The sequence below is a fragment of the Micromonospora sp. NPDC047465 genome, assembly GCF_040643125.1.
Lineage (GTDB): Bacteria > Actinomycetota > Actinomycetes > Mycobacteriales > Micromonosporaceae > Micromonospora.
Genome location: NZ_JBEYTP010000003.1, coordinates 214,302 through 319,114, shown reverse-complemented (window position 1 = coordinate 319,114; position 104,813 = coordinate 214,302). Strand labels below are relative to the sequence as shown.

At 74.5% G+C, this 104,813-nt stretch carries 104 protein-coding genes and 2 pseudogenes (1 of these 106 only partly in view); 46 read left to right on the top strand and 60 right to left on the bottom strand.

Annotated elements, in window-relative coordinates; translation table 11 throughout:
* Positions 1-210 precede the first annotated feature (210 nt).
* From ABZ793_RS05505 to ABZ793_RS05485, 5 genes are read right to left on the bottom strand one after another with little or no spacing between them, the layout of a single operon-like run.
* On the bottom strand, positions 211-1,227 hold the full coding sequence (locus ABZ793_RS05505) for a branched-chain amino acid ABC transporter permease (RefSeq protein WP_357452302.1): 1,017 nt from the start codon (positions 1,225-1,227) through the stop codon (positions 211-213).
* Entirely contained in the window at positions 1,224-2,105 is an 882-nt protein-coding gene (locus ABZ793_RS05500) for a branched-chain amino acid ABC transporter permease (protein ID WP_357452299.1), read from the bottom strand. Before ABZ793_RS05500 ends, ABZ793_RS05505 begins: the two co-directional genes overlap by 4 nt.
* Positions 2,106-2,112: 7 nt before the next feature.
* Positions 2,113-3,372 (bottom strand): ABC transporter substrate-binding protein, encoded by a 1,260-nt coding sequence (locus tag ABZ793_RS05495; protein WP_357452296.1) that lies wholly within the window; start codon positions 3,370-3,372, stop codon positions 2,113-2,115.
* Between the two features lie 43 nt (positions 3,373-3,415).
* A complete protein-coding gene (locus ABZ793_RS05490; protein ID WP_357452293.1) occupies positions 3,416-4,108 on the bottom strand; it encodes an ABC transporter ATP-binding protein in 693 nt (230 codons plus the stop codon).
* A complete protein-coding gene (locus tag ABZ793_RS05485; RefSeq protein ID WP_350706206.1) occupies positions 4,095-4,856 on the bottom strand; it encodes an ABC transporter ATP-binding protein in 762 nt (253 codons plus the stop codon). Before ABZ793_RS05485 ends, ABZ793_RS05490 begins: the two co-directional genes overlap by 14 nt.
* A 306-nt stretch (positions 4,857-5,162) precedes the next feature.
* Here ABZ793_RS05485 and ABZ793_RS05480 point away from each other — a divergent pair, with 306 nt between their 5' ends.
* Positions 5,163-6,023, top strand: coding sequence for an SPFH domain-containing protein (locus tag ABZ793_RS05480; protein WP_357452289.1), 861 nt, complete (start codon positions 5,163-5,165; stop codon positions 6,021-6,023).
* A gap of 43 nt (positions 6,024-6,066) precedes the next feature.
* Here the strand turns inward: ABZ793_RS05480 and ABZ793_RS05475 are convergent, their stop codons facing one another.
* Together ABZ793_RS05475 and dnaE are read right to left on the bottom strand one after the other, a co-directional pair.
* A complete protein-coding gene (locus tag ABZ793_RS05475; RefSeq protein WP_357452286.1) occupies positions 6,067-7,104 on the bottom strand; it encodes an aminotransferase class V-fold PLP-dependent enzyme in 1,038 nt (345 codons plus the stop codon).
* An 82-nt stretch (positions 7,105-7,186) separates the two neighbouring features.
* Positions 7,187-10,717 (bottom strand): DNA polymerase III subunit alpha, encoded by a 3,531-nt coding sequence (gene dnaE, locus ABZ793_RS05470; RefSeq protein WP_357452283.1) that lies wholly within the window; start codon positions 10,715-10,717, stop codon positions 7,187-7,189.
* A 339-nt stretch (positions 10,718-11,056) separates the two neighbouring features.
* Between dnaE and ABZ793_RS05465 the strand changes: the two genes are divergently transcribed.
* Positions 11,057-11,398 (top strand): PadR family transcriptional regulator, encoded by a 342-nt coding sequence (locus tag ABZ793_RS05465; RefSeq protein ID WP_357452280.1) that lies wholly within the window; start codon positions 11,057-11,059, stop codon positions 11,396-11,398.
* Positions 11,395-12,345 carry a permease prefix domain 1-containing protein gene (locus ABZ793_RS05460; protein ID WP_357452277.1) on the top strand — a complete coding sequence of 317 codons (951 nt, stop codon included), beginning with the start codon at positions 11,395-11,397 and terminating at the stop codon, positions 12,343-12,345. Before ABZ793_RS05465 ends, ABZ793_RS05460 begins: the two co-directional genes overlap by 4 nt.
* A 45-nt stretch (positions 12,346-12,390) precedes the next feature.
* On the opposite strand, the pseudogene ABZ793_RS05455 reads toward ABZ793_RS05460, so the two are convergent.
* Together ABZ793_RS05455 and ABZ793_RS05450 are read right to left on the bottom strand one after the other, a co-directional pair.
* Positions 12,391-12,604 (bottom strand): annotated as a pseudogene (locus tag ABZ793_RS05455) (DUF397 domain-containing protein).
* Positions 12,595-13,155 (bottom strand): DUF5753 domain-containing protein, encoded by a 561-nt coding sequence (locus tag ABZ793_RS05450; protein WP_357452274.1) that lies wholly within the window; start codon positions 13,153-13,155, stop codon positions 12,595-12,597. The pseudogene ABZ793_RS05455 and the gene ABZ793_RS05450 overlap by 10 nt, the downstream one beginning before the upstream one ends.
* 59 nt (positions 13,156-13,214) lie before the next feature.
* On the opposite strand from ABZ793_RS05450, the gene ABZ793_RS05445 reads away from it, so the two are divergent.
* From ABZ793_RS05445 to ABZ793_RS05430, 4 genes are all read left to right on the top strand, one after another.
* Positions 13,215-14,492 carry a sensor histidine kinase gene (locus ABZ793_RS05445; RefSeq protein WP_357452271.1) on the top strand — a complete coding sequence of 426 codons (1,278 nt, stop codon included), beginning with the start codon at positions 13,215-13,217 and terminating at the stop codon, positions 14,490-14,492.
* Positions 14,493-14,566: 74 nt separating this feature from the next.
* Complete coding sequence (locus tag ABZ793_RS05440) at positions 14,567-15,268, top strand: response regulator transcription factor (protein WP_357452346.1); 702 nt, start codon at positions 14,567-14,569, stop codon at positions 15,266-15,268.
* An 82-nt stretch (positions 15,269-15,350) separates the two neighbouring features.
* Entirely contained in the window at positions 15,351-16,244 is an 894-nt protein-coding gene (locus ABZ793_RS05435) for an ATP-binding cassette domain-containing protein (RefSeq protein ID WP_357452268.1), read from the top strand.
* A complete protein-coding gene (locus ABZ793_RS05430) occupies positions 16,241-17,302 on the top strand; it encodes an ABC transporter permease (protein ID WP_357452266.1) in 1,062 nt (353 codons plus the stop codon). The genes ABZ793_RS05435 and ABZ793_RS05430 overlap by 4 nt, the downstream gene beginning before the upstream one ends.
* A gap of 218 nt (positions 17,303-17,520) precedes the next feature.
* Here the strand turns inward: ABZ793_RS05430 and ABZ793_RS05425 are convergent, their stop codons facing one another.
* On the bottom strand, positions 17,521-18,324 hold the full coding sequence (locus ABZ793_RS05425; RefSeq protein WP_357452264.1) for an SGNH/GDSL hydrolase family protein: 804 nt from the start codon (positions 18,322-18,324) through the stop codon (positions 17,521-17,523).
* Positions 18,325-18,675: 351 nt separating this feature from the next.
* Between ABZ793_RS05425 and ABZ793_RS05420 the strand changes: the two genes are divergently transcribed.
* Both ABZ793_RS05420 and ABZ793_RS05415 read left to right on the top strand, forming a co-directional pair.
* Positions 18,676-19,467 carry a shikimate dehydrogenase gene (locus tag ABZ793_RS05420; protein WP_357452261.1) on the top strand — a complete coding sequence of 264 codons (792 nt, stop codon included), beginning with the start codon at positions 18,676-18,678 and terminating at the stop codon, positions 19,465-19,467.
* Between the two features lie 146 nt (positions 19,468-19,613).
* A complete protein-coding gene (locus ABZ793_RS05415) occupies positions 19,614-21,062 on the top strand; it encodes a hypothetical protein (protein ID WP_357452258.1) in 1,449 nt (482 codons plus the stop codon).
* Between the two features lie 78 nt (positions 21,063-21,140).
* Here ABZ793_RS05415 and ABZ793_RS05410 read toward each other — a convergent pair whose 3' ends face one another.
* From ABZ793_RS05410 to pgsA, 9 genes are all read right to left on the bottom strand, one after another.
* Entirely contained in the window at positions 21,141-21,803 is a 663-nt protein-coding gene (locus ABZ793_RS05410) for a DUF402 domain-containing protein (protein WP_357452255.1), read from the bottom strand.
* 36 nt (positions 21,804-21,839) lie between these two features.
* Entirely contained in the window at positions 21,840-23,090 is a 1,251-nt protein-coding gene (locus ABZ793_RS05405) for a hypothetical protein (protein ID WP_357452252.1), read from the bottom strand.
* A gap of 208 nt (positions 23,091-23,298) precedes the next feature.
* Positions 23,299-24,048, bottom strand: coding sequence for a YebC/PmpR family DNA-binding transcriptional regulator (locus ABZ793_RS05400; protein ID WP_357452249.1), 750 nt, complete (start codon positions 24,046-24,048; stop codon positions 23,299-23,301).
* Between the two features lie 243 nt (positions 24,049-24,291).
* Positions 24,292-24,900 (bottom strand): pyridoxal 5'-phosphate synthase glutaminase subunit PdxT, encoded by a 609-nt coding sequence (pdxT, locus tag ABZ793_RS05395; protein ID WP_357452246.1) that lies wholly within the window; start codon positions 24,898-24,900, stop codon positions 24,292-24,294.
* 81 nt (positions 24,901-24,981) lie between these two features.
* On the bottom strand, positions 24,982-25,899 hold the full coding sequence (gene pdxS, locus ABZ793_RS05390; RefSeq protein WP_357452243.1) for a pyridoxal 5'-phosphate synthase lyase subunit PdxS: 918 nt from the start codon (positions 25,897-25,899) through the stop codon (positions 24,982-24,984).
* A gap of 190 nt (positions 25,900-26,089) precedes the next feature.
* The gene (locus ABZ793_RS05385; RefSeq protein WP_350706682.1) at positions 26,090-26,593 is read right to left on the bottom strand and encodes a hypothetical protein; all 504 of its coding nucleotides are present in this window, start codon (positions 26,591-26,593) and stop codon (positions 26,090-26,092) included.
* Between the two features lie 2 nt (positions 26,594-26,595).
* A complete protein-coding gene (locus ABZ793_RS05380; protein ID WP_357452240.1) occupies positions 26,596-27,756 on the bottom strand; it encodes a glycosyltransferase family 4 protein in 1,161 nt (386 codons plus the stop codon).
* Between the two features lie 15 nt (positions 27,757-27,771).
* On the bottom strand, positions 27,772-28,704 hold the full coding sequence (locus ABZ793_RS05375) for a phosphatidylinositol mannoside acyltransferase (RefSeq protein ID WP_357452237.1): 933 nt from the start codon (positions 28,702-28,704) through the stop codon (positions 27,772-27,774).
* Between the two features lie 43 nt (positions 28,705-28,747).
* A complete protein-coding gene (gene pgsA, locus ABZ793_RS05370) occupies positions 28,748-29,380 on the bottom strand; it encodes a phosphatidylinositol phosphate synthase (protein ID WP_357452234.1) in 633 nt (210 codons plus the stop codon).
* Between the two features lie 252 nt (positions 29,381-29,632).
* Between pgsA and ABZ793_RS05365 the strand changes: the two genes are divergently transcribed.
* Positions 29,633-31,795 carry an elongation factor G-like protein EF-G2 gene (locus tag ABZ793_RS05365; RefSeq protein ID WP_357452231.1) on the top strand — a complete coding sequence of 721 codons (2,163 nt, stop codon included), beginning with the start codon at positions 29,633-29,635 and terminating at the stop codon, positions 31,793-31,795.
* Between the two features lie 141 nt (positions 31,796-31,936).
* On the opposite strand, the gene ABZ793_RS05360 is transcribed toward ABZ793_RS05365, so the two are convergent.
* A complete protein-coding gene (locus ABZ793_RS05360; protein WP_357452228.1) occupies positions 31,937-32,995 on the bottom strand; it encodes an aldo/keto reductase in 1,059 nt (352 codons plus the stop codon).
* A 175-nt stretch (positions 32,996-33,170) separates the two neighbouring features.
* Complete coding sequence (locus ABZ793_RS05355) at positions 33,171-33,680, bottom strand: HIT domain-containing protein (protein ID WP_357452343.1); 510 nt, start codon at positions 33,678-33,680, stop codon at positions 33,171-33,173.
* Positions 33,681-33,839: 159 nt separating this feature from the next.
* Here ABZ793_RS05355 and ABZ793_RS05350 point away from each other — a divergent pair, with 159 nt between their 5' ends.
* A complete protein-coding gene (locus ABZ793_RS05350; protein WP_357452225.1) occupies positions 33,840-34,586 on the top strand; it encodes a D-Ala-D-Ala carboxypeptidase family metallohydrolase in 747 nt (248 codons plus the stop codon).
* Between the two features lie 80 nt (positions 34,587-34,666).
* Here ABZ793_RS05350 and thrS read toward each other — a convergent pair whose 3' ends face one another.
* Together thrS and ABZ793_RS05340 are read right to left on the bottom strand one after the other, a co-directional pair.
* Positions 34,667-36,670, bottom strand: coding sequence for a threonine--tRNA ligase (gene thrS / locus ABZ793_RS05345; protein WP_357452222.1), 2,004 nt, complete (start codon positions 36,668-36,670; stop codon positions 34,667-34,669).
* Between the two features lie 205 nt (positions 36,671-36,875).
* Positions 36,876-37,796 (bottom strand): ADP-ribosylglycohydrolase family protein, encoded by a 921-nt coding sequence (locus tag ABZ793_RS05340; RefSeq protein ID WP_357452219.1) that lies wholly within the window; start codon positions 37,794-37,796, stop codon positions 36,876-36,878.
* A gap of 73 nt (positions 37,797-37,869) precedes the next feature.
* Between ABZ793_RS05340 and ABZ793_RS05335 the strand changes: the two genes are divergently transcribed.
* Both ABZ793_RS05335 and ABZ793_RS05330 read left to right on the top strand, forming a co-directional pair.
* The gene (locus ABZ793_RS05335; protein ID WP_357452216.1) at positions 37,870-38,559 is read left to right on the top strand and encodes a response regulator transcription factor; all 690 of its coding nucleotides are present in this window, start codon (positions 37,870-37,872) and stop codon (positions 38,557-38,559) included.
* A 29-nt stretch (positions 38,560-38,588) separates the two neighbouring features.
* Positions 38,589-39,959 carry a HAMP domain-containing sensor histidine kinase gene (locus tag ABZ793_RS05330; RefSeq protein ID WP_357452213.1) on the top strand — a complete coding sequence of 457 codons (1,371 nt, stop codon included), beginning with the start codon at positions 38,589-38,591 and terminating at the stop codon, positions 39,957-39,959.
* Positions 39,960-40,184: 225 nt separating this feature from the next.
* On the opposite strand, the gene ABZ793_RS05325 is transcribed toward ABZ793_RS05330, so the two are convergent.
* Positions 40,185-41,210, bottom strand: coding sequence for an adenosine deaminase (locus ABZ793_RS05325; protein WP_357452211.1), 1,026 nt, complete (start codon positions 41,208-41,210; stop codon positions 40,185-40,187).
* Positions 41,207-42,001 (bottom strand): trans-aconitate 2-methyltransferase, encoded by a 795-nt coding sequence (locus tag ABZ793_RS05320; RefSeq protein WP_357452208.1) that lies wholly within the window; start codon positions 41,999-42,001, stop codon positions 41,207-41,209. The genes ABZ793_RS05325 and ABZ793_RS05320 overlap by 4 nt, the downstream gene beginning before the upstream one ends.
* Before the next feature lie 198 nt (positions 42,002-42,199).
* Here ABZ793_RS05320 and ABZ793_RS05315 point away from each other — a divergent pair, with 198 nt between their 5' ends.
* Positions 42,200-42,394, top strand: coding sequence for a hypothetical protein (locus ABZ793_RS05315; protein ID WP_357452205.1), 195 nt, complete (start codon positions 42,200-42,202; stop codon positions 42,392-42,394).
* Between the two features lie 141 nt (positions 42,395-42,535).
* Here the strand turns inward: ABZ793_RS05315 and ABZ793_RS05310 are convergent, their stop codons facing one another.
* The 7 genes from ABZ793_RS05310 to ABZ793_RS05280 all read right to left on the bottom strand — a co-directional run bounded on the left by ABZ793_RS05310 (position 42,536) and on the right by ABZ793_RS05280 (position 46,931).
* On the bottom strand, positions 42,536-42,739 hold the full coding sequence (locus ABZ793_RS05310; protein WP_007075740.1) for a cold-shock protein: 204 nt from the start codon (positions 42,737-42,739) through the stop codon (positions 42,536-42,538).
* Positions 42,740-43,028: 289 nt separating this feature from the next.
* A complete protein-coding gene (locus ABZ793_RS05305; protein WP_350706268.1) occupies positions 43,029-43,301 on the bottom strand; it encodes a DUF4235 domain-containing protein in 273 nt (90 codons plus the stop codon).
* Positions 43,298-43,648: a DUF3618 domain-containing protein gene (locus ABZ793_RS05300; protein ID WP_357452201.1), complete on the bottom strand. Its 351-nt coding sequence runs from the start codon at positions 43,646-43,648 to the stop codon at positions 43,298-43,300. The genes ABZ793_RS05305 and ABZ793_RS05300 overlap by 4 nt, the downstream gene beginning before the upstream one ends.
* Complete coding sequence (locus ABZ793_RS05295; RefSeq protein WP_357452198.1) at positions 43,645-44,079, bottom strand: phage holin family protein; 435 nt, start codon at positions 44,077-44,079, stop codon at positions 43,645-43,647. The genes ABZ793_RS05300 and ABZ793_RS05295 overlap by 4 nt, the downstream gene beginning before the upstream one ends.
* 322 nt (positions 44,080-44,401) lie before the next feature.
* Positions 44,402-45,601 (bottom strand): mechanosensitive ion channel family protein, encoded by a 1,200-nt coding sequence (locus ABZ793_RS05290; protein ID WP_357452195.1) that lies wholly within the window; start codon positions 45,599-45,601, stop codon positions 44,402-44,404.
* 82 nt (positions 45,602-45,683) lie between these two features.
* Positions 45,684-46,505 (bottom strand): DUF1206 domain-containing protein, encoded by an 822-nt coding sequence (locus tag ABZ793_RS05285; protein ID WP_357452192.1) that lies wholly within the window; start codon positions 46,503-46,505, stop codon positions 45,684-45,686.
* 60 nt (positions 46,506-46,565) lie between these two features.
* Entirely contained in the window at positions 46,566-46,931 is a 366-nt protein-coding gene (locus tag ABZ793_RS05280) for a hypothetical protein (RefSeq protein WP_357452190.1), read from the bottom strand.
* 95 nt (positions 46,932-47,026) lie between these two features.
* On the opposite strand from ABZ793_RS05280, the gene ABZ793_RS05275 reads away from it, so the two are divergent.
* Positions 47,027-48,253 (top strand): cysteine desulfurase-like protein, encoded by a 1,227-nt coding sequence (locus ABZ793_RS05275; RefSeq protein WP_357452187.1) that lies wholly within the window; start codon positions 47,027-47,029, stop codon positions 48,251-48,253.
* The gene (locus ABZ793_RS05270) at positions 48,250-48,537 is read left to right on the top strand and encodes a GNAT family N-acetyltransferase (protein ID WP_350706281.1); all 288 of its coding nucleotides are present in this window, start codon (positions 48,250-48,252) and stop codon (positions 48,535-48,537) included. The genes ABZ793_RS05275 and ABZ793_RS05270 overlap by 4 nt, the downstream gene beginning before the upstream one ends.
* A 44-nt stretch (positions 48,538-48,581) precedes the next feature.
* Here ABZ793_RS05270 and ABZ793_RS05265 read toward each other — a convergent pair whose 3' ends face one another.
* Positions 48,582-50,072: a glycoside hydrolase family 3 N-terminal domain-containing protein gene (locus ABZ793_RS05265; RefSeq protein WP_357452183.1), complete on the bottom strand. Its 1,491-nt coding sequence runs from the start codon at positions 50,070-50,072 to the stop codon at positions 48,582-48,584.
* A gap of 186 nt (positions 50,073-50,258) precedes the next feature.
* On the opposite strand from ABZ793_RS05265, the gene ABZ793_RS05260 reads away from it, so the two are divergent.
* The gene (locus ABZ793_RS05260; RefSeq protein WP_350686202.1) at positions 50,259-50,381 is read left to right on the top strand and encodes a hypothetical protein; all 123 of its coding nucleotides are present in this window, start codon (positions 50,259-50,261) and stop codon (positions 50,379-50,381) included.
* 91 nt (positions 50,382-50,472) lie between these two features.
* On the top strand, positions 50,473-51,423 hold the full coding sequence (locus ABZ793_RS05255) for a TIGR03557 family F420-dependent LLM class oxidoreductase (protein ID WP_357452179.1): 951 nt from the start codon (positions 50,473-50,475) through the stop codon (positions 51,421-51,423).
* A 46-nt stretch (positions 51,424-51,469) separates the two neighbouring features.
* Here ABZ793_RS05255 and ABZ793_RS05250 read toward each other — a convergent pair whose 3' ends face one another.
* Genes ABZ793_RS05250 through ABZ793_RS05240 form a run of 3 tightly spaced genes read right to left on the bottom strand, consistent with a single transcriptional unit; the run spans position 51,470 to position 53,866 of the window.
* Entirely contained in the window at positions 51,470-52,294 is an 825-nt protein-coding gene (locus ABZ793_RS05250; RefSeq protein ID WP_357452176.1) for a PH domain-containing protein, read from the bottom strand.
* Positions 52,295-52,350: 56 nt separating this feature from the next.
* The gene (locus ABZ793_RS05245) at positions 52,351-52,986 is read right to left on the bottom strand and encodes a helix-turn-helix domain-containing protein (protein WP_357452173.1); all 636 of its coding nucleotides are present in this window, start codon (positions 52,984-52,986) and stop codon (positions 52,351-52,353) included.
* A 46-nt stretch (positions 52,987-53,032) separates the two neighbouring features.
* Positions 53,033-53,866 (bottom strand): class I SAM-dependent methyltransferase, encoded by an 834-nt coding sequence (locus tag ABZ793_RS05240; protein ID WP_357452170.1) that lies wholly within the window; start codon positions 53,864-53,866, stop codon positions 53,033-53,035.
* Between the two features lie 161 nt (positions 53,867-54,027).
* Between ABZ793_RS05240 and ABZ793_RS05235 the strand changes: the two genes are divergently transcribed.
* Positions 54,028-55,659 carry a RecQ family ATP-dependent DNA helicase gene (locus ABZ793_RS05235; protein ID WP_357452167.1) on the top strand — a complete coding sequence of 544 codons (1,632 nt, stop codon included), beginning with the start codon at positions 54,028-54,030 and terminating at the stop codon, positions 55,657-55,659.
* 66 nt (positions 55,660-55,725) lie between these two features.
* Positions 55,726-56,229: a hypothetical protein gene (locus ABZ793_RS05230; RefSeq protein ID WP_357452164.1), complete on the top strand. Its 504-nt coding sequence runs from the start codon at positions 55,726-55,728 to the stop codon at positions 56,227-56,229.
* Positions 56,230-56,344: 115 nt separating this feature from the next.
* Here the strand turns inward: ABZ793_RS05230 and ABZ793_RS05225 are convergent, their stop codons facing one another.
* Both ABZ793_RS05225 and ABZ793_RS05220 read right to left on the bottom strand, forming a co-directional pair.
* A complete protein-coding gene (locus ABZ793_RS05225; protein WP_357452161.1) occupies positions 56,345-57,118 on the bottom strand; it encodes an ABC transporter permease in 774 nt (257 codons plus the stop codon).
* Complete coding sequence (locus ABZ793_RS05220; protein WP_357452158.1) at positions 57,111-58,079, bottom strand: ATP-binding cassette domain-containing protein; 969 nt, start codon at positions 58,077-58,079, stop codon at positions 57,111-57,113. Before ABZ793_RS05220 ends, ABZ793_RS05225 begins: the two co-directional genes overlap by 8 nt.
* Positions 58,080-58,176: 97 nt before the next feature.
* Between ABZ793_RS05220 and ABZ793_RS05215 the strand changes: the two genes are divergently transcribed.
* Both ABZ793_RS05215 and ABZ793_RS05210 read left to right on the top strand, forming a co-directional pair.
* Entirely contained in the window at positions 58,177-58,938 is a 762-nt protein-coding gene (locus ABZ793_RS05215; RefSeq protein ID WP_357452155.1) for a TetR/AcrR family transcriptional regulator, read from the top strand.
* A 79-nt stretch (positions 58,939-59,017) separates the two neighbouring features.
* The gene (locus ABZ793_RS05210) at positions 59,018-60,052 is read left to right on the top strand and encodes a helix-turn-helix domain-containing protein (RefSeq protein ID WP_357452152.1); all 1,035 of its coding nucleotides are present in this window, start codon (positions 59,018-59,020) and stop codon (positions 60,050-60,052) included.
* A gap of 176 nt (positions 60,053-60,228) precedes the next feature.
* Here ABZ793_RS05210 and ABZ793_RS05205 read toward each other — a convergent pair whose 3' ends face one another.
* From ABZ793_RS05205 to ABZ793_RS05170, 8 genes are read right to left on the bottom strand one after another with little or no spacing between them, the layout of a single operon-like run.
* Complete coding sequence (locus tag ABZ793_RS05205) at positions 60,229-61,212, bottom strand: DNA topoisomerase IB (protein WP_357452149.1); 984 nt, start codon at positions 61,210-61,212, stop codon at positions 60,229-60,231.
* Positions 61,196-62,149 (bottom strand): glycosyltransferase family 9 protein, encoded by a 954-nt coding sequence (locus ABZ793_RS05200; protein ID WP_357452146.1) that lies wholly within the window; start codon positions 62,147-62,149, stop codon positions 61,196-61,198. Before ABZ793_RS05200 ends, ABZ793_RS05205 begins: the two co-directional genes overlap by 17 nt.
* Positions 62,146-62,847 (bottom strand): SDR family oxidoreductase, encoded by a 702-nt coding sequence (locus ABZ793_RS05195; RefSeq protein ID WP_357452142.1) that lies wholly within the window; start codon positions 62,845-62,847, stop codon positions 62,146-62,148. Before ABZ793_RS05195 ends, ABZ793_RS05200 begins: the two co-directional genes overlap by 4 nt.
* Complete coding sequence (locus ABZ793_RS05190; RefSeq protein ID WP_357452139.1) at positions 62,844-64,376, bottom strand: PfkB family carbohydrate kinase; 1,533 nt, start codon at positions 64,374-64,376, stop codon at positions 62,844-62,846. Before ABZ793_RS05190 ends, ABZ793_RS05195 begins: the two co-directional genes overlap by 4 nt.
* Before the next feature lie 13 nt (positions 64,377-64,389).
* A complete protein-coding gene (locus ABZ793_RS05185; protein ID WP_350706306.1) occupies positions 64,390-65,046 on the bottom strand; it encodes an SIS domain-containing protein in 657 nt (218 codons plus the stop codon).
* The gene (locus ABZ793_RS05180) at positions 65,046-66,263 is read right to left on the bottom strand and encodes a glycosyltransferase (protein ID WP_350706308.1); all 1,218 of its coding nucleotides are present in this window, start codon (positions 66,261-66,263) and stop codon (positions 65,046-65,048) included. Before ABZ793_RS05180 ends, ABZ793_RS05185 begins: the two co-directional genes overlap by 1 nt.
* Positions 66,248-67,225 carry a glycosyltransferase gene (locus ABZ793_RS05175; RefSeq protein WP_357452134.1) on the bottom strand — a complete coding sequence of 326 codons (978 nt, stop codon included), beginning with the start codon at positions 67,223-67,225 and terminating at the stop codon, positions 66,248-66,250. The genes ABZ793_RS05180 and ABZ793_RS05175 overlap by 16 nt, the downstream gene beginning before the upstream one ends.
* The gene (locus ABZ793_RS05170) at positions 67,222-68,934 is read right to left on the bottom strand and encodes an HAD-IIIA family hydrolase (protein ID WP_357452340.1); all 1,713 of its coding nucleotides are present in this window, start codon (positions 68,932-68,934) and stop codon (positions 67,222-67,224) included. The genes ABZ793_RS05175 and ABZ793_RS05170 overlap by 4 nt, the downstream gene beginning before the upstream one ends.
* A 284-nt stretch (positions 68,935-69,218) precedes the next feature.
* Between ABZ793_RS05170 and ABZ793_RS05165 the strand changes: the two genes are divergently transcribed.
* The 3 genes from ABZ793_RS05165 to ABZ793_RS05155 all read left to right on the top strand — a co-directional run bounded on the left by ABZ793_RS05165 (position 69,219) and on the right by ABZ793_RS05155 (position 71,553).
* On the top strand, positions 69,219-69,647 hold the full coding sequence (locus tag ABZ793_RS05165) for an SRPBCC family protein (protein WP_357452131.1): 429 nt from the start codon (positions 69,219-69,221) through the stop codon (positions 69,645-69,647).
* Entirely contained in the window at positions 69,644-70,648 is a 1,005-nt protein-coding gene (locus ABZ793_RS05160) for an SDR family oxidoreductase (protein ID WP_357452128.1), read from the top strand. Before ABZ793_RS05165 ends, ABZ793_RS05160 begins: the two co-directional genes overlap by 4 nt.
* A gap of 137 nt (positions 70,649-70,785) precedes the next feature.
* Positions 70,786-71,553 carry a polyprenol monophosphomannose synthase gene (locus ABZ793_RS05155; protein ID WP_357452125.1) on the top strand — a complete coding sequence of 256 codons (768 nt, stop codon included), beginning with the start codon at positions 70,786-70,788 and terminating at the stop codon, positions 71,551-71,553.
* Between the two features lie 542 nt (positions 71,554-72,095).
* Here the strand turns inward: ABZ793_RS05155 and ABZ793_RS05150 are convergent.
* Positions 72,096-73,700 carry an NAD(P)/FAD-dependent oxidoreductase gene (locus ABZ793_RS05150; protein ID WP_357452122.1) on the bottom strand — a complete coding sequence of 535 codons (1,605 nt, stop codon included), beginning with the start codon at positions 73,698-73,700 and terminating at the stop codon, positions 72,096-72,098.
* A 72-nt stretch (positions 73,701-73,772) separates the two neighbouring features.
* Here ABZ793_RS05150 and ABZ793_RS05145 point away from each other — a divergent pair, with 72 nt between their 5' ends.
* The gene (locus ABZ793_RS05145) at positions 73,773-75,206 is read left to right on the top strand and encodes an aldehyde dehydrogenase family protein (RefSeq protein WP_357452119.1); all 1,434 of its coding nucleotides are present in this window, start codon (positions 73,773-73,775) and stop codon (positions 75,204-75,206) included.
* Positions 75,207-75,267: 61 nt separating this feature from the next.
* On the opposite strand, the gene ABZ793_RS05140 is transcribed toward ABZ793_RS05145, so the two are convergent.
* Positions 75,268-75,669, bottom strand: coding sequence for a ChaB family protein (locus ABZ793_RS05140; protein WP_350706322.1), 402 nt, complete (start codon positions 75,667-75,669; stop codon positions 75,268-75,270).
* Between the two features lie 163 nt (positions 75,670-75,832).
* Here ABZ793_RS05140 and ABZ793_RS05135 point away from each other — a divergent pair, with 163 nt between their 5' ends.
* The 4 genes from ABZ793_RS05135 to ABZ793_RS05120 all read left to right on the top strand — a co-directional run bounded on the left by ABZ793_RS05135 (position 75,833) and on the right by ABZ793_RS05120 (position 78,141).
* Positions 75,833-76,813 (top strand): YihY/virulence factor BrkB family protein, encoded by a 981-nt coding sequence (locus ABZ793_RS05135; protein WP_357452116.1) that lies wholly within the window; start codon positions 75,833-75,835, stop codon positions 76,811-76,813.
* Positions 76,814-76,857: 44 nt separating this feature from the next.
* Positions 76,858-77,274 (top strand): DUF2795 domain-containing protein, encoded by a 417-nt coding sequence (locus tag ABZ793_RS05130; protein WP_357452113.1) that lies wholly within the window; start codon positions 76,858-76,860, stop codon positions 77,272-77,274.
* Between the two features lie 52 nt (positions 77,275-77,326).
* On the top strand, positions 77,327-77,788 hold the full coding sequence (locus ABZ793_RS05125) for an SRPBCC family protein (protein WP_357452110.1): 462 nt from the start codon (positions 77,327-77,329) through the stop codon (positions 77,786-77,788).
* A gap of 92 nt (positions 77,789-77,880) precedes the next feature.
* Positions 77,881-78,141, top strand: coding sequence for a hypothetical protein (locus tag ABZ793_RS05120; protein WP_357452107.1), 261 nt, complete (start codon positions 77,881-77,883; stop codon positions 78,139-78,141).
* A 145-nt stretch (positions 78,142-78,286) separates the two neighbouring features.
* On the opposite strand, the gene ABZ793_RS05115 is transcribed toward ABZ793_RS05120, so the two are convergent.
* Entirely contained in the window at positions 78,287-79,531 is a 1,245-nt protein-coding gene (locus tag ABZ793_RS05115; RefSeq protein ID WP_357452104.1) for an MFS transporter, read from the bottom strand.
* 154 nt (positions 79,532-79,685) lie between these two features.
* Between ABZ793_RS05115 and ABZ793_RS05110 the strand changes: the two genes are divergently transcribed.
* Complete coding sequence (locus ABZ793_RS05110) at positions 79,686-79,898, top strand: hypothetical protein (protein ID WP_357452102.1); 213 nt, start codon at positions 79,686-79,688, stop codon at positions 79,896-79,898.
* A 106-nt stretch (positions 79,899-80,004) separates the two neighbouring features.
* Here ABZ793_RS05110 and ABZ793_RS05105 read toward each other — a convergent pair whose 3' ends face one another.
* Positions 80,005-80,577: a TetR/AcrR family transcriptional regulator gene (locus ABZ793_RS05105; RefSeq protein ID WP_357452099.1), complete on the bottom strand. Its 573-nt coding sequence runs from the start codon at positions 80,575-80,577 to the stop codon at positions 80,005-80,007.
* A 73-nt stretch (positions 80,578-80,650) separates the two neighbouring features.
* On the opposite strand from ABZ793_RS05105, the pseudogene ABZ793_RS05100 reads away from it, so the two are divergent.
* Positions 80,651-82,159: pseudogene (locus ABZ793_RS05100) on the top strand (ABC transporter ATP-binding protein); the annotation flags it as partial.
* A 351-nt stretch (positions 82,160-82,510) separates the two neighbouring features.
* Here the strand turns inward: ABZ793_RS05100 and ABZ793_RS05095 are convergent.
* Positions 82,511-82,960: a hypothetical protein gene (locus tag ABZ793_RS05095; RefSeq protein ID WP_357452096.1), complete on the bottom strand. Its 450-nt coding sequence runs from the start codon at positions 82,958-82,960 to the stop codon at positions 82,511-82,513.
* A 163-nt stretch (positions 82,961-83,123) separates the two neighbouring features.
* On the opposite strand from ABZ793_RS05095, the gene ABZ793_RS05090 reads away from it, so the two are divergent.
* Positions 83,124-83,501, top strand: coding sequence for a DUF6401 family natural product biosynthesis protein (locus ABZ793_RS05090; RefSeq protein ID WP_357452093.1), 378 nt, complete (start codon positions 83,124-83,126; stop codon positions 83,499-83,501).
* Positions 83,502-83,586: 85 nt separating this feature from the next.
* On the opposite strand, the gene ABZ793_RS05085 is transcribed toward ABZ793_RS05090, so the two are convergent.
* Positions 83,587-84,447: a hypothetical protein gene (locus ABZ793_RS05085; RefSeq protein ID WP_357452090.1), complete on the bottom strand. Its 861-nt coding sequence runs from the start codon at positions 84,445-84,447 to the stop codon at positions 83,587-83,589.
* Positions 84,448-84,636: 189 nt separating this feature from the next.
* On the opposite strand from ABZ793_RS05085, the gene ABZ793_RS05080 reads away from it, so the two are divergent.
* From ABZ793_RS05080 to ABZ793_RS05070, 3 genes are all read left to right on the top strand, one after another.
* Complete coding sequence (locus tag ABZ793_RS05080; RefSeq protein ID WP_357452087.1) at positions 84,637-86,763, top strand: SpoIIE family protein phosphatase; 2,127 nt, start codon at positions 84,637-84,639, stop codon at positions 86,761-86,763.
* Positions 86,764-86,805: 42 nt separating this feature from the next.
* Complete coding sequence (locus ABZ793_RS05075; protein ID WP_357452084.1) at positions 86,806-87,480, top strand: HAD family hydrolase; 675 nt, start codon at positions 86,806-86,808, stop codon at positions 87,478-87,480.
* 121 nt (positions 87,481-87,601) lie between these two features.
* Complete coding sequence (locus tag ABZ793_RS05070) at positions 87,602-88,891, top strand: cation:proton antiporter (protein ID WP_357452081.1); 1,290 nt, start codon at positions 87,602-87,604, stop codon at positions 88,889-88,891.
* Positions 88,892-88,996: 105 nt separating this feature from the next.
* Here ABZ793_RS05070 and ABZ793_RS05065 read toward each other — a convergent pair whose 3' ends face one another.
* Positions 88,997-89,932 carry an FAD-dependent oxidoreductase gene (locus ABZ793_RS05065; RefSeq protein ID WP_357452337.1) on the bottom strand — a complete coding sequence of 312 codons (936 nt, stop codon included), beginning with the start codon at positions 89,930-89,932 and terminating at the stop codon, positions 88,997-88,999.
* A 222-nt stretch (positions 89,933-90,154) separates the two neighbouring features.
* Between ABZ793_RS05065 and ABZ793_RS05060 the strand changes: the two genes are divergently transcribed.
* Positions 90,155-90,370 (top strand): DUF3072 domain-containing protein, encoded by a 216-nt coding sequence (locus ABZ793_RS05060; protein ID WP_350706346.1) that lies wholly within the window; start codon positions 90,155-90,157, stop codon positions 90,368-90,370.
* On the opposite strand, the gene ABZ793_RS05055 is transcribed toward ABZ793_RS05060, so the two are convergent.
* Positions 90,364-90,867, bottom strand: coding sequence for a YfcE family phosphodiesterase (locus ABZ793_RS05055; protein WP_357452077.1), 504 nt, complete (start codon positions 90,865-90,867; stop codon positions 90,364-90,366). The two genes, ABZ793_RS05060 and ABZ793_RS05055, sit on opposite strands and share 7 nt — an antisense overlap.
* A gap of 65 nt (positions 90,868-90,932) precedes the next feature.
* Here ABZ793_RS05055 and ABZ793_RS05050 point away from each other — a divergent pair, with 65 nt between their 5' ends.
* The gene (locus ABZ793_RS05050; RefSeq protein WP_357452074.1) at positions 90,933-91,742 is read left to right on the top strand and encodes a helix-turn-helix transcriptional regulator; all 810 of its coding nucleotides are present in this window, start codon (positions 90,933-90,935) and stop codon (positions 91,740-91,742) included.
* Between the two features lie 152 nt (positions 91,743-91,894).
* A complete protein-coding gene (locus ABZ793_RS05045; protein WP_357452071.1) occupies positions 91,895-92,482 on the top strand; it encodes a general stress protein in 588 nt (195 codons plus the stop codon).
* A 66-nt stretch (positions 92,483-92,548) separates the two neighbouring features.
* On the opposite strand, the gene ABZ793_RS05040 is transcribed toward ABZ793_RS05045, so the two are convergent.
* The gene (locus ABZ793_RS05040; RefSeq protein ID WP_357452068.1) at positions 92,549-93,082 is read right to left on the bottom strand and encodes a GNAT family N-acetyltransferase; all 534 of its coding nucleotides are present in this window, start codon (positions 93,080-93,082) and stop codon (positions 92,549-92,551) included.
* Between the two features lie 146 nt (positions 93,083-93,228).
* Between ABZ793_RS05040 and ABZ793_RS05035 the strand changes: the two genes are divergently transcribed.
* Both ABZ793_RS05035 and ABZ793_RS05030 read left to right on the top strand, forming a co-directional pair.
* Complete coding sequence (locus tag ABZ793_RS05035) at positions 93,229-93,711, top strand: MarR family transcriptional regulator (RefSeq protein WP_357452065.1); 483 nt, start codon at positions 93,229-93,231, stop codon at positions 93,709-93,711.
* A gap of 10 nt (positions 93,712-93,721) precedes the next feature.
* Positions 93,722-94,708, top strand: a complete 987-nt coding sequence (locus ABZ793_RS05030) for a pirin family protein (protein ID WP_357452062.1) — start codon at positions 93,722-93,724, stop codon at positions 94,706-94,708.
* Positions 94,709-94,801: 93 nt separating this feature from the next.
* Here ABZ793_RS05030 and ABZ793_RS05025 read toward each other — a convergent pair whose 3' ends face one another.
* Positions 94,802-94,930, bottom strand: coding sequence for a hypothetical protein (locus ABZ793_RS05025; protein ID WP_350706359.1), 129 nt, complete (start codon positions 94,928-94,930; stop codon positions 94,802-94,804).
* 141 nt (positions 94,931-95,071) lie between these two features.
* Between ABZ793_RS05025 and ABZ793_RS05020 the strand changes: the two genes are divergently transcribed.
* Complete coding sequence (locus ABZ793_RS05020; RefSeq protein ID WP_357452059.1) at positions 95,072-96,661, top strand: phospholipase D-like domain-containing protein; 1,590 nt, start codon at positions 95,072-95,074, stop codon at positions 96,659-96,661.
* A 4-nt stretch (positions 96,662-96,665) separates the two neighbouring features.
* Here the strand turns inward: ABZ793_RS05020 and ABZ793_RS05015 are convergent, their stop codons facing one another.
* Positions 96,666-97,409 carry a hypothetical protein gene (locus ABZ793_RS05015; RefSeq protein ID WP_357452056.1) on the bottom strand — a complete coding sequence of 248 codons (744 nt, stop codon included), beginning with the start codon at positions 97,407-97,409 and terminating at the stop codon, positions 96,666-96,668.
* Positions 97,410-97,781: 372 nt separating this feature from the next.
* Here ABZ793_RS05015 and ABZ793_RS05010 point away from each other — a divergent pair, with 372 nt between their 5' ends.
* Together ABZ793_RS05010 and ABZ793_RS05005 are read left to right on the top strand one after the other, a co-directional pair.
* The gene (locus ABZ793_RS05010; protein ID WP_357452053.1) at positions 97,782-98,609 is read left to right on the top strand and encodes a SigB/SigF/SigG family RNA polymerase sigma factor; all 828 of its coding nucleotides are present in this window, start codon (positions 97,782-97,784) and stop codon (positions 98,607-98,609) included.
* A 181-nt stretch (positions 98,610-98,790) separates the two neighbouring features.
* Positions 98,791-101,469 (top strand): ATP-dependent helicase C-terminal domain-containing protein, encoded by a 2,679-nt coding sequence (locus ABZ793_RS05005; protein WP_357452334.1) that lies wholly within the window; start codon positions 98,791-98,793, stop codon positions 101,467-101,469.
* Between the two features lie 6 nt (positions 101,470-101,475).
* Here ABZ793_RS05005 and ABZ793_RS05000 read toward each other — a convergent pair whose 3' ends face one another.
* Positions 101,476-102,201, bottom strand: a complete 726-nt coding sequence (locus ABZ793_RS05000; protein ID WP_350706369.1) for a PP2C family serine/threonine-protein phosphatase — start codon at positions 102,199-102,201, stop codon at positions 101,476-101,478.
* A gap of 175 nt (positions 102,202-102,376) precedes the next feature.
* Between ABZ793_RS05000 and ABZ793_RS04995 the strand changes: the two genes are divergently transcribed.
* Both ABZ793_RS04995 and ABZ793_RS04990 read left to right on the top strand, forming a co-directional pair.
* Positions 102,377-103,336 carry a hypothetical protein gene (locus ABZ793_RS04995; RefSeq protein WP_357452049.1) on the top strand — a complete coding sequence of 320 codons (960 nt, stop codon included), beginning with the start codon at positions 102,377-102,379 and terminating at the stop codon, positions 103,334-103,336.
* Between the two features lie 285 nt (positions 103,337-103,621).
* Positions 103,622-104,155: a GNAT family N-acetyltransferase gene (locus ABZ793_RS04990; RefSeq protein ID WP_357452046.1), complete on the top strand. Its 534-nt coding sequence runs from the start codon at positions 103,622-103,624 to the stop codon at positions 104,153-104,155.
* A gap of 12 nt (positions 104,156-104,167) precedes the next feature.
* Here the strand turns inward: ABZ793_RS04990 and ABZ793_RS04985 are convergent, their stop codons facing one another.
* Both ABZ793_RS04985 and ABZ793_RS04980 read right to left on the bottom strand, forming a co-directional pair.
* Positions 104,168-104,425: a UBP-type zinc finger domain-containing protein gene (locus ABZ793_RS04985; protein WP_357452043.1), complete on the bottom strand. Its 258-nt coding sequence runs from the start codon at positions 104,423-104,425 to the stop codon at positions 104,168-104,170.
* Positions 104,422-104,813, bottom strand: the 3' portion of a protein-coding gene (locus tag ABZ793_RS04980; RefSeq protein ID WP_357452040.1) for a Na+/H+ antiporter. It continues 1,183 nt past the right edge of the window; 392 of the gene's 1,575 nt are visible here — the last part of the coding sequence; its start codon lies off the right edge, out of view; it ends in the stop codon at positions 104,422-104,424. Before ABZ793_RS04980 ends, ABZ793_RS04985 begins: the two co-directional genes overlap by 4 nt.

The window sequence follows — 104,813 nt, the reverse complement described above, 5'->3', positions numbered from 1 at the left end:
CGCGCAGACCGTGCAGGTGTCGGCGTACCCGGACCACTACGCCCAGTGGGAGCAGCAGGCCGCCGACCTCGTCGCCAAGCACTGGAACAACTGACACACAGAGACAGACTTTCCACCACAAGGGGGAACGCTGGCCGGCACCCGACACGGGCGCCGGCCAGCGGCACATCCACCCCGGCATGGGACCGTGGGTGCGTCCCGCGCGTGGGGCTATCGGCGGCGGGCTGCCAGCCAGCGCGTGGCCAGGGCGGCGGCGCTGCCCCAGATGCCGCGCCGGAACACCAGCACGACGAGGACGAAGATGCTGCCGGTGACCAGGCCGATCGCCTCGAACCCGGAGAACGACAGCCAGTCCTCCAGACGGACCAGGATGGCCGCGCCGAGTACCCCGCCCCAGAGCGTGCCGATCCCGCCGAGCACCACCACGATGACGGCCTTGCCGGAGGTGGTCCAGTGCAGCACGTCGAGGGAGACGAAGCGGTGGCCCACGGCGAACAGCCCGCCGCCGAGCCCGGCGATGAAACCCGACAGCACGAACGCGGTCAGCTTGTAGCGGTGCACGGGGTAGCCGAGCGCGCGGGCGCGGGCGGGGTTGTCGCGGATGCCGACCAGCACCCGGCCGAAGGGCGAGTGCACGATCCGCCAGGCGCCGGCCAGCCCGAGCAGCACGATCGGCAGGATCGCGTAGTAGAAGTAGTAGTCGTCGGTGAGGTCCAACCCGAACAGTTCGCGGGGCACGCCCTGCAGGCCGTTCTCGCCCCGGGTGACCGAGCGCCACTCGTTGGCCACGTAGTAGACCATCTGCGCGAACGCCAGCGTGACCATGGCGAAGTAGATGCCGGTCCGCTTCACGGCCAGGTAGCCGATCGGCACCGCGAGCACGGCCGCGGCGAGCGCCCCAGCCAGCACCGCCACCGGGAACGGCAGGCCGGCGTGGATGGACACCAACCCGGTGACGTACGCGGAGGCGCCCCAGAAGGCCGCGTGCCCGAAGGACATCAGCCCGGTGAAGCCGAGCAGCAGGTCCACGGCGACGGCGAACAGCGCCCAGCAGAGGATGTCCACCGCCACCGCCGGGTAGAGCCCGTTGGGCAGCCAGAACGCCACCAGCAGCCCGACGGCGAGCAGCGCGTACCGGACCCAGCCGGGCGCCCGGGTCACGGCGACCAGCCCCGACTTCGGCGCCCGGCCGCCGGCGTCGGTCGCGGTGTCGACGGTGCTCGTCATGCCGGTGCCTCCTCACGGCCGAACAGCCCGGCCGGACGCCAGAGCAGCACGGCGGCCATCACGATGAAGACGATCGTCTGCGACACGATCGGGAAGTCGGACAGGTACGCCTCGCCCCACGCCTGGACCAGGCCGATGCCGAAGCCGGCGGCCACGGACCCGAAGATCGAGCCCAGCCCGCCGATCACCACCACCGCGAAGACCACGATGATCAGGTCGGCGCCCATCAGCGGGTTCACGGCCCGCATCGGCGCGGCCAGCACCCCGGCGAGAGCGGCCAGGCCGATGCCGAAGCCGAAGACCGGGGTGACCCAGCGGCCGACGTTGATGCCGAACGCCTGGGTCAGCTCTGCCCGCTCGGTCGACGCCCGGACCACCATGCCGATCCGGGTGCGGGTCAGCACCCACCAGACGCCGACGCAGACGGCGACCGCGAAGCCAAGGATGAAGACCCGGTAGGTGGGGAAGTCGAAGAGCCCGAAGTCGACCGACCCGCTCAGCGCGGACGGGGTCTCGTACGGGCTGGACTGCACGCCGTAGCGGAGCTTCACCAGGTCCTGGAGGATCAGCGTGAGACCGAAGGTGAGCAGGAAGTTGTAGAGCGGGTCGAGCCGGGTGAGCCGGTGGATGAAGGCCCGCTCCAGTGCCATGCCGAGCAGGCCCAACCCCACCGGCATGATCACCAACGCCGCCCAGAACGGCACGCCCGCCTCGCTGAGCAGGACGTACGCGCCGAACGCGCCGAGCATGTAGAACGCCCCGTGGGCGAAGTTGACCACCCGCAGCATCCCGAAGATGACCGCGAGCCCGAGGGCGAGCAGGGCGTAGAACGCCCCGCTCACCAACCCGTTGAACGTGTTCTGCAAGAAGCCGGTCATGCCCTGGTCACATCTTGCAGTCCGCCGACGGGGCGCGGAACGCCTCGGCGGCGGGGATGGTCTTGAGGACCTTGACGTAGTCCCACGGCTCGCTCACCTCGGACTGCGGCTTCACCTGGGCGAGGTAGGCGTCGTGGATGACCCGGTGGTCCTCGGCGCGGATCTTGCCGTTGCGCAGGAAGACGTCCTCGACGGTCTTGCCCTCCAGCTCCTTGACCACGGCGTCGGCGTCGTCCGTGCCGGCTGCCTGCGCGGCCTCCAGGTACTGGGTGGCGGCGGAGTAGTTGGCCGCGTGCGCGAAGGACGGCCGGGTGCCCGTCTCCTTCTGGAACCGGTCGGCGAACTCCCGGTTCTTGGCGTCGAAGTTCCAGTACCAGGCGTCGGTGTACGTGGTGCCGGCGAGCGCGGCCGGGGTCAGCGAGTGGATGTCGGTGATGAACATCAGGCCGACGGCGAGCCCGACGCCCTTCTCCCGGAGCTTGAACTCGTTGTACTGCTTGACCACGTTGACCAGTTCGGCGCCGGCCTGCATGGTGCCGAGCACCTGCGGCTTCGGGTTCAGCGTCGGCGCCTTGAGCAGGAACGTCGAGTAGTCGCCGCTGGTGTTCGGGAACGGCGCGCCGTCCTTGCCGACGACGGTCCCGCCGGCCGCCGTGATCGCGCTCGAGAAGCTCTTCTCCATGTCCTGGCCGAAGGCGTAGTTCGGGTAGAGGATGTACCAGTTCTTCCCGACCTGCTCGGTGGTGGTCTTCCCGGTGCCGTTGGCCAGCATGTAGGTGTCGTACGCGTAGTGGAACGTGTACTTGTTGCAGCTCTTGCCGGTCAGGTCGGTGGTGGCCGCCCCGATGTTGAAGTAGAGCTTCTTCTTCTCTTTCGCCACGTCGGCGACCTTGAGCGCGGCCGAGGAGGTCGGCACGTCGAGGATGAGGTCGACGCCCTTGCGGTCGAACATCTCGGCGGCCTTGCTGTTGGCGATGTCGGGCTTGTTCTGGTGGTCGGCGGTCTCCACGGTGATGTCGCTGGTCACCGCCTTGTCGCCGTGCTTGGCCTTGAAGTCGGCGATGGCCATCTCGACGGCCTTGACCGAGTTTTTGCCGGACAGCTCGGAGTACGCACCCGACTGGTCGTTCAGCACGCCCAGCACGATCTTGCCCCCGGTCAGCTTCTGGTCCCCGCCCGACTGGGGACCACCGCCGCCGCAGCCGGCGACCAGCACCATCGCCGCCGCCGACGCGGCGGCCACACCCACCGTCCTACGCATGCTCATCCCTCCACCCCCGCGCGGCGCGCGGGTCGTCGAAATCGAAAAATCAGATGCCGAGGTACGACAGCAGCTCGCGTTCCCGCGACCGCACCTCGGAGTTGCCCATCGCCTCCGCGATGCGTCCCTCGGCCAGCAGGTAGTGCCGGTCGGCGACGCCGGTGGCGAAGTGCAGGTTCTGCTCGACCAGCAGCACGGTCACCCCGTGCCGCTTGGCCTCGCGCAGGAGGTCGCCGACCTGCTGCACGAGCAGCGGCGAGAGCCCCTCGGTCGGTTCGTCGCAGAGCAGCAGCCGGGCGCCCATCCGCAGCACGCGGGCGAGGGCGAGCATCTGCTGTTCGCCGCCGGAGAGCATGGTGGCGGCCGAGTCCCGTCGCTCGTAGAGGGCGGGGAACGCCTCGTACACCCGCTCCAGCGGCCACGGGTCGGGGCCGACCGTCGGCGGCAGGGTGAGGTTCTCCGTCACGCTCAGCGTGGCGTAGCTGCCCCGGTCGTCGGGGACCCAGCCGAGCCCCAGCCGAGCCCGCCGGTACGCGGGCAGCTTCCCGACGTCCCGACCGTCCAGCTCCACGGTGCCGCGCTGGCCGGTGTGCAGGCCCATCACGCAGCGCAGCAGGGTGGACTTGCCGGCCCCGTTGCGCCCGACGAGGGTCACCACCTCGCCGGCGGAGACGTCCAGGCTGACCTCCCGCAGCACCTGCGCCTCGCCGTACCAGGCGGACAGGTTCTCAATGCGCAGCATCAGCGGCTCCCAGGTATGCGGTGATCACGCGCTCGTCGGCGCGGACCTGCTCGTACGGGCCCTCGACGAGGACCTTGCCGGCCTGCAGGACGGTGACGGTGTCGGCGAGCCGCCCGACCACGCTCATGTTGTGCTCGACCATCACCACGGTCCGGCCCTGCCGGACGCGCGCGATCAGGTCGACGGTGCGGTCGACGTCCTCCAGGCCCATGCCCGCGGTCGGCTCGTCGAGCAGCAGCACCTTCGGGTCCAGCGCGAGGGCGATGGCCAGCTCCAGCGCCCGCTTGCGCCCGTACGCCAGCGCCTCGGCGGGGGCCTCGGCCAGTTCGGCCAGCCCCACCATGTCGAGCAGTTCGATGGCCCGGTCGGTGTAGCGGCGCATCAGCTTCGCCGAGCGCCAGAACCGCCAACCCAGCCCGCTCGGGCTCTGCAACGCCAGCTCGACGTGCTCCCGCGCGGACAGCTGCGGGAAGAGGCTGGTGATCTGGAACGACCGGGCCACGCCGAGTCGAGCGACCTGCTCGGGCGGCAGCCCGGTGACGTCGCGGCCGGCCAGCTCGATCCGGCCGCCGCTGGGCTGCAGGAACCCGGTCAGCAGGTTGAAGAGGGTGGTCTTCCCGGCGCCGTTCGGGCCGACGAGCGCGTGCACGCTGTCCGCCGCGATGTCGAGGTCGACGCCGTCGACCGCCCGGAAGCCCCGGAAGTCGCGGGTCAGTCCGCGAGCCGACAGGAGCGCTTGCCCGGCCATCGCCTACTCCTCCGTAGGTGTCGCGACGGCCGGGTCGGTGACCGCGGTCACATGGCCGTCGCGTGCTGGAAACCTACGGCGGCGCCAGAGGTCGAGCTATGTCGATGGGAGCCACATTCCGGGACGGCTGGCCGTGCGGGACCTCCACCTCCCGCCCGGCAGCCCCGCCGGTTCGCATCGACGAGCCTCACAGTCCAGCCCGATGCCTACCACCGGCATGTGGACGGCCCACGGCCACCACCTCCGCACCGTCTTGACCAACGGCCCTAGTGTCATGGGCCCCCTCCCGCGAAAGGTGCCGAGCGAATGCCCTTCGGCTTCACTGTTGCGATCATCTTCGCCGCCGGTCTGACGATCTCCGGCGCGCTCGCGCTCGGCGCGCGCGCCAGCTCGACGAAGCGGACCGCCACCCTGGCGGCGCTCGGCTGCCTCGTCGGCGCGGTGGTGTTCGTCGTCGGCTCCAGCGCCCACTCCGTGCCGATCCGCTCGGTCGGGATCGTCACCAGCTTCGGCAAGCCGACGGGCAAGGTCACCGGCTCCGGCCTGAAGTGGGTCGCCCCGTGGCAGAAGGTCGGCGAGTGGGACGCCGGCCGGCAGAAGTACGACCACATCGGCGGCGAGAACTGCGTCCGGGTCCGCACCGGCACGCTCGCCGACGCCTGCGTCGAGGTGCTCGTCGAGTGGCAGGTCAGGCCGGAGAACGCGCCGAAGCAGTTCATGGACTACAAGGGCGACTTCGACAGCTTCCGGGGTCAGCGGGTGGGCGTCCAGCTCGACAGCGCCGTCAACGACGCCTTCGCCACGTACAACCCGCTGGAGAAGATCGACGCGAACACCGGCAACCTGAACGTGGACCTGAAGCCCTTCGCCGAGAGCATCAAGGCCAGCGCGGAGACGCGGCTCTCCAGCGACGTCGACATCCTGTCGGTCACGATCACCCGGGTCAACCACGACGACAAGACCGAGGGCAACATCAAGGCCTTCCAGGACAAGCTCGCCCAGACCCGGAACCTGGAGCAGGACCGGAAGAACGCCGCCATCCAGAAGCAGATCACCGAGACGAACGCGAAGGTCGACAAGGTGTCGCGGTGCCTGGAGATCGCCGAGCGCAACGGCAGCAACCCCGGGCTCTGCATCAACCCCGGGATCATCACCGGCGCCAAGTGACGGCCCGCCGGCGCTGACCCTCGCCCTGGGCGCGCGCCCCGGCTCAGCCGGTGAGCGCGTCCAGGGCGAGGTCGACGTCGTCCACCGTGGAGTAGACGTGGAAGGACGCCCGGACCCGTCCGGCGCGGACCGCCGCCCGGACCCCGGCCCGCTCCAGCCGCTCCGCCGCGCCGGGCACCTCCACGGTGACGATCGCGCTGTCGCCCGTCGGCCGGCCCAGCCCGGCGAGGAACCGGTTGGCCAACGCGACGTCGTGCGCGTGCACGGCGGGCACACCGATCTCGGCGACGAGTTCCAGTGCGGGGGCCGTGCCGACCCAACTGAACCAGGCCGGCGAGATGTCGAATCGGCGGGCGTCGTCGGCCAGGCGCAGCGGCGGGCCGTAGTAGGAGGCGTGCGGGTCGCTGCCCGCGTACCAGCCGGCGGCGTCGGGGCGCAGCCGCTCGCGCAGCTCAGGGGCGAGGTAGGCGAAGGCGGAGCCGCGCGGCGCCATCAGCCACTTGTACGCGCCGACCGCGACCACGTCGGCTCGGCTCGCGTCGAACGGCAGCCAGCCGCACGCCTGGGTGGCGTCCACCGCGACGAGCGCGCCGTGCGCACGGGCCGCCGCGACGATCTCGTCGTACGCGGCGATCGTGCCGTCGGCGGACTGCACCAGGCTGAACGCGACGAGGTCGGTGCCGGCGTCGATGGCGTCGACCAGCCCGGCCGGCGGCACGGTGCGCACCTGGACACCCCGCTCGGCCTGCACCAGCCACGGGAAGAGGTTGGAGGTGAACTCGACCTCCGGCACCACCACGGTCGCGCCGGCGGGCAGCGCGGCGGCGACCGGGGCCAGCAACTGGGAGACGGTGCTGCCGACCGTGACGTCGGCGGCCGGCACGCCGACCAGGCCGGCGAAGGCGGCCCGGGACCGTTCGGTCGCCTCGCCCCAGCCCTCCCAGGAGGTACGCCCGGTCCGCCAGTCGGCCAGCGCCCCCTGCACCGCGTCCCACACCGGGTCGGGTGGCAGCCCGTAGCTGGCGGTGTTCAGCCAACCCGGCTGCGGCTGCCACAGCTTCTGCGCCTGTGTGATCTCCACACCGCCGACGCTAGTCACCCGCGGCGCGTACCGGGACGGCCAATCCCGCACTCGCGGCCCCGGCGCCGGGGCCCTGCCGGCGTCAGCTGACGTTGGCAGGGCCGAGGACGCTCTTCAGGTCTCCCATCAGCGCGGTGGTGGCCGCCACCCGGAACGGGCCGAGCCGCAGCGTGGTGACCTTGCTGCCGTTGAGCAGCTTCACGTGCACCTCGGTGTCGCCCGGGTGCAGCACCAGGGTCTCCTTGAGCCGCTCCACCAGCGGGGGCGTGCACCGGGTCACCGGGATAGTGAGGGTGATCGGCTTGCTCGCCGGGTTGCTGCTGATGTCGGGCATGGACATGTCCATCGCCATGATGCGCGGGGTGTCGTCGCGCCGGTCCACCCGCCCCTTGACCACCACGATGGCGTCCTCGGCGATGTACTGCCCGATCACCTCGTAGGTGTTGGGGAAGAACAGCGCCTCCACGCCGCCGGCCAGGTCCTCCAGGGTGGCCGAGGCCCAGGCCCGGCCCTGCTTGGTGACCCGGCGCTGCACGCCGGAGAGGATGCCGGCGAGGGTCACCACCGCCCCGTCCGGGACGGTGCCCTCCTCCGACAGGGCGGCGATCGTGCAGTCGGCCGCCGCGCCGAGGACGTGCTCCAGGCCGAAGAGCGGGTGGTCGGAGACGTAGAGGCCGAGCATCTCGCGTTCGAAGGCGAGCTTGTCGCGCTTGTCCCACTCCCCCTCGCCGATCACCGGCATCACGGTGGTGCTGCTGGTGTCCGCGTCGCCGAAGCCGGCGCCGAAGAGGTCGTACTGGCCGACGGCCTCCTTGCGCTTGACGTCGGCGTACGCGTCGATGGCCTCCGCGTGCACCACGAGCAGCGCCTTGCGGGAGTGCTTGAGCGAGTCGAACGCCCCGGCCTTGATCAGCGATTCGATGGTCTTCTTGTTGCAGACCACCGCGTCGACCTTCGACAGGAAGTCGTAGAAGTCGGTGTAGTCGCCCTTCTCCTCCCGGCAACGCATGATCGCGGCGACCACGTTCGCCCCGACGTTGCGTACCGCGCCGAGACCGAACCGGATCTCCTTGCCGACCGGGGTGAACGGCCCGGCGGAGGTGTTCACGTCCGGGGGCAGCACCTGGATGCGCATCCGGCGGCACTCTGAGAGGTAGAGCGCCATCTTGTCCTTGTCGTCGCCGACGGAGGTGAGCAGCGCCGCCATGTACTCGGCCGGGTAGTGCGCCTTCAGGTACGCGGTCCAGTACGACACCAGGCCGTACGCCGCCGAGTGCGCCTTGTTGAAGGCGTAGCCGGCGAACGGGACCAGCACGTCCCAGACCTTCTGGATCGCCTCGTCCGAGTAGCCCCGTTCCCGGCAGCCGTCCCGGAACGGGATGAACTCCTTGTCGAGGATCTCCTTCTTCTTCTTGCCCATCGCCCGCCGCAGCAGGTCGGCCTGGCCGAGGGTGTAGCCGGCGAGGATCTGCGCGGCGCGCTGCACCTGCTCCTGGTACACGATCAGGCCGTAGGTGGGCGCGAGGATCTCCCGCAGCGGCTCCTCCAGCTCCGGGTGGATCGGGGTGATCTCCTGGAGGCCGTTCTTGCGCAGCGCGTAGTTGGTGTGCGAGTCCACGCCCATCGGGCCTGGTCGGTACAGGGCGAGGACGGCGGAGATGTCCTCGAAGTTGTCCGGCTTCATCATCCGCAACAGGGAGCGCATCGGCCCGCCGTCGAGCTGGAACACGCCCAGGGTGTCGCCTCGGGCCAGCAGTTCGTACGCGGCCTTGTCGTCCAGCGGCAGCCCGAGCAGGTCCAGCTCCTTGCCGTGGTTGAGCTGGATGTTCTTCACCGCGTCGTCGATGATGGTCAGGTTGCGCAGGCCGAGGAAGTCCATCTTCAACAGCCCGAGCGACTCGCACGTCGGGTAGTCGAACTGGGTGATGATGACCCCATCGGAGTCCCGGCGCATCAGCGGGATGTGGTCGATGATCGGCTCGGCGGACATGATGACGCCGGCGGCGTGCACGCCGGTCTGCCGGATCAGCCCCTCGATGCCCCGGGCGGTGTCGATGACCTTCTTGACGTCCGGCTCGGCCTCGTACATGCCCCGGATCTCGCCGGCCTCGGCGTACCGGGGGTGCTTGGGGTCGAAGATGCCCTCCAGGGGGATGTCCTTGCCCATCACCGCCGGGGGCATCGCCTTGGTGATCCGGTCGCCGACCGCGTACGGGTAGCCGAGCACCCGGGCCGAGTCCTTGATCGCGGCCTTCGCCTTGATGGTGCCGAAGGTGGCGATCTGGGCGACCTTGTCCTCGCCCCACTTGTCGGTGACGTACTTGATGACCTCGCCGCGACGGCGCTCGTCGAAGTCGATGTCGACATCCGGCATCGAGACGCGCTCGGGGTTGAGGAACCGCTCGAAGATCAGGCCGTGCGGGATCGGGTCGAGGTCGGTGATGCCCAGCGCGTACGCGACGAGGGAGCCGGCGGCCGAACCGCGGCCGGGGCCCACGGCGATGCCCTGGCTCTTGGCCCACTGGATGAAGTCGGCGACCACGAGGAAGTACGACGGGAAGCCCATCTGGATGATGACGCCCAGCTCGTACTCGGCCTGCGCGACGTGGCCCTCGGGGATGCCGCCGGGGTAGCGCCGGGCCAGCCCGGCGAAGGTCTCCTTGCGGAACCAGGACTCCTCGGTCTCCCCCTCCGGGACCGGGAAGCGCGGCATCAGGTTGTGGAACTCGAACATCCCGGTCGGGTCGACCTTCTCGGCCACCAGCAGGGTGTTGCGGCAGCCCTCCAGCCAGAGGTCGGAGCTGTCGACGGCGCGCATCTCGTCGGCGGACTTGATGTAGTAGCCGCTGCCGTCGAACCGGAACCGGTTCGGATCGGCGACGTTCGCCGCCGTCTGCACGCAGAGCAGCACGTCGTGCGCCTCGGCCTGCGCCTCGTGGGTGTAGTGCGAGTCGTTGGTCACCACCGGCGGGATGTCCAGCTTGCGGGAGATGTCGTGCAGCTCCTGGCGGACCCGGCGTTCGATGCTGATGCCGTGGTCCATGACCTCCAGGAAGTAGTTCTCCTTGCCGAAGATCTCCTGGTACCTCGCGGCGGCCTTGAGCGCCTCGTCGTACTGGCCCAGACGCAGCCGGGTCTGCACCTCCCCGGAGGGGCAGCCGGTGGTCGCCATCAACCCGTCGGCGTTCTCGGCGAGCAGTTCCGCGTCCATCCGCGGCCACTTGACGAAGAACCCCTCCGTGTACGACCGGCTGGTCAGCTTGAAGAGGTTGTGCAAGCCGGTCTTGTTCCGCGCCCAGATGGTCATGTGGGTGTAGCCGCCGCTACCGGAGACGTCGTCGCTCTTCTGCTCCGGCCTGCCCCAGCGCACCCGCTGCTTGTGGAAGCGTGATTCCGGCGCCACGTACGCCTCGATGCCGAGGATCGGCTTGACCCCGGCGGCCATCGCCTGCTTGTAGAAGTCGTTCGCGCCGTGCATGTTGCCGTGGTCGGTCATCGCCACCGCCGGCATGCCCTGCCGCTTGACCTCGGCGAAGAGGTCCTTCAGGCGGGCCGCCCCGTCGAGCATCGAGTACTCCGTGTGCACGTGCAGATGCGCGAACGAATCGCCCATGCGTGGCGCCCCCCGGGTCGGATCATGGGATGGTCGAGGTCGGTCGGCCTACCCTATCGCCGCCGGAAGAGGCCGCTCCAGACGCCGCGCGGGCCGAGCAGGCAGGGTGTTCTGGATCTCCCCTGCCACCGCCCGCGGAACCGCCTCGGCCCGGCGTCGGTGTCCGCACCGCACGGCGACCGGGCCGGAAAGCCGGCGGAACGGGGCGGGCCCCAGGGCGGGCTGGCTCACCGCCCACCCCGGCCAGCAGCGTGTCACTTGGCCGAAACACACTGATGTGGGCCCGCACGATGATGTAGCACTGGACGATAGTGTGTGGCACACAGTATGGTGTGACACATGGTGAGCGACGAGATCCTGCGGACGCACCTCCAGGAGTTGCGTCGAGGCACCGTGGTGGTGGCGAGCCTCGTCGCCCTGCGGCGCCCCGACTACGGCTACGCGCTGCTGCAACGCCTCTCCGGCCACGGCTTCCCGGTCGACGCCAACACGCTCTATCCGCTGCTGCGGCGGCTGGAGGAGCAGGGGCTGGTGACCAGCGAGTGGAACACCGAGGAGCGCCGGCCGCGCAAGTTCTACCGCACCAGCGAGGAGGGCGAGTCGCTGCTGGGCCGACTCCTCGCCGACCTCGCCGCAGTGCAGACCTCCCTGGCCGGGCTGATCGAAGGAGCCGACCGATGACTTCCCTGACCGACCGCTACCTCGCCGCGACCCTGCGCTCGGTGCCGGTCGCGCGCCGCGAGGAGATCGCCACCGAGCTGCGCGCCTCGATCGAGGACATGGTCGAGGGCCGCACGACCGGCGGGCAGGACGGCACCGCCGCCGAGCGGGAGGTGCTCACCGAGCTGGGCGACCCGGCGCGGCTCGCCGCCCGCTACTCCGACCGCCGGTTGCAGCTCATCGGGCCGACCTACTACCTGGCCTGGGAGCGGCTGCTGAAGCTGCTGCTCAGCTTCGTGCCGGCGACGGCCGGCGTGATCGTCGGCCTGCTGGCGGCAACCGACGGCGAGAACGCCGGCGGGGCCGTCGGCGAGGGCATCACCACCGCCCTCACGGTGGCCCTCCAGATCGCCTTCTGGGTCACCCTGGTCTTCGCGGTGCTGGAGCGCACCAGGACCCCCCTGCACCTGCCCGACTGGAGCATCGACCAGCTCCCGGAGGGCCCGGGCGACCGACAGATCACCCTGACCGACACCGCCGCCTCGATCGGCTTCCTGGCGATCTTCATCGCCTACCTGCCGATGCAGCACTTCCGGTCGTTCGTCCCCGCCGACGGTGACGGCAACCTGCCGATCCTCGACCCGGCGCTGTGGAGCTTCTGGCTGCCGTTCCTGATCGCCGTGCTGGTCGCCACCGTGGGCCTGGAGATCGCCAAGTACCGGGCCGGACGCTGGACCTGGCCGCTGGTCGCGGCGAACGCGGTGCTCGACCTGGCCTTCGCGGTGCCGGTGGTCTGGCTGATGTCGACCGACCGGCTGCTCAACCCCGACCTCGTGGCCCGCTTCGAGTGGCTCGGCGAGGGCGAGAACCTGAACACCGTCGCCACCGTCGTGGTCGCCGGCACGGCGCTGATCGTGCTCTGGGACGTCGTCGAGAGCGTGATCAAGGCGCTGCGCGACCGCCGCTGACCCGACCGCGCCACGCGGCCCGGCACGCCCCGGTGTGCCGGGCCGTCAGCCGCGACGAGCGGGCCGGAGGGCGCCGGCGGTGGCCGCGGCGAGGAAGCCGGTCCAGGCCGCGGGGCCGAAGGCCAGCACCGGTCCCCCCACGGTCCTTGCTGTCGCGTACGCCCACCACGTCGACAAGGTTCGTCGCCACCTCGACACAGGTGGACCCGCCGTTGTCGCTGCGGGTGGACTTCCGCCAGATCGCGCCGGTCAGGTCCATGACTCCGCCACCTCCGCGAGGAGCTCCCGGGACGCCCGGCGGGGCAACGCCTCGCCCCGCAGGTGGGCGAACTGCTCGGCCATCACCTTCCGGTCGCCGATCTGCCGGCGCAGCACCAACTCGTCCATGACGAAGACGACCTCCGGCGGGGCCTCCCGGGTCAACACCGCCTGGCGGGACAGCCGGGAGGTCACCCGCTGCTCCACCTCGACCTCGCGAAGCATCCCGCCGCCGGTGAGCACCGCGCGCGCGTACGCCTCGGTCTGGAGCAGGCCGGGGATCAGCGACGGCTCGAACCAACGGATCAGGGTCGCCTCCGCCTCGACCGAGATCCACTCCCGCAGCCAGGGCGGAGCGGCGTCGGCCCGGACGAGGGTGAGCAGCCGCTCGAAGAAGCCGCCACCGGTGCCATGCCCGGCATCACCGGCGGCGGCCCGTCGACGCCTTCCGACCGTAGTCGCCGAAGCAGCAGAGTGTGAACAGGCGCGACGGAGGAGGTCGACACGGACAGGGGCGCGGATCGCGTACCCCCGGCTGCGCGGCGACCGCACGTGGTCGCCCGGCAGGGTGCCTGGCCGACGCCGACCGGCGGGATGGAATCCTGACCAGGGTGAACACCGTGACGGACGACGACTGGCGGCGGCCGGGCCCCACCCCGGAACAGCGGCGGTACGACGTCTACGTCGGGCTGGCCACGGTCGTCCTGGCGCTGGTCAGCCTCACCCTCGCCCGCAGCACCGGGGCCTTCCTGCTGGGACCGCCGCCCTCCGGGCCGGAGCAGCTCTTCTGGACCGTCGCGGTGACCCTGCCGGTGATCTGGCGACGCCGGTTCCCCGCCACCACCCTCCTGGTCGTCTCGGTCGCGTTCGTCGCCGCGCAGGCGCGCTCCGCCCCGGAGTCGCAGCTATCCTCCTGGGCGCTGTTCGCGGCCCTCTACTCGCTCGGCGCCTGGGGGCCGGACCGTCGGCTGGCCCGCCGGCTGCGGATCGGCGTCATCGCCACCATGTTCGCGTGGCTGGGGATCTACTACGCGGTCACCATCGACAGGATCCCGGCCGACGCGTTCGACCGCGCGGTCGGTCCGGTGCCCCCCGTGCTCGCCGCGATAGTGAACGGGGTGCTGGTCAACGGCCTCTTCTTCGGGTTCGCGTACTTCTTCGGGGAGACCGCGTGGCTGGCCGCCCGCCGGCAGCACGAGGTGCAGGCGCGGGCCGAGGAGCTGCGCCGCTCGCAGGCCGAGGTCCGTGAGCACGCGGTGGTGGGCGAGCGGGTCCGCATCGCCCGGGAGCTGCACGACGTGGTCGCCCACCACGTGTCGGTGATGGGCGTGCAGGCGTCCGCCGCCCGCCGGGTGCTCGACAAGGACCCGGCGAAGGCCCGCACGGCGCTGGGCGCGATCGAGGAAACGGCCCGTACGGCGGTGGACGAGCTGCGCCGGATGCTCGGCCTGCTCCGCGCCCGCGACGACCGCCCGGACGAGCCGGGGCCCGCCGCGATCGACCAGGTCACGGCCGTGGTCGACCGGGCCCGTGAGGCCGGCCTGCGGGCCACCCTGGGGGTGTACGGGGACCGGGTGCCGCTGCCGGAGTCGGTCTCCCAGGCCGTGTACCGGGTCGTCCAGGAGGCCGTGACGAACGCGCTCAAGCACGCCGCCGGGGCGACCGCACTCGACGTGCGGATCCGCTACCTGGCGCACGAGGTGGAGGTGGACGTGACCGACGACGGACGGGCCACCCGCCCCGCGAACGCCGACGGGCTGGGCCTGGTCGGAATGCGCGAGCGGGTCGCCACCCACGGCGGGGCGCTGGAGGTCGGCCCGCGGGCCGGCGGTGGCTGGCGGGTGCGGGCCCGGTTCCCGCTGCCGGTCTCGGCGGGGCGTCCGGCGTGAGCGCCGACCGCGAGGTGCCCGGCACGGGCGCCGCCGACCACGAGGTGCCCGGCGTGGGCTTCGCCGACGCGGCGGTGCCCGACGCCGACCGGCCGGTGCGGGTGCTGCTCGCCGACGACCAGCACCTGGTCCGTACCGGCTTCCGGGTCATCCTCGAGGTGGAGGACGACATCGAGGTGGTCGGGGAGGCCGCCGACGGGGAACGCGCCGTCGGCATGACCCGGGCGTTGTGCCCGGACGTGGTGCTGATGGACGTGGAGATGCCCGGGGTCGACGGGCTGGAGGCCACCCGGCGGATCACGGCCGAGCAGGACGAGCCGGGCGGGCCGGCCGTGCTGATCCTCACCACCTTCGACCGGGACGACTACCTGTTCGCCGCGCTGCGCGCCGGGGCCAGCGGCTTCCTGCTCAAGAACGGCACCCCGGAGGCGCTGGTCGAGGCGATCCGGGTGCTCGCCCGGGGCGACGGCCTGCTCGCCCCGGAACTCACCCGGCGGGTGATCGCCACCTTCGCCCGCCCCGGCGACCCCGCCGGCCGGGGCGGCGCGCGGATGCCTCCCGAGGCGGCGCTGCGCGACCTGACGCCCCGCGAACGGGAGGTCCTGGTCCTGGTCGCCGGGGGTGCCAGCAACGCCGAGATCGCCGCGGAGCTGCACCTGGGCGAGGCGACGGTGAAGACGCACGTCAGCCGGATGCTGGCCAAGCTCGGCCTGCGCGACCGGGTGCAGGCGGTGGTCTTCGCGTACGAACACGGGGTGGTGCGGCCCGGCGGCTGACCCGCCTCCGCCGCGCGGGGGACCTGCCCGCTCAGCCTCCGGGCGGACGGCGGCGGGCCGTTGACGATCTAGCGTGACCGCCGTGACCAGTGTGCTCCGTCTCGACGGCGTCGACCGCAGCTTCGGCGACCGTCGGGTGCTCCAGAACGTCTCCTTCGACGTGGCGGCCGGCCGGATGACCGGCTTCGTCGGCGGCAACGGCGCCGGCAAGACCACCTCCATGCGGATCATCCTGGGGGTGCTCGCCCCGGACGCCGGGGAGGTCAGCTGGCAGGGCGCTCCGCTGACCCGGGAGGTCCGCCGTCGCTTCGGCTACATGCCGGAGGAACGCGGCCTCTATCCGAAGATGAGCGTCCGGGAACAGGTGGCCTACCTGGGCCGGCTGCACGGCATGACGGCCGCCGCGGCGCGGCGCGGCACGGACGCGCTGCTGGAGCGGGTCGGGCTCGCCGAGCGCGGCGACGACCTGCTGGAGACGCTGTCGCTGGGCAACCAGCAGCGCGCGCAGATCGCCGCCGCGCTGGTGCACGACCCCGAGGTGCTGGTGCTCGACGAGCCGTTCTCCGGCCTCGACCCGCTGGCCGTGGACACGGTCGTGGCGGTCCTGCGGGAGCGGGCCGCCACGGGCGTGCCCGTGCTCTTCTCCAGTCACCAGCTGGACGTCGTGGAGCGGCTCTGCGACGACCTGGTGATCATCGCGGGCGGCGTGATCCGCGCCGCCGGCAGCCGGGAGCAGCTGCGCGCGACGTACACGGTGCCCCGGTTCGAGCTGGTGGTGGAGACCGACGCCGGCTGGCTGCGGGACCAGCCCGGGGTGACCCTGGTCGACCTGGACGGCGACTGCGCCGTGTTCGACCTCGCGCCCGGCGCGGACGAGCAGGCGGTTCTGCACGCGGCGCTGGCCCGCGGCCCGGTGCGCGCGTTCCGCCCGGTCAGCCCGTCCCTCACCGAGATCTTCCGAGAGGTCACGCAATGAACACCTGGCAGGCCACCCGGCTGGTCGCCGCCCGGGAGATCCGGGTCAAGCTGCGCGACCGCACCTTCCTGATCAGCACCCTGTTCTTCCTGCTGATCGCCGCCGCCGCGACCATCCTGCCGCCGCTGCTCTCCGGCGGCCCGTCGAGCGTGGCGGTGACCGAGGCGGCGGCCGGCCCGCTGCGCGAGGCGGGGCTGGAGGTGCGGCTGGCGCCCGACGACCACGCCGCCGAGCAGGCCGTCCGCGACGGCGACGTGGACGCCGCCGTGGTCTCCGGGCCGGCGGTGCTGGCCATGGACGAGGCCCCCGACGACGTGGTCGCGGCGCTGAGCACGCAGCCCCCGGTGCGGCTGCTGGACCCCGACGCGGTGGACCCGGTGGTGGCCTTCCTGGTGCCGTTCGCCTTCGCGTTCGTCTTCTTCGTCACCTCGCAGACCTTCGGCGTGCAGATCGCGCAGAGCATCATCGAGGAGAAGCAGACCCGGATCGTGGAGATCCTGGTGGCCGCGGTGCCGGTCCGGGCGTTGCTGGCCGGCAAGATGGTCGCCGGCACCCTGCTGGCCCTCGGGCAGATCGCCCTGGTCGCCCTGGTCGCCGTGGTGGGTGTGCAGTTCGGCGACAGCGGCGGGCTGCTCTCGCTGCTGGCCCCGGCGATCGGCTGGTTCGTGCCGTTCTTCCTGCTCGGCTTCGTGCTGGTCGCGGCCATGTGGGCGGCGGCCGGGGCGCTGGTCAACCGCCAGGAGGACATCGCCGGCGTGTCGATGCCGGTGCAGCTCGCGGTCATGCTGCCGTTCTTCGCGGTGATCTTCCTGAACGACAACGCGACGGCCATGCGGGTGCTGTCCTACCTGCCGTTCTCCGCGCCCACGGCGATGCCGTTGCGGCTGTTCACCGGGGACGCGGCCGGCTGGGAGCCGCTGCTGTCGCTGGCCCTGCTGCTGGTCACGGCCGCCGCGCTCGTCGCGGCGGGGGCCCGGGTGTACGAGGGTTCGCTGCTGCGCACCAACGGCCGCACCTCGGTCCGCACGGCGTGGCGGTCGCGCGAGACGGTGGGCTGAGCGGTGTCGCGGGGCGCCGGCCGGGCGTACCGCGTCCGGGGCTGACGCACGGCGCGGCCCGGCACGCCAACCACGTGCCGGGCCGCCGCGGCCGGTCGGTCCGCGTCCCGCGGGGGGGGCGGGCGAGGACCACCGGGAGCCGGGACGGACGCGCGCCACCGCCGTCGCGGGCGGCTGCCGGATCAGCCGGCACGCGTCGGCGGTGGCGCGCGGTCGGGTCAGTCGGCCGCGTTGCGGAAGACCGGGTAGTAGCCGCCGGACTGGCCGGCCGCGGTCGGGTGGTAGGAGACGCCGAGGTTGAGGTAGTTGAGGGCGTGCAGCCACTTCTCGCCGTAGCTGCACAGCTGGTGCCCGACGAAGGCCGAACGCACGTCGGCGAAGGTGAAGCCGGCCGCGTTGGCCGCGCTGCGGGTGATGTCGTCCACCAGGTTGATGGCCTCGTTGATCTTGGTACGCGAGGTGGCGCTCAACCCGACGCAGACGGTGCCGAGCTGGTAGAAGACCGGGTACCCGACCACCACGACCCGGGCGTTCGGGGCCCGGGTCTTGATGCCGTTGTAGACGTTGCTCAGCAGGCCGGGGAGCTGGGCGCGGGCCTTGTCCTCGGCGGCCTGCACGGCGGCGACGCACTCGGTGGTGCCCTTGAGCACGCAGGTGGTCATGATGTTGGCGTAGCCGACGTCGTTGCCGCCGACCGTGATGCTGACCAGGCTGGTGGTGGAGCTGAGCGCGGAGAGCTGGGTGTTGATCACGCTGGTCGTGGTGGCGCCGGAGCAGGCGACCGAGCGGTACGAGGCGGGCTTGACGTTGGCGGCGTACAGCGCGGGGTAGGCGTTGGTGCTGCGCTGGCAGGAGCCGCTCTCGCTGGTGTAGTTACCGGCGCCCACGCCCGAGGCGTAGGAGTCGCCGAGGGCGACGTAGCGGTCGGTGGCGGCGGCCTGGGCGGGGGCCGACAGGGACAGGCTGGCGCCGAGAGCCGTGGCGAGGCTCAGGGCGAGGGTCACGAAGCGAGTTCTCCGCACGTCGCACTCCGGGGGTGAGAGGGATCGGGTGCGAGATTGATATCACTAAATATTTTCCGGCGAAAGATCCTTGCGGGGATCTTAGGGGTGCCGGCAACGGTTTCCGGGTCCGGCACCCCCGTACCGCCGCGTCCGCCCACCCCGCGCCTCCGGGGTCGGACGCCCCCGGACGCGCCCACCGTCCCCTACGGAACCGGCGGCGGCCGACCGGGCGGAAGGGGGCCGGCTCGGCGGCCGGGCGCGAACCCGGAGGGGCCCCACGTCCGGGCCCGCGATAGCGTCGGCGCGGCGCGGCACCCGACCGGCGAGACGGGCGGCCCTGGGCGTCGGCCATCGACACGGAGGCGCGGCATGACGGAGATCGGCGGCACCACCCGGCTGTACGCGCTGCTCGGCGACCCGATCGCGCAGGTGCGCGCCCCCGGCCTGCTCAATCCGGTGCTGACCCGCCGCGGCACCGACGCGGTGCTCGTCCCGGTCCACGTCGCACCGGCCGACCTCACCCCGGTCGTACGCGGCCTGCAACGGGTGGGCAACCTGCACGGGATGCTGGTCACCGTGCCGCACAAGGCCGCCGCCCTGGCCCTCGCGGACCGGGCCAGCGACCGCGCCCGCCTGGCCGGCAGCGCCAACGCCCTGCGGCGCGAGCCCGACGGGACCTGGACCGCGGACACCTTCGACGGCGACGGGTTCGTCCGCGGGCTGGCCACGGCCGGACACCACCCCCGGGGCCGCCGGGTGTGCGTGGTGGGCGCGGGCGGGGCGGGCAGCGCCATCGCCGTCGCCCTGCTCGACGCCGGCGTGGCGGAGCTGCGGCTGGCCGACACCGACCCGGGCCGGCTGGAGACGCTGCGGCGACGGCTGTCCGACGCGTACCCGGACCGGGTCACCGGGGCGGCGCGACCGCGACTGGCCGACGCCGACCTCGCGGTCAACGCGACCCCTCTCGGGCTGCGCCCCGACGACCCGCTGCCGTTCCCGGTGGCCGAACTGCCGGCGGACGCCGTGGTCGCCGACATCATCATGACCCCGGCGGAGACGGCCCTGCTGGCCGAGGCCCGCGCGCGCGGCCTGCGGGCGCACCCCGGCGAGCCGATGCTCGCCCACCAGCTCGACTCCTACCTGGCGTTCTTCGGGCTTTGACCGGGGCCCCGGCCGCCGCACGCTGAAGCGACCGCCGGCCCACCGGCCGGGGGCCGGTCGGACGTCGGCCCACCGATGGGGCGCCGCGCGGGGTGGGGCGGTCGGTGCGGTCGTCACCACGGTGCGGGGCCGTGCGCACTGGCAGGATGGCCGCTGTGGACCTCGACTCCGGCGCCGGGCTGCTGCACCGGCTGACGTCGTACGTGCCGAACCGCGACTGGGACGTGCCCGGGGACGACCCGCGGATCCGCCACGACCTCGTGCCGAACGACCCCGAGACCCTGCCGCCGCAGCTCAAGGGCTATCCGGACGGCCTTCCCGTCGTCGCCCTGCCGCGCGACCTGCCCGACCCGGGGATCCCCGCGACGGCGGTGCTCGCGGGCGTCGCGGGCCGGGCGCAGCTCCTCGACGCCGCGCAGCTCGGCCGCGTGCTCTTCCTCGGCGCCGGCGTCGTCCGCACCGCCGAGCGCCACGGGCGGCCGTTCCTCTACCGGGCCGCCGGTTCGGCCGGCGCACGCTTCCCGCTGGAGGTCTACGCGAGCACCCGCGACGTCGCGGGCGTCCCGGACGGCGTGCACTGGTACGACCCGGCGCGGCACGCGCTCGTCCAGGTCGCCCCCGCCGCCACCGGAGCGTCCACCACGCTCGTGGTCACGGGCGTGCCGTGGCGGACGGGGTGGCGGTACGCCGAGCGCGGCTGGCGGCACCTCTACTGGGACGCCGGGACGCTGCTGTCCCAGCTGTCGGCGGCGGCCACGAGCGCCGGCCTCGCGCCACGGCTGCGGACGCTGTTCCCGGACGCCACGCTACGCCGCCTCGTCGGCGCGGACGGGGTGCACGAGTATCCGCTCGCCCTGCTGTCCCTCGGCGACGGCGAGCCGGCGATCGGCCCCACCGCGGCGGCGGTGCCGGGTGAGCTGCCGCCGGTCGAGCTGCCGCTGTGCACCGCCGCGCAGCGCGCGGGCGAGCGGGACACGCTCGGGGAGCCCTGGCCGGAGGCGCCGCCGCTGCCGGAGTTCCCGCCGTCCGACCCGCTCGACGAGGTGGTGCGCCGGCGCGGGTCGCAGCGACGCATGGACCGGTCCCGGACGCTGCCGCGCGCCCTGCTGGAGTGGCCCCTGGCCGCCGCCCTGCGCGGCGTGCCGGTGCCGCACTGGGTGGCCGTGCACGGCGTCGACGGTGTGGCGCCCGGCCTCTACCGCTGGCCCGACCTGACGACGCCGCTGCGGGCCGCGGAGCTGCGCGGCGAGCTGCTGCGGGTCTGCCTGGACCAGGCGCTCGCCGGCGAGGCGGCGTACGTCGTCGTCGGGGCCACCCCGCTGTCGTCGCTCGACGACCGCGGCTACCGCGACGCCCAGCTCGCCGCCGGGCTCGTCGAGGGCCGGCTGCACCTCGCGGCGTACGCCCTGGGCGCCGGCGCCTCCGGGATGACCTTCCTCGACTCGGAGGTCCCGGGCCTGCTCGGCGAGCCGGACGACCTCGCGGCGCTGCTGTTCACGTGCGTGGGCGTCCCGGAGTACGCGTCGCGCGCCGGCGGCGGGCCGGGCCGCCCGGTCGAGGTCCGTCCGGTCATGCCCCGCAACGGCGGGTCCTGACGAGCAGGGCCGAGGCACGCTCGGGGCCGGCGGGCGGCGGTCAGCGGGTCGGCGTCCCCGTCGGTCAGCGGTCGGCGGTCAGCGGGTCGACGGGACGGTGTCCCAGCCGGCCGGCAGGGCCGGCACCGGCCAGGCCGGGTCCGGCCGCCAGGACGCCCACGCCTCGTCCCACCACCGCTCCCCGGCGTCGAGCAGGGCGGCGATCCGGTCGCCCTCGGCGCGGATCGCGTCGGCCATGCCCGGATAACGCCCCTCTTCCAGGCGCTGGGCGAACATCTCCACGTCCTTCCAGACGTAGCGGGCGGCGTCGGCCGGCCACCAGAGGTCCAGCTCGTGGTCGAGGGTGTCCACCCCGATCGGGGTACGCCGGAACGGGTCCTGGAGGTTGAAGTACCACCCGGCGAAGGCGCGCTCCGGGCCGGTCCAGAAGACGTCGACGGAGTGCGCCTCGCCCGGGCGGTGCAGCATCAGCTTGCCGTGGCCGCTCCACGCCCGGTGCCCGGCGACCTGCCACGGGTGCCGCCCGCACGGGAACCGCCCGGTCTCGGGGAAGCCGAACTCCGCGCCCGGGGGCAGGTAGAGCGCGAGCAGGTCGGGCGAGTCCTCGACGCAGACCGTCGGGCAGGCGAACCACACCTCGCCGTGCAGGATCTCGCGCCGGACCACCACGTCGCCCGGGGTGAAGCGGTGCCCCTCCCCGGTCCGCCCACCGTCCCGCTCCACCCGACCCGGACGTTCCACTCCCCCAACCTACCGAGTGCCGGCGTCACAGTTCGGTCAGCGGGGTCGGGAGACAACCGTACGGGCTGCGGGTCGGCGCCCGGCGACGGTGGATCCGGCCGTGGTGAAGGGGTTCGGCGTCGCTCCCGTCCAGTGCTGGAGGACGGCGGTGCCGGTCTGCCGCCGCTCACCGTCCACCGTCGTCGTCCCGCTGCTGACCACGTAGAACCGCCCGTCGCCGAGCGCCTCCAGGCCGAAGCTGCCCGGCCCCTCCCAGCCGCGGATCCCGGTGGCCGGATCGGCCAGCCCGGCCGGGGCCAGCGGGACGATCTGCCCGGTCGCGCCGTCCGGCTGGCCGGTGATCACACCGGTCTGCGGGGCGACGGTGCCGTCGATCGCGTAGAGCGTCCAGTTCGGAAACTCCGGCTTGCCGCCCCGGTAGACCGCCATCAGCCACCGGCGGGTGTGCCGGTCGTACTCCAGGTTCTGCACGCCGAAGGTGGTGTTCCCGGTCCGGACGAAGACCTTGGAGTACGGCTTCCCGGGCCCGCTCTGGTGTGGTGCGGTCTGGCTCAGCGGGCGGGCGAAAAGACCCCACCGCCGCACGTCGTAGGCGAGCAGCACCTGGTGGTCGTTGTCGGTACGCGTGGTGTTCGGGTAGACGCCGTAGGCGACCATCAGCACGTTCCGCCCGCCGGCGGTGCCCAGCGCCGGCCCGAACGAGACCCCGTCGATGCCGCTGGCGCCGTACCGGTGGTCGGCGGTCTGCCCGGTGTCGCCGTCGAAGACACCGTCGCCGTCCAGGTCCGCCGTGAAGTCGTCGACGACCTCCTTCAGGTAGACGGTGGTCATCACCCCGTCCGTCTCGGCGTTCATTCCGATCCGGGTGATCCGGGCGACGTCGAAGATGGCGATGTAGAAGGCCCGCTGCGCCTTGTACTCCAGCGAGCCGTAGACGCGGCCGTCCTCCGGGTTGATGTCCAGGTCGCCGAGGTGGCCGGTCAAGCCGGTCACCGTGCCGACGACCCGACCGTCGAGGTCCGTCTTGACCAGGAGGTTCGTGAAGGACCAGTAGACGTGACCGCTGCTCCAGTCGACCGCCACTCCCTGCACGTGGCCCGAGGGCCACGCGCCCCCGTACACCGTCGCCGGCATGTTCGGGGGCGCCACCGACGGGCGCGACGTCCCGACGGCCACGCCCCGGCCCGGAGTCGGCATCGGGCCCGCCGTCGCATCCGGCGGGGCGACGGCGCCGGCCAGGACGGGAATCGCCAGGACGGCAGCCGCGGCGGTGAGGGTCCTTCGCATGTCTCTCCGTTGCTCAAGAAGATCGAACAGCGGGAGATCCTATGCGAGCTTCCCGAACGGCGGGTGCCCGGATGATCATCCGGAAATTTCGCCCGTCCGGGCGGTGACCGCCCCGATCACCGCCCGAACGGACACGGGGCAGGGCACGACACAGCGCGCCGGGGCGGCGGTCGCCCGGCGCGCGGTGTCGTCGTGGATCAGGCCGCGATCAGCCGACCGCGGCCATGATCTCGTCGCTGACGTCGAAGTTCGCGTAGACGTTCTGCACGTCGTCGCAGTCCTCCAGGACGTCGATCAGCTTGAAGATCTTGCGCGCGCCCTCCTCGTCGAGGGGGACGTTGACGCTCGGGATCAGCGCCGACTCGGCCGACTCGTACTCGATGCCGGCGTCCTGGAGCGCGGTGCGCACCGCGACCAGGTCGGTCGGCTCGGAGACCACCTCGAACGCCTCACCCAGGTCGTTGACCTCCTCGGCGCCGGCGTCGAGGACCGCCATCATCACGTCGTCCTCGGTCGTCCCGGCCTTGGGGACGATCACCACGCCCTTGCGGGAGAACATGTACGACACCGAGCCCGCGTCGGCGAACGAGCCGCCGTTGCGGGTCAGCGCGGTGCGCACCTCGGTGGCCGCGCGGTTGCGGTTGTCGGTCAGGCACTCGATGAGCAGCGCCACGCCGTTCGGGCCGTAGCCCTCGTACATGATGGTCTGGTAGTCGGCGCCGCCGGCCTCCAGGCCGGAGCCGCGCTTGACGGCGCGGTCGATGTTGTCGTTCGGGACCGAGTTCTTCTTGGCCTTCTGGATGGCGTCGTAGAGCGTGGGGTTGCCGGCGGGATCGCCGCCGCCGGTCCGCGCGGCGACCTCGACGTTCTTGATGAGCTTGGCGAACATCTTGCCGCGCTTGGCGTCGATAACCGCCTTCTTGTGCTTGGTCGTCGCCCACTTTGAGTGGCCGGACATCTGTTACCTCCGTTGCTACCCGCCGTCTGCATCGACCGCACCGCGCACGCCCCGCTCCCGCCGGCGCACGCGGTGGTGCCGGTCAGCCCTGGTGGAAGCCGTGACGGGCAGATGGCCCTGCCGAATCTCGGCAATCCTACCGACGCCCGGCGGCCCGCTGTCACCGCGCCGCGCCTCCCCGCCACGCCCCGACCGCCCGGACCAGGACAGACGGGGCGAAAACAAGGCACGGCTCGCCGCCGCTCAACGCGACGCCCGGACCAGCTCCACGAAGTACGCGTGCACGCGCGCGTCGCCGGTCAGTTCGGGATGGAACGAGGTGGCCAGCAGGTTGCCCTGCCGGACCGCCACGATCCGCCCGGCGGCCGGGCCCTCGGTCACCGTGCCGAGCACCTCGACGCCGTCGCCGACCCGCTCGACCCACGGTGCCCGGATGAACACCGCGTGGAACGGCCCGCCCTCGACGCCGGTGATCGCCACCGGCGCCTCGAACGAGTCGACCTGCCGCCCGAACGCGTTGCGCCGCACGGTCATCTCGATGCCGGCGAAGCCGCGCTGGTCGGGCCGACCGTCGAGGACCTCGGTGGCCAGCATGATCATGCCGGCGCACGAGCCGTAGACCGGCATCCCGCCGGCGATCCGCTTGTCGATCGGCTCGCGCATCTCGAAGATGTCGGCGAGCTTGCTGATCGTGGTGGACTCGCCCCCGGGAATCACCAGCCCGTCCACCGCGTCCAACTCCTGCGCCCGACGCACCGGGCGGGCGTCCGCGCCCGCCGCGGCGAGGGCGGCGACGTGCTCGCGTACGTCGCCCTGGAGCGCGAGCACTCCGATCACGGGTGCGTCGCCCATCTGCCGCTCCTTTCCTGAATGGCGGTCGGAAAGGGGCCCTTCCTGCGCGTCAGACGTCAGGAAGGTGCCCTTCCCCGCACGTCACCAGCCGCGCTCGGCCAGGCGGTGCGGCTGCGGGATGTCGTCGACGTTGATGCCGACCATCGCCTCGCCCAGGCCCCGGGAGACCTTGGCCAGCACGTCCGGGTCGTCGTGGAAGGTGGTGGCCTTGACGATCGCGGCGGCCCGCTGCGCCGGGTTGCCGGACTTGAAGATGCCGGAGCCGACGAACACTCCCTCGGCGCCGAGCTGCATCATCATCGCGGCGTCGGCCGGGGTGGCGATGCCACCGGCGGTGAACAGCACCACGGGCAGCTTGCCGCTCTCGGCGACCTCCTTGACCAGCTCGTACGGCGCCTGAAGCTCCTTGGCGGCCACGTACAGCTCGTCGGTCGGCAGCGAGCCCAGCCGGCGGATCTCCTGCCGGATCCTGCGCATGTGGGTGGTGGCGTTGGAGACGTCACCGGTGCCGGCCTCGCCCTTGGAGCGGATCATGGCCGCGCCCTCGGTGATCCGGCGCAGGGCCTCGCCGAGGTTGGTCGCGCCGCAGACGAAGGGGACGGTGAAGGCCCACTTGTCGATGTGGTTGGCGTAGTCGGCCGGGGTCAGCACCTCGGACTCGTCGACGTAGTCGACGCCGAGCGACTGGAGGATCTGGGCCTCCACGAAGTGGCCGATCCGGGCCTTCGCCATCACCGGGATGGAGACGGCGTTGATGATGCCGTCGATCATGTCGGGGTCGCTCATCCGGGACACCCCGCCCTGGGCGCGGATGTCGGCGGGCACCCGCTCCAGCGCCATCACGGCGACGGCGCCGGCGTCCTCGGCGATCTTGGCCTGCTCGGCGTTGACCACGTCCATGATCACGCCGCCCTTGAGCATCTCGGCCATGCCACGCTTGACGCGGGCGGTGCCGGTGACCGGGCTGGCGCTGGCGTTCTGGGCAGTCGTTTCGGGCACGGGTCATCGCTCCTCGACGTGCTCGGGGATGGGGTGGCTGCGAAAATGCTACGGCCGTCCCAACGCCCGTCCGACAGCCAATCAGACCCACGGTGGCCTGCCCTGTGGCAGTCGTCACCGCCCCGCCACCGCCCGGTCGCCGGGTGCGTCCGGCGTCCCGTCTGGGCGTTCTGTCGGGTCCGGGCCCGCCTCAGCCGGCGGGGACGTCCGCCGGGACGGTGAGGGTGGGGTCGTCGATGTCGAAGTAGCGCGGCCAGGGCCGGCGGCGCCCCATGCGCAGCAGCCGCACCAGCCGACGGCCGCGGGCCGCGCGGGCGTCGCGGACCAGGTCGGTGTGCACCTGGCGGGCCAGGGCGAGCCGCCGGCTGGCGCCGATCACCGCCTCGCAGTCCGGATCGGCCGGGTCCAGCTCCACGGCACGCAACTGGCGGGTGAGGTCGTTCTCGGCGGCCTCCCGCTCGTCCGGCTGCGCGTCCAGCGCGATCCGCGCCGCCGCGTACAGCTCGACGCCGTAGCGCCGCTCGGCCAGGACCGCGGCGGCCGCCGCGCGGCGCAGCAGGTGGGCGTCCAGGGCGCGGGCGGCCAGCTCGGCCCGGCCGTGCAGCCGGTCGACCCGGCCGGCGGTCCAGACCAGGTACGCCGCGACCAGCCCCACGGCCAGGGCCGCGACCACCCCCCACCACATGCCCGACATCGTCAGTCCAGCCCCACCCATTCGGTGTCCATGACCCGCCCGTCGGTGGCCTCGATCGCCGCCGCGTACACCTCCAGGACCCGGCGGGCGACCACCGGCCAGTCGAAGGTGGCCACCACCTGGTCGCCGCAGGCGGTCAGCGCGGCCCGCCCGTCGGGATCGTCGAGCAGGTCGGCCAGGGCGGTACGCAACGCGGGCCGGTCCCCCGTCGGGAAGAGCCGGCCGGCCCGGCCGCCGTCGAGCACGCGGCGGAACGCGTCGAGGTCGCTGGCCACGACGGTGGTGCCCGCCGCGAGCGCCTCGGTGAGGATCATGCCGAAGGACTCCCCGCCGGTGTTCGGCGCCACGTAGAGGTGCACGCTGCGCAGCATCCGCGCCTTGTCCTCCTCCGAGACCAGCCCGAGGAAGGTCACCTGGTCGCGCAGCTCGACCGGGAAGCGCCCGAACAGGTCGTCCGGGTCGCCGGGGCCGGCCACCAGCAGTCGCAGCCCGGGACGCTGCCGGGCCAGCTCGACGAAGGCGTCGCGCAGGATCGGGAAACCCTTGCGGGCCTCGGTGAACCGGCCGAGGAAGCCGATCGCGCCGCCCCGCCCGGGCGCGCACTCCCCCGGCCAGCCGGGCAGCGGCTGCGCGTGGTTGAACTTCGCGACGGCCACCCCGTTGGGGATCTCCACCGCGCCGCCGTCCATGTGCTCGACCTGCACCTTGCGCGCCAGCGCGCTGACCGCGATCCGGGCGGTGATCCGCTCCAGCACGATCTGGAGCACCCCCTGCGCGGCGGCGAGCGCCCGCGACCGGGTCATCGCCGTGTGGAAGGTGGCCACCACCGGCCCTCGGGCGGAGAGCACGGCCAGCAGCGACAGGCTCAGGGTCAGCGGCTCGTGCACGTGCAGCACGTCGAACTCGCCCCGGGTGATCCAGCGCCGCACCCGCGCCGTGGAGACCGGGCCGAACGCGATCCGCGCCACCGAGCCGTTGTACGGCAGCGGCACCGCCCGCCCCGCCGGCACCACGTACGGCGGCAGCGGGGAGTCCTCGTCGGCCGGGGCGAGCACGCTCACCTCGTGCCCGAGGCCGATCAGCGCCTCGGCGAGGTCCATGACGTGGTTCTGCACCCCGCCGGGCACGTCGAAGGAGTACGGGCACACGATGCCGATGCGCACGCCTCAACGCCTCCCTTACGCCTGTCCGGCAGCCGGGGAGGGCAGGGTCGCGCCGCCACCCGTGCCGTGCTGGTCCAGCCACATCCGCTGCAACATGTGCCAGTCTTCCGGATGCCGGGCGATGCCCGCCGCCAGACCGTCGGCGATCCGCTGGGTCAGCGACCGGACCCGCCGGTCGAGCGGGCCCTCCTCGGGGTCGGGCAGCGGCAGCGGACCCTCGATCGACGCGCAGGCCGCGTCCGCCTCGTACCACATCGAGGCGACGTAGAGGGGCGCCCCGGTGCGCAGGGCGAGCAGGGCCGGGCCCGGCGGCATCCGGGTGCGGGCCCCGAAGAAGTCGACCTCCACCCCCCGGGCGGAGAGGTCCCGGTCGGCCAGCAGGGGCACCACCGTGCCGGCCCGGACCCGGTCGACCAGCACGTCGAACGCCGGCCGGTCGCCGCCGTGGGTGGGCAGGATCTCCATGCCCAGGCTCCGCCGGAAGGCGAGGAACCGCTGGTAGACGCCCTCGGGCTTGAGCCGCTCGGCGACCGTGGTGATCGGCCAGCCAGTCGCCGCGACCCAGGCGCCGGCGGCGTCCCAGTTGCCGGCGTGCGGCAACGCCACCACCGCGCCCCGGCCGGCCGCCACGTCGGCCGCGAGCAGCTCCTCGCCGTCGAGCCGGAAGCCGGCCAGGATCTCCGTCCGGCTGAGCGAGGGCAGCCGGAACGCCTCCATCCAGTAGCGGGCGTACGAGCGCAGGCCGTGGCGGACCAGCTCGTCGAGGTCGGCCTCGGGCAGGTCGGGGCCGACCACCCGGCGCAGGTTCGCGCGCAGTCGGGCCGTACCCCCGCCGCCGCGGCGGTGGGCGCGGTCGGCGCCCGCCCGGAACGCCGCGGCCACGACGGGCCGGGGCAGCGCGCGGATCACGCGCCACCCGGCGACGTAGCCGAGCTCGGTGAGTTTCACCGGCGCCGGCCCCCGGACGGCGACCGACCGGCGCTCGTCGCGCTCACCCCTGCCCGCCCGGGGTGTGCACCCGCTGGGCCTGGCGGTAGACGTGGGCCATCCGCTGGCCGACGGTGAAGATCGACACCGCGGCGAGCAGCCAGAGCGCGATCTCCAGCGCGGGATCGACGCCGAGGCCGGTGAGCAGCCCGCCGACGCCGACGATGAGCAGCCGCTCGGTGCGCTCGGCGATGCCCACGTTGCACGTCATGCCGAGCCCCTCGGCCCGGGCCTTGACGTAGGAGACCAGGCCGCCGGCGGCCAGGCAGATCAGCGCGGCGGCGACGCCCGAATGGTCGTGCTCGGTGGCGAGCCAGTACGCGACCGCGCCGAAGACCGCGCTGTCGGCGATCCGGTCCATGCTCGAATCGAGGAACGCCCCGAATTTCGTGGAGCCGCCGCTCATCCGGGCCATCGTCCCGTCGAGCAGGTCGGTGAGCGCGAACACGGTCACGATCAGGGCCCCGGCGACCAGATGACCGCGGGCACCGAAGCCGAGCGCACCGACGAGCACCCCGAGGGTGCCCGCCACGGTGACCGCGTTGGGGGTTACGCCCGCTCGGAGCAGGCCGCGTGCGACCGGCTCGACGACGCGGGTCATCCCCGCGCGGGCCGTCACTTGGAAGATCTTCGCCATGGCGGTCCCACGATAACGGTCCCGCCGGCACCGGCGGTACGGCCGGTCAGCGACCCGCGCAGGGCGGAGGCTTGTGCCGGCCCCGCAGCAGGTGTGAGATCGAGCCAGGAAGGTGAGTCAGCTCACCCACCCGCCCGTTGATTACCCGTAACCCTGCAGAGCACCGGAGGATATCGCCGCGGAACCCGCTCGGGCCGCTTCCCCGTCGCGCGCGGCGGTCGCCACCAACCACGGCTGAGGGAGGTGCGCCCCATGGCGCAGAAAAGTCAGGAGAAGGGGGCCGCCGGCGGCGCGCCGGTGGTGACCGAGCCGGGCCGGATCCGCAACGTGGTGCTCGTCGGGCACTCCGGAGCGGGCAAGACGACCCTGGTCGAGGCGCTGCTCGCGGCGACCGGCACGATCGGCCGGGCCGGCACCGTCGCCGACGGCAGCACCGTCTGCGACCACGACCCGGCGGCCGTACGCCAGCAGCGCTCGGTGAGCCTGGCCTGCGCGCCGCTGCTGCACGACGGAATCAAGGTCAACCTGCTCGACACCCCCGGCTACGCCGACTTCGTGGGCGAGTTGCGCGCGGGGCTGCGGGCCGCCGACGCGGCGCTGTTCGTGGTCTCCGCCGTCGACGGGATGGACGCCGCCACCGCCGCCCTGTGGGAGGAGTGCGCGGCGGTCGACATGCCCCGGGCCGTCGCCGTCGCCCGGCTCGACCACCCCCGCGCCGACTTCGACGAGGCGGTGGCGCTCTGCCAGCGGGTCTTCGGCGACAACGTGCTCCCGCTCTACCTGCCGATGCTCGGCGACGACGGCGTCTCCACCGTCGGCCTGCTCGGCCTGATCACCCGCCGGGTCTTCGACTACACCGCCGGGCTGCCGGCCGACGTGCGCGAGCCGGACCCGGAGCACCTGCCGGCCATCGTCGAGTCCCGCAACGAGCTGATCGAGGGGATCATCGCCGAGAGCGAGGACGAGTCCCTGATGGACCGCTACCTCTCGGGCGAGGAGATCGGCACCGAGGTGCTGGTCGAGGACCTGGAGAAGGCGGTCGCGCGGGGCCACTTCTACCCGGTGGTGCCGGTCTGCGCGGAGACCGGGGTCGGGCTGGACGCGCTGCTGGAGGTGCTCACCGCCGGTTTCCCGTCGCCGCTGGAGCACGAGCTGCCGGCGGTCGCCGGGGTGGACGACTCGCCCCGCCCGCCGCTGGCCTGCGACCCGGACGGCCCGCTGGTGGCCGAGGTGGTCAAGACGACCGTCGACCGGCACGTCGGCCGGGTCTCCCTGGTCCGGGTCTTCTCCGGCACGCTGCGCCCGGAGCAGACCGTGCACGTCTCCGGGCACGGGATGGCCGAGCGCGGCCACCCCGACCACGACGCCGACGAGCGGGTCGGGCACATCTACACCCCGCTGGGCGCGAGCCTGCGCGAGGTGGGCGCCTGCGTGGCCGGCGACATCTGCGCGATCACCAAGTCGGGCAGCGCGGAGACCGGCGACACGATCTCCGCCAAGGACGACCCGCTGCTGATCGCCCCCTGGGAGATGCCCGAGCCGCTGCTGCCGGTCGCCGTCGTGGCCCACAGCCGCGCCGACGAGGACGCCCTCGCGCGCAACCTGGCCCGCCTGGTCGCCGGCGACCCGACCATGCGGTTGGAGCGCAACCCGGAGACACACCAGCTGGTGCTCTGGTGCATGGGCGAGGCGCACGCCGACGTGGTGCTGGAGCGGCTGCGCGCGGGCGGGGTGGAGCTGGACACCGAGCCGGTCCGGGTCGCGCTGCGCGAGACGCTGACCGTCCCGGCCAAGGGGCACGGCCGGCACGTCAAGCAGTCCGGCGGCCACGGGCAGTACGCCGTCTGCGCCATCGAGGTCGAGCCGCTGCCGCGCGGAGCCGGCTTCGAGTTCGTCGACCGAGTGGTCGGCGGCGCGGTGCCGCACAACTACATCCCCTCCGTCGAGAAGGGCGTACGCGCCCAGATGGAGCGGGGCCTGGTCGCCGGCCATCCGGTGGTGGACCTGCGGGTGACCCTCTTCGACGGCAAGGCGCACAGCGTGGACTCCTCCGACGCGGCCTTCCAGACCGCCGGCGCGCTGGCGCTGCGGGACGCCGCCGAGAAGGGCCAGCCGGCGCTGCTGGAGCCGGTCGACGAGGTGGTGATCCGGGTGTCCGACTCGTCCGTCGGCGCGGTGATGGGCGACCTGTCCGGGCGGCGCGGCCGGGTGCTCGGCACCGAGCCGGACGCGGACGTCGAGGGGCGCACCCTGGTCCGCGCCGAGGTGCCCGCCACGGAGCTGCTCCGTTACGCGGTCGAGCTGCGGTCGATGACGTCGGGCACCGGCACCTTCCGCCGCCACTTCGTCCGCTACGACCCCATGCCCGCCCACCTGGCCGACCAGGTCCGCAAGGAACACGGCAGCCACCCCTGACCGGGCTCCTCGCGGGGTCGGTTCACACGGTTGTGGCACGGAGCCGCTCGGCGCGGTGGAGCTGCCCGGCGAAACGGGTGATCCGGGGCGCGACGCCCACCACAACCGCGTGATCCACGGCGCTCCGGCGGCTGGGGCGCGTCAGGGGCGGGCGGTGGGGAGCATGGGGCTCGGGTGGTGGGGGCGGTCGGCCTCGCGGAGCGCGGCCGAGCGGAGGGCCGCCAACTGGCGTTCCACCTCGGCGAACTGGTCGGCCGGCAGCGGCCCCCGGTGCAGGGCGGCGGCGTTCTCCTCGACCTGCGCGACGGTGCGGCAGCCGGGGATCGGGACGGTGCGCCCGCTGCGCGCCCAGATCCAGCCCAGCGCGCCCTGGGCCGGGGTGCGGCCGTCGGCGGTCAGCGCCGCCCGCACGGCGGCGGCCCGCCGCAGCCACTCCGGGGCGGGCCGGCCGCCCCGGAACCACTCCAGCCAGCCCGGTGCCACCCCCCGCACGTCGTCGCGGGGCAGGGTGGAGCCGGTCGTGTACTTGCCGGAGAGCAGGCCCATCCCCAGCGGCCCCCGGTTGACGCTGGCCAGGTCGTACTTGTCGCAGACGGCGAGCAGCTCGGGGGCGTCCCGGAGCACCGAGAGGGTGTGCTGCACGGCGGTGGCGTGCCGGGCGCCCTGGCCGAAGGCGGCCGCCCGGTCGGGGCGGTCGGTGCTCCAGCCGTACGCGCGGATCAACCCGTCGGCGACCAGGTCCTCCAGGGTGCCGACGAGCGCCTCGGCCCGGGGCACCGACAGGTCGGCGAGGTGCAACTGGTAGAGGTCGATCCGGTCGGTGCCGAGCCGGCGAAGCGACTCCTCCAGCGCCCGCCGCAGGTACGCCGGGGAGCTGTCCGCGCCGGTGGCCTGGCGGGTCGCCTCGTCGAAGGTGTGGCCCCACTTGGTGGCGATCACGGCCTCGTCGCGGCGGCCGGCGAGCGCCCGGCCCAGGACCCGCTCCGAGTGCCCCGCCCCGTAGGTGTCGGCGGTGTCGAAGAGGGTCACGCCGAGGTCGAGCGCGCGGCGTACCGCCCGGACGGACTCCTCGTCGTCGACGGCGCCCCAGCCCAGCGGCTGGGTGCCCTCGGCCCAGGGGCCGCCGATCGCCCAGCACCCCATGCCCAGCGCGCTGACCTCGATACCGCTGCGGCCCAACGTCCGTGTCGTGACTGCCATCGACGCATCGTGCCACCTCCGGTTCCCGCCCCGGGGCGAAGTCCCCGCCGCCGTGCGGGATCCCGACCCGGCCCGTCCGGCCCGCCCGTCCGCCCTACCGGGCCGGGCGCGGGCGAGTGGGGCGGGCCGGGCGCGGGCGGGCCGGAGTCGGGCGGGCCGGGCGCGGTGAGCCGGGTCAGGAGGGCCAGGCGCGGGCGAGCAGCTCCCGGGTGTCCCCGAGCAGTTGCGGCAGCACCTTGGTGCGCCCGATCACCGGCATGAAGTTGGCGTCCCCGCCCCAGCGGGGCACGACGTGCTGGTGCAGGTGCGCGGCGATCCCGGCGCCGGCCACCCCGCCCTGGTTCATCCCGAGGTTGAACCCGTGGGCGTTGCTGACCTTGCGGATCACCCGCATCGCGGTCTGGGTGAACGACGCCAGCTCGGCGGTCTCCGGCCCGTCGAGGTCGGTGTAGTCGGCGACGTGCCGGTAGGGGCAGACCAGCAGGTGACCCGGGTTGTACGGGTAGAGGTTGAGCACCACGAAGACGTGCGCGCCGCGCGCGACGACGAGGCTCTGCTCCGCCGGCAGGCCGGGGGCGAGGCAGAAGGGGCACCCCTTCGGCTTCTCGTAGCCCTCGGGACGGTCCTCGCCCGAGATGTAGGTCATCCGGTGCGGCGTCCAGAGCCGCTCCAGGCCGTCGGCCATGCCGCTGTCCGTGTGCCGTTCCACCCCAGTCACACGCCGATACTACGGAGCGGCCCGACGACCGGCGAGGCCCGCCGTGGGGAACCCGGCGCTGGAAGTTGTTGACGAATCGAAGTGCACCGTTGAAACTTCCATCCATCGATTTGCTTCCATAGACCGATGGAGGTCTCCGTGATCCGACGGTTCGGCAGATTCCTCGCGGCGCTCGCGCTGACCGCCGCCACCACCGTGGTCGGCGTCACCTTCACCGCCGGCGCGGCCCACGCCGACGGCTGTTACACGTGGGGACGCACCCTGTCCGAGGGGATGTCCGGCGAGGACGTCCGGCAACTCCAGATCAGGGTCTCGGGCTACCCCGGCTACGGCGCCGTGCTCGCCCTCGACGGCGTGTACGGCCCGGGCACCCGGTCCGCTGTGATCCGCTTCCAGCAGGCGTACGGGCTGGGCGCCGACGGCATCGCCGGGCCGCAGACCTTCAACCAGATCTACGCGCTCCAGGACGACGACTGCACCCCGGTCAGCTTCAGCTACGCGGAGTGGAACAGGTGCAACAGCGACTGGTCCGGCGGCGCGGTGTCGGCCAGCACCGCCCGCTTCAACGCCCGCGTGTCGATGTGGAAGCTCCAGGCCATGCGGCGCGCACTCGGCAACGTGCCGCTCTACATCAGCAGCGGCTTCCGCAGCTACGCCTGCAACAGCGCGGTCGGCGGCGCCAGCAACAGCCGGCACCTCTACGGCGACGGGGTCGACCTGGTCGGGTCGCCCTCGCTGTGCCGGCTCGCCCAGCAGGCCCGCTACCACGGCTTCAGCAACATCCTCGGCCCCGGCTACCCGGGCCACAACGACCACACCCACCTGGGCAACACGCCGAGCCGGTCCTGGTCCGCACCGACCTGCGGGATCTGACGCCCGACGGCCCGACGCACGAAGTCCCCCCGCCGCCGGCGGGGGGACTTCGTGCGTCGAGGACTCCGGTGCGTGGTGGATCAGGCGGCCGACGGGCCGACGTTGGTGCGCGAGCCGACCACGTCGAGCACGTGGGCCACCGCGTCGGCGATCGGCACCCCGTTGCGCTGCGAGCCGTCCCGGTAGCGGAACGAGACCGTGCCGGCCGCCACGTCGTCGTCGCCGGCAATCACCATGAACGGGATCTTCTGCTGCTGGGCGTTGCGGATCTTCTTCTGCATCCGGTCGTCGCCCGCGTCCACCTGGGCGCGGATCCCCTCGGCCCGCAGCGCCGCGACGAAGCCGTGCAGGTAGTCGGTGTGGTCCTCGCGGATCGGGATGCCCACCACCTGCACCGGGGCCAGCCAGGCCGGGAACGCGCCCGCGTAGTGCTCGGTGAGCACCCCGAAGAAGCGCTCGATCGAGCCGAAGAGCGCCCGGTGGATCATCACCGGCTGCTGTCGGCTGCCGTCCGCCGCCTGGTACTCCAGCCCGAACCGCGCCGGCTGGTTGAAGTCGACCTGGATGGTGGACATCTGCCAGGTCCGGCCGATCGCGTCCTTGGCCTGCACCGAGATCTTCGGGCCGTAGAAGGCCGCGCCGCCCGGGTCCGGCACCAGGTCCAGGCCGGATGCCTCGGCGGCGGTGCGCAGGGCCTCCGTGGCCTCCGCCCAGTCCTCGTCCGAGCCGATGAACTTCGGCGAGTCGTCCCGGGTGGACAGCTCCAGGTAGAAGTCGTCCAGGCCGTAGTCGCGCAGCAGGTCGAGCACGAAGGTGAGCAGGGTGGTCAGCTCGCCCGCCATCTGCTCGCGGGTGCAGTAGATGTGCGAGTCGTCCTGGGTCAGGCCGCGTACCCGGGTGAGGCCGTGCACCACGCCGGACTTCTCGTACCGGTAGACCGTGCCGAACTCGAAGAGCCGCAGCGGCAGCTCCCGGTACGACCGCCCGCGCGCCCTGAAGATCAGGTTGTGCATCGGGCAGTTCATGGCCTTGAGGTAGTACTCCGCGCCCTCCAGCTGCATCGGCGGGAACATCGTGTCGGCGTAGTAGGGCAGGTGACCGGAGGTCTCGAAGAGCTGCGCCTTGGTGATGTGCGGGGTGTTGACGAACTCGTACCCGGCCGCCTCGTGCCGGCGGCGGGAGTAGTTCTCCAACTCGCGGCGGATGATGCCGCCCTTGGGGTGGAAGACCGCCAGGCCGGAACCGATCTCGTCGGGGAAGCTGAACAGGTCGAGGTCCGCGCCGAGCTTGCGGTGGTCGCGCCGGGCGGCCTCCTCCAGCAGCTTCAGGTACGCCTTCAGCTCGTCCCGGGTCGGCCAGGCGGTGCCGTACACCCGCTGGAGCTGCGGGTTCTTCTCCGACCCCCGCCAGTACGCGGCGGCCGAGCGCATCAGCTTGAACGCGCCGATCAGCCGGGTGTTCGGCAGGTGCGGGCCGCGGCACAGGTCCGACCAGCAGACCTTGTCCTCGGTCGCGGCGAGGTTGTCGTAGATGGTCAGCTCGCCGCCGCCCACCTCCATCACCTCGGAGGTGTCCAGCCCCTCGCCCTTGACGTCGATCAGCTCCAGCTTGAACGGCTCGGCGGCCAGCTCGGCCTTCGCCTCGTCCAGGCTGCCGAAGCGGCGACGGCGGAACCGCTGGCCGGACTTGATGATCTCCTGCATCCGCTTCTCGAGCTTGCCGAGGTCGTCGGGCTGGAACGGCTTGTCGACGGCGAAGTCGTAGTAGAAGCCGTTCTCGATGGGCGGGCCGATGCCGAGCTTGGCCTCGGGGAAGACGTCCTGCACGGCCTGGGCGAGCACGTGCGCGGTGGAGTGCCGCAGCACGTTGAGCCCGTCCGGGGAGTCGAGGCTGACCGGCTCGACCTCGGTGTCGACCTGCGGCGACCAGTCCAGGTCACGCAGCTGGCCCTGCGGGTCGCGGACCACGACGACCGCCTTCGGGCCGGCCGCGGGCAGCCCGGCCGCGGCCACCGCGTCGGCCGCCGTGGTCCCGGCGGCGACGACGACGGGGTCGGCCACGGCGGGGGTACGGGGTGCGGACACGGTCACTCCTCCAGCAGACGGTACGGATGACGCCGAGCGATCGGCTCCTGCGATGCTATCGGTCGCCCCCGCCGGCACGGTCGGCGACGCCACCGCCCCCGCGACCCGTGGGACGCCGGCCCCGGCGCACCTCGTCGTCACGCCGCACGTCGCGGGCGGCACGGTCGAGGCGCGACGGGCGCACCCGCCCGACCGGCGGGAAGGGTCAGGCGGACCAGTCCGGCAGCGGCTCGCGGGCGGCCAGCCAGTCGGCGGGCACCCCGCCGGTGGTGCCCACCCCGGTGTGCGCGGCCACCACCGAGCCGACGATGGCGGCGGTGGTGTCCACGTCCCCGCCCGCCTCGACGCAGGCGCCGATCGCCGCCGGATAGTCGTCCAGGTGCACGGCCGCCACCCAGCAGGTGAAGGCGACGGTGTCCTGGGCGGTGACCCGGGAGCCGTTGCCGAGCACGTCGACGGCCTCGCGCAGCGGCCGGTCGAGCAGATCGGCCGCCCTGCGTACGCCCCGGTGCACCTCGGTGGCCGGGTCCAGCGCGGCGGCCACCCCGGCGAGCAGCCGGCGCGGGGGCGGCCGGTGGCCGTCCAGCCGGGCCCGGGCGGCCAGCGAGGCGGCCACCGCCACCGCGACCGCCCCGGCGATGCCCTCCGGGTGCGCGTGGGTCACCTCGGCCGACGCCCGGGCCTGCGCCGCCGCCCGGGCGGTCGAGTCGGCGAACCAGGCGCCCAGCGGGCCGACCCGCATCGCCGCGCCGTTGCCGCACGAGCCCTGCCCGTCGAAGGCGGCGGCGGCCGCCACCGGCCACGGCGTGCCCGTGCGGATCAGCCGCAGGATCGTCACGGCGCCCGGCCCGTACCCCCGGTAGGGCTCGCAGCGCTCGGCGAAGGCCATGGCGAGGGCGTCCCGGTCGATGGTGCCCGCCGCGGCGAGGGCGGCGACGACCGAGCAGGCCATCTCGGTGTCGTCGGTCCACTCCCAGGGCGCCGGGGGGAGCCTGCCGGCGGCCAGGTCGGCCGGGTGCCGGCCGGGGACGAAGAACTGCGAGCCGAGCGCGTCGCCGACCGACAGGCCGGCGAGCGAGTCCCGGGCGAGCGCGAGGCGGGTGTCGGCAAAGAGCGTGAAGGACATCGTTGTACCAGCTTGCCCGGTTCGCAGGTGCGCCGCAACGCGGTCAACTTGCCACCCCGAGTACCGTCTTGGCGTGGCCACCGTGCTCCTGGTCGAAGACGATCACGTCGTACGCGGCGCGATGCTGCGGTCCCTCGCCGACCGGGGGCACGCCGTGCACGCCGTGGGCACCGCGCTGGACGCGCTGCGCCGCGTGGCCGCCGAGACCCCCGACCTGGTGGTGCTCGACCTCGGCCTGCCCGACCTCGACGGCTCGGACGCGCTGCGGATGCTGCGCGGCATCACCGACGTGCCGATCATCATCGCCACCGCGCGCGACGACGAGCAGTCCGTGGTCCGGCTGCTGCGCGCCGGGGCCGACGACTACATGGTCAAGCCGTTCACCGGCGCGCACCTCGACGCCCGGATCACCACGGTGCTGCGCCGGGCCGGGCGGGCCAGCCGGGCGGTGCAGCCGGCCGTGCACAGCGTCGGCGGGCTGCGGGTGGACGTCGGGGAGCGCAGCGCCCACCTCGACGGCGAGCCGTTGGCGCTGACCCGCAAGGAATTCGACCTGTTGGCGTATCTCGCCGCACGTCCGGGCCGGGTAGTGTCCCGCCGGGAACTTCTGGAGGAGGTATGGCGGCAGCCGTCGGTCGGCGAGGACCAGACCATCGACGTTCACCTTTACTGGCTGCGTCGCAAAATGGGCGAGTCCGCGGCGAAGCCGCGCTACCTGCGCACCGTGCGGGGGGTCGGCTTCCGGTTGGTGGCGCCGGACTGAGGGCGTCGCTGGCCCGTCTCACGGCCGGCATGTGCGCCCTGGTCGCGCTCGCCTTCCTCGTCCCGCTCGCCACCGGCCTCGGTGACCGGGCCCGCGATGAGGCGATCGCGGATGCCGCCCGCCGCAGCGCGCTGGTGACCGGGGCGCTCGCGGTCAGCACCGATCCCGCCGTGGTGCAGCGCGCCGTGGCCGCCAGCGGCGACGACCCGGCCACCCGGCCCGTCGTACACGGCCTGGGGGCCGACGGGTCCGCGGGCCGGGCCGGCGGCGCGGACCTGGAGCGGGCACGGGCCGAGCGGCGCTCCGTGGTCGTCGACGTCGACGGCGGCGTGCTCCGGCTCGACCCGGTGGTGCTCGGCGACCGCACCGCCGTGGTGGAGGTCTTCGTGCCCGAGTCGGCGCTGGACGAGGGCGCCGGCGGCCGGTGGCTGCTGCTGCTCGGGGTGGCCGCCGCGCTGGTGGGCGCGGCGGTGCTGGTGGTCGACCGGGTCGCCGCCCGCGCGGTCGACTCGGCCCGGGGGCTGGTCAGGGCGGCGCTCGCGATCGGCGACGGCGACCTGGCCGTACGCGTCGAGCCCAGCGGCCCGCGCGAGCTGGCCGAGGCCGGGTACGCCTTCAACCGGATGGCCGACCGGATGGTCGCGGCGCGCACCGACGATCGGGAGCTGGTCGCCGACCTGTCGCACCGGCTGCGCACCCCGCTGACCGTGCTACGGCTCGACGCCGAGGCGCTGGAGTCCGACGACACCAGCGTGGGCTCGTTCAGCGAGGCGGAGCTGGATCGGCGGCGCGGCATCCGACGGATCCGGCAGGCGATCGTCACCCTCGAGGGCGAGATCGACGTGCTGATCAAGACCACCCGCAAGGCGGTGACGCACGAGGCGGGGCCGGCGATGTGCGACGTCAGCGAGGTGGTCCGGGACCGGATGGTGTTCTGGGCCGCGCTGGCCGGCGACCAGAACCGCCCGCACCGGGTGACCGGCGCCCAGCTGCGCATCCCGGCGCCGGTGCCACGGGCCGAGCTGGCCGCCGCGCTGGACGCGGTGATCGGCAACGTCTTCCGCTACACCCCGCAGGGCACCGCGTTCGAGGTGGCGGTCTCCCGCCGCGACGGCTACGTGGCCATCCGGATCGACGACGCCGGGCCCGGGATCGCCAACCCCGACCGGGCGCTGCGCCGGGGTGCCAGCGACCAGGGCTCCACCGGGCTGGGGCTGGACATCGCCAAGCGGGTGGCGTTGCAGGCCAACGGCTCGGTGAGCATCGACCGGGCCCGGCTCGGCGGGGCGAGCGTGGTCATGCTGCTCGCCGACCCCGAGGCGACGCCCCGGCAGGTCAGCCGGTTCGGGCTGGTCGGCCGAGCTGTGGGCCGGCGCAAGTCTTCCTTAGATCCCGATTAACCGCGGCGACCGACCCGTCGCGGACTGGCATGATCTTCCACGAACCCATCAGTTCCACCGGTCACTGCCCCGAGCGCCCACCGGCCGGTGGAGCCGTGCGCGCGGCGGGAGCAACGGTCCCCCCACAACCTGCTCCCGCCGCGCGCCACACTTCCTCCCGCCACACCCTTCCGCACGGTGCGCGACGCTCTCCTGCCACGCCGCGCACCGGCTCCCCCGTCCCGTTCAGCGGGTGGCGGCCGCCACGTAGGCGTCGATCTCGGCGCCGATCCGCTGCTTGCCCGCGGGGTCCAGGAAGGAGGCGGTCACCGCGTTGCGGGCCAGCGCCGCCAGCCCCTCCGGGCCCGCGTCGAGCAGCCGGGCCGCGACGGCGTACTCGTCGTTGAGGGTGGTGCCGAACATCGGCGGATCGTCGGAGTTGATGGTGACCAGCAGGCCGGCGTCGACCAACTGCCGCAACGGGTGCTCGTCGATGGTGGCGACCGCCCGGGTCCGCACGTTGGAGGTCGGGCAGACCTCCATGCCGATCCGGTGCTCGGCGAGGTGGGCCAGCAGCTCCGGGTCCTGCGCGGCGGAGATGCCGTGCCCGATCCGCTCCGCGCCCAGGTCGCGCAGCGCGTCCCAGACCGTCTGCGGGCCGGTGGTCTCGCCGGCGTGCGGCACCGAACGCAGGCCGGCCGCCCGGGCCCGGTCGAAGTACGGCTTGAACTGCGGCCGGGGCACGCCGATCTCCGGGCCGCCCAGGCCGAAGCTGATCAGCCCGTCCGGGCGCTCCTCCAGCGAGATCCGCAGGGTCTCCTCGGCCGCCGGCAGGCCCGCCTCGCCGGGGATGTCGAAGCACCAGCGCAGCTCGATGCCGAAGTCCGCCGCGGCCCGCTTGCGGGCGTCCTCGATCGCCTCGCAGAACGCCGGGGCGGGGATGCCCCGGTGCACGTGCGAGTAGGGCGTCACGGTCAGCTCGGCGTAGCGGACCTGCTGGCGGGCCAGCTCGCGGGCCACCTCGTGGGTGAGGATCCAGACGTCCTCCTGGTCGCGGATGAGGTCCACGACGCTCAGGTAGACCTCGATGAAGTGCGCGAAGTCGCGGAAGGCGAAGTAGTCGGCGAGCGCGGCCGGGTCCGCGGGCACGGGGCTGCGGCCCTCGTGGCGGGCGGCCAGCTCGGCGACGATCCGGGGCGAGGCGGAGCCGACGTGGTGCACGTGCAGCTCCACCTTGGGCAGTCCGGCGATGAAGGGTTGCAGGTCGGTCACATGTTCTCCTCTGCACGGGCGCCGGTACGGGCGACGAAGAAGACGCGTCGGAACGGGAAGTACACCTGACCGTGCCGCACCGGGTACGCCTGCGCGAGGCGTACGCCGAGTTCGGCCCGGAAGTCGGCCCAGCCGGCGGCGTCCAGGGCCGCGCGGACCGGCCGGAGCGCGGTGCCCTCCATCCAGGTCAGCACGGGGTGGTCCGCGTCGGCGCGGGCCGGCAGCAGGTGCACGTAGGTAGTCTCCCAGGCGTCCACGGCGCAGCCGGCACCGGTCAGCAACCCGGCGTAGCCGGTGGCGTCGTCGACCGGGGCCTCGCGCAGCAGTGGAGCGAGGTCGGCGCGCCAGGCCGGGCGGCCGGCGACCTCGCGCAGCGCCCGGTGTGACGGCGCGTCGAAGTTGCCCGGCACCTGCACCGCCAGCCAGGCCCCGCCGGGCAGCTCACGCGCCCAGCGGGCGAGCAGCTCGCGATGGCCGGGGACCCACTGCAGCACCGCGTTGCTGACCACCACGTCCACATCGGATTCCGGCCGCCAGTCCCGGACGTCGCCCACCGCGAAGGAGACCGGGGACGCGGTGGCGTGTGCCCGCGCGATCATCTCCGCAGAGGAGTCGAGGCCGACGACGCGGCTGTCCGGCCAGCGTCCGGCGAGGGTCTCCGTCAGGTTGCCGGGCCCGCAGCCGAGGTCGACCACGGCGCGCGGTCGCTCGGCCGGGACCCGCGCGAGCAGGTCGTGGAAGGGCCGGGAGCGCTCGTCACCGTAGCGCAGGTATGTCGTCGGATCCCACATCACAGCCTCCCAAACCGTACGTCCGTCTTGTTAACCGTACGGCCCGTGGCGCGGCCCCACAAGCGGGATCACTAGGCTCGGTGGCATGGAGCAGCGGACCTTCCCCCGGCCGGGGCGGCACGTCGGGGTGATCGGGCCGGGCAGTGAGCAGCTCGTCGGACGGTTCCCCGGGACGGGGATCGACGGAGGGGAGTCACGATGAAGGGCTGGCTGCCGCTCACCCTCGGCCTGCTCGCCGTGGTCGGCGGGGCGGTCTGGACGGTGCAGGGCCTCGGCTACGTCGAGGGCAGCCTGATGACCGACCAGCGGATCTGGGCGATCCTCGGGCCGCTCGTCGTCCTGATCGGACTCGCCCTGCTCTGGTCCGGGCTGCGCGCCCGCCGACGCCGCTGAGCCGCCCCTGCGCTCCCGCCCCCGGCGCGCCGACCGCGCCCGGATACGCGGAAAGCCCCGCATCCCGGGCGGGATACGGGGCTTCACTGGTGATCCGGGCGTCGGATCATCCACCGGTCGGCGACTGCCGACCGGCGGTGCTCAGATGGGGCGGACCTGCTCGGCCTGCGGACCCTTCTGACCCTGGGCGATCTCGAACTCCACCCGCTGGTTCTCCTCCAGCGTGCGGTAGCCGCTGGTCTGGATGGCCGAGAAGTGGACGAACACGTCAGCACCCCCGCCGTCGACGGTGATGAAGCCGAAGCCCTTGTCAGCGTTGAACCACTTCACGGTTCCCTGCGCCATGTGTATCTCCTTCTAAAACTGGCGGCCGAGCACGCCGTGCGGCCGATTGGCCGTTTTCGAGCAGCGGCGCCTGAGGCGGCCCCCATTGAAGGAGACTTCTCTCAACCCACGCCATCTCTCAACAGCGTGGAACAGCAAACCACGTACGCAAAAACTCTGCACAGCCTACCCGACGAAATTCTCCGACATGTGACCTGACGGATGCCGAAGATCCGCTGGGTGGGCGCTTACCACCGTGCGAAAGGCCCCCTCACCCGCTGCGGGGAGGGGGCCTTCGGTGAATGCCCGGTCAGTCCGGCCAGTGCCCGGTCAGCCGGCGTACGCCCACCGCGCCGCCCCGGTCGACGGCGGCCCGGACGACCGCGAAGATGGCGCCCTGCAAGGCCGCCGCCGCCAGGATCTCGCCCCAGCCGCGGTCCTCGTCGGTGGCGCTGGGCGCCTCGCCGTCGCCCGCCGTCACCTTCCAGACCTGCCGGAAGATCATGCCCGCGACCGCACCGGCGGCGATGCCCATCAGCACGCCGACCGGCTTGTACGCGGCCCTGCCGATGTTCCTGCTCACCTGCGCCTCCCCCGGACGATCAGCAGCACGATAGCGGCGGCCACCGCACCGGCCGCGAGGGCCACGAACGGCGCCGGGTTGCGCCGGACGACCGCGCCCGTCTCCTGCGCCTGCCCTCGCGCGAGCTGCGCCTTCTGCGCCGCCTGCCCGCGCACCCGGGCCACGGTCTGCGCGGCCTGCTCCCGCATCCGCTCCTTCGCCTGGTCGGCGGAGGACCTCAGGCGTGCCTTGACGTCGGCCTTGGCGGCCAGCGCCTCCATGGTCTCGCCCAACTCGACCCGGGTCCGCCGGATCTCCTCCCGGAGGGCCTCGGTGTCGCCGGTGCCCCGGCCGTTGCCCGTCGTCATGCCCGCCCCCTGTCCTTCACGGCGGCGGCGACGGTGTCGACGTCGGCCCGGACGCTACGCACCGTGGCCGCCGGCACCGGCGGGACCGCCTGGCTGACCTGCTTCTTGCCCACCAGGGCGAGGATGCCGGCCACCACGAAGAGCACCACCGCGACGATCAGGGCCGCGGCCCAGGCCGGCAGCACCAGATCGAGCAGCAGAATCGCGGTGGCGACCAGGGCGCCCAGGCCGTAGAGCGCCAGCGCCCCGCCGCCGCCGAAGAGGCCGATGCCGATGCCGGCATGCTTGCCCTTCTGGGTCAGCTCCGCGCGGGCCAGGGCCAGCTCGTCGCGGACCAGGCGGGAGACCTGCTCCGTGGCCCGCTGCACCAGCTCGGCGGTGGACGGCTCGCTCCCGTCGCGGGATGTGCGGGCGTTCGCCACGTCAGCCATGCTGTCCTCCTTTCATCATCACCGCGCTGTATGCCCGGAGTCGCCGCCCGTCAATCCTTCGCGCGGCGGCCGGTGAGCCCGGGCCGCCGCGTCCCCCGTGCCGATGGACGGCGCGCGGGAGGAGGTGCAGAAGCGTCGCGCAGCAGGTCCCCACGAAACGCCCGGTCAAACTTCCCGAGCCAGCGCACTCCGCCCGGTCACCCCACGAGGCACAACCCCACCCACACCTCCAACCGTCCCCAGCCCCCACAGGTCACGACCCTCCCCCGGCCCTCCCGCTCCCCCACTTCGCGGGGGCGGGGCGGGGACGAGGGTGCGGGGGTCAGCGGCGGGTTTCGGCGGCGGGCTCGTCGGGGCCGACGAAGGCCTCGCTGCGGGCGTCGCCGTCGTCGCTGCCGCCGAAGACCCGGGCGTCGTCGGGCACCTCGCCGTCGGCGAGGCGGCGCACCGGCCGGCGGGGCCGTACCCACTGCCACGGCAGGTTGCTCTCCGCGTCGCCGATCTCGGTACGCATCCGGGGCATCGCGGTCGGCCGCTGGTCCCGGATCCAGGCGACCAGGTGCTCGCGGACCAGGCAGCGCAGGTCCCACAGGCTGCCGGCGTCGGCCGCGCTGACCAGGGCGCGCACCTTGATCATGCCGCCGGTCGCGTCGGTCACCTGGAGCACGCAGACCCGGCCGTCCCACAGGTCGGTGCTCTCCACCAGGCGGCGCAGCTCCTCCCGCATGGCCTGCACCGGGATCGCCCAGTCGACGTCGAACTCGGCGGTGCCCAGCACGGCCGCCTCCGTGCGGGTCCAGTTCTGGAACGGCTTGGTGGTGAAGTACGAGGTGGGCAGGATCAGCCGGCGGTCGTCCCAGATCTGCACCACCACGTAGCTGAGGGTCAGCTCCTCGATCCGGCCCCACTCCCCCTCGACCACCACCACGTCGTCGAGGCGCACCGCGTCGCTGAAGGCGAGCTGGAGGCCGGCGAAGACGTTGCCCAGCAGGCTCTGCGCGGCGAGCGCGGCGACCACACCGACGACACCGGCGCTGGTCAGCACGCCGGCGCCGATGCCGCGTACGGCCGGGAAGGTCATCAGCATGACGCCGACCGCCAGGACGACGATCACCGCGATGGTCAACCGGCGCAGCATCACCACCTGGGTCCGCACCCGCCGCGCGTGCCGGTTGTCCGGCACGTCCACCCGGAACCGGGCGAGCGCCGTGTCCTCCGCCACCACGAGCAGCGAGGCGACCAGCCAGGCGACGCTCGCGATCACGCCGAGCACCAGCGCGTGCAGCAGCACCTGCCGCCACTGCTCGCCGACCGCGTAGCCGGTGCTGAAGCGGACGGCGAACTGGACGGCGAGGACCGTGGCGGCGACCTGGCTCGACCGGTGCGCGTGCTCGGTGAGCTCGGTCAGCAGCAGCGAGCGCCGGCCGAGCCGCCGGACCACGCGATGCACGACCTCGACGACGAACAGGGCGATCGCCGCCGCGGCGAGCGCGGCGACGATCGTCCCGAGGTAGCTCTGCACGGGTTCACTCCTCTTCCGGACCGGGCGGCCTGTTTCGGGGCAAAGGCCCAATAGTGCCCGACGGCCCCGGAATCGACCAGGCTCACACCTTGCGGTACCGGGACTGGAGGAAGCAGAACAGGCCGAAGGCGGCGATGCCGAGAGCCACGAGGGTGAGCAGCAGTTGACCGTACGACTGGTCGCGCAGCGTGTGCAGCGCCGCGTCCAGGCCCCGGGCCTTCTCCGGGTCGTAGTTGACGGCGGCCAGGACGACCAGCAGACCGGCGATGCCGTACGCGACGCCCTTCGCGACGTAGCCGGCGACGCCGAGCCGGCGGCCGAGCTGGCGGGTCCGCGGGCTCATCTCACCGCTCCTGAGATGCTTCTCGAAGCGCTTGACCAGCCCGTAGATCACCAGGCCGACGCCGATCGCGGCGAGCACGAGCCCGGCCAGGCCGACCAGCCAGCGACCGCCGGAGGACTCCATCGCCCGGCCGGTCAGCGCCTCCTGCTGGTCGGCGCTGTTCGAGCCGGCGTCCTTGAAGACCTTGACGGCCGTCCAGGCGAAGTAGAGGTAGACGAGGGTCCGCCCGAGCGAGGCCAGCCGCTCCCAGACCCGCTCCTTGCCGCGCTCGGCGCGGTGCCCGACCGCTGCCTCCAGCGCCTGCCAGATCGCCATGGCGAACAGGCCGACCGCGATGGTGACGACGAGGAACCTGCCCAGCGGCTGGGCGGCGATGGTGCGCAGCGCGCCGGACTGGTCGCCGTCGTCGGCGGGCTTCCCGAACGCGATCTGCAACGCCAGCCAGGCGAACAGGAGGTGCACGATGCCGTAGCCGATGAAACCGGCCCGGGCCAACAGTTCGAGCCACCGGCTGTTCGCCGTACGGGAGGCGGTGGCTTCGGCGTTCCAGGTGAGTGACATGGCGCCACAATCTCCGAATGCGAAGATCCCCAAACGTCGGCCACCGCCGCCCCGGGCGGGTCAGTTGCCGGGGTTCCTCGCCACCCGGATCTTGACCTCCTGGTCGGTGACGCTGTCCAGCGTCACGGAGAAGCCGCCGACCTCGGTGGCCTGCTGGCCGGTGGTCAGCGACAGCTGCTCGCCGGCCACCTCGACGGTCACCTGGTCGCCCTGCGCGCCGACCAGTTTGGCCTCCACGCCGAGGATGGTGGTGCTGGCCTCGACGCCACGGTCGAAGGTGACCGTGCAGGCGTCCAGGCCGCAGTCGGTGGAGGCGCCCTCGGAGCTGCAACCGGCCAGCAGGGCGACGCCGAGCGCCAGGCCGGCCAGCAGGCCGGCAGCCCGGCGGGTGGGGGTCAGCGGGGAGTAAACGCGTCGGTTCGTCACGCGGCCAAGGGTACGAGACGACCGCGACCCCGGCATTGTGATGATCATCCGCCCAGTTGGCGCCGGTGGCGGCCGGCGCGGTTAGGGTCCCGGGCATGCCGTTCGACATCGCCCGCACCCGCGCCGCCTACCCCGCCCTGGCCGAGGGCTTCGTCCACCTCGACGGGGCCGGGGGCACCCAGACCGCCGCGCCCGTGGTCGACGCGGTCGCCGACGCGATGCGCGCGGCCGTGGGCAACCGCAGCGCCGCGTTCCCGCCCGGCCGACGGTCGCTGGAGATGGTGGCCGCCGCCCGCGCGGCGGTGGCCGACCTGCTCGGCGCGGAAGCCGACGGGGTGGTGCTGGGCCCGAGCGCGACGGCGCTGACGTACACCCTGGCCCGGACCCTGGGCGCGGGCTGGCGGCCGGGCGACGAGGTGGTGGTCTCCCGGCTCGACCACGACGCGAACGTCCGCCCCTGGGTGCAGGCCGCCGAGGCGGCCGGCGCGACGGTGCGCTGGGCCGAGTTCGACCGGGACACCGGGGAGCTGCCGGCCGGGCAGTACGCGGACCTGGTCGGCGAGCGGACACGGCTGGTCGCGGTGACCGCCGGCAGCAACGCGATCGGCACCGTCCCCGACGTGGCGGCGATCGCCAAGACCGCGCACGCGGCCGGTGCGCTGGTCTGCGTCGACGGGGTGCACTCGGTGCCGCACGGCCCCACCGACCTCGCCGCGCTGGGCGCCGACTTCCTGGTCACCAGCGCCTACAAGTGGTCGGGGCCGCACCTGGCCGCGGTGGTGGCCGAGCCGGCCGTCTGGGAGCGACTGCGCCCGGCGAAGCTGCGGCCCTCCTCCGACGCCGTGCCGGACCGCTTCGAGTACGGCACGCCGAGCTTCCCGCTGCTGGCCGGGGTCGCCGCCGCGGTGGACCACCTGGCCGGGCTGGATCCGGCGGCCACCGGCAGCCGCCGGGAGCGGCTGCGGGCCGGGCTGACCGCCGCGCAGGCGTACGAGGAATCGCTGCTGGACCGGCTGCTCGGCGGGCTGGCCGGGCTGCCCGGCGTCCGGGTGCTCGGCTCCCCCGCCCGGCGCTGCCCGACGGTGTCGTTCCGGCTGGCCGGGCTCTCCCCGCAGCGCACCCAGGAGGAACTGGGCGCGGTGGGGTTCTGCCTCTCCGCGGGCGACTACTACGCCTACGAGTACTTCCAGGCGACGGGGCTGCGGGACAGCGGCGGGGCGGTGCGCGCCAGCATCTACCACTACAACACGGCCGACGAGGTGGACCGGTTGCTCGCCGAACTGGACCGGCTCGCCGGTGGCGGGGGCAGAATGGCCGGGTGAGCACCCTGGTCGAGGACAACCCCGCCAAGCACCGGTTCGAGATCCTGGTCGACGACGCGCTGGCCGGGTTCACCGCGTACCTGCCGCGCGGCGAGGTGCTGGTCTTCACCCACACCGAGGTGGACCCGAAGTTCCAGAACATGGGCGTCGGCGCGACGCTGGTCCGGGACACCCTCGACCAGCTCCGCGAGCGCGGCACGAGAGTGGTGCCGCGCTGCCCGTTCATGGCCGCCTTCATCGACCGCCACCCCGAGTACGCCGACCTGGTCGTCCCCGAGGCGTAGCCGGGGCGACCCGGGCGGTCGGCGACGTCGGCAGGGCGGGCGGGTCAGCGACCGGTCAGCAGCTCGGCGGCGGCGCGGGCGGCGGCCCGGGTGGCGCCGTGGGTGGCGACGTGGACGGCACCGGTGACCGCCTCGGGCACGCCCAGCTCGACCACGACCGCGTCCGGGCGGGCGGCCAGCGCGCGGCCCACCGCCGCCCGCACCCAGTCGTGCCGGTGCAGGTCGCGCACCACCAGCACCACGCACCGGCCGGCCGCACCGGCGGTCGGGTCGGCGGGCACGTCGGCCTCGGCGTACCGGGCGGTGGTGGTGCCGGCGAGCAGGTCGGCCAGCGGGGCGGCCAGGCCCCACGGCGTCTCCGGGCCGATCGCGATGTTGCGCGGCGGCTCGAACTCCACCACGTGCGCGGGGCCGGCCAGCGGCAGCGCGCCGACGCCGTCGGGCGCGGTGGTGACCCGCAGCGCCCGCCGGGCGGCGGCCAGCCCGACGGCGGAGCCCTCGGCGGAGGGGCGAGGCCGGGGCGGCCGCTCGGCGCGCGCGGTCACCGTCCAGGCGGCGAGCTGGCCGACCCGCTTGGCCGCCTCGGCGAGGCGTTCCTCCGGCAGGTCGCCGGCGACGACGGCGGCGACGATGGCGTCCCGCAGCAGCCGCGCCGACTCCTCGTCGGCCCGCTCGCCGCCGATGCAGATCGCGTCGGCCCCGGCCGCGAGGGCACGCACCGTCGCGCCAGCGAAGCCGTACCGGCCGGCGACGGCCCGCATCTCCACCGCGTCCGTGACCACGACGCCGGAGAAGCCCAGCTCGTCGCGGAGCAGCCCGCCCAGGATCCGGCCGCTGAGGGTGGCCGGCAGTTCTGGGTCCAGCGCCGGCACCAGCAGGTGGCCGGTCATCACCGCCTGCACGCCGGCGGCCACGGCGGCCCGGAACGGGGCCAGCTCGACGGCGTCGAGGCGGGCCCGGTCGGCCGCGATCCGGGGCAGGGCGTGGTGCGAGTCGACCCGCGTGTCCCCGTGCCCGGGGAAGTGCTTGGCGCAGGCGGCGACCCCGCCGGCCTGGAGGCCGCGCACCCAGGCGGCGGTGTGCCGGGCGACCAGCGCCGGCTCCGCGCCGAAGGAGCGCACGCCGATCACCGGGTTGGCCGGGTTGGAGTTGACGTCGGCGTCCGGCGCGTAGTCCAGGGTGATCCCGAGCGCGGCGAGGTCGGCGCCGAGGTCCCGGGCGACCTGCTCGGTCAGCGCCGGGTCGTCCACCGCGCCGAGGGCGAAGTTGCCGGGCCGGGAGCTGCCCCGGGCGGACTCGATCCGGGTCACGTCGCCGGCCTCCTCGTCGATGGCGACGACGACGTCGGGGCGCTCGGCGCGCAGGGTGGCGGTCAGCGCGGCCACCTGCTCCGGGTCGACCACGTTGCGGGCGAAGAGCACCACCGAGCCGAGCCCCTCGCCGAGCCAGCGGCGGATCCAGGGCGGCGGGGTGGTGCCGACGAAGCCGGGCTGCAGGACGGCGGCGGCCAGGGCCGCCAGGCTTCCGGCGCTCACGCCGTCACCTCGGCCCGCCCGCGTGGTGTCTGATGGTTCGCTCGCTCATGCGGTCGTCGTACCCCCGTCTTCTCCGCGCCCGGCGGCCCGCCACCGGCGGCGGTGCTGCCATGGTCACACCGCCCGACTGAATAGTCAATAAACCTTACAGTTGCCGTCGGGCGCGGAGCTGGGGACAGTTCGGGGATGGATCCCCTGCTGCTGGCCGACGCGACGAGCCCGGCCGACGTCCCCGGCGTACGCCTACTCGGCCTGGTGGTCGGCGGCCTGCTACTGCTCGCCGCGATCCGTGCGATGTTCCGGCGCTGATCTCCGCCCGCGCTGCCCGGCCGGTTCCGACGGCGGCCACCGGGGTACCGCCTGCCTCGTTGGACCCGGTACGACACGGCGAGGGGGAAGCATGAGGATCGGCTATTTTCTGTCCACGGAGGAGTACGCGCCGGCGGAGCTGCTCGAACAGGCGCGCGCCGCGGAGCGGGCCGGCTTCGAGGCGCTCTGGATCTCCGACCACTACCACCCGTGGACGGACGCGCAGGGGCAGAGCCCCTTCGTCTGGTCGGTGATCGGCGCGCTCAGCCAGGTCTGCCGACTCCCGGTCACCACCGCCGTCACCTGCCCGACGGTGCGCGTCCACCCGGCGATCGTCGCCCAGGCGGCGGCCACCAGCGCGGTCATGCACTCCGGCCGGTTCGTGCTCGGGGTGGGCAGCGGCGAGGCGCTCAACGAGCACATCCTCGGCGGCGTCTGGCCGCAGACCGACGTCCGGCTGGAGATGCTTGAGGAGGCCGTCGCGGTGATCCGCGAACTCTGGCGGGGCGGCTTCGTCAACCACCACGGCCGGCACTACACCGTCGAGCACGCCCGGATCTACACGCTGCCGGACACTCCCCCGCCGATCTACGTGTCGGGCTTCGGCCCGAAGGCCGTCGACCTGGCCGCCCGGATCGGCGACGGCTTCGTCAACACGTCCCCCGACGCCGATCTGGTCCGGCGGTTCCGCGAGGGCGGCGGCGGCGACAAGCCGTGCCAGGCCGGCTTCAAGGCGGCGTACGCGCAGACCGAGGAGGAGGGAATGCGGATCGCGTACGAGCGCTGGCCGAACGCCGGAGTGCCGGGAGAACTGTCCCAGGTGCTGCCCTCGCCGCGGCACTTCGAGCAGGCCGCCAATCTGGTCCGGCCGGAGATGATGAAGGACGCGTTCGTCTGCGGGCGGGACGCCGACGCGCACCTGACCAAGATCGACGAGTACGCCAAGGCCGGCTTCGACGAGGTCTACGTCGCCAACACGGGGCCGAACTGGCCGGGCATGCTCGACCTCTACCAGCGCGAGGTGTTCCCGCGCCTGCGCTGAAGCCACAGGGCTACCGGGTGGCTCGCCGGGGCGGGGTGCCCGGTGCTCACGCCAGGCCCACCGCCCGGCGCAGCCGGTCGTACCCCTCGGGCGTGCCGATGGCGGCGCGCTCGTCGGGGCGATCCACGTAGTACCGGATCACGTCGGCGAGGAGCCACGGATGCACCCGGAGCCAGGAGAGCACCAGCCGGGGCGCCGTGGCCGAGCCGCGCAGCAGGCCACGCCGGTCGACCGACTCGGGACGGGCCACGGTGAGCACCAAGTGGTCCCCGGTCGGCTGGCGGGCCGGGGTGCCGGGGCGCAGCGCCGCCCAGGGAATCGTCCGACGGCCGAACGGCTCCCGGACCTCGACCGCGGACGGGGTGATGTCGATCCGCGGCCACCCGCCGAACACCGCCGCGACGAACACCGCGATGATGAGCGCGGCCACCGCCACCATGACGGCCGGCGGTACCACCAGCGCGTACCGGAGCGGGGCCGGCGGGGCGTCGGGGGCGTCGAGCCACTCGAAGTCCGCAACCGTGACGGTCGCGTTCGTGATCGCCAGCACCTGTCCGGCGACGAACCAGCCGAAGCCGGGACCGGGCGGCACCCGCAGCCGGGCATGACCGGGCAGCGTCAGCTCCGCCGGCCGCCGCCACGGGCCCCTGGTGCTCAACGCCGCCGCGACGAGGGCCGGCAGGGCCAGCCCGAACGGCACCGAGTGCAGCAGCAGGCCGGCCCAGAGGCCGCGCGGCTGCCACTGGGTCACGGCGACCGTCCACGCCGCCGCGATCAGCAGGGCCGCGACGACGAGCAGCCGGGGGAAGCCAGCGACAGCGCCACGCCGTGCTCTGGCGGAGGCGATCGGCCCGGGGGCGGCGGGGCGCATGGCCGCAATCATGGCCCATGCCTGCCACCCGCACCTGTGGGGCGGCGGCCCGTGACTCAGCCGTCGGCCGGGGCGATGCCGCGTAGCAGGGTGACGACCAGGTCGTCGACGGTCCGCGCGGGCAGCTCGGCCGGGGCCGGCGCGGCCGGGTCGAGCAGGTGGCCGAGCACCAGGTCGTGACAGACCCCGACGACCAGGGCCGCGACGGCGTCGGGCCGGGCGTCCGGGGCCACCCGGCCGAGCCGCTGCTCCGCCCGCAGGTAGTCGGCCAGCTCCGCACGCACCGAGCCGCCCGCGGCGGGACTGGGCAGCTCCGCGAAGCGGGCGAGCACCCGGGGCTGGTGCAGCAGCCCGGCGAAGGCCGGCAGGACCGCCGCGTGCAGCGCGAGGGCCCGGGTGAGGTGCGCGCGCAGGTTCGCCCCGACGGTCCCGGTGCCCGGCTCCGGCGCCGGCCCGCCCGCCCGCTCCTCGGCGGCGCGGACGTGGGCGTGCAGCGCGTGCGCGAGCAACTCCTCCTTGTCGGCGAAGTGGTTGTAGAGCACGCCGTCGGCCACGCCGGCGGCCCGGGCGATGTCGCGCACGGTCAACCCGGCCACGCCACGGTCGGCGATCAGCCGCTCCGCCGTGGCGATCAGGTGATCGCGCAGACTCCGGTCGCCGCCCCGCAGGGCCGCCGCTGTCCTGGGTGACATCACCCGAATCGTAGAGACGTCGTCGGAGGCCGGCCGACCGCCCCGGTCAGCCGGGGCGGCGGGCGGTGACCAGCCAGGCGGTGCCGCGCAGGCGTACCGCGTCGGGCTGCTCGTACCGGCGCAGCGCCTCGGTCAGCGCGGCGGTGGCCCGGTCGACGGTCGCCCGGTCCACGCGGTCGAACTGGTGACGGATCGGCCCCCAGCCGGCCAGGAAGGCGGCGGCATCGGCGGCGTCCCGTCCCCAGACCTGGGGCGCCTCGACGGCGGCGCAGTCGACGTCGGTGAAGCCGGCCGCGGTGAGCACCCGGTCGACCACCGCCGGGTCGGCCAGCGACAGCGGCTCGGCCACCCCCGTCCCGTCCCCGTCCGGCGGGGGCAGGTGGGCGGCGAGGGCGGCGAGCACCTGGCCGAGGTCACGACGGCGGATGTCGTCCATGCAGAGGAAGGCGAGGCGACCACCGGGCCGCAGCGCGCGGCCGAGGTTGGCGAAGGCGGCCACCGGGTCGGCGAAGAACATCACCCCGAAGCGGCTCAGCGCCACGTCGAACGCCCCTGGCGGGAACGGGTGGACCTGCGCGTCGGCCTGGTGGAACCGGACGTTGTCCACCCGCTCGGCGACGGCCCGGTTCCGGGCCCGCTCCAGCATGGGGGCGGAGAGGTCGACGCCGAGCGCCTCGCCGGTGCCCGCCCGCCCGGCCGCCAGCCGGGTGAGCTGGCCGTTGCCGCAGCCGACGTCGAGGACCCGGTCACCGGGGCGTACGGCCGCCAGCAGGGCCTCGTTGAACCCGCTGTTCACCGCGTCGTAGCGGTCGTGGTGCGCGGCCCAGTGCCGCCCCTCGTAACCGTTCCACGCCTGCGCCTGCTGCTCGTTGACGATCATCGACCACCTCCGGAACGTAATGAACAACCGTTCATGAACGAGTGTTCATAGTGGCTGGCGGGTGTCCCGGCTGTCAACGGAGCCGGCCGTCGGGGGACCGTCCGCGCCACACCCCCGGCGGCGGTTTCGCCGCTGATCACGGCGGGTACCTCCGGCCCTCGATGAAACTGTCCACGCACTCCACGACCCTGCGCCGCGCGGCCAGGAGCCTCTTCGGCTGGACGGCGCTGCGGCCCCACCAACTGGCCGCCATGCGGGCGGTGATGAAGCGCCGCGACGCCCTGGTGGTGCTGCCCACCGGCGCCGGCAAGTCGGCGATCTACCAGATCCCGGCCAGCCTGATCCCCGGCCCGACCGTGGTGATCTCCCCGCTGCTCGCCCTCCAGCAGGACCAGATCGCGGCCCTCGACGAGCGGCAGCGGCCGGAGCTGCGCGCGGTGCGGATCAGTTCCGCCGAGTCGCCCGCCCAGCAGGCCGAGGCGATCGCCGAGATCCGCGACGGGCGGGCGGAGTTCCTCTTCATCACCCCGGAGCAGCTCGCCAACCCCGACCGGACTGCCGAGGTGAAGTCGCTGAAGCCGGCGCTGGTGGCGATCGACGAGGCGCACTGCATCTCCGCGTGGGGGCACGACTTCCGCCCGGACTACCTGGCGCTCGGCCACCTCGTCGAGGGCATCGGCCGGCCACCGGTGGTGGCGCTGACGGCGACCGCCTCACCGCCCGTACGCGACGACATCGTCGCCCGGCTCCGGCTGCGCGAGCCCGAGGTGGTGGTCTCCGGGCTGGACCGGCCGAACCTGTTCCTCGAGGTCGCCCACTGCCCGACGGAGGACTACCGGTGGCGGCGGCTGCTCGCCCTGCTGCGCGACGACACCCGGCCCGGCATCATCTACGTACCCATTCGGCGCTCCGCGCAGGAGCTGGCGGCCCGGCTCACCGACGCCGGGTTCCCGGCGCAGTACTACCACGGCGGCATGGCGGCCGGCGCCCGCGCCGAACTGCACGAGGCGTTCCTCGCCGACCAGGTGCCGATCATGGTGGCCACCTCGGCGTTCGGGATGGGCATCGACAAGCCCAACATCGCGTGGGTGGTCCACGTGGCGCTGCCCGACTCGCCGGACAGCTACTTCCAGGAGATCGGGCGGGCCGGCCGGGACGGCGCGCCGGCGCGGGTGCTGCTGCTCTGGCAGGCCGAGGACGTCGGGTTGCAACGGTTCTTCAGCGGCGGGCTGCCGGACGAGACGGAACTGCGCGACCTGTCCGCGCTGCTGCGCAAGCAGGCGCGCACCAGGAGGGAACTGCGCGAGGTCACCGGCCTGGGCCCGCGCAAGCTCGGCCAGTACCTCGCCCTGCTGGAGCAGGTCGGCGCGGCCGAGACGCGAACGAGGCAGCGCGTCGGCGCGCCCCGCTACTCCCCCACGCCCGTGGACGCCGCCGCGGCGGCCCTGGCCGAGGCGGAGCGGCGGCAGAGCGTGACCCGGTCGCGCACCGACATGATGCGGGCCTTCGCCGAGACCACCGCCTGCCGGGGGCAGACGCTGCTGGCCTACTTCGGCGAGCAGATGACCGAGGTCTGCGGGCACTGCGACAACTGCCACGCCGGCACCAGCACCGCCGACGACGGCGCGGTCGGGCCGTTCCCGGTGCACAGCCAGGTCCGGCACCCGGAGTGGGGCCCCGGCCTGGTGCTGAGCTACGAGGAGGACCGGATGACGGTTCTCTTCGACGAGGTGGGGTACAAGACGCTGTCCGTCAGCGTGGTGTCCGAACAGGGCCTGCTGACGCTCGACTAGCCTGAGCCGGGCACCGCTGGCGGGGCCGTGGACGACGAGCGATTCAGTGCGGGAAGGGGCGTTGCCGTGATCGAGCAGCCGGCGTACACCGGGTTCGGGTTCTCCGACGAGGAATGGGGACTGCTGGTCGGCCTGCCGCAGTCGGTGCTGACCGCGGCGAGCGCCGCCGAGTCCGACGGCACCAGGCGCACCATGGCGGAGAACGCCGCCGGGATGGAGACCATCTCCGCCGGCCGGGAGTCGGCCAGCCCGCTGGTCGCCGCCGTCGCCGGGGAGGTCGTCTCCCGGGTGGGCGACCCCGAGGCCGGCGAGGAGCTGCCGGTCATCGCGCCGTCCGACCCGCGGGCCTACCTGGAGGACGTGCTGGGCCGGGCCAAGGAGGCGGCGGCGCTGCTGGCGGCCAAGGTGGACGAGGGCGAGGCCGGGGCGTACAAGCACTGGCTGGTGGACATCGCCGAGCAGGTGGTGGGCGCGGCGTCCAGCGGCGGCATCCTCGGCCTCGGCGGGGACGTGGTCAGCGACTCGGAGCGGCGCTTCCGCGACCGGCTCGCCCAGGTGCTCAACGACTGACACGTCGACGACGGCGGCGCCGGACGAGGTCCGGTGCCGCCGTCGCCCGTTCCAGGTGACCGCCGGCGCGCGTCCGGCGCGGGCGGCCGGGCCGGGCCGGGCCGGCGCGCGGCGCTCAGGCGACCCGGCGGCGGAACAGCACCACGCTCGCCAGCACGGCGACGAGCAGGATGCCGAGGCACCAGGCCACGGCCCAGGCCGGAGCCGTACCCGTCGGGGTGTCCAGCAGCAGGGCCCGCAGCGTCTCGATGACGGGCGTGACCGGCTGGTTGTCGGCGAAGCCGCGCAGCCAGCTCGGCATGGTATCCACCGGCACGAACGCGCTGCTCGGGTAGGGCAGGAACATCACCAGGAAGGTGAAGCCGCCGGCCGCCTCCGGGGTGCGGGCCAGCAGGCCGAACGCGGCCGAGAGCCACGACACGGCGAGCAGGAAGAGCAGCAGCACCCCGAACGCGGCCAGCCAGCGCAGCGGCGCGACGGTCGGGCGGAAGCCGATGGCGACGGCGACGGCGAGCACCAGCACGGTGGAGACGGTGTTGCGGACGACGCTGGCCACGACGTGCCCGCCGAGGATCGCGGCGGCGCTGACGTCCATCGTGCGGAACCGCTCGATCACCCCTTCGGTCAGGTCGGTGGTCACGCTGACGGCCGTGCCCGCCGCCCCGAAGCCGGCGCAGAGCAGCAGCACGCCGGGGACGACGTAGGTGACGTACCGGGTGCCGGTGTCGATCGCGCCGCCGAACAGGTAGACGAAGAGCAGCATCAGGATCACGGGTAGCAGCAGCGAGGTCAGCAGCGCGTCGACGTTGCGCCGGGACAGCCGCAGGCAGCGCGCCGCCATCACGAGCGCCTCGCCGGCGCGGGAGGGCCGCAGGGTCAGCTCAGACACGGGTCACCTCCCGCGCGGCCGCCACCGGGTCGTCGGTGAGGGTGAGGAAGACGTCGTCCAGGGTGGCCTCGCGGACGGTGAACCGGGCGAGGCCCTGCCCGTCCGGGTCGACCTCGTCGAGCAGGTGCCGGACGTGCGGCGCGCCCCCGTCGGTCGCGACCGCCAACTCCAGCCGGGCCGGGTCGCGGTGCGTGACCCGGTCGCCCAGGCGGCGCTCGGCCGCGGCGAAGCTCGGCGCGTCGCGCAGCGTCAGCTCCAGGCGGTGGGCGCCGAAGCGGCGCTTGAGGTCGCCCGCGCTGCCCTCGGCGGCGAGCCGGCCGCCGTGCAGCACCGCGATCCGGTCCGCCAGCCGGTCGGCCTCCTCCAGGTACTGGGTGGTGAGCAGCACCGTCACCCCCGCCCCGGCCAGCTCGGCCACCACCTCCCACAGCCCCTGCCGGCTGCGCGGATCGAGGCCGGTGGTGGGCTCGTCGAGGAAGATCACGGACGGCTCGCCGACCAGGCTGGCCGCGAGGTCGAGGCGGCGGCGCATGCCGCCGGAGTAGGTCGCCACCCGCCGTCCGGCGGCGGCGACCAGGTCGAAGCGCTCCGTCAGGTCGGCGGCCCGTCGCCGGGCGGCGACCGGGGACAGCCCGGCCAGCCGGGCCATCATGCGCAGGTTCTCCGTGCCGGTCTGCTGGCCGTCGAGCGCCGCGTGCTGGCCGGCGAGGCTGATCGTCCGCCGCACCCGGCGCCGGTCGCGCACCACGTCGTGACCGTCCACCCGGGCCACGCCCCCGTCGGGGGTGGCGAGCGTGGCCAGGATCCGGACGGTCGTCGTCTTCCCGGCCCCGTTCGGGCCGAGCAGGGCGTACACGCTGCCCCGGGCGACCCGCATGGTCAGGCCGTCGAGCACGGTGACCCCGCCGTACGACTTGCGTAGGTCGATCGTCTGCACCGCCTCAGGTGCTGCTGCCCCCATCGCCACTCACCCTCCGCATTCCGCGTATGACGTACGCTATTCTGCGTAGACCATACGCAGAGGCTAGGATGACGGTCAAGCGGATCGGGAGGTGAGGGTGAGCGACGCCGACGTCGAGCTGCCCGAGAGCGTGGAGATCGCCTGGGGCCTGCGCGAACGCCCTGGGAAGGGCCCCAAGCGCAGCCTCAGCCTGGAGCAGGTGGTGGCCGCCGGCATCCGGGTGGCCGAAGCCGAGGGACTGCCGGCGGTGTCGATGAGCCGCGTCGCCGGCGAGCTGGGCGTCGGCACCATGTCGCTCTACCGTTACGTCTCCGCCAAGAGCGACCTGCTGGAGCTGATGGCCGACGCCGCGTACGGCGATCCGCCGCCGCCGCGCGGCGCGGACGAGGGGTGGCGGCCGGCGCTGGCCCGCTGGGCGCTGGGCAACGCGACAGTGATCCACCGTCACCCGTGGACCCGGCACGTCCCGGTCGGCGGCCCGCCGATGGGCCCCAACCAGGTGCGCTGGATGGAACAGGGGCTGGACACCCTGCGCGGCACCGGCCTGCGCGCCGCCGAGCGCATCTCGACGATCCTGCTGGTCAGCGGGTACGCCCGGCACTGGGCCACCCTGACGGCGGACATCACCGAGGCGGCGGCGCGGACCAGGATCAGCCCGGAGGAGGCCGGCGCACGCTACTGGCAGCAGCTCGCCCGGCTGACCCGGCACGGCCCGTACCCGGCGATCCGCGCGCTGCTGGCCGACGGCGTCGCCGCCGACGACGACGCGGAGGAGTTCGACGCGGAGTGGCAGTTCGGCCTCGACCGGGTGCTCGACGGCGTCGAGGTGCTGGTCCGCAGCCGCTCGGCGGCGGACTGAGCCTCAACCCTCCCTGGCCGCCGCCGGCCGCGTCGCCCACAATGGCCACCGGACGGAGAGCACGGGACGGGGAGCGGGGATGCTGCGGCGGACCACCATCGACACGGAACAGGTTCCGGCAGCCGACCGCTTCGGGATGTGGCTCGACATGGTGGCCCGTACGGCGACGCCGCTGCGGATCCGGACGGAGCACGCGCACGACTTCGCCGCCCGAGCCGAGATCATCGAGCTCGGCCCGATCCAGGTGGTCAACTACCGGTACCCGTCGCTGGACTGCGTCCGGACGCCGAAGCTGGTGCGCCAGTCGGATCCAGAGGTCTACATGCTGGCGCTGACCGTCAACGGCGACGGCGTGGTCAGCCAGGCCGGCCGGAGCAGCATGCTGGGGCCCGACGAGTTCACCTTCTACCACGCCTCGCGTCCGCACGGCGTCCGGCACCTCGGCGACGACCAGGGTCAGGAGGCGGCCCGGTCGGTGGTGGCGCTCATCCCGCACGGCGCGCTGCCGCTGCCGCCGGACCGGCTGGCGCCCCTGCTCGGCGGCCGGATGTCGGGCACCGAGGGGATCGGCGCGCTGCTGGCGCAGTTCCTCGTCCAGGTCGCCAACCATCCCGAGCAGTACCATGCCGCCGACGCCGCCCGGCTCGGCACCGTCGCGCTGGACCTCGCGTCCACCATGCTCGGTCGGCACCTGGTGGCCGAGGACGCCGTGCCCACCGAGGTACGCCGGCGCGCGCTGGTCACCCAGGTCCAGGGCTACATCCAACGGCACCTGGGCGACGCGACGCTGAGCCCCCAGGTGGTGGCGGACGCCCACCACATCTCACTGCGCAGCCTGCACCGGCTCTTCGAGGCCGAGGAGTCGACGGTCGCGTCGTACATCCGGGACCTGCGACTGGCGCGGTGCCGGCACGACCTGGCCGACCCGGGCCTGCGCAACCATCCGATCCAGGCGATCGCGGCACGCTGGGGTTTCCCCGACAAGGCGCACTTCAGCCGGGTCTTCCGGGCGGCCCACGGCATGACGCCGCAATCCTGGCGCGTCAGTCAGCCGGAGCCGGCACGGAAAGTCAACTCGACGGCGTCCACGGTCAACCCGGTCGGGGCAGACTGACATCCGAGGCGGCCGATCCCCTCCGCCGATGGCGACAGCGGGATCGGGCGCCAACGGGGGCCGTGGCGAGGCGCCCGCCGTCCATGGAGGCGGCGGGCGGCCGCCCGGTGACCACCCGGACTTGTCCTGGACCCCGGCCCCGTCGCCCACTCCCCCAGGACCGACGGCGGGGCCGGTCAGGCCTCCTCCAGCAGTTCCAGGACGATCTGCTCGGCCCTCTCCCGGGGCGTCCGCCCGTCGACCGGGGCCACCACACCGTCGTGGTAGAGGTCGACCACACGCGGGTCGACGTAGGACGTACGTGCCACGGTCGGGGTGTTGCCGAGCAGCTCCGCGACGTTCCGCATCACCCCCGCGACCGCCCTCCTCCGGGCGGTGACCGAACGCTGCGCCCCCGCCGTCGCCAGCGCGGTGGCGGCCAGCACGGTGGCGTGCCAGGTCCGGAAGTCCTTCGCGGTCATCTCCCCGCCGCTGGCGTCACGCAGGTACTCGTTGACCTCGTCGCTGCGCACGTCGCGCCAGTCCCGGCCGTCCCAGTAGCCGAACAGCCGGTCGGCCGCCCGCCGCCGGCGCCGCAGGTTGGTCAGCACCCGGCACAGCTCCGGGTCCTCGATCCGGCGCACCTGCGCGATGCCGCCCTTGGCGGGAAACTCGAACACCACGCAGCCGCCCCGGGACCGGGCGTGCTCCGGTCGCAGGGTCGACACCCCGAAGGTCGGGTCGTCGCCGGCCGCGTACTGGTCGCTGCCGACCCGGAACATGCCCATGTCCAGCAGCCGGGTGACCGTCGCCAGCACCCGGTCGCGGTTCAGCCCCCGGCCGGAGAGGTCCTGCCCGACCCGCTCGCGCAGCACCGGCAGCCGGCGGGCCACCTCCAGCACGTGGTCGAACTTCGCCTCGTCCCGCTTCTGCCGCCACGTCGGGTGGTAGAGGTACTGCTTGCGTCCCGCCGCGTCCACGCCGGTGGCCTGGATGTGTCCGTTCGGGTGCGGGCAGATCCACACGTCCCGCCAGGCCGGCGGGATCACCAGCTCCCGCAGCCGGCCCAGCGCGTCCGGGTCGCGGACCGGCTCGCCGGCCGGGTCGAGGAAGAGCCACCCCTTGCCGCGCCGGCGACGCCCGTACCCCGGCCTGCCCGGATCACTACGCCGCAACCGCACCGGAAACCCGCACCGCCTGTTCCGCCTCGTCCACGGCGGCCACCACCTCGTCGACACCCACGGCCGCCAACGTCGGATGCGTTCCTACCCCGTCCCACCTCGGCCAATCCCGTGCGCCGGCCCACAGCACCCGGTGCCGGGGGCGGTCCGGTGGCGGCCCCCACCGTGCCGGCGGGACCGGGCCGAAGAGCACCACGGAGGCGGTGCCGTAGCCGGTGGCCAGGTGCGCCACGCCGGTGTCCCCGCAGACCACCAGCCGCGCGTACGCGACCAGGGCCGCCAGCCCGGCCAGGCCCGTCCGGCCGGCCAGCACCGCCGCGCCGGGCAACCCCGCGTCGTACGCGACCCGCTCGGCGAGCGCCCGCTCGTCGGCGCTGCCGGTCAGCACCACCCGGTGCCCCCGGCGGGTCAGCTCCCGGGCGAGCGCGGCGAACCGCTCCGCCGGCCAGCGCTTGGCCGGGACCTTGGTGCCGGGGTGCAGCACGGTGGCCCCGGTCGGGGCGTCCCCCGCCGGCGGCCGGCGCAGCCCGAGGTCGGCCGGGTCCGCCGCCGTCCCGTACCAGCGCAACAGCCGGCACCAGCGGTGCACCTCGTGCTCGTCGTCGGCCCAGTCGGGGCCGTCGTGGTGGCCGGCGGCGGGGTTGGCGAAGGCGAGCAGCCGGCCCGGCCGGGTCTCGGCGAGCACGCGGTGGGACTCGGGGCCGCGGCCGTGCAGGTTGACGGCGAGGCGGGGCCTTCGCACGGCGGGGTCGAGGCGGCCGAGGCCGTCGGTGGGCACCAGCCGGTCGACGCCGCCGACGAGGTCGACCAGCGGGGCCAGCCAGGCGGGCGCGGCGAGGGCGAGTTCCTCGTCGGGGTGGGCGGTGCGCAGGGCGCGCAGGGCGGGGACGGCGGTGGCGAGGTCGCCGACGCCGAGGGCGCGCAGGGCGAGGATCACGGGTAGGAGGTTTCCTGTTCGGCGCAGACGACCATCTCGCGGACGGCGCAGCCGGGGGGCTGGGTGAGGGCGAACATGACGGCGGCGGCGGTGTCGGCGGGGTCGTTGAGGTTGGCGTCGGGGCCCGGCCGGTACTGGGGGTCGCGGTCGTCGAAGAAGGCGGTGCGCATGCCGCCGGGGATGAGCAGGGTGACGTTGACGGTGCCGGCGAGTTCGGCGGCGAGGGCGCGGGTGAAGCCGACGACCCCGAACTTGGCCGCGCAGTAGGCGGTGGCGTCGCTGACCGCCTTCACCCCCAACGTCGAGGCGACCGTGACGATGCTGCCCCGGGAGCTCTCCAGGAACGGCAGGGCGGCCCGGACGACGGCCGCCGTGGCGAGCAGGTCCACGGTCACGACGCGGTCCCAGGTCTCGCCGGGGAGATCGGCCAGCCGGCCCGGCACGTCCACCCCTGCCGCGGTGACCACCGCGTCCAGCCCGCCGGAGCGCTCGGCGAGCTGCCGGGTGGCGGCCTCGGCGGCCCGGGTGTCGGCCAGGTCGCACTCCACCCACGGCACCCCGTCCGCCGGCGCGTGCCGGTCCAGCACCACGGGCCGGCCGCCGGCCCGGGCCACCGCCGCGACCACGGCGGCGCCCAGGCCACTCGACCCGCCGGTGACCAGCACCGTCTGCCCGACCCCGGGCGGTGTGCCGCTCACCGGGTGCCCTCCGCCGTGCTCGGCCGCTGCGCCGACGCGCCCCCGGACCCGGGGCCGGGCGGCGGACAGGTCGGCGGCACGGTGTCGGTGAGCGGCGGCGCGTCGGCCGGAGCGGCGGCGGGGCCGGCCGACCGGGCCGCGGCGATCAGCCCGGTGGTGGAGCGGCCGTCCAGGTACGGCACCACCACGGTGTGCCCGCCCCAGCGGCGCAGCACGTCCGCCTCCGGCAGGGCGGGCTCGCCGCCGTCGCCGGCGTAGTCGCCGCCCTTGACCCAGACGTCCGGCCGCAGCCAGGACAGCGCCGCGTGTGGGGTGGACTCGTCGAAGATCATCACCGCGTCGACGCAGCTCAGCGCCGCGAGCAACCGGGCCCGGTCGCCCTGCGGGATCACCGGCCGGTCGGGGCCCTTCAGCCCGGACACGCTGGCGTCGGAGTTGACGCAGACGACCAGGCAGTCGCCGAGTTGCCGGGCGGCCTGCAACGTCGCCACGTGCCCGGCGTGCAGCAGGTCGAAGCAGCCGCCGGTGGCGACCACCGTGCCGCCGGCCGCGCGTACCGCCGACACCACGGCGGCGGCCGCGGCCACGCCGACCCGCTCCCCGCCGGGGCTGGACACCGCCGGCGGCAGCGGACGCGCCGGCGGCAGCGCCGTCGCCACTCCCCCGCCCGCCACGTACGCCGACGCCTCCGCGACCGCCTCCTGCACCGCCTCGGAGACCAGCGCGCCCCGCGCGAGGGCGAGGCTGGCGGTGGCGGCGAACCGGTCGCCGGCGCCGCAGGTGTCCCCCTCGGCGGTGGTCGGTGCGGAGACCACCAGCGGGGTCGAGCCGGCGTGGCAGAGCAGCGCGCCGTCCCCGCCCAGGGTCACCGCGACCGCGCCGGCCCGCCAGCGCTGCCGCAGCCCCTGCGCGTCCCGGGACGCGGTCGCCAGCCGGGTCGCGCCGGGCGGGGACTTGACCAGTTCCCGCACCTCGGACTCGTTCGGGGTGGCCAGGTGCACCCCCGGCACCGCCGCCGGTCCCCGCGGGTGGGGGTCCCAGACCACCGGCGCCCGGGTCTCGGCGAGGGCCGCCCGCAGCGCGGGCTGCCGGGCCACCCCCCGGCCGTAGTCGCTGACCAGCACGGCGGAGGCCCGGGCGATCACCCGCAGCACCGCGTCGGAGGGTTCACCCGGCGTGCCGGCGGCGCCGCCCCGGTCGTGGCGCAGCAGCACCCGGCCCCGGGCGCGCAGCCGGATCTTCTCCGGTGTGCCGCCGCGCAGGCCGAGGGCGTACACCTGCACCCCGGCGGCGTCGAGCAGCGAACTCAGCCGGGCCCCGCCGGCGTCGTCCGCCAACGCGGTCACCAGCACCACCTCCGCGCCCTGAGCGGCGGCGAAGACCGCCGCCAGTCCGGCACCGCCGGGCCGGTCGACGTGGACGGTCTCGTCCAGCACCGGCACCGGCGAGTCCGGACAGAGCCGGTTCACCACCCCCTCGACGTCGCGGTCCAGCAGGGTGTCGCCGACCACCACCACGGGTCCCGTCACGCTTCCCTCCTCATCACGCGTCGACCTGCTGACCTGCCCCACCGTCGAGCACCACCTCGACCCCGGTCCGCACGGGCGCCCCCGGCCCGGCGAGCGCCGTCGGCAGCGCCTGCTCCACGTACTCGCAGAGCAGGTGGCTGGTGACGAGGTGGAGTTCCTGGACGACCTGGCTGTCGGGTGAGGGGACGGCGAGGGTGTCGTGGCAGAGGTCGGCGAGGGGGTTGGGGGCGGGCCCGGTGAGGGCCCAGCAGCGCAGGCCGGTGTCGCGGCCGGCCTGGGCGGCGGCGAGGAGGTTGGTGCTGGTGCCGCTGGTCGACAGCAGCAGGAGGATGTCGTCCGCGCGGCCGTGGGCGCGCACCTGACGGGCGAAGACCTCGTCGTAGCCGTAGTCGTTGCCGATGGCGGTGAGGGCGGAGGTCTCGGCGTGCAGGGCGATGGCGGACAGCGGTCGGCGGTCGTCACGGAGTTTGCCGACGAGTTCGGCGGTGAGGTGTTGGGCCTCGGCGGCACTGCCACCGTTGCCGGCCACCAGCAGCCGGCCGCCGTCGACCAGCCGACGCGCCAGGGTCTCCCCCCACCCGGCCAGCAGCTCCTCGTACTGCCGGAACGGCAGCAGCGCCGCGGCCAGGTTCGCGAGGTGCGCGTCGAGCGGCGTCGGGGCCGCCGCCATCAGGCCACCACCCGGGTGGGCCGGCGCACCGCCGCCACGTCGCCGTAGACCTCGACCAGCCGCTCGGCGGTGGCCGCCCACGAGTACCTCCGCCGGGCCCGTTCCCGCGCCGCGGCCGCGTACGCGAAGCGGCGGATCCGGTCGTCGAGCAGCCGCTGGATCGCGGTGCCCAGCGCGCGCGGGTCCCGGGCCGGGACGAGGTCGCCGGTGACGCCCTCGACCACGGTGTCCTTGATGCCGCCCACGGCGGTGCCCACCACGGGCACCCCGCACGCCATCGCCTCCAGCGGGGTGAGCCCGAACGGCTCGTACCAGGGGGCGGCCACCAGGACGTCCGCCGAGCGGTACCAGCGCCCCATCTCCTCCCTCGGCACCGCGCCGACCAGCTTCACCCGGTCGGCCACCCCGCAGGTGCCGGCGAGGGCGCGCAGCCGGCGGGCGTACGGGTCGGTCTCCAGCAGGCCGGCGGGCGGCCCGCCGACCACCACGCACTCGGCCCCGGGGACGTACGCCATCGCCCGGACCACCGTCTGGAAGCCCTTCCGCTCGACCAGCCGACCGACGGTGAGGATCCGCGGCCGGCCGTCCTCCTTGTCGGCGGTCGGGCCGAGCGGGGCGAACGTGCCCAGGTTGACCCCGGACGGGACGACCGTCATCCGGGACCGGGGCACGCCCATCCGGACCAGCTCGCCCACCTCGTCCTGGCACTGCGCGATCACCCGGTCGACCGAGCGGCCCAGCTCGCGCTCGTAGCCGATGCGGCGGGCGGGGCTGGTGTCCTGCACGCCCTGGTGCCGGCGCTTCACCACGCCCAGGGCGTGGTACGTCTGCACCACCGGCACCCCGGTCTGCCGGCTGGCGGCCAGCGCGGCGAGGCCGCTCATCCAGAAGTGCGCGTGGATCACCTCGGGCATCCAGTCCCCGCCCCGCCACCGGTCGACCAGCCACCGGCTGAACTCCTTCATGTGCGGCAGCAGCGCGTCCTTGGCGACCGGCTCGGCCGGCCCCGCCGGGACGTGCACGACGTCGTAGCCGTCGGCGCTGCGTACGGTCACGGGCAGGTCCACCGCGTCGCGGCGCGTGTAGACCCGCACGTCGTGTCCGGCGGCCGCGAGCGCGGCGGAGAGCTCGGCGACATGCGTGTTCTGACCGCCGGCGTCCTCGCCGCCCAAAATGGCGAGCGGGCTGGCGTGCTCCGAGATCATCGCGATGCGCATACTTCCTCCTCCAGCAGCCGGTCCCAGTCGGCGAGGAAACGGTCGAGGCCGTAGCGCTCCCGGGCGGCGGCGCGGGCCACGGCCCCCGCCCGGCGCGCCTCCGCCGGCTCCTCGACGAACCGGCGGGCGGCGTCCAGCAGCGTGTCGACCCGGGTGGACAGGGCTCCGGCGCCGGGCGGCACCGCCGTCACCGCCTCGGTGGCGGCCAGCGCGACGACCGGCATCCCGATCGACATCGCCTCGATCAGGCTCAGCCCGAGGGACGTCCACCGGCACAGGTGCAGGTACGCCCGCCGCCGCCCCAGCTCGGCGTGCATCCGGTGCTGGGGCACGTCGTCGTGGCTGGCCAGCCGGTCGGCCGGCAGGCCCAGGTGGTCGGCCAGCCCGGCGACCCTCATCCCGAAGACGTCCAGCGGGGCGATCTCGGCGAACCGGGGCAGCAGGTCGGTGCCGGTGACCCGCCCGCGGCGTACCGGCTCGTTGATCACCACCGCCAACCGCTCCAGCTCGCCGGTGTACTCGGCGGTGGGCGGGACGATGCCGTGGTCGACCACGGTGGTGCGGGTGGCGCCGGTGTCCCAGAACAGCTCGTTGAATGCGGTGACGTGGGCGATGAGCAGGTCGTCCCGGTCGGCCATGGGGTGGCGGCTGTGGGGGACGTCGCCGTCCTTGGGGGTGTTGTGTTCGACGTAGACGGCGGGGATGTCCCGGCCGGGGCGGCGGCCGAGCCACTCGGTGGCGAGGTCGAGTTCCTCGGGGCGTTGGAGGACGACGAGGTCCACGTCGGCGGTGCGCAGGTGGTCGGGGGTGACCTCGACCGCCGTGTCCGGCCAGGGATAGGTGCGGGCGCGGCCGAGGCCGTAGGGGCCCCGGTCGGGCGTGACCGGCACGAGGTAGCGGTGCTTGCCGTGCACGAACGAGGTGGTCCAGGAGCCGTGCACGTGCCACAGCAGGACGTTCATCGGCCGCTCCCGCCGGTGCTGGCCGCCGCCGGCACGCGGTCTCCCGCGCCGCCCCCGTCGGGCGCCGGCAGGCCCGCCGGGGCCACCCCGAGCAGCCGCAGCGCGTCGAGCACCTGCCCGGCCCCGACGCCGCTGAGGCAGGGATGCCCGGGCACGGGACACCGGGCGGCCCGGGTGCCCCGGCAGGGGGCCTCGGCGTCGCCGAGCCGTACGGTCGGCACCCGCCACGGCCCCCACTGCCCGAACGGGACGGTCGGAGCGAAGAGGCTGACCACCGGGACGCCGTGGGCGGCGGCGAGGTGGGCGGGCCCGGTGTTGCCCACCACCACCGCGCCGGCCCGGGCGACGGTGGCGGCCAGCTCGGCGAGCCCGGTCCGCCCGCCGAGGTCGACGGCGTCGTCGCCGGCCACCTGGGCGGTCAGCTCCCGCTCGCCGGGGCCGCCGGTGACCACCACCCGGTAGCCGGCGCCGGTCAGGGTGCGGACGATCCGGGCGGCCAGCTCCGGCGGGCAGCCCCGGGCCTGCGCCGCCGAGCCGGGGTGCAGCACCACGTAGCCCGGCTCGCCGGCCTCGGGCGGGGGCTCCGGCGCCGGGCGCAGGCGCAGGGCCGGTTCGTCGTGGTGGGCGAGGGTGTAGCCGGCGGCGGCGGCGAGGGAGAGGGCGCGCTCGGGTTCGGGTACGCCGGCCGGCACGCGGTGGCGCACGTCGAGCAGAGCGCCGGGGTAGTCGTCGCTGATCGCGCTGATCCGGCCGACCCCGGCCAGCCGGAGCAGCAGGGCCAGGGGCAGGGCGGACTGGTGGAAGCTGGTGAAGATGACCGCCTCGTCGGCGCCGACGGCGGCCAGCCGATCCGTCAACGTCGCCATGTCGGCCGGGTCGACCGGCTCCGGGGTGGGGTCGATCCAGGGCAGCGGGTGTTCGACGATCTCGTCGACGCCGGGCAGCAGTTCCGCGGCGGCCCGCCCCCGGGGCCCGCACAGCATCACCACCCGGCCGGCGGTGGCGGCGACGGCGCGGATGCCGGGGCCGGTGACCAGTACGTCCCCCGCGGAGTCCGACCGCACCACCAGCACCGTCCCGCCCCGCTCCCGCCGGCCGACCGGCGGAACGGTGCCGGCCCCGGTCCGCCGGGCAGGTCGGGTGCCGGCCCGGCCGGGGATGGCCGGGTCGACGGCCGGCTGGCGGTAGGTGGCCGGGTCGAGGGCCGCCTGGCGGCGCAGGATCTCCGCCACCGCCGCCGGCAGGTCCGCCGCGACCTGCGGGGCGGCAGCCACCTCCTGGGGGCGGGTCACCGGCGTGGGCACGAGGATCCCTGCCGCCCCCGCCGCCAACGCCGCCGTCATGTCCCGGCCGATGTCACCCACCAGCACACAGCGCGACGGCACCGTGCCCAACTCCCGGGCCGCGGCGTGCACCAGCCCCGGCGCCGGCTTGCGGCACCCGCACCCGTCACCGTCGTCGTGCGGGCACACCAACCACGCGTCGAACCGTCCCAGCAGTTCCTCGACCCGGGCGTGCACCGCCCGCATCTGCGCTTCGCCGAAACAGCCCCGTGCCAGGCCCGACTGGTTCGTCACCACCGCCAGCTTCAGGCCGGCGGCCCGCAACCGGTCCAGCGCCGCCCGCGCCCCCGGCATCGGCCGCACCTTCTCCGGGTCACCGTTGTACGGCACGTCCTCCACCAACGTGCCGTCCCGGTCCAGCAGCACCGCGTCGAACAGGACGGGCCCGGACGCGGCCCGGTCAGCGCCGGCACAAACCCGGGCTGACCTGCGCTGATCCGGCTCCACCTGGTCCTGTCGCACAGCCGGCGGGTTCCCGGCGCCCCGGGGAGTAAACGTCATCTTCAACGCGCCGCCGCGTCGCCCACGCCGGCGGCGTCGACACGCCGGCCCGGGGTGGCGTTACCCGTCGCCCCGGAGAAGCTAACCCGCGGGCGCTGTTAGGCCGGGCCGCGTCAGGGTATGGGGACGCAGTGGCGATTGTGGAGAAAGTGATCGAAGCTCGTCCGGAGCAGGTCTGGGCGGTGCTGGCCGACGGGTGGACCTACAGCGACTGGGTCGTCGGCACGGCGCACGTCCGGGACGTGGACGACGCCTGGCCCCGGGTCGGCAGCCAACTGCACCACAAGGCCGGGCCCTGGCCGCTCTCCCTCCAGGACTCCTCGACGGTGCTCGCCTGCGAGCCGCCGCGCCGGCTCGTGATCCGCGCCGGGCTCTGGCCGGCGGGTGAGGCGAAAGTGGTCTTCACCCTCGAACCGGTCGGCGACGGCGCGACCCGGGTGCGCATCGGCGAGGACTTCGCCGCCGGCCCGCTGTACTGGGTACGCAACAAGATCAACGACCTCGTGCTGCACCAGCGCAACAGGGAGACGCTGACCCGGCTGACGGACATCGCCAAGCGGCAGAAGGCGGACGGATGACGCAGACCGTGGTGGTGACCGGGGCTAGTGCCGGCGTGGGACGGGCCGTCGCCCGCCGGTACGCCGAGCGCGGCGCCCGGCTCGCGCTGCTCGCCCGGGGCGAGGCCGGCCTGGCCGCCGCCGAGCGGGACTGCCGGGAACTGGGCGCCTCCGAGGTGCACGCCTACCGGGTCGACGTGGCCGACGCCGGCGCGGTGCAGCGGGCCGCCGACGACGTGGCGCACCGGTTCGGCGGGATCGACGTGTGGGTGAACAACGCGATGGTCTCGGTCTTCGCCCCGGCCTGGGAGATCCCCGCCCCGGAGTTCCGCCGGGTCACCGAGGTCAACTACCTCGGCACCGTGCACGGCACCCTCGCGGCGCTGCGCCACATGCGGGCGCGCGGACGGGGCGCGATCGTGCAGGTCGGCTCGGCGCTGGCCTACCGGGGGATCCCGCTTCAGTCGGCGTACTGCGCGAGCAAGCACGCCATCCAGGGCTTCAACGACTCGCTGCGGGCGGAGCTGCTGCACGACTGCCCGGGCGTGAGTCTGTCGATGGTGCAGCTCCCGGCGCTCAACACCCCGCAGTTCTCGTGGGTGCGCACGCGGCTGCCCCGGCATCCGCAGCCGGTGCCCCCGATCTTCGCGCCCGAGGTGGCCGCGAAGGCGATCGTCTGGGCGGCCGACCACGGGCCGCGCGAGCTGAACGTGGGCGGGCCGACCTGGCGGGCCCGGCTCGGCGACATCCTGGCGCCCGGCCTGCTCGACCGGAAGCTCGCCCGTGACGGCTACGACAGCCAGCAGACCGGGACGCCCGTCGACCCGGCCACCTGGCGGGACAACCTGGACCGCCCCGGCGACGACGAGCGGGACCGCGGCGTGGAGGGCGTCTTCACGGACCGGGCCCGCACCCGCTCGGCCGCCCTCTGGGTCGGTACGCACAAGCCGGCCGTCTCCGTCTCCGTCGTCCTCGCCGGCCTGGCCCTGACCGTCACCGCCCTCAGCCGCCGCCTCCGCTGATCCACGGACCACCGCTCAGGCCCGTCCTCGCCCCCACCAGGGGCGGATGACCGGCGGAACGGGGTGCCTTTTCGACCCGGATGTGGCAACTGGCTACGCTCTCAGGGAGTCCTGTCCGCCGACCGAGGATGTCCGACATGATCGAACCCGTGCAGCTGCCCGCGCCCTGGCGGGACGCACGCCTGACCGTCGTGGTTCCCACCTACAACGAGGCGGGCAACCTCCCGGTGCTGGTCGAGCGGCTCCTGGCCCTGCCGCTGCCGGGCCTGAAGATCCTCGTCGCCGACGACAACTCCCCCGACGGCACGGGCGAGGTGGCGGACAAGTTGGCCATCGAGCATCCCGACCGGATCGAGGTCGTGCACCGCGCCGGCAAGGAGGGCCTCGGCCGGGCGTACGTGGACGGGATCGGGCGCGCGCTGGACGGCGGCGCGGAGTACGTGGCGCAGATGGACGCCGACCTGTCGCACCCGCCGGAGGCGCTGCCGGGCATGCTCGGCGCGCTGCTCTCCACCCAGGCGGGCGTGGTCATCGGATCCCGGTACGTGCCGGGCGGCGAACTCGACGAGAACTGGCCGTTCTACCGGCGGGCGCTCAGCGGCTGGGCCAACCTCTACGTGCACACCCTGCTGCGGGTCCGGATCCGCGACCTCACCGCCGGCTTCAAGATCTGGCGGGCGGACGCGCTGCGCGACATCGGCCTGGAGCGCGTGCAGTCCAACGGCTACAGCTTCCAGGTGGAGATGCACTACCTGGCCACCAAGCTGGGGCACACCATCCTGGAGGTGCCGATCCGCTTCGAGGAGCGGCGCGACGGCGCGTCCAAGATGACCACCGCCACCAAGATCGAGAGCGCGCTGATGCCGTTCAAGCTGCGCACCAAGCACCGCAACGTCGAACGCTGAGGCGCCGGGGACGGCGGGCGCCAGCCGCCGGGCGCCGGGCGCGGAGCCGCCCCGCGCCGACGGCATGGGACGCGGGGCGACCGGCGTCGCCTCGGTGCGGTGCGGCGCGGTGCGGTGCGGTGCGGCGCGGCGCGGTGCGTCAGCCGATCCACCCCGCCGCACGCCATCCACTCACCCATCGCCATCACGGATTGTCACGTCACGCTCCGTGACAGCCGACCCCGAGCCGCCGGAGTGCCGATTTGGCGCTTTGCTCTGCACCCACCCACGCACCACCACCTTGACCTGCCCTGATCCGACGGCGGTCCGGGAAGCACCGGCCGCACGTCGTTACCGACGGTTGCCGGTGCGTATCCGGGTGCAGAGCAAAGGCGAATCGGAGGTGGTCCGGCGGGCGCACGGGCCGTCACTCTCGGTAGGCCCGAGCGCGCGAAACCGCCGCGCCACCGCCCGGCCCGCGGGTGCGGCCAGAAACCTCGGGTGCGGCCAGGAGTCCCGGGTGCGCTCGGCGACGCCGGACGCGCGTGGGTGGCGCGGTCGGGTCAGCGGTAGATCGCGCGGTGCGCCGCGTCGATCGTGGCGGCGTACACCGGACCGGTGAGTGCGCGGTCGCGGGCCAGGGCGGCGCGGGCGGCGTTCGCGCCGGGGGCGCCGTGCACCCCGCCGCCCGGATGCGCCGACGCACTCGCCAGGAACAACCGGTCCACCGGGGTGTCCGCGCGGCCGAGGCCGGGAATCGGGCGCAGGAAGAGCTGCTGGTACGCGGCGGAGGTGCCGCCGCCGACCGCCCCGCCGACCAGGTTCGGGTCGCCTGCCTCCAGGTCGGCCGGCCCGGCCACGTGCCGTCCCACGATCAGGCTGCGGAAACCGGGCGCGGCCTCCTCCAGCACCCGCTCCATCCGGTCGACGTGGTCGGTTATCTCCTCGGCCCGCCAGTGCCGGCGGAACGGCAGGTGGGTGTACGACCAGAGCGACTCGGTGCCCGGCGGCGAGTGGCTGGGGTCGGCCACCGACATCTGCCCGACCAGCAGGAACGGGTCGCGCGGGACCTCCGAGCGGGCCAGTGCGGCCGCGTAGCCGGTCAGCCCGTTCAGGTCCGCCCCGAGGTGCACGGTGCCGGCGGTGGCCACCGCGCGGTCGGTCCACGGCACGGGCGCGGACAGGGCCCAGTCCACCTTCAGCGTCGAGCCGTCCCACCGGAAGTGCGCCAGGTCCTCCACCAGCCGGGGCGGCAGCGCCGCCGCACCGACCAGGTCCAGGTAGAGCGCGGGGGCGGGAACGTCGGCCAGCACGGCCCGGCGGGCCCGCCACAGGGCGCCACCGACGGTGCGCACGCCCATCGCCCGGCCCCGGGCGGTCAGCACCCGATCGACCCGGGCGCCGTAGAGGATGCGGCCGCCGTGCGCGGTCAGCCGGGCCACCAGCGCATCGGTGATCTTCTGCGCGCCGCCTTCGGGCACCGGCCAGCCGACCTGCTGGCCGAGCATGGCGAGCAGCCAGCCGTACACGCCCGAGCCGGCCTCCTCCGGCGACAGGTCGGTGTGCAGGGCACAACCGGCCAGCAGCGCGCGGCCCCCCTCCCCGTCGAAGAGCTCGTCACTGAGCTTGCGGACCGGCACCACCAGCCGCCGGGCCAGCCGCAGCGCGCCGGAGACCCGCAGCCGGCGCAGCAGGGCCAGGCCGCCGCGCACCGGCGGGAACGGCCTGGTGATGGTGTCCAGCATCGGCTCGGCGACCTGCCGCCAGTCGTCGTACGCGTGCAGCCAGCGCTTGCCGTCGCCGGGCGCGAACGCCTCGAGCGAGGCCGCGGTGGCCTCCGGGTCGCGGTTGAGCACGGCCGCCCGACCGTCGGGCAGCAGGTGCGCCAGCACGTCCGGCGAGTGCCGCCAGCGCAGGCCGTACCGGTCGAGCCCCAGCCCGCGCAGCACCGGCGAGGCGTAGCCGAGGGGGTAGAAGGAGCTGTAGAGGTCGCTGAGGTAGCCGGGGGCGGTCACCTCCGCGGAGCGCACCGCCCCGCCGGGCGCGGCGGTGGCCTCCAGCACCAGGACGTCCCAGCCGGCGTCCGCCAGCAGGTTGGCGGCGACCAGACCGTTGTGACCGGCCCCGACGACGACGGCGTCCGCGCTCTCCACGCCGGGCGAACTCATCCGGTCCGCCTACCCTGGCGGCAACCGGGCGAAACGCGTTTGCCGCGTCGGGGCACGGGGATCCACCGCCGCATGTACACGGTTGCGCAGCTCATAGGTGGAGTGTGGGGCGCGGGCGGCGAGGGGGGCGAGCTGGTCGTACGCGATCCGGCCGACGGCTCCCCGGTCAGCTCCGTGCCGGTGGCGACGGCGGACGAGGTCGGCAAGGCGGTGGAGGCGGCGCGCGGCGTCGCGGCGGAGTGGGCGGGGACCGCCTCCGCCGAGCGCGTGGCGGCCCTGCACCGGGCGGCGGACGCGGTGGCGGCGGTCGCCGACGAGCTGGCCCGCGCGACGACGGCCGAGATGGGCAAGCCCCTCGCGGAAGCGCGGGGCGGCGTGGAGGCGGGCATCGGCACGCTGCGACAGTACGCGGAGCTCGCCCCGCTGCGCGGCGGGCGGACCCTGCACGGCGGCACGCACGCCCTCGACTTCATGGTGCCGCAGCCGCGCGGGGTGGTCGCCGCGATCACCCCGTGGAACGACCCGGTGGCGGTCTCGTGCGGGCTGCTCGGCGCCGCCCTGGTCACCGGCAACGTGGTGCTCTACAAGCCGAGCGAGCGCACCCCGGCGACCGGCTGGCTGCTGGCGAAGGCGCTGGACTCCGCGCTGCCGCCCGGGGTGCTGTCGCTGCTGACCGGCGGCCCGGAGGTCGGGGCGGCGCTGGCCGCGCAGGAGGTCGACGTGGTCGCGCACGTCGGCTCCACCGCCACCGGGCGCGCCGTCGCGGCGGCGGCGGCGCGGACCGGCGCCAAGGTGGTGTTGGAGAACGGCGGCAGCGACCCGCTGGTCGTGGACGGCGACGTCGACCCGGTGTGGGCGGCCGGGCAGGCGGCGACGGGCGCGTTCGCCAACGCGGGGCAGATCTGCGTGGCGGTGGAGCGGATCTACGCGCACCGGGACGTCGCCGAGGACCTTACGGGGTCCCTCGTGGAGCGGGCGGAGCGGCTGCGGGTCGGCCCGGGCGCGGACCCGGCGACCGAGCTGGGGCCGCTGGTGGACCGGCGGCACCGCGACCACGTGCACGGGCAGGTGACCGCGGCGGTGGCGGAGGGGGCCCGGATCCGCACCGGCGGGACGCTGCCCGAGGGCCCGGGGGCCTTCTACCCGGCGACGGTGGTCACCGACTGCCGGCACGACATGACGCTGGTACGCGAGGAGACGTTCGGGCCGGTCGCCGCGATCGTCGTGGTCGACTCGTTCTCCGAGGCGCTGCGGTGCGCCGCCGACTCCCCGTACGGGCTGTCCGCCACGGTGCTGACCGGTTCGATGAGCCACGCCCAGCGCGCCTGGCGGGAGTTGCCGGTGGGCACCGTGAAGATCAACGCGGTGTTCGGCGGGGCGCCGGGCGGTGCCGCGCATCCGCGCCGGGGCAGCGGCCAGGGCTTCGGGTACGGCCCGGAGCTGCTGGACGAGTTCACCGCCACCAAGGCGGTGCACATCGAGGCGCCCGGCGGCGGCCACTGGTGAGCACGCGCACGCAGGGGCTGCCCGCGGTCGGGCAGCCCCTGCGTCGTACGCGATGGTGGCCTCAGCGGCCGCGGGCCTTCGCGGTCTGCCGGTTGTTCGCCTTCTCGATGGCCTTGACCAGTTCGGGCTTGGTCATGCTCGACCGGCCGGGGACGTCCAGCTTGCGGGCCACCTTCATCAGGTGGTCCTTGGTGGCGTTGGCGTCCACCCCGCCGGCGGTGGGCGCCCGGCGCTCCGGTCCGCCGCCGGCCGCCTGGCGGTCGCTCGGGCCCTTGCGGCCCTTGGGCTCCCAGTGGTCGCCCACCTTCTCGTACCGGTGCTTCACTGCGGCGAAGGCGGTGCGGTGCGCCCGCTCCCCCTCGCCGTACGTCTCCACGGCCGAGTCGTGCGTCTTCTCCCAGGTGCGCTGCGCCTTCTCCGGGGAGCGTCGCAGCGTGCTGGGCAGTACCTCGCGCCCGGGCATCTCGTCCTCCTCCGCGTCGATGGGTTCTGGTTTGACCGTTCCCCCACCGCCGGTCGGCAAACCGGGCGGCCGGGTTTGTCGTTTTCCGGCCGGGGGTACCGGCGGGGCCAGGCTGAGCCGGAGGCACCCGGGCGTCCGGCGGCCGGGGCGCAGGGAGCGGGCCATGACGACGACGGAGCCCGGCACGGCGCGCACCAGGGAGCAGCGGCCGCGGATCCCCCGCAGGGTGCGGCAGTTGAGCTGGCGGACCTGGCGCGGGGTGCTGGTGCGCAGCGCGCGGAACTTCGTCAAGGACAACTGCGCGGACTGGGCCGCCGCGCTGACCTACTACGGCGTGCTCGCGCTGTTCCCGTCCACCATCGTGGTGGTCGCCCTGGTCGGGCTGGTGTCCAACGGAGAGCAGACCGTGGACACGGTGCTCGACCTGGCCCGGGACATGGGCGCCGGCTCGGTGGTGGCCAACGAGGGCTTCGTCTCGGTGGTCCGGGGCGTGGTCGACCAGAACGACTCGGCCAGCGTGCTGCTGAGCTTCGGTCTGCTGGGCGCGCTCTGGTCGGCGTCCGGCTTCATCGGGGCGTTCACCCGGGCCTCCAACGCCGTCTACGGCGTGGCGGAGGGGCGGCCGGTGTGGAAGCTGCGGCCCATGCAGATCGGGCTCGCGGCGGTCTCGCTGGTGCTGCTCGCCGTCGTCGCCACCGGCCTGATCGTCAGCGGCCCGGTCACCGACGCCGTGGGCGACCTGCTGAACGTCGGCGGGCTGGCGCGCACCGCCTGGAGCGTCGCCAAGTGGCCGGTGCTGGCCATGGTCATGATGGTGCTGCTGAGCCTGCTGTTCTGGATCGCGCCGAACGTCCGGCAGCCGCGGTTCCGCTGGCTCACCCCGGGCGGGGCGGTCGCCCTGGTGTCCTGGGTCGTCGCCTCCTTCGGCTTCGGCCTCTACGTGGCCAACTTCGGCTCGTACGACGCCACCTACGGCAGCCTCGGTGCCGTGATCGCGTTCCTGGTCTGGCTCTACCTGTCCAACTCGGCGCTGATGCTCGGCGTGCAGATCAACGCCGAGTTGCAGCGGGGTCGCGTGCTCCAGGCCGGCGAGCCGGACCCGGACGAGCCGGTCCTGCCCCCGAAGACGCCCGCCGACGCGTGACCGCTGCCGGTTTACCGCCGGTGCCACCGGGTAGCGCAGAAGGCATGGAACGTGGCAGCAGCAAGCACGGACCGAGGGTCGACGAGCAGATGAGCCGGGAGGTCAGCGGCCTCGTGCAGGGGCCGGGGACCGGCGGCTCGCGGGTCGACGAGTCCCGTGTGCCGGAGCCGGCCGGTGAGGACCAGCCGGAGCCGACAACGGCCCCGGCCGGCGAGTTGCGTACGGGCGCGCCCAAGGGGATGAGTTCCCAGGACGTCGAACGGCGCAGCCGGCTCGGACGGTTCATCACGATGGCCGCCCTGCCCGGCGACCGGGAGGCACTGATCGCCAACGCGCGGGACAACGACGCGCCGGCGGACATCCTCGCGGAACTGGAGCGGCTGCCCGAAGGCACCCGTTACCAGACGGTCTCCGAGGTGTGGGCGGCGCTCGGCCACAAGAACGAGACGACCCGCTGGTGACCGGATCCCCGCACGATCCGGCCCGACACCGGCGGACGAAGGAGGATGCCTGATGAGTGGCGTTACCGAACACGTGGACGTCTCCGTCCCGGTGCGCACCGCGTACGACCAGTGGACCCAGTTCGAGGAGTTCCCCCACTTCATGGAGGGGGTGCAGGAGGTCCGGCAACTGTCGGACACGATGACCCACTGGACCGTCGAGATCGCCGGGGTGAAGCGCGAGTTCGACGCCGAGATCACCGAGCAGCTCCCGGACGAACGGGTCGCCTGGCGCTCGACCGACGGCACGAAGCAGGCCGGAGTGGTGACCTTCCACCGGCTGGACCCGGACACCACCCGGGTCACCCTGCAGCTCGAGTTCGAGCCGCACGGCGTGGTCGAGCAGGCCGGTGACAAACTGGGCATCGTCGACCGGCGCGCCAAGGGCGACCTCGATCGGTTCAAGCAGTTCATCGAGCGGCGCGGTCAGGAGACCGGCGCCTGGCGCGGCAGGGTCGACCGGCCGCAGCCCTGATCCCCCGCCCCCGGGCAACGACTCCGATGGCCGCCGGCTCCCCCGGCGGCCATCGCCGTTTGCGGGGAGCGGGCCCGGGTACCGCGATGGGTATGACGGACGAGAACACGGTGTGGCGCGACGAGGAACGGATTCCCCTACAGGAACTGGACAAGGCCGTCGCGCGGTCGACCCTGGACGGCCAAACCGACGACGCGACGGGCAACGACGCCGGCGAGGAGGCCGCGTTCGGGCACGGGCCGGAGGCGGTGGACCGCGGCGGGCAGGCCGCCGGGGCGGGCCGCGAGCCGACCGACCCGCAGCGCGCCTACCGCCCCTCCACGACCGGACGGACCGGCCCCGACACGATGTGAGCCGCGACCGGCGCGGGCGAGCGACCCGGCCGCCTGCGCCGGCCGCAGCTCAGCGGGCCGCCCGGCACCGGCGCGCAGCATCGATTCAAGGGGTGCGACGCCTCCGGCGGTCAGCGCCTTCGGCCTGGGCGGGCGCCGGTCCCGTTCAGCGGGTCGCCGGCGCCGGCCGGCCGGCGCCTCCGGCCCGGTGGCGGTCGTGCTGCCGGCGGGCGCCCGCCGCGTGCAGCGCGATCAGCGCCAGCGCGAGCACGACCAGCGCCGGCCCGAGCAGCTCGACCGAGGTGTTGCCGAGCAGCACCCCGATCCCCGCCGGGACGAGCGCCCCACCCAGCCCGGCGGCGCCGATCTGGAGCCCGATGGTCCGGTCCGCGTGCGCGGCGCCCACCCGGTCGACGGTGGTGAGGGTGAGCAGCGGGAAGACCGGGGCGGCGGCGAACCCGACGACGAACAGCCCGGCCACGGCCAGCCAGGCCGGGGCCGGGGCCGCGATCAGGGCCGCGCCGACGGCCATCCCGACCAGGCTGCCCCGCAGCACCACCCCCGCGCCCAGCCGCTCGGCCACCACGCCCTGCACCACCCGCCCGACGAACAGGCTCGCCCAGTAGCCCGAGACGCAGATGCCGGCCACCGCCGCGCCGAGGCCGCGGCCCTCGGTGAGCAGCAGGAACGCCCAGAGCCCCGCGGCCACTTCGATCGCCACGTAGACGGCGAAGGCCAGCGCGCCGATCCAGACCGCCGGCAGCCGCAGCGTCTCGCGTACCGGCGTGACGGTCGGCGGGGCGACGGGCGCCGCGCCGGCCGGGGGCCCGGCGGGCTCGCGGGCCGGGGCCCGGTCCCGCCAGGCCCGGACGGTCAGCGCGAACGCGGCGGCCAGGACGAGCTGGGCCGTCGCCACGAGGCCGTACCCCCAGCGCCAGGCCAGCCCCGCGCTGAGCGCCCCGGTCATGATCAGCGGTCCGAGCGCCACCCCGAGGCCGAAGAAGGCGTGCATCCAGTTCATGTGGCGCGGACCGAAGGCGCCGGCGGCGTACGCGTTGAGCCCGGAGTCGATCGCGCCGGAGCCCAGACCGAGCACCAGGGCGCAGCCCACCATCAGGGCGATGCCGGGCGTCAGCGCGTAGCCGGTGAGCGCGAGGCTGGCCAGCAGGGTGCTGCCGGCGAGCAGCCAGCCGACCCCGAGCCGGGCCAGCGTGAAGCCCGCCAGCACGCTGGAGGTGAGGTAGCCGGCGGTCCCGGCGGTGAGCACCAGGCCGACGGCCTCGGTGGGCACGCCGAAGTCGGCCCGGATCGAGGGCCAGCCCACCCCGATCAGCCCGTCGGGCAGGCCGAGGCTGACGAAGGCGAGGTAGGCCAGCAGGAGCAGCGAGGCGCGGGGCGGGACAGTGGACACGGACGACCATCCTGCCTCGTGTCACCGGCGCCGCGATTGGGCCTCCCCCGCAGGGACAAAAAGTGCGGTCCGGACGGGTGGAGAAACGGACAGCTCATCCAGAATCGGCCGTTCGGCTGACGGCAACCCCTGGGTCGCGCGCAAGACTTTCGGGATGCAACAGGGCTCCGGCTTCCTCTCCACGCGTCAGCGCCGCCTGGCGTGGCTCGGCTTTCTCCTCGCCGCGCTCCAGGCTCCCGTCTCCGCCAAGCTGGTCTCGGACGACTCCTGGTTGTTCAGCCTCTGCGTGGCGCTGATGGTGGCGACCGTGATCATCGCCGACGACGCGGCCCGCCGCCGCCCGGCCGACGCGCGCTCGACGGAGTAGCTGTAGCGCCGCGGCGCACGGCAGCGCACGTCGGACGCCCCCCACGAGCCAAGGATGTCATCACGTCCGCGGTGGCCGCGGACATCGCGGCCCTCGCCGCGCGGGATCAGCCCGGCTTGACCGCGATCGCGCCGTCGACGGTACGCAGGATCAGGCGCAGCGTCTCGTGCCGGGAGGCGCCGGTCTCGGCGACGTAGGCCCAACCGGCGTACAGCTGGGACCAGACCAGGCTCTGCACCCAGTCCGCCGGCAGCTCTGGGTCGATGGTCCCGTCGCGGTGGCCGCGCTCGACCATCGCGGCGAACTCCGGATCGCAGCCGGCCGGCCCCTCGGTGGTCGGGGCGGCGGCGAGGCCCGGCTCGGTGAAGATCAGCGAGAGCAGGCTGCCGAGGTCGAAGTACTCCTGGCAGAGCCGGCGCACGGCCGACGCCCCGCTGCCCTCGGCCATCCGCGCCTGGGCGGTCGCGCGGGCCAGCCGGGCACCGGCCTCGGTGCCGACGGCGGCGAGCAGGTCGGCGCGCTCGGCGAAGTAGCGGTGCAGCGTCGTACGCCCCACGTCGGCGGCGGCGGCGATGTCGCCGAGGGAGGCGGCGGGGTTGCGCCCCAGCACCTCGATCGCCGCGCCGACGATGGCCTGGCGGGTCCGGGCCCGGCTGCCGGACACCTGCGTATCGGTCACGCGGCGAGGATAGCAATACGTCGTTTCGGTATAGCGCTTGACTGGATTGGAACATCACTGTTCCATTCAGGGCATGACATCCTCCGCGCCGGCGCCATCCCGGTTACGTACGCTCGCGTCGTTCCTCGCCCCGCACAGGCGGACGATGGCCCTCGGGCTCGTGTTGGGGCTCGCCGCGAACGCGGCCGGGCTCGCGACGCCGATGGTCACCAAGTGGGTCCTGGACACACTGGGCGCCGGCGGGTCGATGGCCCGCCCGATCTGCCTGCTGCTGGCGCTCGTCGTCGTCGGCGCGGCCATCTCGCTGTGGCAGTGGCGGCTGCTCGGGACGCTGGCCGAGCACATCGTGCTCGACGCCCGGGCCGCGATCGTCCGGCACTACTTCCGGGCCCGCGTCGGCGACCTGCAACGCCGACCCCCCGGCGAACTGGTCACCCGGGCCACCTCCGACACGCAGCTGCTGCGCGAGGCGTCCGGCAGCATCGTCAGCCTGGTCAACGCCGGCATCGCCCTGGTCGGCACGCTGGTGCTGATGGGCGTGCTCGACCTGTTCCTGCTGGGCTGCACCATCGTGGCCGTGCTGGTCGTCGCGGCGGTCATGGGCGCGCTCATGCCCCGCATCGCGGCGGCGCAGGCCGCAGCGCAGGAGTCGATGGGCACGCTCGGCGGCACGCTGGAGGGGGCGCTGCGCGCGATCCGGACGGTCAAGGCCAGCCGGGCCGAGTCCCGGTTGACCGAGCGGATCGTCGCCGACGCACGGCAGGCGGCGGCGCACAGCGTACGGGCGGCGCGGGTGACCGCGTCGGTCTGGACCATCGCCTGGACGGGGATCCAGCTCGCGGTGATCGCGATCCTGGGCATCGGCGCCTGGCGGGCCCAGCGTGACCTGCTGGAGATCTCCAGCCTGATCGCGTTCCTGCTGTACACGTTCCAGCTCATGGGGCCGATCACCGAGCTGACCCAGAACACCACGGCGTTGCAGGCCGGAATCGCCGCGGCGGGGCGGATCCGCGAGGTCGAGACCATCCCGGCCGAGCCCGCGGGCCCGGTGCCCGCCCCGGCGGAACGCCCGGGCATGCCCGACGCGGAGCAGCCGGTGCTGGTGTTCCGTGGTGTCACCGCCCGGTACGGGCCGGACGCGCCCGCCGCGGTGCACGACATCGACCTGACCATCCCCCGGCGGGGGCACACCGCGATCGTGGGGCCGTCGGGGGCCGGCAAGACCACGCTCTTCTCGCTGATCCTGCGTTTCCTGGAGCCCGAGCGGGGGCAACTGCTCCTCGACGGCCGCCCGTACGCGGCCCACGGACACGACGAGGTGCGGGCCCGGCTCGCGTACGTCGAGCAGGAGACCCCCGTGGTGCCCGGCAGCATCCGCGACAACCTGCGCTTCACCCACCCGGACGCCACGGACGACGAGATCCGGGCGGTTCTTCGCGCCGTCCGGCTCGACGACAAGGTCGATTCACTGCCGGACGGACTGGACACGTCGCTGTCGTCGACGGAGGTGTCCGGCGGGCAGCGCCAGCGCATCGCCCTGGCGCGGGCCATGCTGCGCACCCCCGACGTGCTGCTGCTCGACGAGGCGACCGCGCAGGTCGACGGGCTGACCGAGGCGGCGTTGCAGGAGTGCGTCCGGCAGCGCGCGGCGGCCGGGGCCGTGGTGACCATCGCGCACCGGCTCTCCACCGTGCTCGACGCCGACCGGATCGTGGTGATGGAGCACGGCCGGATCCGGGCCCAGGGCACCCACTCCGAGCTGCTGGCCGGCGACGACCTCTACCGCCGGCTGGTCGTGGCGCTGCGCATCGCGGCCGAGGCGCGCTCCGGCAGAGCGCTAGCGCTCTGCCGGAGCGCGCCTCGCGGCCGGGGCGGCCCCCTGGGCGCCCGTGCGGTGCCGCTTCCGGCGCGCCTCGTGACCGGAGGACGGCCGCTAGCCCGCTCCGCCGGGGCGCGCCTCATGGCCGGGGTGGCCCCGGCTCCGCCGCCGCTCCTTCATCTCCGCCTCGTAGAGGTGCCGGCGACCGTCGACCAGCTCCTCGCGGGCCGCCCGGTCCAGGTCGCGGAAGAGGGCGTAGTACCCGTCGTCGAAGTCCTCGACGATCTGGAACGTCCAGCGGCCGGCGATCACGTTGCGGCCCAGCAGCTCGGTGTCGATGCGCTCGGCGATGTGCGGGTGTCCGGCGGCACGGAACATCTCCACGGCGTCGTCGAGCATGAGGTCGGCGTGCCCGACGAGCTGGTGCAGCGAGTAGAGGTGGCCGCGGACCCGCTCGACGCACTCCAGCGCCTCGCTGAGCTTGCCGAGCGCGGCCACCGTCTCGTCGCTGACCCCGGCCGGCCGGCGGTGCCGTTCGTCCGGTCCGTCCACGTGCTGTCCCATCCGTTCCTCCACGGTGTCGGCTGCGCCCGTCCGGGCGGTTCTCCTCCTGCCCCGCCCGCGCCGGGTCAATCCCGGTGCGCCGGGTTGACCGATCGGTGGAGGACCAAAAACCCGCCGAGTGGCCGAGGTCGACCGGGGAATCGGCCGGATAGCCTCGTTTCCCATGCGTGTGCCGTTCAACCGGGTCGAGGCCCGTTCCGCCGCCGGCTCGGCGCGAGCCACCCTGGCCCTCCTGTCCGCCTCGGTCGGCGTCGAGGGGCTGGCCGCCGCCGCGGCGCGGCCGGGACTGCTCGCCCTGGTCGACCAGCACGCCGCGGCGGTGCGGGAGAGCCTGGACGGCGACCGGCGGTCGCTGAGCGCCGCCGCGCTCGCGGGCTACGCGGAGGGCGTACGCGCGGCCGCGCTGGAGCACGGCTGGGAGCCGGCGGCGGCGCCGGTGGACTGGTCCGAGCCGGACTGGCTGCTCACGCGGCTGCTGGCGGTCTGCGCGCTGGCCCGCTCGCTGGGCACCCCGGCGCCGGGTCCGCTTCCCCGCGTCTGAGCGGGCCGACCGCGTCCGCCGGCACGCCGGAGGGGCGCCCGCCACGTTCGCGGACACCCCTCCCGACTGGCCGTCACCGGCTCGGTCAGCGGCGGAACTGCTGGGTCTCCTCGCCCACGTTCTCCGACTGGTAGGTGCCGCGCCCGCCGGCCATCGTCGACTCCTGCGGCATGACCTGGGTGCGCTCGGCCGCCGCCCGGTCGGCCATCTGCCGGCCGACGTCGGTCTGGCCGGCCTCCCGGGCCCGGCGGTGCTCCTGCATCGCCCGCGACTCCTCGGCCATCCGGTTCAGCCAGCCGTCCCAGCGGTTCTGCATCGGCTTCACCAGACCGCCGCCGACGCCGACGATCAGGATGCCGGCCACCGTGGCGAGCACCGCGATCAGCACCGGTGTGGTCACCGTGGTGGCGATGCCCACCTGGTTCAGCGCGGCGATCACACCCAGCGCGAGGATGAAGATCGCCGTCAGGTCGGCCAGGATCTTGCCGTACGCGAGCCCGCCCAGCGCCCCGGTGACCAGATCCCGGACGGCGTTGGCGATCGCGGCGGCCACGACGACGATGATGATCGCCACGAAGGCGCGTGGCAGCCAGGCGACCACGCCGCGGATCAGGTCACTGATCGCGTTGGGTCCCCAGACCCCGAAGGCGAACTGCAGGGTGAACAGCAGCACGGCGTAGTAGGCGAGTCTCGCCAGGATGTCGCTGGCGTCGTACTTCGTGCGTTCCAGCGCGCGCTTGATGCCGCCCCGTTCGACCGCTTTGTCGAAATTCACCCGTTCCAGCGCCGCGTCGACGATTTTCAGCACGGCTCTGGCGATGAGCCATCCGACCACGAGGATCGCGATGAACGCGACGGCCCGCGGTATGAACAGCAGCACCGACCTCCACATGTCGGCCACGGCGTCGCCGATGTCGACCTGCCTGACCGCGAGGGTTTCCGGCATGATGTCCCTCCTGTCGCATGGACTGCGTCGGGCGCATACCCGGTCGCCGACGCGGCACGCCGTGCCGGTCCCCGTCTTTTTCCCGACATGTCATCGCAGAACCGGCCCAACCTGGCCGAACATTCGCCGTGGACGACGCGCGGGACATGATCGGGAACGGGTGCCGGTTGGTCCGGTTAGGCTGCGGTCATGCCAGGAACGGTCGGACGGGTCCCCAACCCACCAGCCCCGGTGTCGGGGGCGCCCTCCGCCTCGGGCGCGGCGGCCGCCGTCCTCGGCCACGACTGGGCCGGCACCCCCCTCGGCCCGTGGCACTCGTGGGACCCGGCGGTCCGCGCGACGACCGAGGTCGTCCTCGCCTCGCCCGTGCCGATGGCCCTCACCCTGGGCGCCGACCACCTGCTGCTCTACAACGACGGGTACGCGGAGCTGATCGGCGACCGGCACCCGGGGGCGGTGGGCCGGCCGGCCGGCGAGGTGTTCCCGGAGGTCTGGCCGATGCCCGGGGTCGGCGACGCCGTCGAGCGCGCCTACCGCTCGGGCGAGCCGTTCCTGGAGAAGGAGTCCACCCTTCCCCTGCGCCGGCGTACCGGCCCGGTCGAGCAGCGGGTCTTCACCCGGGGCCACTCCCCGGTGCGGGACAGCGCCGGGCGGATCGTCGGTGTGCTGACCGTGGCCGCGGAGACCGCCCAGGTCACCCAGCAGTTGCAGAGCCTCAGCGACTTCGCCGCCGCGCTCGCCGGCACCCTCACCCTGGACGACGTGGCCCGGGTGACGCTGCGCTACGCGATCACCTCGTTCGACGCCGACCGGGTCTCGTTCGCGGTGGACGAGGGCGGCGGCGGGTGGCGGATGGTCCGGCGCGTACGCGGTGAGCTGATGGACGAGGCCGACGAGCGGCTCCCCCCGCTGTGGCGGCGCATCCCGCCGGACTGGGAGGGCCCGGTCGCGTCGGCCGCCCGCACCGGCGTGCCGCTCTTCGTCGACGACGGCCAGCCGCTGCGGGAGATCGCGGTGGACCGGCACGACCAGAAGATCCGGGCGCTGGCCGCGGTGCCGCTGCGGGCGTCGGTGGTGCGCGGCGGGCTGGCCGTCGGCTACCAGGCCCCGCACGTCTGGTCGGCCGCCCAGCGGGCCCTGCTGGCCGCGTCCGCCGAGCTGGTCGGCCAGGCCGCCGAGCGGGCCCGCCGGTTCGAGACGCAGCACGGCACCGCCCAGCTCCTGCAGCGCAGCATGCTGCCCGAGCACCTGCCGGACCTGCCCCGGATGCGGATCGCCGCCCGCTACGACCCGGGCGTCGACGGCAACGCCGCCGGCGGGGACTTCTACGACGCGTTCCTGCTGCCGACGGGTGGCCTGGGCGTCGTGCTCGGCGACGTCGCCGGCCACGACGTGCAGGCCGCGGCCCGGATGGGGCAGGTCCGGGCCGCGCTGCGCGCGCTGGCGCTGACCGACCCGCGCCCGGACGCCGTGCTGGCCGGGCTCGACCGGTTGGTCACCAGCCTGGGCGCCGAGGGCGACACGCACGAGCTCTTCGTGACCGTGGTCTTCGGGGTGGTCGACGCCGAGCGGCAGCAGCTCACCCTGGCCAGCGCCGGCCACCCCGCCCCGCTGATCCGTCGGTGCGCCCCGGACGGCGGGCCGTTCGCCGAGTACGTCAACGTGCCCGCCGGCGCCCCGCTGGGCCTGGGCTGCCGGCCGCCCACCGCGACGGTCCGGTTCGCCCCCGGCGACACGCTGCTGCTGTTCAGCGACGGCGTGGTGGAGCGGCGCTGGCAGGGGCTGACGGCGGGCCTGGACGCCCTGGCCGAGGCGGTGGCCGGGGCGGGCAGCGGCGACCCCCGCGCGCTGTGCGCGGTGGCGACCGCGGCGGTGCCCGGCGCCACCGAGGACGACGTCGCGGTGCTGGCGGTGGAGCACGCGCTGCGGCCGAGCCGGTCGACGAGCATGGAGGTGCCGGCCGAGCCGACCGCGCCGAGCCGGGTGCGGCACTGGATGACCGGGCAGCTCACGGAGTGGCAGGTGCCGGAGTCGATCATCGGCGCGGCGGTGCTCTGCACCAGCGAGCTGACCACCAACGCGCTGCTGCACGCGGGCACCGCCGCCCGCGTGGAGATCGACCTGAGCCCGGAGCGGCTGCTGGTGTCGGTCGCCGACTCGGGCACCCGGGGCACGGTCACCCGGGCGCAGACCGACACGCTCAGCAGCCGGGGCCGGGGGCTCGGGCTGATCGAGGAGCTGAGCGACGCGTGGGGGACGGACCCGACCGTACGCGGCTCGACGGTCTGGTTCGAGCTGCTGATCCCGTCCGAGTGAGCGGTGGCGTCAGCCGGCCCGGCACCGGGTAGGAGGAACACCATGCCCACCGAACAGCCCGCCGGTGTCCTCTTCGACGTGGACGGCACCCTGGTCGACACCACATACCTGCACACCGTGAGCTGGTGGGAGGCGCTGCGCCAGACCGACCGGCAGGTACCGATGGCGGAGATCCACCGCTCCATCGGCATGGGTTCGGACAAGCTGCTCGACCACCTGCTCGGCCCGGAGCGGGACCGCGGCGCGGACGGGAAGCTGCGGGACGCCCACGACGCGCTCTTCGCGGAGTACTGGGAGCGGCTGGTCCCGCTGCCCCGCGCGGCCGACCTGCTGCGGGCCTGCGCGGAGCGGGGGCTGCGGGTGGTGCTGGCCACCTCCGCCGCCGAGCACGAGGTCGCCGCGCTGCGCCGGGCCCTGGCCGCCGACGACGTGATCGACACCGTGACCTGCGCGGCGGACGCGCAGGAGAGCAAGCCGGCACCCGACATCCTGGTGGCCGCGCTGGAGCAGTCCGGGCTGGCCGCCGAGCGGGTGGTCTTCGTCGGCGACTCGGTCTGGGACGTCGCAGCCGCCGGCAAGCTGGACATCCCGTGCGTCGGGCTGACCTGCGGCGGGACGAGCCGGGGCGAGCTGGCCGGGGCCGGGGCGCTGGCCGTCTACGACGATCCCGCGGCCCTGCTCGCCGCCCTCCCGGACTCGCCGATCGCCGCGGCGTGACGGTCGCACCGCACCGGACCGGGACACGAGGTCGATCGGGACAGGAATACGAAAAGACCTCCGGGGGCAAGGACTCTCTCCGCCTGCCCGCACGTCGCGGGCGACGCGGAGAGGTGGTGTCGTGGAGCCGGTAGACGTGGCGTTCGCGGTGGTCGGTCTGGGCGCGCTGCTGGCGGGGGTCCTGCCCCGGGTGCTCGAACGCCGGCCGCTGTCGATGCCGATCGCCTTCCTCGGGCTCGGCATGCTGGCCTTCGTCCTTCCCACCGGGCTGCCGAACCCCGATCCGCTCGCGTACCCGGAGATCGCCACCCACCTCACCGAGATCGGCGTGATCGTCGCGCTGATGGGCGCCGGCCTCAAGATCGACCGGCCGCTGAGCTGGGCCCGTTGGTCGTCGACGTGGCGGCTGCTGGCCATCGCCATGCCGGTGTGCATCGCCGCGGTGGCGCTGCTCGGCTGGTGGTGGGCCGGGCTCGTGCCGGCCGCCGCGCTGCTGCTGGGGGCGGCCCTCGCCCCCACCGACCCGGTGCTCGCCGCCGACGTGCAGGTCGGCGAGCCCACCGACGTCGAGGACTCCGAGGACGAGGTCCGCTTCGCCCTCACCTCCGAGGCCGGGCTGAACGACGGGTTGGCCTTCCCCTTCGTGTACGCGGCCATCGCCATCGCCACCACCGGCCTCGCCCCGGCGGACTGGCTGGGCCGCTGGCTCGCCGTGGACGTGCTCTGGAAGGTCGTCGCCGGGGTGGCGGGCGGCTGGCTGATCGGCTGGCTGCTCGGCAAGCTCTTCTTCCGGGCCCCGAGCGAGCTGCGGCTGGCCCGGCACGCCGAGGGCTTTCTCGCGCTCGCCGCGACCTTCCTGGCGTACGGGCTGGTGGAGGTGGTCGGCGGGTACGGCTTCCTGGCGGTCTTCGTGGCCGCCCGGGCGATCCGGGCCGCCGAACGGACCCACGAGTTCCATTCGGTGCTGCACGCCTTCGCCGAGCAGATCGAGCGGCTGCTGACCGTCATGCTGCTGCTGCTCTTCGGCGGCGCGGTGGTGGGCGGGCTGCTGGCCCCGCTGACCTGGCCGGCCGCGGCGGTCGGGCTGGCGCTGGTCTTCGTGGTGCGGCCCCTGGTCGGCCGGCTGTCCCTGCTCGGCGCGCCGGGCCGTCCCGCCGAGCACTGGGTGATCGCGCTGTTCGGCATCCGCGGCGTCGGTTCGCTCTTCTACCTCGCGTACGCGACGGCGAAGACCGACTTCGCGCAGGCGGACCTGATCTGGGCGACCGTCGGCCTCGTGGTGATCGTGTCGGTGGTGGTGCACGGTGTCGCGGCGACCCCGGTGATGCAACTGCTGGACCGCAGGGGCGAACGCACCGCCGACGCGTCCGAGCCGGGCCGCGCCGGCGAGCCGGTCGCCGCCACGAGCTGACCGGTCGGCTCGGACCGGGGCGACCGGTCAGCCGGCGGCGGGCGCTCGGCCTGGCGGGGGTGACCGGTCAGTCGGCGGCGACCCGCGGTCCGGGGCGGGCGGTCGTCAGGTCAGGCGGGCGACCAGGGCGCGGCCGAGGTCGCGGCCCGAGAGCCAGGCGCTCTGCACCCGGGGCTCGCCGAAGGCGTCGCCGGCCAGCCCGACGCCGTCGGCGTCCAGGTGGTAGGTGCCGCCCCGGCCGGCCGTCGGCTTCGCGTACCTCCAGCGGTGCACGTGCACGTGCTCCGCCGGCTCGGGCAGCCCCAGCAGGTCCCGGACGGCCTCCTCGATCGCCGGCCCGGCACCGGTGGGCTGGGCGAGGTGGCCGGCGGCGAACCCGGGCGTGGTGTGCGCGACCAGCACCGGCGCGCCGTCGCCGCGCCGGTCGCCGTCGTCGCAGACCAGGCTCAGCAGCGGATGGTCGTTGACGAACGCACCCCGGAAGGCGGCCCACCGGCGACTCGGGAAGCGCAGGACCCCGGCCAGCGACGGCGACCACCGCTGCGCCTGCACGACCCGGGTGGCGGCGTCCAGGGCCGGGTCGAGCAGCAGGGCCGCCTGCGGCCCCGGCATCGCCAGGGCGACCGCCTCGCAGGCCCGTCCGTCCACCACCGGCCCCGGCTCGACGCCCAACACGAGCCGGTCGACGGTCACCGGCAGGTCCCGGGCCAGGTGTTCGACCAGCGACCGCAGCCCCCGGGGCGCCGCCCAGCGCATCGGGCCGGGCACCTCGCGCCGGCCGTCGGCGCCGTACGCGACGAAGGTGTCGGTCCACTGCCGGGCCAGCCCGGCGGTCCGCCACCCCTCGACCACCTCGGCGAAGTCGGGATCGCTGACGGTGAGGTACGCGGCGCCGGTGTCGGCGGGCCGGCCGTCGAAGCGGCGGCTGGCCAGCCGGCCACCGGCCACCCGGGCGCGCTCCCGGATCTCCACCGGCACGCCGGCGCGGACCAGTTCCGTCGCGCAGGCCACCCCGGCGATGCCGGCGCCGACCACCACCACACCCGCCCGGTCCGCGCTCACCGGGCGATCGTATGCGCCCCGACGCCCGGCGGGCGGACGAGATCGACCCGGCATGTCGGCGCGCGTGGGCCGCCCCGGCGGGCCGGAGTGACGGGTGGGTCCGAGCCGGATCGCCGGCGGACGGCAGGACCCGTCCGGGGATCCGCATGGATCGGCCCGGGGCGGGGTATTGGCACGTCTGTTCGAAGGAAGGTGGAGATGATGGCGGACCGCGACAGCACCCGGGCCAACCCGCAGGGCGCGATCAAGGACCCGGACGAGTGGGTCACCGGCGAGGAGCCGCCGACGGCGGCGCAGGAGTCGTACCTGGCCACGCTGGCCCGCGAGGCCGGTGAGGACCTGCCGGAGGGGCTCACGAAGGCCGAGGCGTCCAAGCGGATCGACGAGCTCCAGGAGGAGACCGGCCGCGGTCAGTGACGCGGCGGGAGGCGGTGCGACTCGACCTCGTCGAGCCGCCCCGCCGCCACCCGCGCGGTCACGAAGGTGGCGTACGGCTGGGCGCGTCGATCGGTCGGCGAGCCCGGGTTGAGCAGACGCAGCCCGCCCGGGGCGACCGTGTCCCAGGGGATGTGCGAATGACCGAAGACGAGCAGGTCGGTGTCGGGGAAGCGGGCCGCGCAGCGCTCCTCGCGCCGGGTCTTCGGCCCGGTCTCGTGCACGACCGCGATCCGCAGCCCGTCGAGTTCCACCCGGGCGACCTCCGGCAGCCGGGCGCGCAGCGCCGGCCCGTCGTTGTTGCCGTACACGCCGACGAGCCGGCGGGCCCGGGCGGCCATGGCGTCGAGCAGCGCCTCGTCCACCCAGTCTCCCGCGTGCAGCACCACGTCGGCGGCGTCGACGGCCGCCCAGAGCGGCGCCGGAAGGTCCTTGGCCCGCGCCGGCACGTGGGTGTCGGCGGTGATCACCAGACGCATCCCCCCATTCTCCGCGACGGCGGTGCCGGCGCCCACCGCCCGTCCACCCGGCCTAGGATCGGGACGTGGGCGCTGCCGCGGTGGTCGAGGGGCGGTCGGCGCCGGTGGGGGCGCTGCTGCGGCAGTGGCGGGAGCGGCGCGGGCTCAGCCAGCTCGCCCTCTCGGTCGAGGCGGAGATCTCCACCCGGCACCTCAGCTTCGTGGAGACCGGCCGCGCGACGCCGAGCCGGGAGATGGTGCTGCGGTTGGCCGAGCACCTCGACGTGCCGCTGCGGGACCGCAACCAGCTGCTGCTGTCCGCCGGGTACGCCCCGGTCTACTCCCACGCACCGCTGGACTCCCCCGAGCTGCGCCGGGTCCTCGACGCGGTACGCCGGGTCCTGCGCGCGCACGAGCCGTACCCGGCGGTCGCGGTGGACCGGCTCTGGAACCTGGTCGCCGGCAACGCCGCCCTGCCGCTGCTCACCGAGGGCGTCGCGCCGCACCTGCTCCGGCCGCCCGTCAACGCGCTGCGGCTGACCCTGCACCCCGAGGGCCTGGCCCCCCGGATCGTCAACCTCGCCGAGTGGCGCGACCACCTGCTCGGCCGGCTGCGCCGGCACCTGGGACTGACGGCCGACCCGGAGCTGACCGCGCTCCACGCGGAGCTGCGCGGCTACCCGGGCGGGTCTGCCGATCCGGACGCCGAACTGCCCCGCGCGGGTGACGTCGTGGTGCCCCTGCGGCTGCGCCGTCCCGGCGGCGAGCTCTCCTTCCTCAGCACCGTCTCGACCTTCGACACCCCCCTCGACGTGACGGTCGAGGAGCTGTCCATCGAGTCGTTCTTCCCGGCGGACGAGGCCACCTCGGCGTACCTGCGCGACGCCGGCCGCTGACCCCGTCCCGGCCGCCGGTGACCGCCGCGGCGGACCGGCCGGACGCGGCGTCCTGTCGAACCGGGCCGGTCCGACGGGTCCGGTCCGCGCCCCCGGCGGCGTTACCCGTGGACGGCGGCGGGAACCCGGGCGGTTGACGAAGGAGGAGGCTCATGAGCACACCGTCGAGTGGGACCTCGGGCTGGCGGCCCGGCATGCCTGGCGGCGACACCCTCCCGTCCGGTCCCGCCGGTCGGCCGGCCGCCCATGCCGGCGACGGGCACGGCCCGGAGATGGGCCCGCCCACCGTGACGATCGGCTCGTACCCGGACTATCCGTCCGCCCAGCGAGTGGTGGACTACCTCGCGGACAACCGCTTCCCGGTGGAGCACACCGCCATCGTCGGCACGAACCTCACCCTGGTCGAGACGGTGCTCGGCCGGCTGACCACCGGCCGGGCGGCGCTGCTGGGCGCCGGCACGGGCGCCTGGTTCGGGCTCTTCGTCGGGCTGCTGTTCGGCATCTTCACGGCGGGCAACAACTGGATCGCGATCATCCTGGTCGCGCTGGTGGTCGGCGCGATCTGGGGGGCGGTGTTCGGCGCGGTCACGCACGCGATGACCGGCGGGCAGCGCGACTTCACCTCCGCCAGCTCGCTGCGCGCCAGCCAGTACGCGGTCATCGTCGACGCGCAGTTCGCCGAGCAGGCTCGGCAACTGGTCGGCCGGATGCACCTCACCGCGTCGCCGCAGACCCGGTGACGGCCGGACCGGGCGGCGGGGTGGGTGGCCGCCGGGCCCGGTGGCGGGCGTGGCGCGGGGCGTCGTTCAGCGGTCGGTGGCGAGCCGGGCGTGCAGGTGCTCGTCGTAGCGGCGGCCGTCGCCGTAGCGGTAGGACTCGCGCAGCGTGCCCTCGGCGGGATAACCGGCCCGCTGGGCCACCCGGCAGGAGGCCGGGTTGGCCACGGCGTGGCACAGCTCGATCCGGTGCAGCCCGAGCGCCGCGAACGCCCACCCGGTGAGCCGGACGACGGTCCTGGAGGCGACGCCGCGACCGCGCGCCCCGTCCACCGTCCAGTAGCCGACGGAGGCGTTCCCGTCGTGGATCCGGAACAGCGACACCGAGCCGAGCAGCCTGGCGGGGTCGGCCGGGTCGGCGACCGCCAGGGAGACGTGGTCCCCGGCGGACCAGTCGGCCCGGCGACGCACCCACGCCAGCGCCGCCGCCCGGTCGACCGGCCCCGCCGGGGGGTTCCACTGGGCGATCGCCGGCTCGCGCAGCGCGGCGAGGACCGCCGGCGTGTCCTCCTCCCGCCACGGACGCAGCAGCAGGCCCGGGGCGGTCAGTTCGAGATGCTCCACGACGCCGGAGTCTGACACACCCGCGCACCCCGCCACTCGGGTTTCCCGGCGCCGTCTTTCAAACCTGGAGGATCCGTCCTGGACAGCGGCGGTAACCGCGCTCACACAGCACTAGTTAAATTTTGAAAGAGTGCTACTGTAGCGGCGTGACCGAGAGCTTGGACGCCCCCCGACTCGCCGCCTGGCGGGCCTACATCGAGGCCAGCCAACGGCTGTTCACGCGGCTCGAGGAGGATCTGCGCGCCGACAGCACGCTCAGCTTCGCCGACTACCACGTGCTCGTCCTGCTCTCCGAGGCGCCGGATCAGCGGCTGCGGATGGGCGAGCTGGCCGGGCGCCTGGTCTTCTCGCCGAGCCGCCTGACGTACCAGATCTCGTCGATGCAGCGGCGCGGCCTGGTCGCCCGGGAGCCCTGTCCCGAGGACCGCCGCGGCAGCGAGGCGGTGCTCACCGCCGCCGGGCTGCTGACCCTGCGCGAAGCCGCCCCGCACCACCTGAGGTCAGTGCGCGCCCACCTGATGGACGACCTCGACGACGCCGAGGTCGCCTGCCTCACCCGGATCTTCGAGCGGCTCGGCCGGCGCCTGCGCGCGGACCGCGACGCGTCGACCCCGCACCCCGACAACTGAGGAGCCTGCGATGCCCGCCATCACCGTCGACAACGTGCTCGTCCTGCCGCGCCTGCCCCGGCTCGACGAGTCCACCGCGTTCCGGCCGGTCCGCCGGCTGACCACCGCGCCGAGCGGCTACGAGGGCGAGGGCTTCCCGGTCCGCCGGGCCTTCGCCGGCGTGCCGGTGACCGAGCTGGACCCGTTCATCCACCTCGACCAGATGGGCGAGGTGGACTACGCGCCGGGCGAGCCGAAGGGCACCGCCTGGCACCCGCACCGCGGCTTCGAGACCGTGACCTACATGATCGACGGGATCATGGACCACCAGGACTCGCAGGGCGGCGGCGGCACCATCACCAACGGCGACACCCAGTGGATGACGGCCGGCAGCGGGCTGCTGCACATCGAGGCGCCGCCGGAACACCTCGTGACGAGCGGCGGGCTGTTCCACGGCACGCAGCTCTGGGTCAACCTGCCCCGGGTCGCCAAGATGAGCCCACCCCGCTACCAGGACATCCGCGGCAAGGAGGCGGCGCTGCTCACCACGCCGGACGGCGGCGCGCTGATCCGGGTGATCGCCGGCGAGGTCGCCGGGCACCGGGGCCCGGGCTCCACCCACACCCCGATCACCATCACCCACGTGACCGTGGAGCCGGGCGCCCGCGTCGACCTGCCGTGGCGGCCGGACTTCAACGCCCTGGTCTACGTGCTGGGCGGCCGCGGCACCGTCGGCACCGACGGGCGGCCGGTGCACACGGGTCAGCTCGCCGTGCACGGCCCGGGCGACGCGCTGACCTTCGCGGCGGACGCCCGCCAGGACAGCCACACCCCGGCGCTGGACCTCTACATCATGGGCGGCGAGCCGATCCGGGAGCCGGTGGCGCACTACGGCCCGTTCGTCATGAACACCCGCGACGAGCTGCTCAAGGCGGTCGAGGACTTCCAGGCCGGCCGGCTCGGCGTCGTCCCGGCCGAGCGGCTGCCGCACACCGACGGCCAGGCGCCCCGACCCTGAGCGCAGGCGCGGGCGGTGGCGCCTCCGGCGGACGACCGGAGGCGCCACCGGCGCGTCGGGAACAGTGTCGCCGCCGGACGGCGGCGCGTGGCGTCAGGAGACGGCGAAGATGCCGGCGACGCCCAGGATCACCATGAGCAACACCGCCACCAGCGCACCCCGTTCGCTCTCCACCGCCTGCTCGCGGTACTCGGGCACGGAGTTCGTCGTCTCGCCGGGCATGGTGCTGCCTCCTCGGTTGCTCGCGTCGTGTCGGGTGGCGTCGGGGGTCGGCCGACCGGTCGCCGGGGGCGCCGGCCGGGATGCGGACCCGCGACGGGGGTCCTACCGTGAGGACGTTGTCGACCTCGGGGGGCTGGAACGGTGGGACCGCGCAACTGGTTCCTCAGCGCACGGGAACGCGCCAACCCGGTGTCAGAGTTACCCGTTTGGACCAGCGGAAACCTTGCGGAGCCATTAATTCACGGTGCCGCGTACTTCGACCGGCTGGTCGACGAGGTATCGGCGCTGGAGGCGGGCGACCACCTCTTCTTCACCGACTGGCGGGGCGACCCGGACCAACTGCTGCGCCCCGACGGGCCGACCGTGGCCCAGCTCTTCGCGCAGGCCGCCCAGCGCGGCGTGGTGGTCAAGGGCCTGATCTGGCGCTCCCACCTCGACGCGCTGGCCTACAGCGAGGCGGAGAACCGCAACCTCAGCGAGACGATCTCCGCCGCCGGCGGCGAGGTGCTGCTCGACCAGCGGGTCCGCCGGGGCGGCTCGCACCACCAGAAGCTGGTGGTGCTGCGCCACCCGCGGGCGCCGGAGCGGGACGTCGCCTTCGCCGGCGGCATCGACCTGTGCCACAGCCGGCGGGACGACGCCGGCCACCGGGGCGATCGGCAGGTCGTGCAGATGTCCGCCCGGTACGGGCAGCACCCGCCCTGGCACGACGTGCAGCTTGCGGTGCGGGGGCCGGTGGTGGGCGCGCTGGACACCGCCTTCCGCGAACGGTGGACCGACCCGACGCCGCTGGACTCGGAGAACCCCCTGGCCTACCTGCGAGACCGGCTGCGCGGCTCGGACCTGCGCCCCGACCCGTTGCCGGACCAGCCGGCCGACCCGCCGCCCTGCGGCCCGCACCACGTCCAGGTGCTGCGCACCTACCCGGCGGTCCGCCCGCGCTACCCCTTCGCCCCGGACGGCGAGCGTACGGTGGCCCGCGGCTACACCAAGGCGGTCCGCCGGGCCCGCCGGCTGATCTACCTGGAGGACCAGTACCTGTGGTCCACGGAGGTGGCCGACCTGTTCGCCCGCGCGCTGCGGGACAGCCCCGACCTGCACCTGGTCGCGGTGGTCCCCCGCTATCCGGACGTGGACGGCCGGCTGGCGCTGCCGCCCAACTCCGTCGGCCGCGAGCAGGCGCTGTCGCTGTGCGAGCGGGCGGCCCCGGACCGGGTGCACGTCTTCGACCTGGAGAACCACGCCGGCACGCCGGTGTACGTGCACGCCAAGGTGTGCGTGGTCGACGACGTCTGGGCCAGCGTCGGCAGCGACAACTTCAACCGCCGGTCCTGGACCCACGACAGCGAGCTCTCCTGCGCGGTGCTGGACGACACCCGGGACGGGCGGGCGCCGACGGACCCGGGCGGCCTGGGCGACGGGGCCCGGGTCTTCGCCCGGGACCTGCGGCTGCGCCTGTGGCGCGAGCACCTGGACCGGGACCCCGAGGGCCGCGAGGACGCCGACCTGATCGACCCCGTCGACGCCGTGGCGGCGATCACCGCCGCCGCCGACGCGCTGCGGCGGTGGCACGACTCCGGGCGGGTCGGCCCCCGGCCGCCGGGCCGGTTGCTGCCGCACCGGCCGGAGCGGCTGCCCTGGTACACCCGCGCGTGGGCGCTGCCGGCGTACCGGCTGGTCTACGACCCCGACGGCCGGCCGCTGCGGGCGCGCCGGGCCGGCACCTGGTGAGGGGCTAGGCCGGCACGGAGACCGCGGCGGCCCGGGCGCGTACGGGCCCGGCGACCCGGGACGTGCCGTCGGTCTCCGGGGTGTAGACGGTCAGGCCGCCGGGGTAGGCGAACGAGGCGCGCGGGGAGTAGAAGCCGAAGCCGATCGTGAGCGGATTCTCCGGACGTAGCGCGTAGAGCGGGTGCCCCGGGTCCAGGAACTCCACCGAGTCGATCACGAACGGGTCGACCGGTTCGGCGACGAACGGGTACACGGCGCTGAGCAGCTCCCCGTCCCGGGCGGTGAAGTACCGGTGGTGGCCGCTGCTGATCGTCTGGCCCGTCTCACCGACCTGGCAGCGCGCGCGGATCAGCGGGGTGCCGGCGATCGCCGTCTCGGCGACCAGGTGTTCGCCCCGGCGCGCGATGCTCGTGCGGCCGACGACGGCGGGCGCGCCGCGCGCGGTGGCGTAGTCGCGGACCCGTTCGCTGGAGGTCACGTAGTGCGTCCACCAGCCGCCGAGACTGGCGCCGCCGGGGGCGTCGACGCCGGCCAGGCACACCCCGAGGTAGGTCAGCGAGTGGGCACCGAAGCCGGAGGTCTGGCTCTCGTCGTCGACGACGTACTGGTTGATGAAGACCTGCCGGTCCGGGCACGGGGTCAGCCCCGGGGGCACCAGCGCCGCGACCGCCTGCGGGTCCGCCGGCAGCCAGCTGAAGAACAGCGTGCGGCTGTTCACGACGAGCTGGGGAGCGACGGGGTCGAGCACGGCACCTCCGAAGGATGTAACCGCACGCTACGGCCGGTCCCGTACATAGGACAACGACGGAAAGCCGACATTGGCGGGCCGGTCATCCGCGCCCGCAGGACCGCCCGCCCGGCCGGCGTCGCCCGCCAGATGCCGATGCGTCGATGTCCGGCCGGCGACGCCTGACCGTACGCATCGCGTAAGCCGACTCACAATCCGAGGGGATTTTGCCCCTTCTGCGCCCCTGATGAGGGAAAATCACTTAAGTACATCGTACTTTCGGCTAGATTTCGTCGGACCGATCGGGCTAAGGTGACTTCCGAACGGACATCTGAAGCTAAACCAGAGCCTCACGTCTTTCTATCTGCGGACGAGGTGCAGGGAGGACCACCCATGACCGCGCCAACGATCAGCAAGCAGGCGACCACAGCGGCCCCGAGCACCACCGAGAAGCTCGACCCGCGGGCGCTCACCGACAGCGCCGCCGACCTGCTCAACGCGATGGCCGCGCTGCCGGCCAACCACCCGTCCCGCGCCGCCCTGCGCGACAAGGCGATCGAAGCCTGGCTGCCGCTCGCCAACCACCTCGCCCACCGCTACAGCGGTCGCGGCGAGCCCACCGACGACCTGGCCCAGACCGCCGCCGTCGGCCTCATCAAGGCGATCGACAAGTTCGACCCGTCGCGGGGCGTCGACTTCGCGGGCTACGCCATCCCGACCATCATCGGCGAGCTCAAGCGGCACTTCCGCGACCGCACCTGGGACATCCGGGTGCCGCGCCGCCTCCAGGAGCTGCGGCTGGCCATCTCCGACGCCAACAGCTCACTGCTGCAGACCCTCGGCCGCTCGCCGACGGTCGCCGACATCGCCGCCCACCTCAAGCTCACCGAGGAAGAGGTCCTGGAGGGCCTGGAGGGCGCGCGGGCCTACAACGCGGTCTCGCTCTCCACGCCCACCGGCGACGGTGACCGCGCGACGGAACTGGGCGACATGCTCGGCGGCGAGGACGGCGAGTTCGAACTGGCCGAGCTGCGGGTCGCCCTCGGCCCGGCGCTGGCCACCCTCGACGAGCGGGAGCAGAAGATCCTCACGCTGCGGTTCTACGGCAACCTGACGCAGTCGCAGATCGCCGAGCAGATCGGCGTCTCGCAGATGCACGTCTCCCGGCTGCTGGCCCGCGCGCTGACCAAGCTGCGGGGGCAGCTCGACGGCACCTACTAGGAAACGGTGGGCGAGGGCCGGGCCGGTGGGTCCGGCCCTCGCCGCGTCCGAACCCGTGGCACCGGCCGACGACCGGCGCGGGCCGGTCCCGGCGTTCCCGGCGCCGGCCTGGCGGGCCTTCGCCGCCGGCAGCCACGGGTACGCCCCGAGCGAGCCGCGGCCGGCGGTGCGAGACTGGGCCGTGCTCTCGGACGTGCCCCTCGACCTGCCCGTACGGCCGGTGCTGCCGGAACTGGTCGCGGCGCTGCGCGCCGCCGGCGCCGGGGTGCTGGTGGCCCCGCCGGGCACCGGCAAGACCACCCTCGCCCCGCTGGCCGTGGCCGACGAGGTGGCGGGCCGGGTGCTGGTCGCCCAGCCGCGCCGGGTGGCCGCCCGGGCGGCGGCACGCCGGATGGCCGCGCTGCTCGGTGAGCCCGTCGGCGAGCGGGTCGGGTACGCCGTGCGCGGCGAGCGCCGGTCCGGCTCGCGCACCCGGGTCGAGGTGGTCACCACCGGCCTGCTGGTCCGCCGCCTGCACCGTGACCCCGAGTTGGCCGGGGTGGGCGCGGTGCTGCTCGACGAGTGCCACGAGCGGCACCTCGACGCCGACCTGGCGCTCGCCTTCACGGTGGAGGCCCGGGCCGCGCTCCGCCCCGACCTGTGGCTGCTGGCGATGTCGGCGACCCCCGAGGCGGACCGGTTCGCCGCGCTGCTCGGCGGCGCGGGCGGTGCCGCGCCGGTCGTCCGGGCCTCCTCGGCCCTGCACCCGGTGACGCGGATCTGGGCGCCGCAGCCGCGGCCGGTGGCCGCGCCCGGTGCCGGCCCGGTCGACCGGGGCCTGCTCGACCACGTCGCGGCAACGGTGCGCCGGGCGCTGCGCGAGCACGCCGGGGACGTGCTGGTCTTCCTGCCCGGGGCCGGCGAGATCGCCGCCGTCGCGGCCCGGCTGGCCGACCTGCGCGACACCGTCGCCGTGCTCCCGCTGCACGGCCGGCAGCGCGCCGCCGACCAGGACGCGGCGCTGCGGCCGGCCGACCGGCGGCGGGTGGTGCTGGCGACCTCGGTGGCGGAGAGCAGCCTGACGGTGCCGGGGGTCCGGGTGGTGGTGGACGCCGGGTTGTCCCGGGTGGCCCGGATGGACCTGGCCCGGGGCCTGGGCGCGCTGGTCACCGTGCCGGTGTCCCGGGCGGCGGCGACCCAGCGGGCCGGCCGGGCCGGCCGGGAGGCGCCCGGGCACGTCTACCGCTGCTGGTCGGCGGCCACCCACGAGCGGCTGGCCGCGCAACCGGAGCCGGCGATCGCCACCGCCGACCTGACCGGATTCGCCCTGGAACTCGCCGCTTGGGGCTCGCCCGACGGCGCCGGGCTGGCCCTGCCGGACCCGCCCCCGGCCGCGGGGATGACGGTGGCCCGGGACGCCCTCACCACCCTCGGCGCGGTCGACGCGCAGGGCCGGATCACCGACCGGGGCCGGGCGATCGCCGCCGTCGGGGCGCATCCCCGGCTGGCCCGGGCGCTGCTGGACGGGGCCGCCCGGGTGGGCGCGGACCGGGCGGCCGAGGTCGTGGCGCTGCTCGCGGAGGACACCGTCGCCGGGCCGGGCGACGACCTGACCGCCGCGTGGCGCCGGCTGCGCGCGGGCGCGGACCCGGGCGCCACGGCCCGCTGGCGGGCGGAGGTACGCCGCCTGCGCGCCGCCCTGCCCCCGGCCCCCTCGGGACCGGCGCCGGCGGCCGGCACCGACCCGGCCCGCCCGACCCACCGCCCCGACGCGGTAACGGCCGGAGGCACCGGTCGGGCCCGCCCGACCCACCGCCCCGAAGCGGCGAAGGCCGGAGACACCGGCCGGGCGCAGCCGGCCGACGACCTCGGCCCGACCGGGAACCCCGGCCAGGACCACCTGACCGACGACCTCGCCGCCGGGCTGCTGGTCGGGCTGGCCCACCCCGAGCGGCTGTCCCGGGCGCGGCGGCCGGGCGGCTCGGCGTACCTGATGAGCGGCGGGACCGCGGCGGAGCTGGCGCCCGGGTCGGGGCTGGCGGGCGCCGCGTGGCTGGCGGTGGCGGTGGCGGACCGCTCCCCCGGCGCGCCGGCCGCCCGGGTGCGGCTGGCGACCCCGCTCGACGAGGCGACCGCCCGGGAGGCGGGCGGGCCGCTGCTGCGCGCCGAGCGGGAGGTCGGCTGGTCCGGCGAGGACGTGGTGGCGCGTGAGGTGGTGCGGCTGGGCGCCATCGAGCTGGCCGAGCGGCCGGTCCGGCCCGGGGCGGAGGAGGTGGCGGCGGCCCTGCTGACGGGCCTGCGCCGCACCGGTCTCGGGCTGCTGAGCTGGACCCCGGCGGCGCGGGCGCTGCGCGGGCGGCTGGCGTTCTGCCGGCACGCGCTCGGCGGCGACTGGCCCGACGTGGGCGACGAGGCGCTGCTCGCCGACGCGCCGGCCTGGCTCGGCCCGGAGCTGGCCGCCGCCCGCCGCCGGGCCGACCTGGCCCGGGTCGACGTGGCGGGCGCGCTGCGCCGGTTGCTGCCGTGGGCGCTGGCGGCCCGGCTCGACGAGGTGGCGCCGGAGCGGATCACCGTGCCGAGCGGTTCCCGGATCCGGCTCGACTACGCCGACCCGGCGGCGCCGGTCCTCGCGGTGAAGCTCCAGGAGACGTTCGGCTGGCGGGACGCGCCGCGGATCGCCGACGGCCGGGTGCCCGTGCTGCTGCACCTGCTCTCGCCGGCGGGGCGGCCGGTGGCGGTCACCGCCGACCTGGCGTCGTTCTGGCGCACCGGCTATCCGCAGGTGCGGGCGGAGCTGCGCGGCCGTTACCCGCGCCACCCGTGGCCGGAGGACCCGACCACGGCGGCGCCCACCCGGCACGCCACCCCGCGCCGCCGCTGAGCCGGGCTACTCCTCCACCACATCGGCGATGACCACCGTGACGTTGTCCGGCCCGCCGGCGCGCAGCGCCAGGTCGATCAACCTGCGGGCGCACTCCGCGCGGTCCGGGTGCTCGGCGAGCACCTCGGCGAGCGTGTCGGGGCGGACCACGTTGGACAGGCCGTCGCTGCACAGCAACCAGCGGTCGCCGGGCCAGGGCACCATCGTCGCGTACGCCGGGGAGACCTCGTCGCCCTGCAAGGCCTGGGTGACCACGGCCCGGCGGGGGTGGCTGCTGGCCTGGTCGGGGGTGATCACCCCCTGGTCGACGAGCATCTGCACGAACGTGTCGTCCCGGGTGATCTGCTTGAGCACCCCTTCCCGGAACAGGTAGGCACGGGAGTCGCCGACGTGGGCGAGGGCCAGGCAGCTGCCCGTCCGGGCGAAGAGCAGGGCGGTCAGGGTGGTGCCCATGCCCTGTCGCTCCGGGTCCTCGGCGACCGCCTGGCGGATCCGCGCGGTGGCCAGCTCGATGCCGCTCTGCAGCGCGGCCACCAGCGCGTCCTCCGGGGTCTCCACGTCCAGCGGAGCGACCGCCTCGATGGCGATCGCGCTGGCCAGGTCGCCGGCCGCCATCCCGCCCATGCCGTCGGCGACGGCGACGAGCCAGGGGCCGGCGTGCAGGGCGTCCTGGTTCCCACTGCGGATCAGCCCACGGTCGCTCGTTCCCACGGAACGCAGCTTCAGGGTCATGGGTGGCAGCCTGCCAGGCCGAGGGCGCAGTTGTCTCTAGGAGATCAGCACCTCGGCGCGTCGCGCGGCGAATCTCACTGTCGCGCGCCGCCGCACCGACGGAAGGCCACCGCGTCCCGGACGCCGCCGAGGATATCGGTGGACCGGGCCCGGGGCGTACGAGATGGTGGCCGGCATGGACGACGCGGAGCGGCGGGTGTGGGGGCGGCTGCCGGACGGCGTCCGCGCCGCGCTGGCCCGCCTGGCCCCGGCGGACCTGCGCACGCTGCTGCTGGCGGTGGCCCGGGACCGGGCCGCTGCGGCACGCCCGGCGGACCTGGTCCGCCGCTGGCGGACGGACCGGTTCACCCGGCCGGCGGCGGTCGACCCGCGGGTGCTGTCCGGGGTCGAGGCCCGCCTGTGGGACCTGCTGCCCGCCGACGTCGCGGGCGTCGACCTCTCCCCCGTCGCGCCGCTCGGGACGTGCGCCGCGGTCGCGCCGGTGAGCCAGAACCGGATCGTCACCACCCTGCGGCTCACCGAGGTGCTGAGCGATCCCACCAACGCCCTCGCGGTCGAGGCCGCGGTGCGCCGCCGGGAACAGCCCGCCGACGGCACGGTGCACCTGGCCGCCTGCCACCGGGTGCTGCGGGCGCAGGACTTCGGGCCGGGATTCTCGGCGCACTTCCGGCTCTTCGCGCTGGTCTCGAGCGCCCGTGACAGCGGGTCGGGCAGCACCCAGGCGCGGCTGCTCACGCTGCACCTGGCGTACTGGCGGACAGTGCTCGCCACCCTGGTGCCGCAGGCGTCGGCGCGGCTACGCCTGACGGTCCTCGACAGCCCGGTCGTCGGCGAGCGGATCGCGGACACCGTCCGGCCGGCGCTCGGCCCGTCCACCGTGCCGCTGGTGGACGAGCCGGAGCGCCGGCGCGGCCGGGGCTACTACGTGGACGCCGCGCTGCGGATCACCGCGGGCGACGGCGGGAACGAGGTCGAGCTCGGCGACGGCGGCTTCACGGACTGGACCGCCCAGCTTGCCGGCGACCGCAAGGAACGCTGCCTGGTCTCCTGTCTGGCCACCGAGCGGCTCGCCGCGCTGGCCGGCGGCCCCGAAGCCCCGGCCGGGGCCGACGCCCCCGCCGCCCGGCGGCCCTGACGCCCCTTAGCGGCAGACCCGCCGGGCCGGGCGGCGCCGGGCCGGGCCGGGCCGGGCTGCATCGGACCGGGCAGTGCCGGTCCGGGGCAGGTGATACGGGACTGTCGAGCTGCCCGCACAGACGGGGCAGGGGTGGGCACGGTTGGTCCCATGGCTGGGGCAGCTCGACAGCGGTCGCCGGGCGGCTGCGGAGGGGCGGTGGTCGCGGACTGGCGCAACCGGGCCGCCACTCGACGCACGACCGCGGCAGCAATCGACGCCCACCGCTGTAGCACGATGCCCACCATGACCGAGCAGCGGAGCCTCACCCTGCGTCCCGGCGGCCCCGCCGACGCGCCCGCCGTGCTGCGGCTGCTCGACGACGCGACCGCCTGGCTGGTGGCGCGGGGGCGCACCGGCCAGTGGGGCACCGAGCCGGCGTCGACCGATCCGCGGCGGATCGCGCAGGCCGACGCCTGGGCGGCGGGCGGCGGGCTGTGGCTGGCGATGCTCGGCGACCGGCCGGTCGGGGCGTTGGTGGTGGGCGCGGCGACGGACTACGTGCCGCCGGCCACCGAGCCCGAGTTGTACGTCAACCTGCTGGTCACCGACCGGGCGCACAGCGGTTCGGGGATCGGCGGCCGGCTTCTCGCCCATGCCGCGGAGCTGGCCCGGGGGCACGGGCTCAGCCTGCTCCGGGTCGACTGCTACGCGGGCGGGGACGGCGCGCTGGTCCGCTGGTACGAGCGGCAGGGCTTCACCCCCACCGAACCGTTCACGGTCGAGCGCCCGGGCCGCGACCCGTGGCCCGGGCAGGTCCTCGCCCGCCGCCTGCCCTGACTCCGGGCGGGCTCAGCCGATCTCCTCGTCCACGAAGCACCAGCGCCAGGTCTCCCCCGGCTGGATCGACCGCATGACCGGGTGCGCGGTGGCGGCGAAGTGCGCCGAGGCGTGCTGGTACGGCGAGGAGTCGCAGCACCCGACGTGCCCGCAGGTGAGGCAGGAGCGCAGGTGCACCCAGTACTCGTTGCCGATGGCCACGCACTCCGGACAGACGTCGGTGGTCTCCGGCACGGCGGCGCCCGCCCCGGTCAGGTGCTGACAACTCACTCCGCGACCTCCCGCCGCAGCAACGACTCTTCCAGGTCCAGTTCCCGGTAGGCGCGCACCAGCACCTCCTCGGGGATGCGGCCGGAGTCCCGGGCGTCCCGGAACACCTCCCGCTCCGCGTCGATCATCTCCTGCCGCAGCCGACCGTACGCCTGGGACGGCGTCTCCCGCGCGGTGCCGCCGAGGCGCTCCCAGGCCAGGTTGGTGCGCTCGTCCAGCGCCCGGCGCAGCCGCTCCACCACGGGCGCGGGGGCGGTGTCGGCGAGCGCGTCGAGGCGCTCCCGTGCCGCGCGGCTGGCCTGCTGCTGCACGCCCGCGGCCGAGAGCGCGTCCTGCACCGGGTCGTCGGGCGGCAGCTGCATCCGGCGAGCCACCAGCGGCAGGGTGG

Excerpts from the sequence above, each read along its gene's own strand:
- ABZ793_RS05505 (WP_357452302.1), bottom strand. The coding sequence starts at position 1,227 with ATGACGAGCACCGTCGACACCGCGACCGACGCCGGCGGCCGGGCGCCG.
- ABZ793_RS05500 (WP_357452299.1), bottom strand. The coding sequence starts at position 2,105 with ATGACCGGCTTCTTGCAGAACACGTTCAACGGGTTGGTGAGCGGGGCG.
- ABZ793_RS05495 (WP_357452296.1), bottom strand. The coding sequence starts at position 3,372 with ATGAGCATGCGTAGGACGGTGGGTGTGGCCGCCGCGTCGGCGGCGGCG.
- ABZ793_RS05490 (WP_357452293.1), bottom strand. The coding sequence starts at position 4,108 with ATGCTGCGCATTGAGAACCTGTCCGCCTGGTACGGCGAGGCGCAGGTG.
- ABZ793_RS05485 (WP_350706206.1), bottom strand. The coding sequence starts at position 4,856 with ATGGCCGGGCAAGCGCTCCTGTCGGCTCGCGGACTGACCCGCGACTTC.
- ABZ793_RS05480 (WP_357452289.1), top strand. The coding sequence starts at position 5,163 with ATGCCCTTCGGCTTCACTGTTGCGATCATCTTCGCCGCCGGTCTGACG.
- dnaE (WP_357452283.1), bottom strand. The coding sequence starts at position 10,717 with ATGGGCGATTCGTTCGCGCATCTGCACGTGCACACGGAGTACTCGATG.
- ABZ793_RS05465 (WP_357452280.1), top strand. The coding sequence starts at position 11,057 with ATGGTGAGCGACGAGATCCTGCGGACGCACCTCCAGGAGTTGCGTCGA.
- ABZ793_RS05460 (WP_357452277.1), top strand. The coding sequence starts at position 11,395 with ATGACTTCCCTGACCGACCGCTACCTCGCCGCGACCCTGCGCTCGGTG.
- ABZ793_RS05430 (WP_357452266.1), top strand. The coding sequence starts at position 16,241 with ATGAACACCTGGCAGGCCACCCGGCTGGTCGCCGCCCGGGAGATCCGG.
- ABZ793_RS05420 (WP_357452261.1), top strand. The coding sequence starts at position 18,676 with ATGACGGAGATCGGCGGCACCACCCGGCTGTACGCGCTGCTCGGCGAC.
- ABZ793_RS05415 (WP_357452258.1), top strand. The coding sequence starts at position 19,614 with ATGGCCGCTGTGGACCTCGACTCCGGCGCCGGGCTGCTGCACCGGCTG.
- ABZ793_RS05405 (WP_357452252.1), bottom strand. The coding sequence starts at position 23,090 with ATGCGAAGGACCCTCACCGCCGCGGCTGCCGTCCTGGCGATTCCCGTC.
- ABZ793_RS05400 (WP_357452249.1), bottom strand. The coding sequence starts at position 24,048 with ATGTCCGGCCACTCAAAGTGGGCGACGACCAAGCACAAGAAGGCGGTT.
- pdxT (WP_357452246.1), bottom strand. The coding sequence starts at position 24,900 with ATGGGCGACGCACCCGTGATCGGAGTGCTCGCGCTCCAGGGCGACGTA.
- ABZ793_RS05385 (WP_350706682.1), bottom strand. The coding sequence starts at position 26,593 with ATGTCGGGCATGTGGTGGGGGGTGGTCGCGGCCCTGGCCGTGGGGCTG.
- pgsA (WP_357452234.1), bottom strand. The coding sequence starts at position 29,380 with ATGGCGAAGATCTTCCAAGTGACGGCCCGCGCGGGGATGACCCGCGTC.
- ABZ793_RS05365 (WP_357452231.1), top strand. The coding sequence starts at position 29,633 with ATGGCGCAGAAAAGTCAGGAGAAGGGGGCCGCCGGCGGCGCGCCGGTG.
- ABZ793_RS05360 (WP_357452228.1), bottom strand. The coding sequence starts at position 32,995 with ATGGCAGTCACGACACGGACGTTGGGCCGCAGCGGTATCGAGGTCAGC.
- ABZ793_RS05355 (WP_357452343.1), bottom strand. The coding sequence starts at position 33,680 with ATGGCCGACGGCCTGGAGCGGCTCTGGACGCCGCACCGGATGACCTAC.
- ABZ793_RS05350 (WP_357452225.1), top strand. The coding sequence starts at position 33,840 with ATGGAGGTCTCCGTGATCCGACGGTTCGGCAGATTCCTCGCGGCGCTC.
- ABZ793_RS05340 (WP_357452219.1), bottom strand. The coding sequence starts at position 37,796 with ATGTCCTTCACGCTCTTTGCCGACACCCGCCTCGCGCTCGCCCGGGAC.
- ABZ793_RS05330 (WP_357452213.1), top strand. The coding sequence starts at position 38,589 with ATGTGCGCCCTGGTCGCGCTCGCCTTCCTCGTCCCGCTCGCCACCGGC.
- ABZ793_RS05320 (WP_357452208.1), bottom strand. The coding sequence starts at position 42,001 with ATGTGGGATCCGACGACATACCTGCGCTACGGTGACGAGCGCTCCCGG.
- ABZ793_RS05315 (WP_357452205.1), top strand. The coding sequence starts at position 42,200 with ATGAAGGGCTGGCTGCCGCTCACCCTCGGCCTGCTCGCCGTGGTCGGC.
- ABZ793_RS05310 (WP_007075740.1), bottom strand. The coding sequence starts at position 42,739 with ATGGCGCAGGGAACCGTGAAGTGGTTCAACGCTGACAAGGGCTTCGGC.
- ABZ793_RS05300 (WP_357452201.1), bottom strand. The coding sequence starts at position 43,648 with ATGACGACGGGCAACGGCCGGGGCACCGGCGACACCGAGGCCCTCCGG.
- ABZ793_RS05295 (WP_357452198.1), bottom strand. The coding sequence starts at position 44,079 with ATGGCTGACGTGGCGAACGCCCGCACATCCCGCGACGGGAGCGAGCCG.
- ABZ793_RS05285 (WP_357452192.1), bottom strand. The coding sequence starts at position 46,505 with ATGTCACTCACCTGGAACGCCGAAGCCACCGCCTCCCGTACGGCGAAC.
- ABZ793_RS05275 (WP_357452187.1), top strand. The coding sequence starts at position 47,027 with ATGCCGTTCGACATCGCCCGCACCCGCGCCGCCTACCCCGCCCTGGCC.
- ABZ793_RS05260 (WP_350686202.1), top strand. The coding sequence starts at position 50,259 with ATGGATCCCCTGCTGCTGGCCGACGCGACGAGCCCGGCCGACGTCCCC.
- ABZ793_RS05255 (WP_357452179.1), top strand. The coding sequence starts at position 50,473 with ATGAGGATCGGCTATTTTCTGTCCACGGAGGAGTACGCGCCGGCGGAG.
- ABZ793_RS05250 (WP_357452176.1), bottom strand. The coding sequence starts at position 52,294 with ATGCGCCCCGCCGCCCCCGGGCCGATCGCCTCCGCCAGAGCACGGCGT.
- ABZ793_RS05245 (WP_357452173.1), bottom strand. The coding sequence starts at position 52,986 with ATGTCACCCAGGACAGCGGCGGCCCTGCGGGGCGGCGACCGGAGTCTG.
- ABZ793_RS05240 (WP_357452170.1), bottom strand. The coding sequence starts at position 53,866 with ATGATCGTCAACGAGCAGCAGGCGCAGGCGTGGAACGGTTACGAGGGG.
- ABZ793_RS05235 (WP_357452167.1), top strand. The coding sequence starts at position 54,028 with ATGAAACTGTCCACGCACTCCACGACCCTGCGCCGCGCGGCCAGGAGC.
- ABZ793_RS05220 (WP_357452158.1), bottom strand. The coding sequence starts at position 58,079 with ATGGGGGCAGCAGCACCTGAGGCGGTGCAGACGATCGACCTACGCAAG.
- ABZ793_RS05210 (WP_357452152.1), top strand. The coding sequence starts at position 59,018 with ATGCTGCGGCGGACCACCATCGACACGGAACAGGTTCCGGCAGCCGAC.
- ABZ793_RS05185 (WP_350706306.1), bottom strand. The coding sequence starts at position 65,046 with ATGGCGGCGGCCCCGACGCCGCTCGACGCGCACCTCGCGAACCTGGCC.
- ABZ793_RS05180 (WP_350706308.1), bottom strand. The coding sequence starts at position 66,263 with ATGCGCATCGCGATGATCTCGGAGCACGCCAGCCCGCTCGCCATTTTG.
- ABZ793_RS05175 (WP_357452134.1), bottom strand. The coding sequence starts at position 67,225 with ATGAACGTCCTGCTGTGGCACGTGCACGGCTCCTGGACCACCTCGTTC.
- ABZ793_RS05160 (WP_357452128.1), top strand. The coding sequence starts at position 69,644 with ATGACGCAGACCGTGGTGGTGACCGGGGCTAGTGCCGGCGTGGGACGG.
- ABZ793_RS05155 (WP_357452125.1), top strand. The coding sequence starts at position 70,786 with ATGATCGAACCCGTGCAGCTGCCCGCGCCCTGGCGGGACGCACGCCTG.
- ABZ793_RS05150 (WP_357452122.1), bottom strand. The coding sequence starts at position 73,700 with ATGAGTTCGCCCGGCGTGGAGAGCGCGGACGCCGTCGTCGTCGGGGCC.
- ABZ793_RS05145 (WP_357452119.1), top strand. The coding sequence starts at position 73,773 with ATGTACACGGTTGCGCAGCTCATAGGTGGAGTGTGGGGCGCGGGCGGC.
- ABZ793_RS05140 (WP_350706322.1), bottom strand. The coding sequence starts at position 75,669 with ATGCCCGGGCGCGAGGTACTGCCCAGCACGCTGCGACGCTCCCCGGAG.
- ABZ793_RS05135 (WP_357452116.1), top strand. The coding sequence starts at position 75,833 with ATGACGACGACGGAGCCCGGCACGGCGCGCACCAGGGAGCAGCGGCCG.
- ABZ793_RS05130 (WP_357452113.1), top strand. The coding sequence starts at position 76,858 with ATGGAACGTGGCAGCAGCAAGCACGGACCGAGGGTCGACGAGCAGATG.
- ABZ793_RS05125 (WP_357452110.1), top strand. The coding sequence starts at position 77,327 with ATGAGTGGCGTTACCGAACACGTGGACGTCTCCGTCCCGGTGCGCACC.
- ABZ793_RS05120 (WP_357452107.1), top strand. The coding sequence starts at position 77,881 with ATGACGGACGAGAACACGGTGTGGCGCGACGAGGAACGGATTCCCCTA.
- ABZ793_RS05110 (WP_357452102.1), top strand. The coding sequence starts at position 79,686 with ATGCAACAGGGCTCCGGCTTCCTCTCCACGCGTCAGCGCCGCCTGGCG.
- ABZ793_RS05095 (WP_357452096.1), bottom strand. The coding sequence starts at position 82,960 with ATGGGACAGCACGTGGACGGACCGGACGAACGGCACCGCCGGCCGGCC.
- ABZ793_RS05090 (WP_357452093.1), top strand. The coding sequence starts at position 83,124 with ATGCGTGTGCCGTTCAACCGGGTCGAGGCCCGTTCCGCCGCCGGCTCG.
- ABZ793_RS05085 (WP_357452090.1), bottom strand. The coding sequence starts at position 84,447 with ATGCCGGAAACCCTCGCGGTCAGGCAGGTCGACATCGGCGACGCCGTG.
- ABZ793_RS05080 (WP_357452087.1), top strand. The coding sequence starts at position 84,637 with ATGCCAGGAACGGTCGGACGGGTCCCCAACCCACCAGCCCCGGTGTCG.
- ABZ793_RS05075 (WP_357452084.1), top strand. The coding sequence starts at position 86,806 with ATGCCCACCGAACAGCCCGCCGGTGTCCTCTTCGACGTGGACGGCACC.
- ABZ793_RS05060 (WP_350706346.1), top strand. The coding sequence starts at position 90,155 with ATGGCGGACCGCGACAGCACCCGGGCCAACCCGCAGGGCGCGATCAAG.
- ABZ793_RS05055 (WP_357452077.1), bottom strand. The coding sequence starts at position 90,867 with ATGCGTCTGGTGATCACCGCCGACACCCACGTGCCGGCGCGGGCCAAG.
- ABZ793_RS05045 (WP_357452071.1), top strand. The coding sequence starts at position 91,895 with ATGAGCACACCGTCGAGTGGGACCTCGGGCTGGCGGCCCGGCATGCCT.
- ABZ793_RS05030 (WP_357452062.1), top strand. The coding sequence starts at position 93,722 with ATGCCCGCCATCACCGTCGACAACGTGCTCGTCCTGCCGCGCCTGCCC.
- ABZ793_RS05025 (WP_350706359.1), bottom strand. The coding sequence starts at position 94,930 with ATGCCCGGCGAGACGACGAACTCCGTGCCCGAGTACCGCGAGCAGGCG.
- ABZ793_RS05010 (WP_357452053.1), top strand. The coding sequence starts at position 97,782 with ATGACCGCGCCAACGATCAGCAAGCAGGCGACCACAGCGGCCCCGAGC.
- ABZ793_RS05000 (WP_350706369.1), bottom strand. The coding sequence starts at position 102,201 with ATGACCCTGAAGCTGCGTTCCGTGGGAACGAGCGACCGTGGGCTGATC.
- ABZ793_RS04995 (WP_357452049.1), top strand. The coding sequence starts at position 102,377 with ATGGACGACGCGGAGCGGCGGGTGTGGGGGCGGCTGCCGGACGGCGTC.
- ABZ793_RS04990 (WP_357452046.1), top strand. The coding sequence starts at position 103,622 with ATGACCGAGCAGCGGAGCCTCACCCTGCGTCCCGGCGGCCCCGCCGAC.